The sequence below is a fragment of the Vibrio sp. McD22-P3 genome, from assembly GCF_021568915.1.
Classification (GTDB): domain Bacteria; phylum Pseudomonadota; class Gammaproteobacteria; order Enterobacterales; family Vibrionaceae; genus Vibrio; species Vibrio mediterranei.
The window spans coordinates 1-115,343 of sequence record NZ_JAKGTN010000010.1 but is presented as its reverse complement, the minus strand read 5'-3'; the positions used below and the strand labels follow the sequence as shown (position 1 = coordinate 115,343).

Annotated in this window: 108 protein-coding genes, 1 tRNA gene and 1 pseudogene (1 of these 110 running past the window's edge); 38 read left to right on the top strand and 72 right to left on the bottom strand. The window is 43.5% G+C overall.

Going from position 1 to position 115,343, the window contains the following annotated elements:
* From L2W36_RS13445 to yihU, 7 genes are all read right to left on the bottom strand, one after another.
* On the bottom strand, positions 1-584 hold the 5' portion of the coding sequence (locus tag L2W36_RS13445) for a TRAP transporter substrate-binding protein (RefSeq protein WP_062461282.1). The gene continues 466 nt to the left of window position 1, outside the view; the window shows 584 of its 1,050 coding nt (coding positions 1-584); it begins with the start codon at positions 582-584; its stop codon lies off the left edge, out of view.
* Between the two features lie 56 nt (positions 585-640).
* Positions 641-1,930, bottom strand: a complete 1,290-nt coding sequence (locus L2W36_RS13440) for a TRAP transporter large permease (protein WP_038221714.1) — start codon at positions 1,928-1,930, stop codon at positions 641-643.
* 10 nt (positions 1,931-1,940) lie between these two features.
* Positions 1,941-2,480, bottom strand: coding sequence for a TRAP transporter small permease (locus tag L2W36_RS13435; protein ID WP_006069616.1), 540 nt, complete (start codon positions 2,478-2,480; stop codon positions 1,941-1,943).
* Positions 2,481-2,646: 166 nt separating this feature from the next.
* Complete coding sequence (locus L2W36_RS13430; RefSeq protein ID WP_006069615.1) at positions 2,647-3,507, bottom strand: class II fructose-bisphosphate aldolase; 861 nt, start codon at positions 3,505-3,507, stop codon at positions 2,647-2,649.
* Positions 3,508-3,753: 246 nt separating this feature from the next.
* Positions 3,754-5,004, bottom strand: coding sequence for an AGE family epimerase/isomerase (locus tag L2W36_RS13425; protein WP_236110252.1), 1,251 nt, complete (start codon positions 5,002-5,004; stop codon positions 3,754-3,756).
* 114 nt (positions 5,005-5,118) lie between these two features.
* Complete coding sequence (locus tag L2W36_RS13420; RefSeq protein ID WP_236110251.1) at positions 5,119-6,159, bottom strand: aldose epimerase family protein; 1,041 nt, start codon at positions 6,157-6,159, stop codon at positions 5,119-5,121.
* Positions 6,160-6,176: 17 nt separating this feature from the next.
* Complete coding sequence (gene yihU, locus L2W36_RS13415; protein WP_006069612.1) at positions 6,177-7,070, bottom strand: sulfolactaldehyde 3-reductase; 894 nt, start codon at positions 7,068-7,070, stop codon at positions 6,177-6,179.
* 266 nt (positions 7,071-7,336) lie between these two features.
* On the opposite strand from yihU, the gene L2W36_RS13410 reads away from it, so the two are divergent.
* Positions 7,337-8,218: a sugar kinase gene (locus tag L2W36_RS13410; protein ID WP_006069611.1), complete on the top strand. Its 882-nt coding sequence runs from the start codon at positions 7,337-7,339 to the stop codon at positions 8,216-8,218.
* Positions 8,219-8,245: 27 nt separating this feature from the next.
* Positions 8,246-9,004 (top strand): DeoR/GlpR family DNA-binding transcription regulator, encoded by a 759-nt coding sequence (locus tag L2W36_RS13405; RefSeq protein WP_124942181.1) that lies wholly within the window; start codon positions 8,246-8,248, stop codon positions 9,002-9,004.
* A gap of 39 nt (positions 9,005-9,043) precedes the next feature.
* On the opposite strand, the gene L2W36_RS13400 is transcribed toward L2W36_RS13405, so the two are convergent.
* The 3 genes from L2W36_RS13400 to L2W36_RS13390 form a co-directional block, all read right to left on the bottom strand.
* Complete coding sequence (locus tag L2W36_RS13400; RefSeq protein ID WP_236110250.1) at positions 9,044-9,610, bottom strand: hypothetical protein; 567 nt, start codon at positions 9,608-9,610, stop codon at positions 9,044-9,046.
* A 20-nt stretch (positions 9,611-9,630) separates the two neighbouring features.
* Complete coding sequence (locus tag L2W36_RS13395; protein ID WP_236110249.1) at positions 9,631-9,993, bottom strand: hypothetical protein; 363 nt, start codon at positions 9,991-9,993, stop codon at positions 9,631-9,633.
* Positions 9,994-10,146: 153 nt separating this feature from the next.
* The gene (locus tag L2W36_RS13390) at positions 10,147-10,557 is read right to left on the bottom strand and encodes a helix-turn-helix domain-containing protein (protein WP_236110248.1); all 411 of its coding nucleotides are present in this window, start codon (positions 10,555-10,557) and stop codon (positions 10,147-10,149) included.
* 131 nt (positions 10,558-10,688) lie between these two features.
* On the opposite strand from L2W36_RS13390, the gene L2W36_RS13385 reads away from it, so the two are divergent.
* Positions 10,689-11,882: a C45 family autoproteolytic acyltransferase/hydolase gene (locus L2W36_RS13385; protein ID WP_236110247.1), complete on the top strand. Its 1,194-nt coding sequence runs from the start codon at positions 10,689-10,691 to the stop codon at positions 11,880-11,882.
* 81 nt (positions 11,883-11,963) lie between these two features.
* On the opposite strand, the gene phnD is transcribed toward L2W36_RS13385, so the two are convergent.
* From phnD to L2W36_RS13330, 11 genes are all read right to left on the bottom strand, one after another.
* Entirely contained in the window at positions 11,964-12,887 is a 924-nt protein-coding gene (gene phnD / locus L2W36_RS13380) for a phosphonate ABC transporter substrate-binding protein (RefSeq protein WP_236110246.1), read from the bottom strand.
* Positions 12,888-12,984: 97 nt separating this feature from the next.
* Complete coding sequence (locus L2W36_RS13375; RefSeq protein WP_236110245.1) at positions 12,985-14,199, bottom strand: BatD family protein; 1,215 nt, start codon at positions 14,197-14,199, stop codon at positions 12,985-12,987.
* Between the two features lie 68 nt (positions 14,200-14,267).
* Positions 14,268-15,884, bottom strand: coding sequence for a vWA domain-containing protein (locus L2W36_RS13370; RefSeq protein WP_236110244.1), 1,617 nt, complete (start codon positions 15,882-15,884; stop codon positions 14,268-14,270).
* Positions 15,881-16,903: a VWA domain-containing protein gene (locus L2W36_RS13365; protein WP_236110243.1), complete on the bottom strand. Its 1,023-nt coding sequence runs from the start codon at positions 16,901-16,903 to the stop codon at positions 15,881-15,883. Before L2W36_RS13365 ends, L2W36_RS13370 begins: the two co-directional genes overlap by 4 nt.
* Before the next feature lie 9 nt (positions 16,904-16,912).
* The gene (locus L2W36_RS13360; protein WP_236110242.1) at positions 16,913-17,389 is read right to left on the bottom strand and encodes a DUF4381 domain-containing protein; all 477 of its coding nucleotides are present in this window, start codon (positions 17,387-17,389) and stop codon (positions 16,913-16,915) included.
* On the bottom strand, positions 17,382-18,317 hold the full coding sequence (locus L2W36_RS13355; protein WP_236110241.1) for a DUF58 domain-containing protein: 936 nt from the start codon (positions 18,315-18,317) through the stop codon (positions 17,382-17,384). The genes L2W36_RS13360 and L2W36_RS13355 overlap by 8 nt, the downstream gene beginning before the upstream one ends.
* 4 nt (positions 18,318-18,321) lie before the next feature.
* Positions 18,322-19,308, bottom strand: coding sequence for an AAA family ATPase (locus L2W36_RS13350; protein ID WP_443088396.1), 987 nt, complete (start codon positions 19,306-19,308; stop codon positions 18,322-18,324).
* Positions 19,309-19,327: 19 nt separating this feature from the next.
* Complete coding sequence (locus L2W36_RS13345; RefSeq protein ID WP_236110239.1) at positions 19,328-20,383, bottom strand: hypothetical protein; 1,056 nt, start codon at positions 20,381-20,383, stop codon at positions 19,328-19,330.
* Complete coding sequence (locus L2W36_RS13340) at positions 20,380-20,928, bottom strand: hypothetical protein (protein WP_062461242.1); 549 nt, start codon at positions 20,926-20,928, stop codon at positions 20,380-20,382. The genes L2W36_RS13345 and L2W36_RS13340 overlap by 4 nt, the downstream gene beginning before the upstream one ends.
* Before the next feature lie 9 nt (positions 20,929-20,937).
* Positions 20,938-22,242, bottom strand: a complete 1,305-nt coding sequence (locus L2W36_RS13335; protein ID WP_236110238.1) for an anaerobic sulfatase maturase — start codon at positions 22,240-22,242, stop codon at positions 20,938-20,940.
* A gap of 191 nt (positions 22,243-22,433) precedes the next feature.
* Positions 22,434-24,011, bottom strand: coding sequence for an arylsulfatase (locus L2W36_RS13330; RefSeq protein WP_088878640.1), 1,578 nt, complete (start codon positions 24,009-24,011; stop codon positions 22,434-22,436).
* Between the two features lie 330 nt (positions 24,012-24,341).
* Between L2W36_RS13330 and L2W36_RS13325 the strand changes: the two genes are divergently transcribed.
* Positions 24,342-24,665 carry a DUF3302 domain-containing protein gene (locus L2W36_RS13325; RefSeq protein WP_006069592.1) on the top strand — a complete coding sequence of 108 codons (324 nt, stop codon included), beginning with the start codon at positions 24,342-24,344 and terminating at the stop codon, positions 24,663-24,665.
* A gap of 4 nt (positions 24,666-24,669) precedes the next feature.
* Positions 24,670-25,863, top strand: a complete 1,194-nt coding sequence (locus tag L2W36_RS13320; protein WP_236110237.1) for an HlyD family secretion protein — start codon at positions 24,670-24,672, stop codon at positions 25,861-25,863.
* 56 nt (positions 25,864-25,919) lie between these two features.
* Here the strand turns inward: L2W36_RS13320 and L2W36_RS13315 are convergent, their stop codons facing one another.
* Complete coding sequence (locus L2W36_RS13315; RefSeq protein WP_231892893.1) at positions 25,920-26,228, bottom strand: hypothetical protein; 309 nt, start codon at positions 26,226-26,228, stop codon at positions 25,920-25,922.
* On the opposite strand from L2W36_RS13315, the gene L2W36_RS13310 reads away from it, so the two are divergent.
* A complete protein-coding gene (locus L2W36_RS13310; protein ID WP_197498247.1) occupies positions 26,227-26,457 on the top strand; it encodes a hypothetical protein in 231 nt (76 codons plus the stop codon). The two genes, L2W36_RS13315 and L2W36_RS13310, sit on opposite strands and share 2 nt — an antisense overlap.
* A gap of 38 nt (positions 26,458-26,495) precedes the next feature.
* Here L2W36_RS13310 and L2W36_RS13305 read toward each other — a convergent pair whose 3' ends face one another.
* The 6 genes from L2W36_RS13305 to L2W36_RS13280 all read right to left on the bottom strand — a co-directional run bounded on the left by L2W36_RS13305 (position 26,496) and on the right by L2W36_RS13280 (position 33,221).
* The gene (locus L2W36_RS13305) at positions 26,496-27,674 is read right to left on the bottom strand and encodes an OmpP1/FadL family transporter (protein WP_236110236.1); all 1,179 of its coding nucleotides are present in this window, start codon (positions 27,672-27,674) and stop codon (positions 26,496-26,498) included.
* Positions 27,675-27,917: 243 nt separating this feature from the next.
* Entirely contained in the window at positions 27,918-28,730 is an 813-nt protein-coding gene (locus tag L2W36_RS13300) for an SDR family NAD(P)-dependent oxidoreductase (protein ID WP_171392729.1), read from the bottom strand.
* A 195-nt stretch (positions 28,731-28,925) separates the two neighbouring features.
* Positions 28,926-29,702, bottom strand: a complete 777-nt coding sequence (locus tag L2W36_RS13295; protein ID WP_062461218.1) for a helix-turn-helix transcriptional regulator — start codon at positions 29,700-29,702, stop codon at positions 28,926-28,928.
* 179 nt (positions 29,703-29,881) lie between these two features.
* Positions 29,882-30,940 (bottom strand): hypothetical protein, encoded by a 1,059-nt coding sequence (locus L2W36_RS13290; protein WP_236110235.1) that lies wholly within the window; start codon positions 30,938-30,940, stop codon positions 29,882-29,884.
* A gap of 298 nt (positions 30,941-31,238) precedes the next feature.
* Entirely contained in the window at positions 31,239-32,633 is a 1,395-nt protein-coding gene (locus L2W36_RS13285; RefSeq protein WP_236110234.1) for a coniferyl aldehyde dehydrogenase, read from the bottom strand.
* Between the two features lie 150 nt (positions 32,634-32,783).
* Complete coding sequence (locus L2W36_RS13280) at positions 32,784-33,221, bottom strand: glycine zipper family protein (RefSeq protein WP_236110233.1); 438 nt, start codon at positions 33,219-33,221, stop codon at positions 32,784-32,786.
* A 175-nt stretch (positions 33,222-33,396) separates the two neighbouring features.
* Between L2W36_RS13280 and L2W36_RS13275 the strand changes: the two genes are divergently transcribed.
* The 3 genes from L2W36_RS13275 (at position 33,397) to L2W36_RS13265 (ending at position 37,538) form a co-directional block, all read left to right on the top strand.
* Positions 33,397-34,113 (top strand): GntR family transcriptional regulator, encoded by a 717-nt coding sequence (locus L2W36_RS13275; RefSeq protein ID WP_236110232.1) that lies wholly within the window; start codon positions 33,397-33,399, stop codon positions 34,111-34,113.
* 91 nt (positions 34,114-34,204) lie between these two features.
* Complete coding sequence (locus L2W36_RS13270; protein ID WP_236110231.1) at positions 34,205-36,193, top strand: peptidase U32 family protein; 1,989 nt, start codon at positions 34,205-34,207, stop codon at positions 36,191-36,193.
* A gap of 157 nt (positions 36,194-36,350) precedes the next feature.
* Positions 36,351-37,538 (top strand): multidrug effflux MFS transporter, encoded by a 1,188-nt coding sequence (locus L2W36_RS13265; protein WP_062461205.1) that lies wholly within the window; start codon positions 36,351-36,353, stop codon positions 37,536-37,538.
* Positions 37,539-37,581: 43 nt separating this feature from the next.
* On the opposite strand, the gene L2W36_RS13260 is transcribed toward L2W36_RS13265, so the two are convergent.
* Both L2W36_RS13260 and L2W36_RS13255 read right to left on the bottom strand, forming a co-directional pair.
* Positions 37,582-37,803: a hypothetical protein gene (locus tag L2W36_RS13260; RefSeq protein ID WP_124942187.1), complete on the bottom strand. Its 222-nt coding sequence runs from the start codon at positions 37,801-37,803 to the stop codon at positions 37,582-37,584.
* A gap of 104 nt (positions 37,804-37,907) precedes the next feature.
* Entirely contained in the window at positions 37,908-38,375 is a 468-nt protein-coding gene (locus L2W36_RS13255; protein WP_063606880.1) for an HAD family hydrolase, read from the bottom strand.
* A gap of 611 nt (positions 38,376-38,986) precedes the next feature.
* Here L2W36_RS13255 and L2W36_RS13250 point away from each other — a divergent pair.
* On the top strand, positions 38,987-39,418 hold the full coding sequence (locus L2W36_RS13250) for a hypothetical protein (protein ID WP_006069578.1): 432 nt from the start codon (positions 38,987-38,989) through the stop codon (positions 39,416-39,418).
* A gap of 214 nt (positions 39,419-39,632) precedes the next feature.
* Here L2W36_RS13250 and L2W36_RS13245 read toward each other — a convergent pair.
* A tRNA-Gly gene (locus L2W36_RS13245) sits at positions 39,633-39,707 on the bottom strand.
* A 202-nt stretch (positions 39,708-39,909) separates the two neighbouring features.
* The gene (locus tag L2W36_RS13240) at positions 39,910-41,082 is read right to left on the bottom strand and encodes a p-hydroxyphenylacetate 3-hydroxylase oxygenase component (RefSeq protein WP_206379155.1); all 1,173 of its coding nucleotides are present in this window, start codon (positions 41,080-41,082) and stop codon (positions 39,910-39,912) included.
* 167 nt (positions 41,083-41,249) lie between these two features.
* On the opposite strand from L2W36_RS13240, the gene hpaA reads away from it, so the two are divergent.
* Complete coding sequence (gene hpaA / locus L2W36_RS13235; RefSeq protein ID WP_236110230.1) at positions 41,250-42,125, top strand: 4-hydroxyphenylacetate catabolism regulatory protein HpaA; 876 nt, start codon at positions 41,250-41,252, stop codon at positions 42,123-42,125.
* A gap of 70 nt (positions 42,126-42,195) precedes the next feature.
* Here the strand turns inward: hpaA and L2W36_RS13230 are convergent, their stop codons facing one another.
* The 9 genes from L2W36_RS13230 to hpaH form a co-directional block, all read right to left on the bottom strand.
* A complete protein-coding gene (locus tag L2W36_RS13230) occupies positions 42,196-43,650 on the bottom strand; it encodes an NAD-dependent succinate-semialdehyde dehydrogenase (protein WP_236110229.1) in 1,455 nt (484 codons plus the stop codon).
* A gap of 8 nt (positions 43,651-43,658) precedes the next feature.
* Positions 43,659-44,516 carry a 3,4-dihydroxyphenylacetate 2,3-dioxygenase gene (gene hpaD, locus L2W36_RS13225; protein WP_006069574.1) on the bottom strand — a complete coding sequence of 286 codons (858 nt, stop codon included), beginning with the start codon at positions 44,514-44,516 and terminating at the stop codon, positions 43,659-43,661.
* Positions 44,517-44,593: 77 nt separating this feature from the next.
* A complete protein-coding gene (locus L2W36_RS13220) occupies positions 44,594-45,562 on the bottom strand; it encodes an AEC family transporter (protein WP_006069573.1) in 969 nt (322 codons plus the stop codon).
* Positions 45,563-45,581: 19 nt separating this feature from the next.
* On the bottom strand, positions 45,582-45,977 hold the full coding sequence (locus L2W36_RS13215) for a 5-carboxymethyl-2-hydroxymuconate Delta-isomerase (RefSeq protein ID WP_031494961.1): 396 nt from the start codon (positions 45,975-45,977) through the stop codon (positions 45,582-45,584).
* Between the two features lie 92 nt (positions 45,978-46,069).
* Entirely contained in the window at positions 46,070-47,593 is a 1,524-nt protein-coding gene (gene hpaE / locus L2W36_RS13210; RefSeq protein ID WP_171390964.1) for a 5-carboxymethyl-2-hydroxymuconate semialdehyde dehydrogenase, read from the bottom strand.
* A gap of 26 nt (positions 47,594-47,619) precedes the next feature.
* Positions 47,620-48,387, bottom strand: coding sequence for a fumarylacetoacetate hydrolase family protein (locus L2W36_RS13205; RefSeq protein ID WP_171390963.1), 768 nt, complete (start codon positions 48,385-48,387; stop codon positions 47,620-47,622).
* Positions 48,388-49,038, bottom strand: coding sequence for a fumarylacetoacetate hydrolase family protein (locus tag L2W36_RS13200; protein ID WP_236110228.1), 651 nt, complete (start codon positions 49,036-49,038; stop codon positions 48,388-48,390).
* A 9-nt stretch (positions 49,039-49,047) separates the two neighbouring features.
* Positions 49,048-49,848, bottom strand: a complete 801-nt coding sequence (gene hpaI, locus L2W36_RS13195; protein ID WP_198559009.1) for a 4-hydroxy-2-oxoheptanedioate aldolase — start codon at positions 49,846-49,848, stop codon at positions 49,048-49,050.
* Positions 49,849-49,859: 11 nt separating this feature from the next.
* Complete coding sequence (gene hpaH, locus L2W36_RS13190) at positions 49,860-50,663, bottom strand: 2-oxo-hept-4-ene-1,7-dioate hydratase (RefSeq protein ID WP_006069567.1); 804 nt, start codon at positions 50,661-50,663, stop codon at positions 49,860-49,862.
* 500 nt (positions 50,664-51,163) lie between these two features.
* Here hpaH and L2W36_RS13185 point away from each other — a divergent pair, with 500 nt between their 5' ends.
* From L2W36_RS13185 to hpaR, 4 genes are all read left to right on the top strand, one after another.
* Positions 51,164-52,189: a TRAP transporter substrate-binding protein gene (locus tag L2W36_RS13185; RefSeq protein WP_006069566.1), complete on the top strand. Its 1,026-nt coding sequence runs from the start codon at positions 51,164-51,166 to the stop codon at positions 52,187-52,189.
* A 5-nt stretch (positions 52,190-52,194) separates the two neighbouring features.
* Positions 52,195-52,722, top strand: a complete 528-nt coding sequence (locus tag L2W36_RS13180; RefSeq protein ID WP_006069565.1) for a TRAP transporter small permease — start codon at positions 52,195-52,197, stop codon at positions 52,720-52,722.
* Positions 52,723-54,021, top strand: a complete 1,299-nt coding sequence (locus L2W36_RS13175; RefSeq protein ID WP_124942190.1) for a TRAP transporter large permease — start codon at positions 52,723-52,725, stop codon at positions 54,019-54,021.
* Between the two features lie 145 nt (positions 54,022-54,166).
* Complete coding sequence (gene hpaR / locus L2W36_RS13170; RefSeq protein ID WP_006069563.1) at positions 54,167-54,604, top strand: homoprotocatechuate degradation operon regulator HpaR; 438 nt, start codon at positions 54,167-54,169, stop codon at positions 54,602-54,604.
* 50 nt (positions 54,605-54,654) lie between these two features.
* Here hpaR and hpaC read toward each other — a convergent pair whose 3' ends face one another.
* A complete protein-coding gene (gene hpaC, locus L2W36_RS13165; RefSeq protein ID WP_236110227.1) occupies positions 54,655-55,161 on the bottom strand; it encodes a 4-hydroxyphenylacetate 3-monooxygenase, reductase component in 507 nt (168 codons plus the stop codon).
* A gap of 251 nt (positions 55,162-55,412) precedes the next feature.
* On the opposite strand from hpaC, the gene L2W36_RS13160 reads away from it, so the two are divergent.
* The 4 genes from L2W36_RS13160 to L2W36_RS13145 all read left to right on the top strand — a co-directional run bounded on the left by L2W36_RS13160 (position 55,413) and on the right by L2W36_RS13145 (position 58,439).
* Complete coding sequence (locus tag L2W36_RS13160) at positions 55,413-56,576, top strand: threonine/serine ThrE exporter family protein (RefSeq protein WP_236110226.1); 1,164 nt, start codon at positions 55,413-55,415, stop codon at positions 56,574-56,576.
* A gap of 436 nt (positions 56,577-57,012) precedes the next feature.
* Complete coding sequence (locus L2W36_RS13155; protein ID WP_006069560.1) at positions 57,013-57,222, top strand: cold-shock protein; 210 nt, start codon at positions 57,013-57,015, stop codon at positions 57,220-57,222.
* Between the two features lie 144 nt (positions 57,223-57,366).
* The gene (locus L2W36_RS13150; RefSeq protein WP_236110225.1) at positions 57,367-57,903 is read left to right on the top strand and encodes a YaeQ family protein; all 537 of its coding nucleotides are present in this window, start codon (positions 57,367-57,369) and stop codon (positions 57,901-57,903) included.
* Positions 57,900-58,439 carry a hypothetical protein gene (locus tag L2W36_RS13145; protein ID WP_236110224.1) on the top strand — a complete coding sequence of 180 codons (540 nt, stop codon included), beginning with the start codon at positions 57,900-57,902 and terminating at the stop codon, positions 58,437-58,439. The genes L2W36_RS13150 and L2W36_RS13145 overlap by 4 nt, the downstream gene beginning before the upstream one ends.
* A 27-nt stretch (positions 58,440-58,466) precedes the next feature.
* Here L2W36_RS13145 and hmpA read toward each other — a convergent pair whose 3' ends face one another.
* Positions 58,467-59,666, bottom strand: a complete 1,200-nt coding sequence (gene hmpA, locus L2W36_RS13140; protein ID WP_171390959.1) for an NO-inducible flavohemoprotein — start codon at positions 59,664-59,666, stop codon at positions 58,467-58,469.
* A 303-nt stretch (positions 59,667-59,969) separates the two neighbouring features.
* Between hmpA and norR the strand changes: the two genes are divergently transcribed.
* Together norR and L2W36_RS13130 are read left to right on the top strand one after the other, a co-directional pair.
* Complete coding sequence (gene norR / locus L2W36_RS13135; protein ID WP_006069556.1) at positions 59,970-61,553, top strand: nitric oxide reductase transcriptional regulator NorR; 1,584 nt, start codon at positions 59,970-59,972, stop codon at positions 61,551-61,553.
* A 107-nt stretch (positions 61,554-61,660) separates the two neighbouring features.
* A complete protein-coding gene (locus tag L2W36_RS13130) occupies positions 61,661-62,020 on the top strand; it encodes a glutaredoxin family protein (protein ID WP_088878657.1) in 360 nt (119 codons plus the stop codon).
* A 198-nt stretch (positions 62,021-62,218) separates the two neighbouring features.
* Here L2W36_RS13130 and L2W36_RS13125 read toward each other — a convergent pair whose 3' ends face one another.
* Genes L2W36_RS13125 through L2W36_RS13115 form a run of 3 tightly spaced genes read right to left on the bottom strand, consistent with a single transcriptional unit; the run spans position 62,219 to position 65,814 of the window.
* On the bottom strand, positions 62,219-62,959 hold the full coding sequence (locus L2W36_RS13125) for a type 1 glutamine amidotransferase (RefSeq protein WP_062461183.1): 741 nt from the start codon (positions 62,957-62,959) through the stop codon (positions 62,219-62,221).
* A gap of 7 nt (positions 62,960-62,966) precedes the next feature.
* Entirely contained in the window at positions 62,967-64,463 is a 1,497-nt protein-coding gene (locus L2W36_RS13120) for a CoA-acylating methylmalonate-semialdehyde dehydrogenase (RefSeq protein ID WP_124942192.1), read from the bottom strand.
* Positions 64,464-64,467: 4 nt separating this feature from the next.
* Positions 64,468-65,814 carry an aspartate aminotransferase family protein gene (locus tag L2W36_RS13115; protein WP_006069552.1) on the bottom strand — a complete coding sequence of 449 codons (1,347 nt, stop codon included), beginning with the start codon at positions 65,812-65,814 and terminating at the stop codon, positions 64,468-64,470.
* Positions 65,815-66,051: 237 nt separating this feature from the next.
* Here L2W36_RS13115 and L2W36_RS13110 point away from each other — a divergent pair, with 237 nt between their 5' ends.
* A complete protein-coding gene (locus L2W36_RS13110) occupies positions 66,052-66,600 on the top strand; it encodes a cupin domain-containing protein (protein WP_038227041.1) in 549 nt (182 codons plus the stop codon).
* 17 nt (positions 66,601-66,617) lie between these two features.
* Entirely contained in the window at positions 66,618-68,105 is a 1,488-nt protein-coding gene (locus L2W36_RS13105; RefSeq protein ID WP_236110223.1) for an aldehyde dehydrogenase, read from the top strand.
* A 64-nt stretch (positions 68,106-68,169) separates the two neighbouring features.
* On the opposite strand, the gene L2W36_RS13100 is transcribed toward L2W36_RS13105, so the two are convergent.
* From L2W36_RS13100 to L2W36_RS13070, 7 genes are read right to left on the bottom strand one after another with little or no spacing between them, the layout of a single operon-like run.
* Positions 68,170-68,712: a cupin domain-containing protein gene (locus tag L2W36_RS13100; protein WP_006069549.1), complete on the bottom strand. Its 543-nt coding sequence runs from the start codon at positions 68,710-68,712 to the stop codon at positions 68,170-68,172.
* Positions 68,713-68,762: 50 nt separating this feature from the next.
* Entirely contained in the window at positions 68,763-69,605 is an 843-nt protein-coding gene (locus L2W36_RS13095; RefSeq protein ID WP_006069548.1) for an ABC transporter permease subunit, read from the bottom strand.
* Complete coding sequence (gene potH, locus L2W36_RS13090; protein ID WP_006069547.1) at positions 69,602-70,519, bottom strand: putrescine ABC transporter permease PotH; 918 nt, start codon at positions 70,517-70,519, stop codon at positions 69,602-69,604. The genes L2W36_RS13095 and potH overlap by 4 nt, the downstream gene beginning before the upstream one ends.
* Positions 70,516-71,658, bottom strand: a complete 1,143-nt coding sequence (potG, locus tag L2W36_RS13085; protein WP_031494535.1) for a putrescine ABC transporter ATP-binding subunit PotG — start codon at positions 71,656-71,658, stop codon at positions 70,516-70,518. Before potG ends, potH begins: the two co-directional genes overlap by 4 nt.
* Positions 71,659-71,713: 55 nt before the next feature.
* On the bottom strand, positions 71,714-72,823 hold the full coding sequence (locus L2W36_RS13080) for a polyamine ABC transporter substrate-binding protein (RefSeq protein ID WP_006069545.1): 1,110 nt from the start codon (positions 72,821-72,823) through the stop codon (positions 71,714-71,716).
* Between the two features lie 58 nt (positions 72,824-72,881).
* Positions 72,882-74,246 (bottom strand): aspartate aminotransferase family protein, encoded by a 1,365-nt coding sequence (locus L2W36_RS13075; protein ID WP_006069544.1) that lies wholly within the window; start codon positions 74,244-74,246, stop codon positions 72,882-72,884.
* A gap of 60 nt (positions 74,247-74,306) precedes the next feature.
* Positions 74,307-75,638 carry a glutamine synthetase family protein gene (locus tag L2W36_RS13070; protein ID WP_006069543.1) on the bottom strand — a complete coding sequence of 444 codons (1,332 nt, stop codon included), beginning with the start codon at positions 75,636-75,638 and terminating at the stop codon, positions 74,307-74,309.
* A gap of 236 nt (positions 75,639-75,874) precedes the next feature.
* On the opposite strand from L2W36_RS13070, the gene L2W36_RS13065 reads away from it, so the two are divergent.
* Both L2W36_RS13065 and L2W36_RS13060 read left to right on the top strand, forming a co-directional pair.
* Complete coding sequence (locus L2W36_RS13065; protein WP_031496044.1) at positions 75,875-77,287, top strand: glutamine synthetase family protein; 1,413 nt, start codon at positions 75,875-75,877, stop codon at positions 77,285-77,287.
* Positions 77,288-77,300: 13 nt separating this feature from the next.
* Positions 77,301-78,578, top strand: coding sequence for an NAD(P)/FAD-dependent oxidoreductase (locus tag L2W36_RS13060; RefSeq protein WP_006069541.1), 1,278 nt, complete (start codon positions 77,301-77,303; stop codon positions 78,576-78,578).
* A gap of 158 nt (positions 78,579-78,736) precedes the next feature.
* On the opposite strand, the gene L2W36_RS13055 is transcribed toward L2W36_RS13060, so the two are convergent.
* Positions 78,737-79,369 (bottom strand): response regulator, encoded by a 633-nt coding sequence (locus L2W36_RS13055; RefSeq protein ID WP_236110222.1) that lies wholly within the window; start codon positions 79,367-79,369, stop codon positions 78,737-78,739.
* On the bottom strand, positions 79,366-80,745 hold the full coding sequence (locus tag L2W36_RS13050) for a sensor histidine kinase (RefSeq protein ID WP_236110221.1): 1,380 nt from the start codon (positions 80,743-80,745) through the stop codon (positions 79,366-79,368). Before L2W36_RS13050 ends, L2W36_RS13055 begins: the two co-directional genes overlap by 4 nt.
* Before the next feature lie 332 nt (positions 80,746-81,077).
* Between L2W36_RS13050 and pstS the strand changes: the two genes are divergently transcribed.
* From pstS to pstB, 4 genes are all read left to right on the top strand, one after another.
* Positions 81,078-82,121, top strand: a complete 1,044-nt coding sequence (gene pstS, locus L2W36_RS13045; RefSeq protein WP_236110220.1) for a phosphate ABC transporter substrate-binding protein PstS — start codon at positions 81,078-81,080, stop codon at positions 82,119-82,121.
* A 53-nt stretch (positions 82,122-82,174) separates the two neighbouring features.
* The gene (gene pstC, locus L2W36_RS13040; protein ID WP_236110219.1) at positions 82,175-83,104 is read left to right on the top strand and encodes a phosphate ABC transporter permease subunit PstC; all 930 of its coding nucleotides are present in this window, start codon (positions 82,175-82,177) and stop codon (positions 83,102-83,104) included.
* The gene (gene pstA, locus L2W36_RS13035; RefSeq protein ID WP_062461158.1) at positions 83,101-83,937 is read left to right on the top strand and encodes a phosphate ABC transporter permease PstA; all 837 of its coding nucleotides are present in this window, start codon (positions 83,101-83,103) and stop codon (positions 83,935-83,937) included. Before pstC ends, pstA begins: the two co-directional genes overlap by 4 nt.
* Before the next feature lie 116 nt (positions 83,938-84,053).
* Positions 84,054-84,800, top strand: coding sequence for a phosphate ABC transporter ATP-binding protein PstB (pstB, locus tag L2W36_RS13030; protein WP_443088395.1), 747 nt, complete (start codon positions 84,054-84,056; stop codon positions 84,798-84,800).
* Between the two features lie 49 nt (positions 84,801-84,849).
* Here the strand turns inward: pstB and L2W36_RS13025 are convergent, their stop codons facing one another.
* A complete protein-coding gene (locus L2W36_RS13025; RefSeq protein ID WP_006069534.1) occupies positions 84,850-85,509 on the bottom strand; it encodes a DUF3313 family protein in 660 nt (219 codons plus the stop codon).
* Positions 85,510-85,667: 158 nt separating this feature from the next.
* On the opposite strand from L2W36_RS13025, the gene L2W36_RS13020 reads away from it, so the two are divergent.
* Entirely contained in the window at positions 85,668-86,813 is a 1,146-nt protein-coding gene (locus tag L2W36_RS13020; RefSeq protein ID WP_236110217.1) for a ribosomal protein uL16 3-hydroxylase, read from the top strand.
* A gap of 49 nt (positions 86,814-86,862) precedes the next feature.
* On the opposite strand, the gene L2W36_RS13015 is transcribed toward L2W36_RS13020, so the two are convergent.
* Positions 86,863-88,038, bottom strand: coding sequence for a hypothetical protein (locus L2W36_RS13015; RefSeq protein WP_236110216.1), 1,176 nt, complete (start codon positions 88,036-88,038; stop codon positions 86,863-86,865).
* A gap of 325 nt (positions 88,039-88,363) precedes the next feature.
* On the opposite strand from L2W36_RS13015, the gene L2W36_RS13010 reads away from it, so the two are divergent.
* Together L2W36_RS13010 and L2W36_RS13005 are read left to right on the top strand one after the other, a co-directional pair.
* Positions 88,364-89,101 carry a nucleoside recognition domain-containing protein gene (locus L2W36_RS13010; RefSeq protein WP_006069531.1) on the top strand — a complete coding sequence of 246 codons (738 nt, stop codon included), beginning with the start codon at positions 88,364-88,366 and terminating at the stop codon, positions 89,099-89,101.
* Positions 89,098-89,565: a YjiG family protein gene (locus L2W36_RS13005; RefSeq protein ID WP_006069530.1), complete on the top strand. Its 468-nt coding sequence runs from the start codon at positions 89,098-89,100 to the stop codon at positions 89,563-89,565. Before L2W36_RS13010 ends, L2W36_RS13005 begins: the two co-directional genes overlap by 4 nt.
* A gap of 65 nt (positions 89,566-89,630) precedes the next feature.
* Here the strand turns inward: L2W36_RS13005 and L2W36_RS13000 are convergent, their stop codons facing one another.
* Positions 89,631-91,628 (bottom strand): methyl-accepting chemotaxis protein, encoded by a 1,998-nt coding sequence (locus tag L2W36_RS13000; protein ID WP_006069529.1) that lies wholly within the window; start codon positions 91,626-91,628, stop codon positions 89,631-89,633.
* A gap of 157 nt (positions 91,629-91,785) precedes the next feature.
* Here L2W36_RS13000 and L2W36_RS12995 point away from each other — a divergent pair, with 157 nt between their 5' ends.
* Both L2W36_RS12995 and L2W36_RS12990 read left to right on the top strand, forming a co-directional pair.
* Entirely contained in the window at positions 91,786-92,703 is a 918-nt protein-coding gene (locus L2W36_RS12995; protein ID WP_006069528.1) for a LysR family transcriptional regulator, read from the top strand.
* 363 nt (positions 92,704-93,066) lie between these two features.
* Positions 93,067-93,606, top strand: a complete 540-nt coding sequence (locus L2W36_RS12990) for a hypothetical protein (protein WP_006069527.1) — start codon at positions 93,067-93,069, stop codon at positions 93,604-93,606.
* Positions 93,607-93,678: 72 nt separating this feature from the next.
* On the opposite strand, the gene L2W36_RS12985 is transcribed toward L2W36_RS12990, so the two are convergent.
* The 6 genes from L2W36_RS12985 to L2W36_RS12960 all read right to left on the bottom strand — a co-directional run bounded on the left by L2W36_RS12985 (position 93,679) and on the right by L2W36_RS12960 (position 101,028).
* Positions 93,679-95,283, bottom strand: a complete 1,605-nt coding sequence (locus tag L2W36_RS12985) for an ABC transporter ATP-binding protein (RefSeq protein WP_006069526.1) — start codon at positions 95,281-95,283, stop codon at positions 93,679-93,681.
* 10 nt (positions 95,284-95,293) lie between these two features.
* Entirely contained in the window at positions 95,294-96,316 is a 1,023-nt protein-coding gene (locus L2W36_RS12980) for an ABC transporter permease (RefSeq protein ID WP_006069525.1), read from the bottom strand.
* Positions 96,317-97,405, bottom strand: a complete 1,089-nt coding sequence (locus tag L2W36_RS12975; RefSeq protein WP_236110215.1) for a microcin C ABC transporter permease YejB — start codon at positions 97,403-97,405, stop codon at positions 96,317-96,319.
* Between the two features lie 9 nt (positions 97,406-97,414).
* Positions 97,415-99,211, bottom strand: a complete 1,797-nt coding sequence (locus tag L2W36_RS12970) for an extracellular solute-binding protein (RefSeq protein ID WP_231892912.1) — start codon at positions 99,209-99,211, stop codon at positions 97,415-97,417.
* Between the two features lie 197 nt (positions 99,212-99,408).
* Positions 99,409-100,365, bottom strand: coding sequence for a sensor domain-containing diguanylate cyclase (locus L2W36_RS12965; RefSeq protein WP_107306455.1), 957 nt, complete (start codon positions 100,363-100,365; stop codon positions 99,409-99,411).
* 234 nt (positions 100,366-100,599) lie between these two features.
* Positions 100,600-101,028, bottom strand: coding sequence for a PACE efflux transporter (locus tag L2W36_RS12960; protein WP_236110214.1), 429 nt, complete (start codon positions 101,026-101,028; stop codon positions 100,600-100,602).
* A gap of 135 nt (positions 101,029-101,163) precedes the next feature.
* Here L2W36_RS12960 and L2W36_RS12955 point away from each other — a divergent pair, with 135 nt between their 5' ends.
* Positions 101,164-102,060 carry a LysR family transcriptional regulator gene (locus L2W36_RS12955; protein ID WP_171392289.1) on the top strand — a complete coding sequence of 299 codons (897 nt, stop codon included), beginning with the start codon at positions 101,164-101,166 and terminating at the stop codon, positions 102,058-102,060.
* A gap of 69 nt (positions 102,061-102,129) precedes the next feature.
* Here L2W36_RS12955 and L2W36_RS12950 read toward each other — a convergent pair whose 3' ends face one another.
* A complete protein-coding gene (locus tag L2W36_RS12950; protein WP_236110213.1) occupies positions 102,130-102,768 on the bottom strand; it encodes an NAD(P)-dependent oxidoreductase in 639 nt (212 codons plus the stop codon).
* Positions 102,769-102,910: 142 nt separating this feature from the next.
* Between L2W36_RS12950 and L2W36_RS12945 the strand changes: the two genes are divergently transcribed.
* Entirely contained in the window at positions 102,911-103,810 is a 900-nt protein-coding gene (locus L2W36_RS12945; protein WP_236110212.1) for a LysR family transcriptional regulator, read from the top strand.
* Between the two features lie 71 nt (positions 103,811-103,881).
* Here the strand turns inward: L2W36_RS12945 and L2W36_RS12940 are convergent, their stop codons facing one another.
* The 6 genes from L2W36_RS12940 to L2W36_RS12915 form a co-directional block, all read right to left on the bottom strand.
* Positions 103,882-106,449 (bottom strand): glycoside hydrolase family 3 protein, encoded by a 2,568-nt coding sequence (locus L2W36_RS12940; RefSeq protein ID WP_236110211.1) that lies wholly within the window; start codon positions 106,447-106,449, stop codon positions 103,882-103,884.
* Positions 106,450-106,470: 21 nt separating this feature from the next.
* The gene (locus L2W36_RS12935; RefSeq protein ID WP_062461104.1) at positions 106,471-107,499 is read right to left on the bottom strand and encodes an ABC transporter ATP-binding protein; all 1,029 of its coding nucleotides are present in this window, start codon (positions 107,497-107,499) and stop codon (positions 106,471-106,473) included.
* Between the two features lie 2 nt (positions 107,500-107,501).
* Positions 107,502-108,509: an ABC transporter ATP-binding protein gene (locus L2W36_RS12930; RefSeq protein WP_062461101.1), complete on the bottom strand. Its 1,008-nt coding sequence runs from the start codon at positions 108,507-108,509 to the stop codon at positions 107,502-107,504.
* Positions 108,502-109,440 (bottom strand): ABC transporter permease, encoded by a 939-nt coding sequence (locus L2W36_RS12925; protein ID WP_063606825.1) that lies wholly within the window; start codon positions 109,438-109,440, stop codon positions 108,502-108,504. The genes L2W36_RS12930 and L2W36_RS12925 overlap by 8 nt, the downstream gene beginning before the upstream one ends.
* 13 nt (positions 109,441-109,453) lie before the next feature.
* Positions 109,454-110,443 carry an ABC transporter permease gene (locus L2W36_RS12920; protein WP_063606824.1) on the bottom strand — a complete coding sequence of 330 codons (990 nt, stop codon included), beginning with the start codon at positions 110,441-110,443 and terminating at the stop codon, positions 109,454-109,456.
* 116 nt (positions 110,444-110,559) lie between these two features.
* Complete coding sequence (locus L2W36_RS12915; RefSeq protein ID WP_062461093.1) at positions 110,560-112,215, bottom strand: ABC transporter substrate-binding protein; 1,656 nt, start codon at positions 112,213-112,215, stop codon at positions 110,560-110,562.
* A 355-nt stretch (positions 112,216-112,570) separates the two neighbouring features.
* Here L2W36_RS12915 and L2W36_RS12910 point away from each other — a divergent pair, with 355 nt between their 5' ends.
* Entirely contained in the window at positions 112,571-114,352 is a 1,782-nt protein-coding gene (locus L2W36_RS12910) for an ABC transporter ATP-binding protein/permease (RefSeq protein WP_236110210.1), read from the top strand.
* A gap of 84 nt (positions 114,353-114,436) precedes the next feature.
* Here L2W36_RS12910 and L2W36_RS12905 read toward each other — a convergent pair whose 3' ends face one another.
* Positions 114,437-114,706: a hypothetical protein gene (locus L2W36_RS12905; protein WP_006069509.1), complete on the bottom strand. Its 270-nt coding sequence runs from the start codon at positions 114,704-114,706 to the stop codon at positions 114,437-114,439.
* Between the two features lie 563 nt (positions 114,707-115,269).
* On the opposite strand from L2W36_RS12905, the pseudogene L2W36_RS12900 reads away from it, so the two are divergent.
* A pseudogene (locus tag L2W36_RS12900) lies at positions 115,270-115,343 on the top strand (DUF1456 family protein); the annotation flags it as partial.

Below are 115,343 nucleotides of genomic sequence, written 5' to 3'. Positions count from 1 at the left end.
CATGCAATAGGTGTTGGTGAACCGCCTAGCTCTTTAACAAGCTCTTGTTGAATACGTGCAGGTACAGTACGTAACTTCAAACCTTTCACGTCGTCAGGAGTTTTCACCTGCTTCTTAGTCGTAGCAATGTTACGCCAACCACCAGAGTTCGATACCATCATTAGACGAACGTTAGGCGCTTTCTTAAGAAGCTCACCACGTACATCCCCAATGAACTCTTCGTTGTCGTATACACACTCAGCAACACGGTCATTTGGAAGCATGTAAGGTAAGTCGAATGCGCCAACAGGCTGCCAGAAGTTCGCTAACTCAGGAATTGTCGTTTGGAAATAATCAAACATTCCTGCTTGAACTCCAGCAATACACTCTTTCGCCGTACCACATAGCTGACCCGATGGATAGATGTCTACTTCAATCGCACCGTTAGAACGAGACTCTACAAAGTTTTTGAAAACCAGTAGCGATTGATGGTTATAACTATCTAGGTTAGACACGTGTGGAACCGTCAGTTTATAGTCTGCTGAATAAGCGGCGCCAGAAGCAAGCATGGCTGTGGCAGCGACGGCTAGTAGTGTTTTTTTCATTCTATGTTCCTTTTATCTTTATAAATTTTTGTTTCACGTATTCTTTTGAATCAGCTCTACATCACGCCCAACAGCTTAGGTAGGCCTATCACTAATTCCGGGAAGAATGAGATGAGGAAGATGATCAAGAACTCTACAATCAAGAATGGAATGATCGCCTTCGAAATTTTCTGTAGGGGTTGTCCGGATACGCCCGAAGCAACGAATAAAACTAGTCCCATAGGTGGTGTCGCAAGACCAATAGATAGGTTGACACACATCACCACACCAAAGTGCACTGGGTCGACACCCGCATTGATCATGATTGGCGCAATAATAGGACCGAAGATTAGGATTGCTGGACCAGCATCCAAGAACATGCCTACGATGAATAGGAAGATGTTGATGATGAAGAACAGCATCAGTGGGTCACGAGTAATGCTATTAAAGAACTCTGTAACCGTATTCGAAATACCTGAGAAACTGATCGCTGACGCAAAGCCACTTGCCGCTGCAACAATGATAAGTACGGCTGCTGCGTTCACCGCTACTTTTGCAAACAACGCATAGGTAGCTTTAATATTGGTCACTTTGATGACATAAACCGACAGGAAGATGGCATAAGCTACTGCTACTGCTGCCGCTTCCGTTGGCGTAAAGATACCGCCATAGATACCACCGAGAATGATGACTGGTGTTAACAACGGCAGAATCGCCAGTTTCAAACTTTGACTACGCTCTAGCTTAGTAGCACGAGGCAGAGTTTGTACTTCAGGATACTTACGAATTTGCATTCGGTTTACCAGCATCAAGCCAACACAGAAGATGATGCCTGGGACAATACCAGCAATAAACATAGCAGCGACAGATGTGTTCATGACAAACGCATACAACAGCATCAGACCAGAAGGTGGAATGATATTACCAAGTACCGTCGCAGCCGCCGTTAACGCCGCTGAATAGCTCTTGTCATACTTGTATTTGGACATTTCTGGAATCAGCATGTTGCCGATTGCCGATGTCGCAGCCACTGCCGATCCGGTTAGTGCACCAAACAGCGTGGAGGCAAGAATAACTACGTGTCCTAAGCCACCGCGTAGGTGCTGAACTCGAGTTTGAGCGAAAGAGATAATACGTGGCGTGATACCACCGCTCGACATACACTCACCCGCCAACATAAAGAATGGCAGCGCTAGTAGAAGAAAGTTATCAAGACCAGAGTACAAGCGTTGATAAAGCATGTTGATGAACAGTACTTGGTCATTTTGAATAAATGTGATGATTGGCGACAAACCTAATGCCATCAGCACAGGCACACCCATTAATAGGAATGCTAGAAAATAAACTAGGAAAATTGGGGAAACCATAACGTTACCTCTACTCGGCCGCTTCTACTGCTGATGAATTATGTTCAGCAGGATCGAAATGAATCAGGTTGTGTAATGCGCCAAGTAACTTTTGGAGAGCAAATAGACACGAAATCGCCAGCATAATCGGTGGAATCGCATACACGACAAACATTGGAATAGGAAGACTGTCCGCCATTACCGACCCTGTTTTGTAAAATGCGTAACCGAAGTAAATCCAGACCGCAAACAAGATCAAGCTAGCGACGTGGCCAAATACCATCAAGAGTTCGAAGATACGCGTCCCTTTTAATTTGTCGGTGACGAATGTCATCGCGATATTACGCTCATCCAGGTAGATGATTGGTAGGCACAGGTAAGTCATGTAGATCATCAAGAAACGAGATGATTCATCTGTCCACCCCAAAGGAGTGTTTAAAATGTAGCGAAAGGCTACTTGAATCAATACGATGACAGTCATCACTAACAAGAAGAAACCTGCTATATTTGCTGTCCAGCGCGCTATTGGCGCATTAATCGTATTTAAAGCGTTTTCCATTGCTTTAAGCATAGAACCACCATAAAAAATAATAATTTTTGTTATTTAAACGACATATTGTCCACTCTATTTATATTGATAACCCAGTTAGTAATTTTTAACCGTGAGTGTTTTCACACTGAGCAACAATATGTCGTTTTTTGTAGGGTTAATGTCACATTATGGACATTTGGTCGTTTTAAGCTTTACCGTTTGAGCCAAATAGACGGATTTTGTGTTGAACAACTTCCATCATTGATTCAATACCTGTGTTCATGACATCCGCTAAAATGAAGTCATTTTCATTCTGTTTCCAGTGAGCTTGAACACCTTTGATAAAGCCTTGGCGTAACTCAGTATCAACGTTGATCTTCGCTACACCACGTTTCACAGCTTCGACTACTTGGTCATCAGGTACACCTGAGCCACCATGAAGTACAATTGGTTTTTTCACTGCTTCTTTGATTTCGCTTAAACGGTCAAATTTCAGTTCTGGTGTTGTTTTATATACACCGTGAGCGGTACCGATAGAAACGGCCAAATAATCAACACCCGTGCGTTCAGAGAAGTCCAGAGCTTCTTCAACCGTGGTGATCATTGCATCTTTCTCATCAACAGTGATGTCATCTTCCGTACCACCAATTTTGCCAATCTCACCTTCAGCACCTAAGCCAAGTGCATTAGCTACGTCGACGACAGCTTTAGTGATGCGGATGTTCTCTTCGAAAGGAAGTGCCGAACCGTCAAACATCAGCGATTGGAAATCACGGGTTGCTGCTTCCATGCACTGTTCGAACTTGCGGCTATGATCAAGGTGAATACAGATTGGCACTGAAATCTGGTGATGTTGTATTAGAGAGTCAACAGCATCGCGTAACGGTTTCATACCCATTTCATTAATCGCTTTTTGGCCGATTTGAAGCATGATTGGTGATTGCTCTTTCTCAGCGGCAAGAAGCACTGCTTTAATTGTTTCTAGGTTGTGTGCAGTAAAAGCGCCGATGGCATAGCCATTGTTCCACGCTTCTTGAATCATTGTTTTACCTGACATATAAGGCATTGTGAGTGTTCCTCTGTATTTGTTCGTTACTGTAGTAATTTACCAGTACAAAACGTCCACTTCTGTTAGTTATGTATCACTTTATGACACAAATGCTCAATTAAGGACAAAAATGAGCTATAGAGCACATCTTTATGTTGTTTTTTGATTTTCTCTACCAAAATGTCAAAAACAAAAAAAAGATGACAGCACTACACCGTCATCTTTCGGAAAGACTTAAATTTAATATCTAATGATATTAGGATTTTATCTCATATCTTGGTCAAGCAAGCCTTGAGATAATGCAGGTGCTAACCCTGGAGTCAGTGGCAATCTAGGAATCACCAAACAATGCATTAAGTGGTAAATATCTTGTTTACCATCCCATACCTTGCTAGTACCAGCTTGGTTATTTACGTCCAGCTCTTGCCACCAAGAACATCCCTCATAATCAATCAAATAGGTACGGCAATAGTCCCACCATGTACGATAGTAATCTTCGTACTTCTTATCACCCGTTACTGTAAATAAAGCATAGGCAGTACCAATCGCTTCTACAGGAGCCCAGCGGATACGCTCACGAACTACTGGCTTGCCATCCCAATCTACCGAATAAACAAAGCCCGGCGCACCGTCCACATGCCATGCGTCACGCACCGTAGCATCAAATAGTCCAATAGCGTCTTCTAACAACCATTCTGGACAATCTTCGCCAATTTCTAGCAAGGTTGCACGTAAGTGACAAATCAAACGTCCCCATTCGATCCAGTGGCCTGGTGTACCACCATATGCTCTGAAATGACTTGCTGGTGTTTCTTTATTGTAATCAGGAAGAGGTTTCCACTCAGAATCAAAGTGTTCATTAACGCGGTAGCTTAACCCTTTCGCTGTTTTGTTGATCATAAACTCGGTGATGTTAAGTGCGCGCTGCAACCACTTCTTATCTTTTGTCACATCGTAAACAATCAAGAAAGCCTCTACAGAGTGCATCGCCATATTACCGCCGCGGTAATCTTCGGTTTCAGTCCATTCTCTGTCCCAAGACTCGAAGCACATTTGACGATCTTCGACCCAGAAGTGCTTTTCATATACGGCAATGGCTTCTTCTAGAAGTGCTTGCGCACGAGGGTGACCTGTAGTGACTGCACTCGCTGCGCCAAGGAGCACAAACGCATGTTGGTAGCCTTGTTTTGACTCATCAACAATACCATCGCCTTCGTTATCAATTGTCGCAAACCAACCGCCGTGAGCCTGATCTTTCAACGGGCCTTCTAGAGCTTTAATACCGTGCTCGACAAGGTCATAGGCGCCAGGGCGTCCCATGAGTGCAGCCAAGGAATAACAATGGAGCATGCGCGCAGTTATCCAAAGACGTGTGCCCATCTCTTCGCGCACATTGCCGTTGTTACCAATCCAACCAAAACCGTTTGGTACCACAGAGTTTCTGCCAAACTCAAAAATGCGGTCAGTTTCGTTATCTAACCATGTGTTATGGGATCGGGTATTAATCCATTTCATAGGGTGTTTCCTCGTTATTTTTTGTTGCGACCGACCCTATCAGTCCATCGCATTGAATTCAGTATCATTATTGTTATCTAGCGAACGGCAATAGCGGTTCGCTGATTTTTAGGTCTATTTCACCTCAAAACGGTGAATAGTTTTTTCTTCGAACAGTTCACCAGGATTCAAACGTACGGATGGAAAATGCGCTTGGTTAGGGCTATCCGGATAATGCTGCGTTTCCAAACATAGTCCTTCACGATTTTCATACTTATGACCGTTGCGACCATACCAAGGCTTATTCGACAACTTGAAACCGTTATAGAACTGCACCGCAGGTTGAGTAGTAAAGACCGTCATTGCTCTACCACTATTAGGTTCATACAGTTCAGCAGCAATTCGATAACCTCGTCGGTCTGTATCGCCGTTTAATATAAAGTTGTGGTCAAACTCTCTGTTGCCTACTTCTGTGCGGGAGGTAAAGTCGAGATCACTGCCCGTTACCGAACAAATTTCTCCCGTTGGAATCATGGTTTCATCCACTGGAGTATAGAACTCTGAGTGCAGTGTTAGTTGATGATTATCAACGGTTCCTGAATCATGCCCACCAAGATTGTAATAACTATGATTGACCAAATTGACGACCGTTGACTGATCGGTATGAGCAGTAAAGTTGTAATGGACTTGGTTCTGTTCATCCAGGCCGATTGAATGTGTCACGACTAAGTTGCCACCAAACCCTGACTCACCGTCCGGAGAGATTCGACTGAAATGAACAAAAATCGCTTCACTTTGCTCTTCTAGCGTGTAATTCCAAACGTATTTGTCGAACCCTTTTGAGCCACCGTGCAAATGCTGCCCCGTCGGAAGCTCATTCGTTTCTAACTGAAAGACTTGTCCATCTAATTGGTAACGGCCATCTCTGATTCGATTTGCAAAGCGCCCCGCGACTGCTCCAAAAAACGGGTGGCCAGCAACATACTTTTCAAGGCTTTCATAACCTAGAACCACATCAGCAAACTGGCCGTTACGGTCTGGGACTTCAATGGAAGAGACAATACACCCGTAATTAGTTACACGTATCGTCATGCCGTGTTCATTCGCCAACGTAAAGAGCTTAACCGGTACCTCTTGACCCTCAATGTGGCCCCAGTTTTCTTGAGTCAGTTTCACGTGATTGCCTCTATCCGTTATTTAATTTTTGCTTCAAGACCTGAAGTAACGCGTAGCTGTTCAAATACCGCAGTCCAATCCTGACGACCTCGGCCTGCTGCACGCGCAACACTATATAGCTCGCGAGATGCCGCACCACAAGGCATTGGTACATTCACTTGGTTAGCAAGATCCAAAGCAATTCCTAGATCTTTATGCGCTAAATCCAGCATAAATGCAGGGCTTAAGTCGCCTGCTAATACTTTGCCCGGCCACGTTGTTGTAAAGTGACCCTTACCCGCAGGAGTACCACTCATGACTTTCAATGCTGCATCAAACTCAAGACCAATAGCTTCAGACAGTGTCGCCGCTTCCGCAGACAATGCATTAAGAGCAATGCTCATATAATTGTTAATGATTTTTACGCGAATACCTTTACCCGGGCCACCAGCATCAATCGTTTCAGAGCCCATGCAATCAAATAATGGTTGCGCTTTGGCGATTTGCTCTGGAGTACCACCAGCAAGAATCAACAGCTCACCTTTGATCGCATGGTCAGATGTTCGACCTACTGGTGCTTCCATCATTGAGAAGCCTTTTTCCGACATCTCGTTAATAAGCGCATCAGTTTCAAACGGGTGAATGGTCGACATGTCGATAAGTAACGCCTGCTTATCTAAGCCTTCTGTAACGCCACTGTCACCAAAGAGTGTGCTTTTGACCAGTGCGCCATTAGGCAGCATAGTAATAACAAACTCAGCGTCAGATGCAGCGTCTGCTGGTGATGTAGCGGCTGTAGCACCTAACTCAACCATCTTTGCGACAGCAGTTTCGCTGATATCAAACACGCGTAAAGAGTGGCCACCTTTAATAAGGTTTGCTGCCATTGGGCTGCCCATTTGACCTAGACCGATGAATCCTACTGTTGACATGAAAAAGTCCTTAGTTCTGTTATTGAATTGCTACTTACTATAATCATTCGAGATTTAATAACCACAACATTTGTCACATTTTGTTGTTTTATGTCCATTTATTATCTTTTTGTGAGAATACTCTCATCGCAAATCTATTTAGTCCTTATAATGAGCCCATGAGTTGTGAAAGCACTCGATGGTTTTCGACGGAGATTTTTCCTTAAAGCTAACGATAGTTTCACCGCTTTTTTTCCAATGATGTTTGAAACGATAAGAGATATAAAATGGCGATAGCTTGTGTTGGTATTACAGTATTAGACCGAGTGCAATTGGTTTCCCAACTCCCGACTCAGGGCGGCAAATATGTTGCACACGATTACTTTGAAGTTGGTGGTGGACCAGCCGCTACAGCTTCGGTCGCAGTGGCTAAGTTAGGCCATGACGTTGACTTCATAGGTCGTGTTGGTTGTGACAGCGTTGCTGATACCATGTTGACCGAATTGGCCAGCTATGGTGTTGGCGTAGACAAGATGGTGAAAATCGAAGGTGCATCCTCTGCATTTTCAGCCGTCATCGTCGATGAAGAAGGCGAACGAATGATAGTCAACTATCAAGACAAGTCTCTGCTGCGCGATGCTACCCCTCTTAAAAATGTTGATTTTTCGACATATTCCACAATTCTTACAGATGTTCGTTGGATAGATGGCGCAAAATATGCACTACAGCAAGCAAGAGAACTGGGCATTCCCTCGGTTTTAGATGCAGACATAACTCCCGAACCCATTGATGAACTTGTAGAATTAGCAGATCATGTCGCTTTTAGTGAGCCAGGTCTCGAAAAATTCACTGGAACAAGCGATCCTGTTGAAGGTCTCAAAATCGCTCAAAAAAAGACATCTGGACGAGTTTATGTTACAGTCGGTTCAAAAGGATGTTATTGGCTTGAAAATGGCGAACTCGCACATCAAGTAGGTCTGAAAGTAGATGTTGTTGACACCACAGGTGCAGGCGATGTCTTCCACGGAGCACTTGCTGTCGCTGTTGCAGAGCGTATGGAAACGCGTCAATCCATTATCTTTTCCAATACCGTAGCTGCGCTGAAATGTAAGAAACTTGGAGGCCGCGAAGGTATTCCAACCCGAAAAGAAGTGGATGACACTATATAAAACTAATAATAAAAAAGAAGGGTTATCGTGACTAATCCAAGACAAGATAAATTATTACAGTTCGTTAACGACAAAGGTTACTACACCGTCGAAGAACTCGCAGAAATGCTCGACGTTTCGACTCAAACGATTCGTCGTGATATTAAGAAACTCAGTGAAGAGCGCCTTGTAATACGTCACCATGGTGGAGCAAGTTCTCCTGCTACCAAAACGAACCTAGATTACGAAGTCCGTAAGGTGTCAGAGACCGAACAAAAAAACGCTATTGCTAAACGTATTGCGGATATGATTCCTGATAATTCAACGGTATTCATCACTATTGGTACGACCGCTGAAGTTATTGCGAGTCATCTGCTTAACAAGAGTAACTTGCAGATTATTACTAACAGCTTACGTGTTGCGAATGTGTTACACGGTAACAAGACATTTGATGTTCTGATACCAAGTGGCAAGGTCAAGGCATTTAACGGTGGTATTGTCGGGACTGAAGCATTGGACTTTATTTCCAACTTCCGTTTTGATTTCCTTATTACCAGTGCAGCATCTATCGATGTTGATGGCACTTTATTGGAATATGACTTAAGCGAAACTCTGATTACTCAAACAGTAATGAAATCGGCTCGACATGTGTTGGTCGCTTTGGATTCAACTAAGTTTATCCCAAAGGGGTCCATTGAATTAGGCCCAATTAGTGATGCAAGTTGCTTATTCACTGATGCGCCTTTGACTAAAGAATTAGAGGCTATTGTGAATAAAGGCGATACAACAATTGAGATTTGCGATTAATCTACGTTTGCGTAGCTGAAAATTAAACGGTCAACTTGTCTAAGACAAGGTGGCCGTTTTTATTTGCAGCATCCCACTAGATGTCTTGATTAAGTAACATGACCTGCACTCTAATCCAATCGCATCGAAGCACTCTATAGCACTAACGAAAGCACTAGTAATAAGCGAACTACTTGGCGTGCCTGTTCGTTTCACCATATTACTAAGCAAATACAAGATATGAATGAGCGTTTGGCGCTTATCTCCCCCCTCTCCCCACATAGGTTCAACATCAAGCGTCTCACCGTATAATGCTGGCTTAATTAGTAAACCGTTGCCTTCAAATTCCAAACGGTGCTTTATTACCAAACTGCTGACGATTAGAATTTCACTGTAATGCAGAGCACTATATCGAGAACATCCGCTTAGAAGATCATCTAACCAACCGCAGCCGTGGCTCGGCTCTTGCAGATTCGACTCTTGAAGAAATAGGTTTCGAACATACGTTAACGCGGAATTCACACACAAAGCAGGTACCTTGGGTCGAGGTGCTACAGTTCTATTCCGCCACAGCTCAGCCTGCTTATCTATGTCAGTCATCAAAACGTTTATTACTTTGCTCATCATACGCGCAACCTACCTACTTACTAATGCGCTGTACGCTTCATTACAGCGGTAAACTTGCTCTCCGTCGTAGCTGTAGAAACAAGCACCCATCCCTGACTATTCATGTAGTTTAGGGCATCCATTGGCGAGTTAAACGCAATGATTTTGCCATTTTCGTCGCGTAGCAGGTCTTTGTTCCTAACGCTAATCTCCAGTTCTTGCCCAAAGTCGACTTCAACTTTCCATTTCGTCAGACTTAAGAGTTTTCCGGATGCGACCACCATTGCGTATTGTTCGGTTTGGGACTCACGAGCAGTAGGCTCGGGAGATGAAGCAGCGTGACTTGCGGTTAACGGTAACAGCAAGAATAAAGACAGTGGGACAGTTCTAAATAAGGTTTTCATACAAGATCTCCGATAACATTTCGGCAGGCACACCAACTGTGCCAACGACAAAAATCGTATCAAAGACAATGTCCATTATATGGAAAGCATAGCCCCACTTTGTCTGGAATATGGAAAGACGTTTCTACTTACGACCTGATGAACAAGTAATTGCTATGCTTTCTGCGCGTCTCGTTTTTTCAATGTACGGTAGAATTCTGATAAGTACTCAACATCTTCTTTCGGAGCTGCCAGCATAAGATCCAGAAACTTCAACGTGCTGGCAGATAACGGTAATTGCCCGCCATGAAGTCGCTCTAAGCTGGTCATGGGGAATAGCTGAAGAAGACTAACATCGAGTGCTTTCGCAATACGGAAAAAATCTAGAATAGTAAAATGGCTCTTTCCTTCTCTATCCATTTTCTCATAAAGCGCAGACCGACCAATTCCTGCTTTTTTTGCCAGTGAGTTCTTGGAAAGCTGGGTCTGAACCATCAATGCTTCCATTCTCTCTATAACCATTTTTCGGAACACCTGTTCCTCGACCCCAAAAAACTCAAAACCTTCTGTTTCAATCTCTGCCATTTCGATTTGTCCATTATGTGGAATTTACATACCCATCCTATCCGAATAACGGATATATCAAATGATAAGTTTATACCAGGTTACACACAACACTAGTTATCAAACCTTATATTTTAACTGAGGGCACCTTTATGCAAACTACTCATCAAGCTTTAATCATCGCTGCACTAACGCTGTCTAGTGGTGCAAACGCAATATCTCTCGAGCCTGTGCAAGGTTTGAATGTTAACCAACCCTATTACGCTCCAGAGACATTTGTACAACAGAGAAGCTTGCCAGTTGTGGATATTCGAGGTCTTGACTCTAAAAGCTATGTCACGGTTTTTGAAAAGCAAATTGGCGATGAGGTGAGGCGAGGCATTAAAGAGGCAGAGTATGTTTACAAATTGGCGGGAATTGATGTTGTCGAATTCGAAAAGGACTCCATGAAAGTATTGGAGAACTCACGAAAACTCAATCCCGAGTACTTTGAAGTAGTAGAAGCATTGGCGGAAGTAGGAGGTATTTCTGTAGAAAGGATGTTCACATTGTCTCAACTTGACGCCGCGTTAGCGTCTGCAGCCCAATCATCATTAAGTGGCTGTACAACCATAAGTTTTGCAGGTACTGGGGTGGTTGGGCAAGTCAACGATACCCCTTCTTTATCTGGCGGCAACTATTGGGTTCTTCAAGCTGACGATTATGTTCAAGTCATGGCGTCCGGTTTCTATGGCTCTGGCCAAACGCTTGGCAAAGACATTGGTGTGGTGATTAACTTTCAGGGTACTGACTCAAAAGGTGTAGGTCTTCAATCTAATAGTGCAATCGAACTTGGCGCTCTTCAAAACTACTTAGCTCGGCATGCCAAAAGCGTGGAAGAAGCAGAGAAAATTCTAGAGAAACACCGAACGGTTGTTGCATCGCATTTTAACTTTGCAGATGCAAATGGCGATACCATTGGTATAGAAATGCTAGAAGGCGATAATTACGTCATAAAACGTCCAGCAGGTATCGGTCATGCGAACCATTCCGAACGTCCGGGCGTGATGCAGTCTTTTGCTGAATCAGTAGGGTTAGGTGACAAAAGCAGAAAACGCACCATCGCTACTGCCTACACTGAATGGCGCGCAGAGTTTGCTCAACAGTTTATCGATAATAGCCCTGAGGGAAATGTAGACGCAGCAAAGTACGTGCTTAATACCAAACCTATAGCTCAACATGCAGCATATGGGTCGGATTTTATCTCTACGCTAACCGCAGTTATGGACACTAAAGAAGGCTGCTTAGAAGTGGCTCCGGGGGTGGGTGAATGGAATGACTTTCAGAAAGTGTGTCTAGAAAAGTAGCTAACTGAAAGAACTAGGCTCATCGAATGAGCCTAGATATCGCTGTGTTAAGCGTTCAACAGGTCTGCTTATTAGCAGGTTTTATCGCTGCACAAATTTGGTCGCGTAAACAAGATCAATAACGGACTGGTACTCTTCAATGCTGGTGTCGGCAAGATGTCTTAAGCCACGAGCTGCTTTCGAGAAGCATGCATTGTCTTCTTTATCTAGTTTTTTTACTGCATCAACAAGCTTGGCTTTAAATTTTGGGTCTAAATCATTACTCACGATAGTAGAGCCATTGGCAATCAGTGGTGATTGCCAAATAATACGAATCTTGTCCATCACTTCAGGATCGTGCTTGGCGTATCGATGAAGCGCACCAGCTGAATAACCACTCGCTCTGTCACCGACCATGCTCGAAGCGGAGACCGCTGCATCAAATTGACCGTTGATAACTCCGACAATGTTCTGTTCGTGGCCTCCAGAAAAACTTAGTGACTCAAAAAAGCCATTAAAGCGGTTATCCATAGTTCCACCAACTTGACGTTCTAATTGGTTGTTGGGAATCAGGTATCCTGATGTTGAGTTAGGATCTGCAAAAGCAAACGAGTGGCCGCGCAAATCATCAATATTTTGATAAGGGCTATCAGCCTTAACGATGACCACCGAGTGATAGCCTCTTGAGTTATCTGTGTTGTCTGCAATCAAACCAATGATATCGATGGCTTCAGGATCATTGAGATATACCTCAGCAAATGCCTTCGGTGACATGTTAATCACTAAGTCGATTTTCTTCCCCAGTAAGCCTTGAATCACTGAGTTATAGTCACTCGAGTTTCGTATGTTGGTTTTGACGCCCAACTCCTCCTGCATAAACTCTACAACACATTGGTTATTACCGATTTGTGCTTCGGCGTTTTCCCCTCCTAAGATACCGAGGTTAATGGCTTTAGGCATAGAGGCATGTAGGTTGTTAGAGACTAAGCCTGCGAGTAATAGAGCTCCTATCCAACGGTTTTTCATTTCATTTTCCTTAATGTCGACAGATATTCGTGTTTAGAGTCGACACTATTGGAACTGTTCCTGCTTATGAGGTTTTTACAGTTCCGTGAAAGTCATATTAATCCGGTTGGTAGATACGTTTGCTAGATGAACGACCAGTAAGAGGAAGCTTTGCCTTAGGCGCGCGCTCAATTCTGTACCAAATGGTCAACCAATCAAACTTGGACAATGGGGCTTGTTGGCTTATGTTTATGATGTAGCGGCTCTGATTTATCTTGTTGATTATTCTTACGAAATTAACATCTGACGATATTTGCGTCAGCTCATTACACCCTAGTGTCATAATCTTAAGGTAAACGACATTCTCTAGCCGGACATTATCCTTGGTTCGCAGAGCTAGAAGGAAAGACCACAGCAATGGTAACCGGCCCCTTTCTTTAGCCATTTTATAACGCCGAAAACTCACATTCCCGACAAATCCTAGTACGCAGATTGTAATAACTAGGACGAACAACTCGCTCCAATAAGTACTCAAGTAACTTCTAAACGTATGCTTGATAAAAACGCTCTTACCGGGTAGTTCATGCCGCGCTAATTTCTGTGTTTTCGGGTTCCATTGGTATACATCGATAGAAGGTAAGGTAAACTTTCCAGCAGTGTCGAATACAAAAGTGTATTGTTCCTGCAGCACGGCAGCGTATTCCCCTCTATTTGCAAGGTCTTGCTTGTTGATGGCTTCAAAGTAAACCTGATAATCGGTAGTACTTTGTATCTCACTTAACCGCTCTGGCAGAAGCATTATGGTGCTACCTTGCACCTGAAGTTCGACATCTCGTTGAAGCGCACTTCCCACGACCAACTGATCTTTGGACGATGGTGATGACCATTCCTGTTGCAAAGATATGTTGGAACTCACTAACCAAGTCTTATCTGGTACCATCATTGCTGACGGCTTATTGACCTCAAAAGTTACTGGCTTTGTTACAAGGTAACCTGCCACATCAGGATCGCCGTTGTCCCCTTTCACCTGCAATTCGACAGTAATACTTGGAATGGCTAGCTTCCCCGTTGTTAAAGGGTAAAGGGTCACTTCCCATTGTTGTATCGCGTAAGTTTTACCATATCGTCGCTGAGTACCATTAATCGCAAACCGATTTCGATTGGCAATCAGCGCATTTTCTACTTCAAAACGATGTACTCGAGTTCCTTTGGTAAACCATGTATCCGTGCCAACCTCTATCGTAATAGTTGTTTGTTGACGAAGGGAGACGGTGTCTGTTGGAGTGACCGAAGCCTTGATAAATACTCGTCCCTTTTGTTGCAATTCACTCATAGTTGTCGCCTGGCAACTCCACGTTATTAAGACCAGTACAACAAAAGATAAAAACGACCACCTAACTCTCATTGATTTCCCTTCTGCTCTACGTAACGTTGCGTAGCAACTCCCATCTCCAACTGTCGATGAAATTTATAAGTAAGAAATACGCTGAGGTCACTATTGACGCGTTTCATCCATTTATCGTGAACGGAAGAATCGGCAAGCAAGTCTTCTGCTGTGAGTTTTTGCTCTTGTAACAACGAAGGATCAACTTCTTGAGTCACCCCTTCCGCAGTTTGTGGCTTATCTCCTAACTCCTTGCTAGCTTCCATTTCACCACTGGTTAATTGGCCTTCTGAAAACTCATTTATGTGTTGTATGATCCTCTCCATGAGTTCTAGGTTTTGAGTCGCTGTCACATTTGCAGGCTCTCGATCCAATATGTCACGATAAAGCTGACGAGCGGCCATATATTCCCGTTGATGTGCAAGTGATGCTGCCGCGCCAAGCTGTGAAGCCGTAGTATCGACTCTCATGTAGTACTGTTGAGCACTAATGTAGTCGCCTGATAGATAATAAGCGGTTGCTCTCCAATATGGTTCCTCAAAAGTCTTAGCCGCCAACTCGTATTGCTGCTGAGCAAACAAGCGTTGACCTTGTTGATCCTTAGTCAGCCAAATATCCATCCAATGTATCGAATCAGCATAAGTAGTAGGGCTATATCCCGAGCCTAATAACATTACGATGACCATCCCCCATTGAACTAACCACCCACGTCGGAACCACAACAGATACAGCAGCATCAATGGCACAAGTAAGTAATAGCCAGAGTCATACCATGGCTCACTCTCTTCTCCATAAAACTGAGCGTGTTTCGCAATCAATGAAGCAAGTTCAACGACATCTTTGTTATTTAGCGAATACATCACCGACTGACCGTCAACGCGATTTGATAACGACGCAAGCTTCCTCTCCTCTAAAGGAAAAACAACATCGGTATCGCTATGACCGATTCCCCAAATCAACAATTGATGATTGTGACTAGAGAAGTAATCTTGGTACGCAATTATCGCTTCGTTACTTAGCCCATCTGTTACTAATAATACCGTGCCCGATGACTTTGCTTTACTTAACACTTGGTGGATTGGTGACAAGGTGTATTCGGCAAATTTTCCGTCTCTTGGTACCACGTTAGGCTTAATCGCGTTTAGTAGCGGTTCGAATAGAGCTAGATCTTGCGTCGGAGGCATAACCAGATGAGCACTTCCAGAAAACACGACTAAAGATACTTTCCCCTTATTGTGCAACTTGAGCAATTGGAGTACTTTCTGCTTTGCAATAAACAGTCGGCTTGGAGCAACATCTGACTGCGACATTGAGCTAGAGACATCCAAAACAACAACCAGTGGCGCTGTATCTTCTGCAAAAGGAGAGGCTTGTCGATACCAACTTGGGCCAGCAACAATGATAATCGCGATAACGCCCACCAACGTCAGCCCCTTTAAAGGCAATTGGCTAAACCAGTTTGGCCTCCCCACCAGCAATGCATCGCGCAGGTGAATGGGCAAACTCGTCATCCATTCACTTCTCTTTGCTTCGTTACGCCAACGCAAATAAACCATACTAAGTAGAGGGATCAACAGCAGCAGCCCTAACGGTCGAAGAAAATGAAACTGCTCTATTAGCGCTTGACCAGTCATAGTTCCCTCTTAGGCTGTGCTTTTACTCGAAAACGAAAGACTTTGGTTTGAAACATTAGCCGATAGAGCATAAACATAAGATGATTCAGAACTCCCAACAGCACTGGCACAAAATGCAAGCTAGTTTTAGGTTGATAAGTAAAGCTCTGATATTCCTTAGGTTCCAACACCGAAATGGTCTGATATACAGCGTCTAAATCTTCTTGGGACATAGCAAGAAACGCTTGCCCGCCGGTGACGGTAGCCATTGTCTCGATCGTGCTAAAATCTATGGCTTGATCGCCTGTCGTATTTGGGCTACCCATGGCAACTATATACAGTCGAATACCGTATGCCTGAGCGACTTTTGCAGCGTCAATGGGTGGCACTAAACTGTCTGTATCATTGCCATCTGTCAGTATGATCGCGACTTTCTCTACCGTCTGATTCTCAGGGTTATCTATATATGTTTTTATCGTTAGACCGACCGCATCTCCCAAGTGTGTGCTCTCTCCAGCCATTCCTACTTGGGCCTGATCGAGCAAAGCAAGCCACGCCTCATGGTCAGCAGTAAACGGGGATTGAAGATAGGCGGAATCACCAAAAAGAATTAACCCTAGTCGGTCACCTTCTCGTTTTGCGGCAAATGTTTCGAGCACCGATTTGGCAGCGGTTAAACGATCTTGTTCTTTTCCAGAATTATCTAGAAAGTCCCTTTCCGACATAGAACCTGACAAATCCACCACTAACATGAGATCACGGCCGCTAAGCTGGTAGGTTTTAGGTGTGTCCAACCACATTGGTTTTGCTATTGCTATCACCAACATTAACCACGTAGCGATAATCGACACACGCTGCCAACGACTGGCTCTAAGACTGGCTGCCCCTTTAGTTGCACGAAGGTTTAGTCCATTGACCAGTCGCTTAAAAAAAGGAACAGAAAGTGCCTGCTGTGTTGTCTTATAACTTGGAGCCCAGAGATAAATGAAATATGGCAATGGAAGCAAAATCATAAGCCAAGGATATTCTAACTCGATCATTGTCTTACCTTAACGATGCTGTTTAATCCAGTCACAGGCCATTAACTCAAGCTGTCTTAATTGACTGGGTGTCCATTCTTGATTCCGGTTTTTTGCATAGATTGCCTGCTGCCATTGTTGAGCAATTGAACTTGAGAACATATTTGAATTGCTCTTAGACTGTAAAAACAACAGCCATGCTTCGCCATACAAAGAAGCAACACTCGAATGCGGATAGCAATGACACGCGGTTTGTTTCAAAACGCTATTGAGTACCGTTAAGTAGTAATTCGGCTGATTCTTAGGTAAGCGTGCGATGGCTTTCAATGCGATACGTCGATAACGGTTGGCTTGATAACTTCTCCACCACCTCAACAAGATGAGAAAGCTACTGAGCAATATAAAAACTCCGGCTATTTTCCAGCCGATTGTCTGCGGGAAAAATGGCGTCATCTCGGGTATAGCTGGATCAATTAAATCTCGTAGTAATATGTTGTTTTTAGACATGTACTTTCTCACTCAACTGTTGCTTTAATTGCGAGAAATGTTGTCCTGACGTATCGAGTTGAAGATAAGGGATCCCCAGAGATTGCAATTCCTGTTTAACACTGAGGTGATGTTGTTGCCACAGAGTATTGTAGCTGTCGATTTTCTCTTGAAAACTGCTATCCACTGCGACTTGAAGTTCACCGTCACTGAAGCAAATCGCCTCCTGTATTAATAGCTCTTGCTCCATCGGGTCTTGAATTGAAAGACATACTAGGTCGTTGTGTGCTTGCAGTCGACGAGTCATAAAACGTGTTTCAGAGTCATAGTCGGAGAAATCTGAAATCACAACAATCACTGCACCTTTTAATTTTTGACGCAGCAAGCGTTGTACAACACTGTTAAAAGTCACTCTCTCAGTTTCACTATTACGTTTTACCAGTTCATTATTTTCTGTTTCTAGTAAGCGAAACAATCGTAGAAGCTCACTATGTGATCGCCTAGGTTTAAACCAGCTTAGATCTTGAGTCCCAAATACAAGGGCGCCGACACGGTCGCTTTGCTGAAGAACCTGCCAACTGAGTGCAGCAGTCACTTGTGCCGCCACAACGGATTTCATTATCTCGACGGTAGAAAAGTACATGTTGCTTCTCTGATCAACACAGAGCAGTACAGTTCGGTCTTTCTCTTGTCGATATTCTCGGACGTGCGGTTGATTTGTTTTGGCCGTCACTAACCAATCGATATTTCGGACATCATCACCCGCTTGATAATGACGAAATTCTTCAAACTCCAAACCTCGTCCTCGAAAACCTGATAAATGTCCTCCAACAAGCCGACTTGCTACCTTTTTCGATGGTGGAAACTGAAACGCATGTAAACGGTGTTTTACTTGCGTGAGCTCCTTTAAGGTAGTTGCGATTCTTGGATCCACAGCAGTCGTCTTCATGAAACTAACTCAACGGCACTTGACGTAATAGCTCATCGACGACGTGTGTTGTGTTTATGCCCTCAGAAACAGCGTCAAAGCTGAGAGATAAGCGATGGCTTAATACGAACGGAGCAACGGCTCTGACATCGTCAGGCGACACAAAGTCCCTGCCTGATAAAAACGCATGAGCACGACTACAACGATCCAATGCAATCGATGCTCTTGGGCTTACACCAACATCTATCCAATCCGCTAAGTCGCTTTGTGGATAAGCTTCAGGGCAACGAGTCGCGACCACTAAATCAACCAAGTACCTATCTATCGCATCCGAAACATGGATTTGCTTTACAGCTTCGCGCGCGGCATTTAATGTCTCAACTGAAAACCATTCGTTGCCTTCAAAGGTCGCGTTCATCTTTGTCGCCGACTTGTGCTCGTTTCTATCCTCATCTCGAACTAAACGAATAATATCCATCTCTGATTGGCTACTCGGATAATCCACAGTGACTTTCATAACGAAGCGATCCATTTGTGCTTCAGGTAAAGGATAGGTTCCTTCTTGTTCTATGGGATTTTGCGTTGCTAGCACCATGAAAGGTTGAGGCAGTGACTTAGTTTCCCCTGCGACAGTGATGGTCCCTTCTGCCATCGCCTCGAGTAACGCCGCTTGTACTTTCGCCGGAGAGCGATTGATTTCGTCAGCAAGTACAATTGAACTGAAGATCGGTCCTGGCTGAAATGCCAGTTTTCCTTCTTCGTGTTGGTAGATTTGAGTCCCCGTAATATCAGAAGGCAATAAGTCCGGAGTAAATTGAATCCGGCTAAAATCAAGATTCAAACAATCCGCTAAGGTCTTTACCGCTCTTGTTTTTGCGGTACCCGGTAATCCTTCCAATAAAATATGACCACCAGTTAACAACGCTATCACCATAGATTTCGTTACATGCTGCTGGCCAATGACATTTCGATTTACCTGACTAATAAGCCTAGTAAGTACTGTGTGTTGGATATCTTGAGTCATCATTATTCTAATTAGCGTTCTTTGCTTGAGCGTGTTTTTTGGTGAGCGGCATCAAGGCCTCTTCAGGGTAGAGTTTGCGTAGCTGTGTTAAACAAGTAGAGGCGTCGACGCCCATGGCTAGCTTTGCTTCACAAAGCGAGTACAGATAATGAGGTACGCCTAACTGAACGTATGCTTGTTCAAACAAATCTAACGCCCTTTCAGGGTTACTTTCGGCCAGCATAAGTCCGAGTAAATAAGTATATTGAGTAATATCTGGCTCTAGTTCATGGGCTCGCTGCATATGTTCGATTGCTAATTGGTTTTGCTGCTTTCGCCAATAAGAGAGCGCTAAGCTGTGGTGTAGTGTTGCTGATGTTGGATGAGCTTCAAGCCCTTGGCTCAATACACGTATCGAGTCGTGATCTTGTCCGATTGCTTTGTAGAGCTCAGCCAATTCAACCGCAACTTGAACGCTAGGCTCATTCTTCCATTCTTTAAGCAATAACAGCTTAGCTTCGTTGTATTGCTGGCGCATACGGTATAGCCAGGCACTCTCAACTCGTCCATCCGTAGTATCGTCAGACACTGTTAGTTGCTGTTCTATCGCAGCGTCTAGTACTTGTTGATATTGGCCAGGAAGTGATGTCCATAATGGTGCTAATGCGCTTACCGCACGCGAACGCACTCTTGGTTCAGAGTCTTCTAGTAACGGCGAAATGAGATCCCACCTTGCTCTGCCCTGCCATCTTTGCGCAGCGGTAATACTTGCTATCCTGAGCTCGATATACTCTGACCTTGATGCACGACCTAGCGCTATTAACGCATTCGCACCGGAGTAGTTTCCCAACATCTGGGTTGCGGCGATACGCTGACTGAGCGGTAACGTCACATCCTGAGACATTTCAGATAACGTATTTTCTCTGCTGTACTCGTACGTCGTGTTTTGTGGCGATGAGACGTTAGCACTATCTGTTGTATTAGCCCTTTCTGTCGTGTTAGTACTATCTATCGTGTTAGGACTACCTATCACTGGAAGCGAAACACTGGCGACCAGAAAAATCATATTAATGAGCGATCTCATGATGATAGGTCCTCATCACGTATCTGTTGGCTTAACGCTTCTGTCCTGATCATTAAGGCGTGAAGAAAATAGACGTGTTCGGTCTGCGGCATTTCATGCATATCGAGCCACTCATTTACAGCGTGTAAGGTGTCGATATAGCGTATATCGGAATTGGCGGAGGAATCTAAATATGCCAGTTCGCGTAAGGAATCAACTAAAGTTGGATAAGCCATTTCTGGCATAACCAATGCCTTCATCTGTTGATTAAACACCTGTTCCAGTACGTCATGATTTCCTTTTGCAATTTGATACTGCGTTCGCTTCTTCTGGTATGAATCCCCACAATCAGAGTGTTTAGGATGTTGTTGACAGTAGTTGAACTGAGTAGCAAAAACGGTATACCGAATACTCATATTCTCAAATGCCAAATCAATCATCTTTTCTACCTGTTCAACAGGGAATAAAGTCTCAATGTTTTCAGTTGTGTTCACGGAAGCGGCTGTTCCACTAGACATCAACGCCAATAAACTGGTGAGAACCATATTACGGATGGTATTCATCATTTCAGGTCCCTACTTAAACCGAATTTTCATTGCATCGGCATTGATGCGTTTGTGTACCGGATACCCCATCGTTGCAACAACCATTGAGATATATGGGTCGATATGGGAGAAGAACTGTTTCCAGCCACCACATAGATAATTAAGACCACTTTCCCCATCGAGTGTTTTGATAAATCGGTTCTTTGGACATTCTCCAAAACATGCAAACTGGTACTGACACTCTCTGCATTGTTTGGGAAGAGTGCCTTCCTTGGCGTTCCCAAACTCTTGTTGGCCTGCAGAAAACTGTAAATCTTCTAACGCCACGTCATTGATATTGCCCAGTTTGTATTCCGGATAGACATAATGGTCACAGGCAAACACATCGCCGTTGTGCTCAATGGCTAAACCTTTACCACACATAGGGGCAAACACGCAGAGTGGGTTAATTCGTCCCATCCAGGACTCAATACATGCTTCGAAGTACGGAACATTGACCTGGCCGATATCGTTTTCGAGCCATTCATCAAAAATAGTGCAAAGGAAATTGCCCCATTGGCTTGCCGATACACACCAAGGTTCTAGTATCGAATTTGGATGACTTGGCTCTGTTTCGGGCATTCCTTGGAATAGTATTTCTGATTCGGGCCAATGTTGAGGCGCGGTTTCTCGAAAAGATTTAGGTTCAACAATAGGTATGAATTGCATCTGTGGCGAGCGCACTTCATCACGTAAGAAACGATAAACTTCTAATGGATTAGAACCAGATATGTTGTTCACACAAGACAATGTAGCAAAGTTAACTTTATGCTTGTGCAAGATATCCACACCTCGCATAGTTTGCTTGAAAGTCCCCTTGCCCGAGCGATTTGTTCTGTAGGTATTGTGGATCATTTCTGGGCCATCAATACTTAGTCCAACCATAAAGTTATTCTTACTAAGAAACTGCCCCCACTCGTCATTCAGTAAAGTGCCGTTAGTTTGCAGGTTATTTTCTATTTTCACGCCTTTCGGGCGATACTTTTTCTGTAAACGAACCACATCACGAAAGAATTTCACACCCAGTAATGTTGGTTCCCCACCTTGCCAGTGAAAGACGATTTCAGGGAAGTTTTGTTGTTCAATATAAGACCTAATATAATGTTCCAACATTTCCCGTGACATTTGACTGCCACACCCTTTTTCATGCCCCAACAGCTCTTCTTTGCTCAAGTAATAACAGTATGAACAGTCGATATTGCAGGCTGAACCAATAGGCTTAGTCATAATACTCATACGCTTAGCAGGTTGCTTTAGCGGAAGTGTTTGGCCGAGATACTGTGTTTTTTGGGACATATTGAAGCCTCGCGTTGGTGTCACAAACCTTGTGATAAGCGCTTCCCTGTGTTGATTGAAGTGCCATTATCCCGCCACTTTAATTCACCGTAATCGGTAATTTTACTGCTTAGTTCCAATGCAATTTCTTATATTTAGATGTAAAAAAAGCCCGACATTAATGTCGAGCTTTGATGAGCATAACAATGGCTTTATTTATATTGAGCTCTTTGCCAGATATTCATTTTCTCTACAATTTGGTCGATAGAGAAAGATCCAGGAACCTGTCTAGGTGGGAATTCTTGGAACGTTTGAAGGAACTGACCTGTGGTCGCAGCACCTAAGTATAGGTAAGGCAAGTGTTCGATGTACCATTGAGTATACATGCCTTCGTGATCAGCGACCTCATATGGGTCTTGGCGTAGGTTATACATTTTAGGAGCTCGTAGCTCTTCAAATGAACAGTTCCAAGTTTCCAAGCCATGACAGTTGTTCACACTGAACATAATCTTGTAATCACCGACGCGAACCGCCGAAATATCACCAACATCTGTTGCATAGATATAGTAATGGCGCGGCCACGTTGTTAAGTTGTGCTGCGTAGTCGCCTTACCTGTTTCTAATGCAGGAAGCAGATTGTAGCCATCAAGATGTACCTTGTACTCTTTACCATTGATCTTCTTACCTTTCTTCAGATCTTCTACAATCGTAGTATCCCCTGCTGCTGCAACAAATGTTGGCATCCAGTCATTGTGCGCTGCGATTTCGTTGACAACAGAGCCAGCAGGAATTTTCCCTGGCCAGCGCATCATGGCAGGGACACGGTGACCACCTTCCCATGATGAGTTTTTCTCGCCGCGGAAACGAGCTGTACCACCGTCTGGCCAAGACAGTTTCTCAACGCCATTATCTGTTGTGTAACTCACGATAGTATTGTCAGCAATCTTTAGCTCATCTAGTTTGTCTAAAAGCTCACCAACCATATTGTCGTGCTCTACCAAGCCATCACCATAAATGCCGCCGCGCTTTGAAAGACCCTTTGATTCTTCTTTAAGATGAGTCCAAACGTGCATCCGAGTCGCATTGAACCAAACGAAAAACGGTTTATTTTCTTTGTGAGCGCGGTCGATGAAATCGAGAGCTGCCGCAAGAAACTCTTCATCCACTGTTTCCATGCGCTTTTTCGTTAATGGACCCGTATCTTCGATCTTGCCGTCTGCATAGGAGTGAATCACACCGCGCGGTCCAAATTTCTTCTTGAACCAAGGCATTTTTGGATAATCTTGATGCTCTGGCTCTTCCTCAGCATTTAAGTGATATAGGTTACCGAAGAATTCATCAAAGCCGTGATTAGTTGGTAAGTGCTCATCTAGGTCACCAAGGTGGTTTTTACCGAACTGACCTGTCATGTAGCCTTTTTCTTTAAGCACAGTCGCAATCGTTGGGTCTTCAGCTTTTGAGCCTTGTTTGGCTCCTGGCATACCTACCTTAGTCAAACCAGTACGCATTGGGTGTTGACCTGTAATAAAGGCTGCACGACCTGCTGTACATGAGTTTTCACCGTAGAAATCAGTGAATAAGACACCTTCGTTAGCAATGCGGTCGATATTTGGAGTCCAGTGACCTGCCTGGCCCTTAGTGTATGCACTTAAGTTATCGATACCGATATCGTCACCCCATATTGCCAAAATATTTGGACGTGAAGTGTCGGTTGTTGCGAAGCTTGTCATTGACGTCGCAGCTAACGCTGCACCTACCGCTAGTTGTAGGAACGTTTTCTTTTGAAACATAGTTCAGACCTTGGATTAGAAATAAATCAGAACTATTATTTAAAAAGCGATGTATTGGGTAATCAGTATAATTACTGCTTATTTAATTCATAGATAGTTAAATAGCGCTCCCCCTCACTATAAACCATAAGTACCAATAATAATCGATAAAGAAAATTGACCCTAATCATAATTTACTAGCTTTTTAATGGTTATAGTTCAAATGTCCTATTGGTTCAGTACATTTACTGTATTTCACTCTATTTTCACTCCCTATCATCCCTTCACCTATTCATTTCAGAGTCGCCATTTTGAGCGACATAATATCTTGGTCCAAACTCAGGTGTCTTTATGTTAGATTACTTTGCTCTATTTCTGGTTTTTTTTGTATTTATTACAATATTTTATGGAATAATTGTCATTCATGACATTCCCTACGAAATCGCTCACAAGCGTAACCACCCACATCAGGATGCAATACACGTAGCAGGTTGGGTTAGCCTCTTCACACTCCACGCCATATGGCCTTTTTTATGGATTTGGGCCACGCTGTACAAGCCTGGCACCGGGTGGGGATTCACTCAACAACAAAAACTTCAACTAGAGTCTGAGCTCGTTCATCTAAAAAATGAAATCGCTGAACTTAAACAGCATATAAATAAGGCAGAGGGTTAATAATATGGACATGTTGATTATTCTAACTTATACGGCTTTATGTATTGGTATCTTTAAACTGTTTAAGATTCCTCTTAATAAATGGTCGGTTCCTACAGCCGTTTTAGGCGGGATTGGGATTTTAAGTACCATTATGATTGCGATGAACTACAACCACCCTTATGCTAAATTTTCTAAAGAAGTGTTTGTCTCAGTCCCTATCATCCCTCAAGTTACGGGGACTGTTAAAGAAGTTCACGCCAAAGCCAATGTGCCTGTTAAAAAAGGTGATATTCTATTTACTTTGGAAAATGACAAACAACAGATTGCACTCCGTAAAGCGAAAGCTGCTTTAGAAGAAGCGAAAAGCATTGCCTACCAAAAAGATCAGGGATTAGTTTCAGCAATTGCAAACACTGAAAAAGCACAAGCCGCAGTACAAAAAGCAGAAGCCAATTTAAACCGTACCTTTTCAACCTACCAACGTTACACCGAAGCTCATACGCAAGGCGGCGAAAACTCTCCATTCACAGATGGTCAAATTGAACGACAGAAAGAGCTCTACAACTCTGCAAAAGCCAGTGTTGATATCGCTCATTCTACCCTAGATGCCGCCGAATCAGAGCAAGAGCGAGTTCGCCTAGATGCAGACTCAAATATCTATGGCGAAAATACTCGTGTGGCACAATTAATCGAAGCAGTAAAACAAGCAGAGCTCGATTTGGAATACACCATCGTTCGTGCCCCAGCCGATGGTATACCGACTCAAATTGCCTTAGCTCCGGGTTTTCGCTCTGCATCGATCCCGCTACGCCCCTCAATGGTCTTCATTCCAGATACCGGAAAACGTCAAATTGCCGGGATGTTTTGGCAGAACTCTTTACGAAGACTCCAACCAGGTTTAGAAACTGAAATGATCTTAGATTCACAGCCTGGTAAAGTGTTTACAGGGAAATTGGTCAGTGTGTTGCCAGCAATGCGAGAAGGTGAAGTGCAAGCAAATGGTACCTTAGTATCAGCCAGTACTTTAACTCGACATGGTTTTGCTGTTGGAATTATCGAGCTTGACGAAGACCTGGATAATTATGAACTACCAATGGGTGTTCAAGGCCAAGCTGTCGTATTGAATCATGAAGGAGATATTCTTCATACTTCAATCGTACGTCGAGTTTTGTTGCGTATGATGTCTTGGTTAAAGTATGTTTGGCCAATGAAGTAAACTACTCTAGATGTAACAACCTCGGCTTTTGCCGAGGTTTTTTTGTAACTTCAGATTTATCGCATCAAAGCTTTTTTTGCCTTCCAGTTCTCAAGCCAATAACCCAATGTATAAGTACAAATAGTGATATCTGTTATCGCAAATGGAATAAAGCTGGCATTTAGATGTACAGTTTCAGGGTTAAAGAAGTTAGATACATACAAGTACACCATGAACAACTTCTCCAAAAACGAATAGAGAATAATAGATTCCCTCCATTGTGGTTTAAACGCTGATGCAGCGATAAAGAAACCCATTAAGCCAACCATGATTCCCCAGTGTCGAAATAGAAACACATAATTAGCATCATAAGGAAGATTATTCATGTCTCGTAAAGCCGACTCGGGATTGACGGCGTATATCCCCGCATACATCGTAATTAAGCCACCAACAACGAGAAACGGTTTTAAGAATCGATTAAAAAACATAATGCACCACTTTGCTAACGTTAACGAAAATAATTTGACGAAAAATCAATCTATAACGGGAGTCTATCCAATGGCAGCTGCTGAGTATTCAGTAAGAATTACGGTATATAACGAGCGAATTGAGTAGAAGTAGCGCTAGAATAGCGCTACTTGAAAGGTGAGAGTTTAGAAGCTTAGATTAACGCCTACAAAATGGATATGGCCTTCAAAAGTACCATTAAGGTCTGGTAGTGGCGTATTCAACCCGTTATCTGGTGCTCCGACTTGTCGCTCCACGGGTATAGAACCAAAGTCTGCAAACTCATAAAAGAAGTCGACTGTTTTGTCCCCCCATTCAGTGCTCGCGCCGAATGAATAACGATATTGCTCACCAACTGGCAGATCTACCCACTGCAAAGAGGGATCATCTTGTGGCGAAGTTTCATAGGAGAATCCAGCTTTTAATGCCCAACCGTTGTTGAGTTTATACTCTGTACCCACTGCAAATTTCCAAACATCCTGCCACTGTCTATCTACTGAACTTGTTAGGTTGTCGGTATATAACGGCGTTTCCTCAAAATCACTCCATTGATGGAACTGAATTGAGCTCAAAATAGCGATTTTCGAGTTAACATCATAACGACCACTCAGGTCAACAATGGCGGGTACTAACAACTCAGTTTGAACTGGTAACGACATTGCCGGGTCAACAGATGTTGCCGTAACAGCAAACTCGTGTTCCAATTTAGAGCGATAGCTAAGTCCGATGGACAAATCTTGCTGCTTATGCATAACACCCGCGGTATAGCCATAAGCCCAGTCAGTATCCAAGTCCGTTTGCAATGAAGCCGTGGATACTTCAAGTAATCCATAGCTAATCTGAGCACCTAGTGCGATAGACCAGTTTTCGTTCAACTTGTAGCTCATATTGGGATTCAATTGAACCCCAGTCATAAATGCCTTATCTAAATACGGCGCTCCTGCCCACTCACTACCGTATTCAATTGATGAACCACCAACAACACCAAAGTTCACACCAAGATGAAGCGAATCATTCAGTTGTCGAACATAAAATACCCCAAGTGAAGGCATCGTAGTGGTCGCTTCTCCGTCACCATTGGCTATACCAGATTTATCGTCATAATCCATTTTCAGGTTGAGCAACATTGCATTGACCGTCGTCAATTGCTCACCCATAAAGGCCATTGAGGCAGGGTTAGTCCATGTGGCGGCTGCAGATTTAGTGTAAACACCATCACCAGCACCAGCAGCACCCGCGTTGGCCGTAACGGCCTCTTGCAATAACAAACCACTCGCTTGAACTGTCGGCGCTAGTAGCAACAATGCGATCGTAGATTTCTTCATGTGAATTCGCTCTAAAAGAAAGTATTAGGAAATTTCCATGTGCAGTTAGCTGCACTTTTGTTGATTATTTAACTAATACAATTTTAAAAAACTGAGCTTGTGAAATGATCGGTAAAAATACTGCACCGGAAAGAACGAATGGTATTTTGTGAAGGCGGTATGTTGAAAGAAATTAATGCCGCACCTATACCAAAATATACAGTGAGGTACGGCTTCGAATTGAGTAACTATAGACAGTGATTATTATTTTCTACGAGTATCATTATGCCCGGCCATAAAGTCATTCGTGCCAGTTATCTTAGAGATCCAATCCCAACCACGAAAACCGACCAAACCACGAATAAAGGGAATAACACCTACAGCACGTGGTCGTGCTACGAGTATTTTGTTCTTTTTAATCCCCTTCCAAACCGCATCGACCATTTCATTTGTTGAGATCATTGGCATTAACTTAGAATGTGCACCTGCGAACATTCCTGTATCAATGTGGCCAGGCGTAACTGTCGTAACTTTGATATGCGGTAGCGTCTCAGCCAGTTCGACGCGCAATCCCTGAGACCAGCCTAACATTGCCCATTTGCTAGCACAGTACACTGTGATTCTTGGGCAGTACATGAAACCAGCACCAGATGAAATATTGACGATATGACCCTCATTTACTTCCGCCATTGCAGGTAAAAAAGCACGCGCGATATGCATAGGTGCAGTACTATTTATTTGCATTGATAAATCAATTTTTCTTGGGTCATGATCAATAAAGTGTTCGGACACAACGATACCCGCATTGTTAATTAAGAGCTCGACCGCACCGATATTTTTCAGAATGATCTCCGCAGTTTGATAAACCAACTGAGTATCCGTAACGTCGACTTGAAACGTGTATATTTGAGTCTCGCTGTTATGAAACTCTTGTTTAACCTGCTCCATTGCATCTTGGTTTAAATCCCAGATTATGACGGTTTTTGCACCCTCAGCGACTGCACGCTCTACATATGCCTTACCCATGCCACTCGCACCACCCGTTACAAGCACGGTCTTGTTCATAATGCTTTTCATACGTTGATTCTCTCTCGATAATTGAAATTCGATTTATCTTTAGAACTGTTGCTCTATTATTGAGAGGAAGTATACGAATTGACTATGCAGGAATATGCAGTAATTAATACTGCAATAGTAGTACTTAAGGGGTAACGGATTATCACCCCTTATAATCGATAAGATAATTGTCTAAGAATTGGCAAAATATTTTAGTTAGCGGTCAACGGATTCGATGCCTAAGCCATTCCTAAGCGCAAATTGCACTAGTTCTGTATGATTATCCAAATCCAATATATCGAGCATTCGATATTTATGCGACTCTATCGTTCTTGGGCTCAAGAACAGCTTTTCGGCACACTGTTTTGCGGTATAGCCCTGGGCAAGCAAAGTAAGTACCGTACATTGTTTTTTGCTCAAAAGTAGAAGCTTTTCGCTCTCATCGACTGCATTGCTATCATCAAGACTTAGATTACGGGTCATAGTCGCATGCTGCCAGAAGCATAACCAAATATCACACAACAAGCGCAGTCGCTTCAGGTTTTCCTCTGATAATGGCGGTTCATCTAGACTAAAACGGGAAAAGGCAAGCGCTCCCCACGTCTGACCAAATAGTTCCAAACGAATAATGCCATGCCATCTAGCACCTTCACGATAGAGTTCTTTTACAGGATCAAGTGAGTGCTTGGCTAACGCTTCGCTGTCAAATATCTGCCATGTTTGTTTTGAACGTAAAATTCTTAGGTAGTCCTTGTAATTACCTTTAAGAAATCGTTGCTTTTCGAGTGGAGGGATACCTTTTCGAGAGACGGAGATCGTCTTACCATCATTAAGAAGAATCATCGAATTGGGAAACACTGTTAGCCTATCGAGCTTGAACCACTCTAATGCTTCTTCAGCAAGTTCTACAAAATTGTCCAGAAACTCATTAGGTTTTGAGGCCGTCAGTCGCTCTGATTGACTCATTAACAACTCTTCAAAAGTACTCTTCATTCTAATTCTCGCGATACAACAGACTAATAATTATAGTTTTTTAAAGCTAGCCCATCTGGAAAAAGTGTCAACGTGTGGGCTAAAAATTGGGATTTTATTAAATGTTAATTCTTGGCAAAAAAAGGCCAGTAGCTAATGCTACTGGCAAAGGGTTAAATAGAACAGTGTCAAAGACTAAATTAGATGTTTACGTTAGCGCGTAGGAATAGCTTGTCATCATCTTCAGACGTAAATTTGTAATCAGTCACTAACTCAAGGTGTTCGTTAAGACGGTATGAAGCACCGATAGTGAACCAGTCATCTTTATCAAATGTACCACCTTTGTTGCTCTCTTTATCAAAATTGTAGTTTTCCGAGTTATATGTCGATGAGATAGAGAGGTTCATTGTCGCTTGGTAAGCGATACCTAGTGCATAACCCTCTGTTTCCTCATTATTTACCGCATTTGTACCATCTGACTCAACGTCAGCAAAATCGTATTTTGCAGCAAAGTTAAACTTGTCAAATACTGCTACCGCACCAATCGTGTAGACTTTTTCGCTACGGTCGATTGCGTCTGTTGAATATTCACCTTTTGCGATATCCACATAAGTACCACCGATAACAACTGGACCTACTGTTGCAGAACCACCAACAGCCCATGCATCATTAGTATGTTCCCATGCCGCACCGATATCGAAGTTTTCACCAAAATAGTGGTGGTTAAGTTGCTCGTCAGTACACGCCGCTTCATCAGCTTCTGCACCTAAACCGTACTCTTTAGAGATATCACCAAAGCCAAGGTATACATCCGCAATACCACATTGTTTACCAAATGTCGTAATACCTGCTACCGTCTTAGTACCAAATACAAAGCGGTCGACATAGTTTGTCGCTTCTACTTTTGTATCTAATCCACTCCAAGCATAGCGAGCTTCACCACCCATTAGAATCGAAAAGCTATCTGTCACCGAATAACTTAAGTCCGCACCTACTTTAAACATATAAGTTTGGTCAAAGTTTCCATCTGCTTGGTCATCAAATAATACGTTACCGCCTAACTCTGCCCCTGCGTAAGCGACGCCAGACAATTTATCGTTCTCAATAAAATCATACAGGTTATTTGGTTTATCAGCAGTAGAAGACAGATCTGAGATATTTGCTGCAGATGATTGCTCAGCAGAGATAGTTGCTGCGTCTGATTCTGCTAAAGCAGGTGCCGACAAAATCATAGCGATTGCAATGGCCAGTTTTTTCATTTTTTGTATCCCGATAGTAATGTTGGTTTGCTTATGTTTTTGAACGTAAGCGTCCTTTCGATGGGGATAATATTGAATCAACCAACATGGTATAAATACGGTAATATTACTGAAACTTTATTTCTCCACGTGCGGCACTTCACATTAATTAATTTATCAAAAAAGAACATTACTACTAAGTCAAATTATCCGATTTTAAACAACCAATTCACTAAGGTTTGGTACCGTAAATTTACTGAATTTAAGCTTTGACTGATTATAAAAAAACCAGCTTATTGCAAGCTGGTTTTTTTATTATTTAGCTGGATAATAACGTTGATATCATCTGCTTGACTTCATTATCTCCTGGTATAAACATCTGTTTTACTAAAGATACATCACCAGTCTTAAGTACTGTTTTGGCATGAGAGAAAGTATGAAAGCCCTCTATACCGTGATAAGCCCCTATTCCTGACTCTCGAATACCGCCAAATGGCGCATCATCAATAGCAGCGTGGAACAAAGCATCATTAATACACATCCCGCCAGACTTTATGTTCTTCGTCACCCAGTCTTGTCTTTCATCTGACTCACTCATTAAGTAAAGCGCCAGCGGGTTCGGATTGCATTCGATAATATCAAGCGCCTCTGTCAATTTTTGATAAGTGATTACAGGTAATAGTGGCCCAAAAATCTCATTCGTCATTACCAAAGAATCTGCAGTTGGATTGATAATAAGCTGAGTAGATAACAATCGATCTTCAAAGCGATATCCATTAGGGTGGCATGATACTATCCGCTCTGCTTTTCTTTGCGACTCTTCCAAATAATTATGAATCCGCGTCATTTGACTTTCCGTTGCCAGTGACGTCATCTCTAATGAATCGACACCATCAACGAACAGCTCTTGATATTGTGCTACATATTCAGCAATAAAAGCCTCTAGTTTATCCTCTGGCAATAAAACGTAGTCCGGAGCTATGCAATACTGGCCGTTGTTCGCGCTCTTACCTACAACGATACGTTCAACTGCTTTGGCAATAGTAATGGTTTCGTCGATCAACACTGGAGACTTACCGCCAAGCTCGAGCGTGACTGGTGTAAGATTCTCCGCTGCGGCTTTCATGACCAATCTTCCAACTGTTGTTGAACCAGTAAACAAAATATGATCAAAAGGCAGTGCACTGAATTGTGCAGCAACATCCGCCTCCCCTTCGATTACACACACTTCATCTTCACTAAATTCAGTCGCTAGTACATTCCTCAAAGCTGAGTTTAGATTCGGTGTAAACTCACTCATCTTGATTAACACGCGGTTACCAGCAGCCAATGCGGTGGTCAATGGATTTAGCGTCACCATTAATGGTGCGTTCCATGTACTAATGATGCCAACCACACCTTTAGGTTGATACACTACTTGCGCTTGCGAAGTACTCGCTAATAAAACTCCCGAATGGCGCAGTGACGGTTGCATCCACTTCTCTAGGTTATCGATGGTGTAATTGATATTGTTGATGATAGGTAGGATTTCGAGCATTGTGTCTTGTAAACTACGCTGTCCAAAGTCTTTGCCGATACTTTCAGCAAAAGTATCAATGTTACCAACAAGAATCTGCTTCAATTTCTGAAGCTTTTCCAATCGTTCATCTAAGGTGGGGTTAGTATTCGCTTTATACGCATCAATTGAGTTTTGAAATAAGTTATTTATGTTCATAGGATGTTCCACGTTGTTAGCAAGCTTTTACTACACAATAAATAACCGACTTATGCATCGGTAAAATATACTGCAAATTACTGCATAAAAAAAACGCCAAGTCATTCATAACCTAGCGTCTTTAAAATAAGCTTTAGATAAACATCCTATTTAGTTAAGTGCTTCATACTTTCTCTCAATCATACAATTGCGAAGCACAGTCTTATAATTTTCTAAATTCTTTTGCTGTTGTGCATTCTCATTTCCTTTGCCCGCTACACGACCGACCAAGAGTCCACCCGCCGCACCGATTTTTGCAGCGTCAGAACCACTACCACCTGCAATTGCTCCTGTCGCAGCACCAGCGGCAGCACCTTTAAGCAACCCTCTAGCTCCGCTGCCTCGCGAAGAGGTCACTTCTTCTTGAGTTTGATTTGCTAAGTTTTGACAATGTGCTAATTCCTGCTCCGCAACATCTTTTGTGACATTATCATAGTTGAAAATAAGCTTGGATTTTTGGTCAATAATGTCTCCACCTTTCACTGGTTCTTGTGCCATTGATAAAAAAGACGCGCTCATTATCATTCCTGCTGCTATTAGCTTCTTCATATTTTAACTACTCTATTTGTCAAACATTGAAATAGCATGCACATTAAAAGTTGCGAGTCGTACCGTAATTTTACTGAATCAGAATTAGCCTTAATTAATCATTCCGTAAAATTACTCTATTTACTTTGAGGTTAGCTAAACATAATTGAAGAAATTCTTTTATAAATTAACAATCATGAGCAACATAAAAGTAAAAGCACAACAATACCTCGAAAAAGACATCATAGAGCAACTTCTTAGACCATCAGAAAGATTAGTAATTAAAGACCTCGCTAGGCGCTATTCACTGGGCTTATCGCCTCTAAGAGAAGCCGTTCAAGCATTATCACATACTGGTTTTATTCACTATCGTCCTAATCATGGAGCTTGTGTTGCTCCTCTATCAATGGACGAACTAAACAGCATTGTTGACTTCCTGTGTCACCAACTATTACCTAAAAAAGGAGTAGCACCCGAGAAAGAAAACGATGGCGTAGTTCAGGAGTACCAGTTGCTTTATCACTTTCGCAAATTTGGCGAGAGCACTAAACTGAATGATCCAGACCTGCCCAGTTTTTACCATATCGATGAACATTTAGTGGGAATGTTTGAATTGCTAATCCCAACAAACAAAGCTGTGGTGGTGCAGCGCGCTATCCATCAGTCGCTGCAAAACCTGAGGCGTTACTTACGACTTTATACTATTCATCACTGCCAACAGTGGCGCCGTTTGTATGCCCCAAGTGAACTCGACATGGTAGTGCACAAAGCGATCTATTCAGCACGTTCCGATTATCGTGAGTTATTAACCACCTACCTCATCAATATTCATTCGGTACTCGGAGAATCTATGGTGCTTGGTTCTAATCCACTTTTCACCTATGAATCGGTCGCAGTTTCACTCAAACGTTAACACCTTGCTTATCCTTACAGTTAATAAGGTGAGAAATTCTGCTTAAGTTCCCGTAGAATACGCCCTCATTTTTATTGGTAGGGTATAAGTTGTGACACGAGATCAGTTTGAGCTTTTAGCACCTGGTGGTGATGTTGAATCTATTAAAGCAGCAATTGCGGCAGGCGCTGATGCCGTTTATTGCGGACTAGACCGCTTTAACGCTCGAAACCGCGCAGCAAACCTAACCTTAGAAAACTTAACAGGTGTTTTGGCACTCGCACACGCTAACAACTGCCAGGTTTTCCTGACGCTTAATGTGTTGATCCTGGAGAGTGAGATTCCAGCAGTCATGCGACTGCTTGCTCAGCTAGCACAAACTGATATTGACGGCGTCATCGTTCAAGACCTAGGACTCGCTTACCTACTCAAGCACCATTTTCCTGAATTAGATGTGCACGCATCTACTCAGCTCAATACCCACAATACTGGGCAAATTGAGTTCTTAAAGCAGATGACGGTAAGTCGAGTTAATCTTTCGCGCGAGTTGAATATCAAAGAGATTGGTTATTTAGCCAAATTCGGCCACCAGCACAACGTGTTAATGGAAGTCTTTGTCCATGGTTCATATTGCATTGGATTCTCTGGCCTTTGCTATATTAGCTCTGCTCGCAATGGTGCGTCAGGTAACCGCGGACGTTGCAGCCAGCCATGTCGTGAGCAGTATGAGACGACAAAAGTAGGTTCCGATTACCCATTAAACTTAAAAGACAATTCCGCTTTTAATGACCTGCAAGCATTAGCCGATGCTGGAGTTTATTCTCTCAAAGTAGAAGGCCGTATTAAGAAGCCGCATTACGTCTACACTGTCGTTGATAACTGGAGAAAACAAATTGACCGTCTGTGCGACGGCAAAGCACTCTCCAATGATACAACCGATCTTTACACCGTATTTAATCGTGATTTTTCCAATGGCTTCCTGCAAGGTGAGTTTGGAAAAAACATGTATATCGACAACCCGCGTGATCACGCAGTAAAGCACTTCTCAACGGTCTATCAATGCACTACCAGTGATGAAGTTCAGTCCGTAAAACGTCGTCTCTACGATAAGAAAACCAAAATTATTCAACATGTTGAGTGTGAAGTTTCGGCGATGGACCTCGGTGCAACGAATACCGTAACCAGCTTAAAAGGCTCCATTGAAGCTCCTAAACTAGCGCCTCTACTTGAAAACCCGACAATTGGTAGTAAAAAGCGCCTTTCCATACTTGTTTCATCGGAACAGGACGTCAGTCTAACGCTTAACGATAATGTCGATGTCTACTATCAATTGCCGATGGGTCTAAAAGCCGAGTTAACATCACTCATTGCACTCTTTGAAGCTAATCCTCGACTCAAACCATGGTTCCCTGCCATTTTAATTGGTGATGATTTTGAGGCGGCGAAACAGCTGTTAGATGCCATTAATCCATCGACACTGGTAACTAATAATTCAGGAGTCGGCTTTTACGCACAAAGTACTGGGTTGAATTGGATCGCCGGCCCTCAGATGAACACTGCGAACTCTTATTCGCTCAAATGTTTAAACGACGAATACCAAGCCAGTGGCGCGTTCTTATCGAATGAACTGAGCAAAAAACAGCTCAAGTACATCCGTCGTCCAACTACGATGCGAACGTTCTACAGTGTTTATCATCCAAATACTTTACTTACCAGTCGACAGTGCTTATTCCAACAAACTGAAGGATGTAAAAAGATTAAGGTAAATAATGGCTGTTTGAAGCGCTGCAGTAAACGAACGTCCATCATTAACTTAAAAGACAACCCATATGTGGTCGATAAACAAAAAGGCTCGTTTAATAGCCTTTATAGTGAGTTGAATGTTCTAAACCTTGAAGTACTCAATGACCACAACGATCTAATTACGGATGTATTCATTGATATGCGCAACATCCAAACTGAAACTAAGGTCAACGACGATAAGCAGCTAATTATCAACAGTTTTTTGCAGTGGCTGGCTGAGCCAGAGCATACATCAGGTGCTGTTATAGCGACTCTCATCTCGCCAACAACAAACCACCAATATTCGAAGGGTATTTAGGCCCTAGCTAACCAACGGTAGCCCATTGTTACCGTTGGTTTTTTACCAAGATTTACATTCAAACCTAGCGCATAATCGAAATAAACAGAGTATTATGTAATACAAATTCAACTCCCAACTCCTCTATCTAGTCTTAGAGTCTCTTGATGGAACACCAATGACAAATGGAATTCGCTACAAAGTAATACTACTCGCCTGCCTAATTATTAGCGTTGGTCAGTTGAGTATGGGCTTAGTATTCCCATCACTGCCTTGGATTGCTGCGGATTTTGATATTTCTTTGGACCAAGCACAGCTTCTGGTCGGTATCTATTTATTGGGTTTCGGACCATCTCAATTCTTGTATGGTCCCATTTCAGATGCTGTGGGACGAAAAAAAGTCCTGTTATCGGGACTCATCATCGCCTTAATGGGGCTAATAACAATAATTGTCTTTCAGAGTACGTTTGAAGGGATGGTATTAGGCCGATTTTTACAAGGCTTAGGGACGGGATGCTGTGCCGTACTCGCTAGAGCATCAACCAGAGACCAGTTTAACGGTGCTGATCTTCCAATTGCTATGTCCTACATCGCAATGGCCGCTTCCATAACCCCTGTCATTGCGCCAGTCCTCGGTGGTTTCATCAACTTCCATTTCGGTTGGAGCATGGTTTTCGTTTCCTTGTTTAGTTATGTTGCATTGGCATGGATAGTCATTGCTTTCCAATTCAAAGAAACAGTAGCTCAAAAATCTTCAATACCATCTCCACGAAAAATGCTGTGCCAATACTGGGAACTGATGCGTTCGACCTACTTTATGAGCTTCGCCAGTATCGGATGGCTGAACTTCAGTTTAATGATCACTACCGTATCCGTTATGCCTTTTATCATGCAGAATCAAATTGGTATGAATTCTGATGAGTACGCATTATGGGCGCTTATCCCGGCTTTCGGTATGATTTTAGGTACGACACTATGTAATCGAATACGTCCTATCATCGGTACAAGAAACATGCTCTTTTGTACGCCTCTCATACACTTAATTGCAGCACTTTGGTTATTTCTATCTCCCCTCGAACCTATCTATTTAATGCTAGGCCAGTTTTTGATGATTTTAGGTAACGGCATCGCACTCCCTTGCTCTCAAGCAATGGTCCTTCTTCCATACAAAAAACAAGCAGGTGTCGCCGCCGCTTTATCTGGAGGTGGGCAGATGATTGTATCATCCCTGGTTAGTATGGGATTGGTTCGGATAGGTTTGAGTGAACCTTGGCATTTATCAATGGTGATAACGCTCTTCGCAGCAATTACATTCACAAATATCCGCAACGGATTTAATGCAGAGCAATCATCTTCATCTCCCTAAACCCAAGGAATCACTAAAGACATAACATCAGCAAGTATTATGATTAATAGTCCGGTTGATGATCTTGAAAATAAACCGTCGCATCCATAATATTGCCATCTTCGAGTTTGCACTCATTAGAAGCGGATATAAAGCTACCACCATTCGCCTCACAATAATGCTGAACCTCAGTTTTCACCGGTTTAGGGGCTTGGTGTATGTTGTTTGCACAACCAAATAGAGTTAGTGGTGCAACTAATATCATTAGTACTAATTTTCTTTTCATTTCTCGTTCTCACGTGGTTATTAATTCGTATTCAACTGGTAAGCAGTTAACTTTCCACTGGATTGCTCCGCATATTAGTTATGTTGAATATGTTGCTAATGAACTTATATACGACAACCAGATACCAATCTTTTCGGATTCAAAAGTAAATCGATGGCTTCGTGAATGCTGTTAGAGATTAGATCTGCTCGCATAAGTGCTTTTGGGTGAACGCCTTCCGCTGTCTGAACGACAATGCCTAACGTCACTTTTTCAAGCATAAGTACATCGTTTAGACCTCTACCAATAGCAACAGAGCTTGAGGATGGTGTAGACATAGACTCGCTTTTCTGTCTTTGAGTATTACAGTGGTCTAAAGTGACTACATTAACGGGTAGAGATGACAAAACGTCTTTGGCGGTGCCAAATGTATCCGCAGTTAACACGTAAATATCTACTAATGAAGCAAGCTCTCTTAGCTTATTTTCGACGCCCCCAATGAGCTTTCCATCCTCAGCTAACGTACCATCAAATCCAAAATATACCGTTTTAATCGTTTTAGACCAATTTGGTATAGGTATTTCAATACTCATATCTATTCCTCGAAGAAGTTTCTTTCATTTAAACAATTATCGAAAAGAAACCCTCAATAAAATACAGGTTAATTATAAATCTCAACAAACAAAACCAAATTAATCACAATACGATTAACTCGTGCCAATTGTAAATCCAAGTAATCTCATGCTTAGCTGAAATATCGTGATTTAATCTTAATGCGAAGATATCACAACGACTACTGAATTATACTTCAAAGAGACTTTAGCATTACTAAATCAATAAAAGCCTTGATTATCAATACGATAGTCATTTTACACGTATAAAGGACACCTAATTAACGTTTGAATAGATTACTATTCTGATGAGTGGATTTAGAGTTAGCCAATTATTTAGCTACTTGAGTATTCATTAGAGTACGGATTCTAGAGATAAAAAACACAATAGCATTTTGATTTAATGCATTTTTAACTTAGCACTGCCCAATATCATTCTATAAAAAACGCCTTGTCACCCTTCAACCCGTAAAATAACTGCCATAGATAAAATCAACCAATGGAACTACTCATAATCTTACCTATAATATAGCTGTCAGTAACACTCTGGCTAATGACTAAATTAACACTAAAAAGGAAGTATGAGGTTAAATATGTATAAATCTATTTTCAGACTCATGATGCTCGTATCTTTTTCTATACTAACCATCGCTTGTACTGCAACACAAAGCTCAGATAAAGAGAACATGGATGCGTCGATGGAATCATTACAAAGTGGCACGTTGGTTGTTAATGATTTTGGATATGAAGTATCGGATGGCGATGAGGTTAGACAGCAGTTTGATTCTTACTTATCTCCCATCTATCGAGAAACTTACATTACGAGCAAACAAGCTAAAGAGATGAACCTAAAACCTGGTTACACTTTCCATGTATATGACTTCCAGTCTGTTAAGAATTTAGACAAGAAGATTGCTGAAAAAGTCAAAAAGGACAAACCTATTTACTTTACTGTTGACTACTACAAGAATGTTGTGGGCGATGATGACCAAGTAGAATATAACGCGAAGGTAACGTTCTATTAATATTATTATGTGCCGCCTCTATGCAAGTCGGGCGGTACTATCATCACTGCAACATAAGCAGACACGATTTTTGAAGACCCTAGATGTCCAAGCAGACAACTTTTGATCTAAATGGTGTAGTTCATTTATGGCGAGCGAAAGCTTAGGAATGTAATTCTAGAATACTTAGTTGTTTCAGGTGTTATGCGAAGAGTAAATAACATGGGGGAGAAATTGGAGCGTGCAGCGGGAATCGAACCCGCATCATCAGCTTGGAAGGCTGAGGTAATAGCCATTATACGATGCACGCATCATCGTGGAACGAGAGTTAATATGCCATATCTGAGACAAAAGAAAAGCACTAATTGGGACTTAAGTGTTTGTTTGCACATTTTTTATTCTTAACGAACAATTCTTACCCGCTTCAAATCACCTACCTTCAAAAATCCGTGATATGGTGCACAAATGCGATAAAGGGCTACACCAAGTAGCCCTTTATCGACTATGTCGGACTATACCATTGTTGGATCTGGTTCTAACCCCATTAATGCTCGTCCTAGGATCTGAGCACAAACATCGTAATCGGTATAGGCATGTGCACCTGTCATATGAGAGTCGCGGAATAAACGCTGGGCTTCGTTGTCGCTAAACCATGCCATACCGCCAGAGGCTTCGAAAAGACGGTCAACACTTTCAATGCAAATCTTAACGGCATACGCTTGATTTGTGCGCCAGTAGCTTAGGGTCTCTGCTGAAGGGTATTCCTTACGCTCACCATGTTCCTTGTGGTCCTGCCAAGTTTTCTCTAATAGGGCTCTAGCAGCGGCAACCTGATGTGTTGATTCCGCAAGACGCATCAACGCAGGAGTTGCTACGCCAACATTAGCGCCGGTGTAAGCTCGTACACGGTTCTTCTGCTTCTCTTTGTAAACATCCAACATACGTTCAGCAATACCCAAGCCAATAGCTGCAAAGCCACATGCAAAGTAGGGGCGATAAGGTGTGTAGAAAATGTCGCTCTCTGGGTATAAGTCAAAGCCAGCGGACTCCCCTTCCATCATACCTTTTGCGGTTTCAATTCTGTGTTCCGGAATGAAAACATCTCTAAGCTCTAGGGTTTTCGTACCACTTGATTTCATACCAGCAGCATACCAGTCATCGACAATCTTGTACTGATGGCGAGGAACGATACCAAAACAATAAGATTTATTGCCATCTTCATCGAAACGATTGAATCCTAAAATTGCCCAATCTGCATGATCACATCCACTACTCCAACGCATATCACCGTTGAAGATGACGCCGCCTTCTGTTTCATCAATCTTACCAAACGGAGCGATGCTGCTGCTCGCTGTGGCTTCAGGGTCACTTCCCCAGAACTCTTCCTGCGCTTCTTTGGAAAACATAGCCATTTGATGACTGTGAGTCGCCAACAAGCTTGCGCCCCAAGCTGTACCTCCACATGCACCAGCAAGTGCAGCGACACAATCAGTAAATTCTGGCAAAGAGATTTCAAGGCCACCGTAAGCCTTAGGTTGAAACGCCCTAAAGAACCCAATCTCTCTTAGCAATCGGATGTTTTCTTCGGGTGGCGTTCGGTCTTGTTCTGCTTGCATCGCGTTATTAGCGATAGTTGGCAAAATAACGTGTAATTTTTCGAGTAACGGATTAGGTGTTTTCATCATCGATTCCTTTTGAAGGTTAGCCCTATAATCGTTATCAGGTGGGCAATTACTGACTAGTATGTTCACAAAATCGAAGTTGTTAAATGGATGTTACCTTTGTTTGCTTGTACTTTTCGCAGAGTTACCTAATATATTAACTATTAACTCAAATTGAGAAGATAAAGCATATGGAATCTCTCACTATCCCTAACCTGAATATTGGTAAAGTGTACGACTCTCGTTATCAGGATAATGACTTTCACGTTGAAAAATTGGATAGTCTAGCCTTGTTCTTTGGCCGTAACATGCCAACTCATTATCACGATCGTTACTATCAAATTCACTGTATTTTGGAAGGGAACACGCACGTTTTACTCGATGAATCTCACTACTCGCGGAACGGTGTCACACTGTTCTTTACTCCCCCGACCGTTCCTCACTCCTTTGTCACAGAAGATCACGCCGGTGGCTTTGTTATTACAGCCAGTCAAACCCTTGTTTGGAGGTTATTAGACATTGAAATTGGAAGAAATGATGTTGCTTCTACCGCCATGCAACCTTTTTGCACAGAGCTCGAAAGTGGGCACCGTTTAGTGACACTTTTTGAGCATTTGATAGCGGAACAAAGCGGATCAGATTTTATGAATGACATCGCCTGCCAGTCGATCTTACAACTTATACTGATCGATGTTATTCGCTTAGCAAATGCTCAACCAACCAATACTACTTATCGTAGTAGCGATGTTCATATTTTTAATCAATTTAGCCAACTTATTGAACAACACTACAAGTCTCATTGGACGCTTCCTCAGTATGCAGAAAAACTCGGATTAACAACAGCACGGTTAAACGATATCTGCAAACGTATTAGTGGCTTAGCGTCAAAACGTTTAGCCTCTGATAGAGTAATGCAAGAGGCTAGAAGACTATTACTATTGACGGCCATGTCAGTACAAGAAGTCGCATATGAATTGGGATACCAAGACCCGGCTTACTTCGCTCGTTTTTTTAAGAAAAACGCTGGTGAGACGGCAACAGAGTTCAGAGAAAGAGAGCAGCAATAGCTGCCTCTTCCTCTATGAGGATGTATTGAATATTCTGTTAAGAATGGTGAATGTGGACACTCGCTTTTTATTACTTTAAACCACCCATAAACATGTATTTCATCTCCATAAATTCTTCCATTCCATGTCGGGAACCTTCACGCCCTAGCCCCGACTCTTTAACTCCTCCAAATGGTGCAGCAGCAGTAGAAATGAGACCTTCATTGATACCAATCATACCCACTTCCAACGCATCACCAACTGTCCACGCCTTCGCCAACGACTGAGTATAGAAATAAGCAGCCAATCCTGAATCTGTGTTATTTGCTCTGGCAATCACTTCTTCGACTGACTGGAACTTAAATAATGGCGCCAACGGCCCGAAGGTTTCTTCATGTGCTACTAACATATCATCGGTGACACCTGTCAATACGAAAGGAGTCACAAACTGACGATAGCGCTCATCAAATCCACCGCACCGAATCTGAGCTCCTTTTACAATGGCATCATCCACGTGCGATTGTACTTTTGCCACGGCTTGAGCATTAATCAGAGGCCCTATGGTCACGCCTTGCTCAAAACCGTCGCCTACTTTTAACGCTTGGACTTTCTTGGTCAACTTAGAAGCAAATTCATCATAAACCGCCTCCTGAACAAAAATACGGTTTGCGCATACACAGGTTTGTCCAGCATTTCTGAACTTTGCAATCATCGCCCCTTCAACAGCGGCATCTATATCAGCATCATCAAATACAATGAAAGGAGCATTACCTCCAAGCTCTAGCGCCATTTTTTTAATAGATGAGGCGGATTGATTCATTAGGATCTTACCTACGTTAGTTGACCCAGTGAACGATACTTTGCGCACCCATTTGTGTGCAGTAACAACGCTGCCGATTTCAACTGCGTCACCGGTAATCACGTTTAGCAGTCCATTAGGAATACCCGCCTGTTGTGCTAATTCAGCGAGAGCAAATGCAGTAAAAGGCGTATCAGGCGCTGGTTTTAACACTACTGAACAGCCCGCTGCAAATGCAGGTGCACATTTTCTGGTGATCATCGCTGCAGGAAAGTTCCAAGGCGTGATTGCTGCGACCACACCAATAGGCTCCTTAGTCACAACGATTTTTCCATCAGTCTTATGACTAGGGATCATTTCTCCATAAGCGCGTTTCGCTTCTTCGCTATACCACAATACAAAGCTTGCAGCGTAGGTAATCTCACCTTTCGCTTCTGCATGTGGTTTGCCCTGCTCTGAGGTTAAAATTGTGGCAAGATCTTCGGTATTTTCAACAATCAAATCATACCATTTTCTCAATACCACGGACTTATGCTCGGCAGTGGTGTCCTTCCACAATTGGAATGCAGATTGTGCAACCTCAACACTTAACTCTGCTTCCGATTTGCCCAGTCGAGGCACTGAACCAATCTCTTGTTGATTCGATGGGTTATAAACCACATCATAAGTGCCGTTAGGTGAACTAAACCATTCACCGCCAATAAAACAGCGTTGCTGAATCAATAATTTAGGATTATTGAGTTTCATGTGCTCTCCTAGTCAGTCACTTCAAATACTACGTTAACTTGCCCTGTGCCAGAGCTAGGGAAGTATTCTGTTATTACTTCACTTCTACCTTCATACTTATCCCATCCCAGAGCGCCAAATAGCATAGCAGTGTCATGCATTCCCCCTTCACCTGAACAAAGGTTTGCATAATCAGGAAGCATCTCGAGGAAAGTGCCGTAATCACGCTGGGCCCAGAGTTCCAGTACGCGCAAGTCTACTTGGCGGTTAAACTCCTTTGAGATAGTGAACGTGCCGTTGTTGGCTTCATACTCCTCATTATTCCATATTCTGTGTGATAGCGAGCCAGAGGCTAGTAGCATCACTCGACTGCTACTTTCTTCTATCGCTTCACGGATGGCTTCTCCGAGTTTGCGTGAAGACTCAATATCATGCACCGTACACCACGCAGCAATTGAGACCACTTTAAACTGACAGTCTTCATTCATATAACGCATTGGCACTAGCGTGCCGTACTCTAGGTCTAATGATTCAACTTGATGAGACAAAGTAAACACGCCTTTTTCAGTCGCGCACTCTGCTATTTTATCGCCTAAATCAGTATTACCGTAATATTGGTATTCTAGGTTTTGGATAAAATGAGGGAACTCGTTACTGGTATAGTTTCCCGAGAATCTATCTCGCGAGTTAATATGATATCCAGCATTCACCAGCCAGTGTGTATCCAGAACCACCACTGTATCTACATCAAGATCTTTAGCCATCTGAGCAATTTGTTTATGCCCATCTATCGCTGATTTACGACAACCATGTAATCTGCCTGGTTGCTCTGACATGATCATGGTAGGCACGTGAGTAATTTTGGCGGCAACACATAATTTTCCCATTTTCGGTTCCTTTTGAATAAGGCTTCGCTCTGTGGCAAGAAGCTCCATTATTGGTTGATAGGTTATTGAATATAAAACTAATACAAACTGAAGATCGTAATGACACTGGTCGTCACTACACTGACCGTTGCCATCGCTATAATGGTGGTAGGTAGTAGAACCGCCGAACACAACCCTCCCATGTTGTATCTCTGCCCAATTACGGCATAGACACCAAACATAGGCATACTCGCCAAAATGACAGCGACTGCACTCATCGTAGGATCGAGATCGAACCAAAGGACAATCATCACCAGCAGAAGCAGAGGATGAATGACTAGTTTTCCAAATACTACTGTCCCTATCTCCTTTTTCATGCCATTGACTCGCACACCAACCAAGCCGCCGCCAATCGTAAACAACGCAACACCTGTAACAGTATTGGCGAGCATCTCGACCATCCGTTCAGCCATTTCTGGTGTATTGATGTTCAGTCCAGAGACCAACATCCCGAGCAAAATAGACAATACGATCGGATTCTTTAAAAGGCTTCTCCCTGTATCTGATAGCTTCTTAAGAAAACGAGTAGATTTGTTCGAGTTAGACATATCTGCAAGAGCTAACAAAAGCGGCAACATAATTAAATTCTCAACAACTAAGGTCAGAGAAAATGGTACTAATGCAGAGGTACCGAACAGGAAGTAAATAACAGGGAAACCGATCAACAAACTGTTGGAAAAGCTGCTTCCCAATCCCAAAACAATACTTTCTGTGACCGTTTTTTTTAGCGCAAAAATACAAAGAACAGCAACAAACGTAAAGGCTAAAAGCGAACCAACGGTGTACACCATTACATAAGCCACATTCCATACCTCTTCCAGAGGCTTAGTACTTAATGCACTGAAAATAGCGGCTGGCAATCCGAAGTTAAAAACAAACGCTGCCAACGCTTTATGGCCATTTTCCGGTATGATTCTATTCTTAGAAGCAAGGTAACCCAGGCCAATAACAAGAAATACCGGGAGAATAGTCATCACTACATATTGGAGATGTTCGATAGCTATCACGAGTCTTCTCCTTCCACTTTCAAGTCTGAGACTGACTAGTAAGCTTCTGATGAATATTATTTTTCTTAAAATTTAGCTCTGGATGCAGTTCTATCATCTCAAAGCCAATACTTAAGTATCGCTGTTCGAATACTGGCTTTAAATACGCTGAAAATACCTCGAAAATTTGTTCAGCAGCTTTTCTTCTAACATCTAGGTCTCTGCCCGTACCGACTTTTGCCGTTAGGTGGACAAACCTATTTTCTGGATCCTCATCCGCGATAAGATAGTAATCACTTTTGACCGCACGGGTTCGAATTCCACCCTTAGGAAAAACACCCGTAGCAATGGCTTCTCGATGGATAACTTTCATTAATTCCGGTATGTCTACATCCTTCTCTATGTTTGGTGAGAACTCCATTATGAAATGCGGCATTTTCATCTCCTTAAAATAGGCTCGCTACAATCACTGAAACGAGCCTGCGCAATTGCCATTACTTTTAACGAACTACTGAATGGTCAAATGACCTAGCGTTTTCCTAACGTCGGAACGTTGTGTGTATCATGAGCAATACAGATATTTTTAGTTTCCATGTAGAAGTCAAAGCTCCAATCTCCCCCGTCTCGCCCAATCCCAGACATTTTTACCCCTCCAAAAGGCGATGGTAGATTGCGGTTGTTTTCTGAATTCACCCAAATCATGCCCGCTTCCACCTTACTCGCCAATCGCATGGCTCGACCCGTATTGGATGTCCAAATGTATCCCGACAACCCGTAATCCGTATCGTTCGCTATCTCAATCGCTTGTTCCTCGGATTCAAATTCGATGCAAGTAAGCACTGGACCGAAAATCTCTTCTTTGGCAATACGCATAGTATTATCGGCTTCAGTAAACAACGTTGGCGTAAGGTAGTTACCGTTACCTAACTCCTTGATAGCTCGACCACCAACTGCTACTGTCGCTCCATCCTCTTTTGCAGCATCCATATAGCTAAGCACTTTGTTGTAGTGCGACTGATGAACTAGCGGCCCTACTTCTGTTTCTGGGTCTAACGGATGTCCTACCTGAATATTTTCCACACGTGCCTTTAACGCTTCGATAAATTTAGGTTTGATTCCTTTTTGAATTAGCAATCGACTGGAACTTGTGCAGCGCTGCCCATTTAGGCTGTATATCATGAAAACCACCGCATCCAGTGCACGTTCAAAGTCCGCATCATTAAACACGATCACTGGGTTTTTACCGCCTAGTTCAAAGTGAACTCGTTTTAATGTCGGCGCGCCTTGCGCTTGGATCATGGAACCAGTGACTGTCTCACCAACAAACGCGACTGCTTTTATGGCTTTGTGCTCGGTCAGCGCTTTGCCAGCAACTTCACCGAAACCATTCACCATGTTCCACACTCCGGCCGGCAACCCCGCTTCTTCGGCACACTCTGCAAGAATGGCTGCCGTCAAAGGACTAAACTCGGCTGGCTTATGCACAACGGTACAGCCCGCGGCTAACGCTGGTGCAATCTTCCAAGTAGAAAGCATAAACGGAGTATTCCAAGGCGTAATTACGCCCACTGGCCCAATTGGTGTCCTAACGGTATAGTTTGTATGGTCATCTTGATGAAGTGATAGACCGTTTTTAGCTTCCGGTGATTTGTCAGCAAAGAAACGGAAATTGGCAGCACCACGAATCGCAGCTTGTTTCATAAATCGTAATGGCTGCCCACAATCCATAGATTCAACAAGCGCAATTTCTTCAGCACGCTCTTCTATTTTATCCGCTAAACAATGAAGTATCTTCTTACGTTGAGCACCAGGTAAATCGGCCCACTCAGTAAACGCTTTCTGTGCTGCTAAACACGCTTGATTTACATCTTCTTCAGAGCCTTTAACCACCAACCCTAAGGGTTCGTTGTTCGTTGGCGAGAGATTCTCAAATGTTTCCCCTTCGCTTCCAAGTGTCCATTCGCCGCCAATATAGTGACCTAAAGTGCGTTCCCTGTATTTAGTGAGATATTGTTCTGCTTTAGTCAAATTTAAGTCGAGTTGTTGAGCCATGATGTAATTCCTTTATCCTTTTGAATTTATCGTTGTTCGTAGAATGCCTGCTCAGATAACACTGGGTTTTCAAGCGTACCCACCTCTGCGATTTCGCACGTCACTACATCACCCGGTTGAATGTCTTTCAGACCTTTAGGTGTGCCCGTCGCAATTAGATCTCCGGGTTTAAGAGTCATAAATTGGCTTAGATATTCAATAAGAAATGGAATGTCGAAAATCATATCCGCCGTCGTACCTTGCTGAGTGACTTCACCATTAACACGAGTTTCCAACGTCAGGTTATTGATATCTCCAATATCATCAATATCCACTATCCAAGGTCCAATCGGACAAAGAGAGTCTCGGCTTTTTACTCGTAGATTTGGACGGTAGTAATTCTCTAAATAGTCACGGATGGCGTAGTCGTTACATACCGTCAAACCCGAGACGTATTGCAAAGCATCTTGACGCTTCACGTTTCGTGCTTCCTTGCCAATCACAGCAACAAGCTCACATTCATAATGCATAAACTCGATATCATCAGGGCGGTAAGAAGGTTGACCGTGTGCTGTTAATGTATTTTGACCTTTAAGGAAAACCAGTGGCTCTTTGGGTGGTTCAAAAGCAAGCTCTGAAGCGTGATCGGCATAATTAAGACCCAGCGCAAAAATGGTTCCTGGATTCTCTATTGGTACCAGCCACTTAAACGTATCCTTTGCTATTTTTTCGCCAGATTGCTTCGTTACAGATAAATCATCATTCACCGTTACGTTTAGCGTTTGCCCTTGATAATCTATTCTTGCCCGTCTCATTTATTCACCTCCTGTAACAATATTTTCAAGGCGAAGTACATCACCTAAGCTTGAACTCACTTGGTCATAAGGTTGCAACTCCACGCGCTCACCAGCAAATCCAACAGCAATTATGTCTCCTTTTTCTAAGGTCATGATGTGGGAAATTTTGCTGATAAGTGTCTCAATCGAGCGGTGTTGACGACTTATTGGAAAGTAACGTTTAACAGAGCCATTCACAGACGTCGTCAGCTCAAGCTCTCTAAGGTTCGGTATGTCAGAAGCTGATACTGGCGCAGACAAGGTTGCGGAATTGTCTAAACATTTTCCTTTAATATCTGGGCGGTAGTAGCTTTTCTCTGGGAGGGAAAAGTCATGCAGCAACGCGAAGCCGCCAATATACTCTTCGGCATTTTGCACGGCGACTCGACAGCATTGCTGCCCGATAATAACCGCAAGACTCGCTCCAACAACCAACGCTTTATCTTGTTGCGGCCAATCAATGGGACTATTGTCATTATTCCAAGTATTGTGGGGTTTGAAGTACAATACTGGTTCAGTGGGTAGAGCCTTGTAGGGTGCTTGTTCAAACTCAATCGTCATCTGATCCAATTGCTGTTGGTCATTGAGAGCCACACACACCACTTTTCCTTGTAGTTTTGTTTTCATCATATTTCCTGCTTAATAAACGTTATCAATGACTGGCGTTTCAATGTCATCTACATGGTTAAGCTTGTAAGCAAGTTGTTCCGCACCAAGTCGGAGCAACAACGTATCAACACCAGCACCTATGAACTTAACGCCTCTCGCTGCATATTCGCGTGCTTGCTGAGGGTTTAATGACAGTATCCCCGTTGCTTTACCGGCGTGTTGAATGACCTCTATCGCGTGGTCAATTGCTGCAACAACTTCTGGGTGAGACGGGTTACCGATATGCCCCATTGAGCCCGACAAGTCCGAAGGTCCGATAAATATGCCGTCAATACCTTCCACCGCTGCAATTGCTTCAATATTGTCAATAGCTTGCTTGGTTTCGACTTGCACCAAAATACAGATCTGCTCATTCGCTCGATGTAGATATTGAGGAACTCTATTCCACTGGGACGCTCTTGCTAGAGCACTGCCAATACCACGGTGACCAAGTGGCGGATAAAGTGCTGACTTAACCACTTGCTCGGCTTCGTTTGCATCATTAACCATCGGTACTAAAACCGTTTGTGCGCCAATATCGAGCAACCTTTTGATTAGTGTTGGATTACTGTCTTCAGCTCTGACAATTGGTGAAGCACTGTGAGCCGCCAGAGCTTGTAGGTGATGCTTAATACCCGTTAGATCAAACGAAGCATGCTCACCATCAATGAGTACCCAATCGAACCCAGCGCTTCCACAGATCTCTGCACAACTCGTGTCAGGTAACCCCAACCATAACCCCCACAATGGATCATGGCCTTTTAAAGATTGTTTAAATTTGTTTTCAAGCATCTCAATTATCCTTAAACAAATTTGACCGAGATTCCGCCTAATGGACCAAAGTCCGCGTGAATCGTATCTCCCTCTTTCACTGCTACGGGACGAGTGAAAGAACCCGCTAAAATGACCTGTCCAGGCTCTAATGAAACACCATGCGGTGCAAAGCGTTTGCATACCCAACATATACCATTCGCAGGATGCCCTAATACGCCAGCTGCCAACCCGGTTTCTTCAATTTGTCCGTTGAGGTAAAGCATGGCGCCTGCCCAACGAAGGTCTAATTCTGTAGGTTTAATTGGCCTTCCACCGATAATGATTCCTCCGTTAGCCGCGTTATCCGCGATTGTGTCGTAAACTTTTCGCGTATAACCAGTTTCGGGATCAGTTCGGTGACAACGAGCAGCTATCAGCTCCAATGCTGGAACCACATAGTCGGTAGCATTAAGCACATCAAAAATAGTGACATTGTCACCTTCTAGTTTTTCTTTTAGTACGAAGGCAAGCTCAACCTCAATACGAGGATCGAGAAAGTCGCCAACAGGTATCTGTGAGCCGTCTGAAAAAAACATGTCGTCGAGCAGTACGCCATAATCCGGTTGATCAATGCTGACTGCCATTTGCATCGCTCGAGACGTAAGGCCAATTTTGTAACCTTTGACTTTTGCACCCTCTCTTTTCTTCCTATCTACCCATCGACTTTGAATTTTGTATGCGTCTTCCATCGACATTTCTGGGTAATCAAGCGTAAGAGCGGTAATTTGCTCTCTATTCTTCTCTGCTTTATAAAGGCGTTCCGCAGCTACTTGAATTTGCTCTTCTGTTAACATTCGACTTCCTTTCGTTTCAGTACTGACTTCTATTTCGACCTTTTAATTATCAACTGGCCTTTGCAAACCGAGCGACACACCCGCCGATTTAATTAACATGTTAAGTACTTTAGTTAATATATTAAATAAAGTCCAGAAACCCAAATGAACAACATAAGACACTGATATTTATATATTATTTGATATATTCTCGTTTTATAGACCATGAGACTGTAATCCATTTACATTGTAAAATTGATTAACATCACACTATTGTGCCAACAGAAGAAGTGAAATGAGGTTTTTATCACTTAGTTCTTTTTATAAACCTGTGATTAATTTTTGATTCATTGATCTAGTTAACATATTAAGCATTTTGCCTACATTTAATTAACACAACAGATTCGCATTCTGATAAAAGTAGTTAATATATTAAGTATTCAAACAACGACTCACTAAGTGGGCAATGCTCAAGCAGGAACAGAGCAATAAATAAACCGTGAAACGAAAGGAAATACGTTATGCGAGTAAACAAAGTCGCCACCATTACTAGTACTGCTCTACTTTTATTAAGTTCTTTCTCTGTACACGCAGAACCAGAAAAAATAATTAAAATAAGCACTTGGGGCTCCCCAAACCATGGTATCAACAAAGTGGTTTGGCCAACTTGGGGTCAATGGATCGAAGAAGCTACAGATGGTCGGGTTGGTATTAAAATCGAGTATGATCTTGCACCACCTCAAACACAGATAGATGTAGTTACTGATGGTATCGGTGATGTAACTTGGATCTTCCATGGACATAAAGCAGGTCGTTTTCAGTTAACTCAACTTCCTGAAATTCCAACTTTTTCTGAAGGTACTAGCTCAGAGTTAATGTCTCAGGCTTATTGGCGTACATACGAGAAGTATCTGAAAAAAGGTCGTGAACATCGTGGCGTTGAAGTAATGGCGCTAAGCGTACATGGACCTGGACAACTCATCACCAAAAATCCAGTCAAATCACTAGAGTCTCTCCAAGGCAAAAAGATTCGTGTCGGCGGTGGTGTTATTTCATCCGTTGCTAAAGATATGAAGGTAACACCTGTCTTTATTCCCACCACCAAAGTCTACGAGTCGATCTCGCAAGGTGTCGTCGAGGGCGCTTATCAACCTGTAGAAGCATTGAGCTCGTTCCGACTAGCAGAAGTCGCAGATAACACTTTAGTGATTCCTGGTGGTCTGTACCGCGGTAGTTTTGCAATCGTCATGAATCTCGACACGTTGCATGACCTATCTAAAGAGGACCAAGAAGCAATTAAGAATGTATCGGGTGAGAAGCTATCGCGCTTATTTGGCAAAATGTGGGATGACGTGGACAATTCCGCTTATACCACTGCTTTGGAAGGCGGCCATACTTTCACTCCAGCCTCCCCAGAAATGATCGCTGAACTCAAGAAATCGAGTGAGCCATTAGTTTCCAACTGGTACAAGGTTGCGGAGAAACGCAAAGTTGATGGCCACGCGGCTTACGACTACTTCTATCAACAACTTGAACAAGGATTGTAGTAATTATGAATGGTTTTAGTATTGCTAAGACCATACAGCGAGGGCTTGAAGCTCTCGCTGCCATCAGCTTACTGCTCATGATGTTGATTACGTTTGTTGATGTGACTGGTCGATATTTCTTTAACGCTCCTGTGATGGGTTCGACTGAGCTTATTGAAGTATTGCTCGCAGTTATGGTTTTTATGGCGTTTCCTCTTGTCTCTTGGAATGAAGAGAATATTTGTGTCGACCTTCTGGATAACTACTTTCCTGAAAAATGGATAGGCCTAAGACAGGTGGTGATCAACCTCATTTGCTCATGTTCTTTAATACTTGTAGCCATGATGAACTGGAAGTTAGCCGGTCGCTCGTTGGATTACGAAGAAGTAACAGAAATACTCGAGATGCCACTGGGATACGTCACGTATTTGATATCGATTACTGGCTTTGTAGGCGGAGCATTAACAGGCCTTAACGCATTGCTTTATGCCAAGGGTCTATTTAATAGTAAACCAGCAAAAAATACGATAAACACAACGAGCAAGGAGGCTTAAATGATAGAGTCCATTATTGGCTTTACAGCCCTTATCATCATGGTATTTCTTCGCTTGCCACTTGCTTTTGCAATGGGAGTTGTTGGCTTTATTGGCTTTTGGTACATCAACGATTACAACTGGAACGCGGCAATGTCGATGGCAGCAAGACGCATTATCGACACCGGACAAGATTACAGTCTTTCCGTCATACCACTATTTATCTTGATGGGTAACTTTGTCACCAAAGCAGGGCTATCCAATGAACTATACCGAGCGTGCAATGCGTTTGTCGGCCACAAAAAAGGTGGCTTATCCATGTCGACCATTTTGGCTTGTGGTGGGTTTTCAGCGATTTGCGGCTCAAGCTTAGCGACGTCTGCCACCATGTCTAAAGTCGCCATGCCGCCAATGAGAAAATATGGATATTCAGACGGTTTGGCCGCGGCCTCGATTGCTGCTGGCGGAACACTTGGAATTTTGATTCCTCCAAGCGTCATGCTCGTTATCTACGGTCTATTAACCGAGAGCAGTATACGAGAGTTATTTGCCGCAGGCTTCCTACCAGGCCTACTTGGTATTGGTCTTTATCTCGCAGCCGTTCAATGGGTAGTCTTTCGATCGCCAGACAGCGCGCCTCCCGGAGAACGCGTTAACTGGAAAGGACGATTTGTTGCCTTAAAAGGGATTCTATCGACACTACTTCTTTTTGTACTAGTCATGGGAGGCATATACGTCGGTGCGTTCACGCCAACTGAAGCTGCTGGTATAGGTGCTACTGGAGCGTTTGCCCTTGCTGCGTATCGTCGTAAACTGAATTATCAGGTCATGCGAGATATTCTTGTCGACACAGCAAAAACTTCTGCCTCTTTGTTCGCCGTGGTCATCTGTGCGCTGATTCTATCCAATTTCATCAACCGAGCCGGTTTACCTACCGCATTGGTTGAAATGATTCAAGCAGCCAACGTTACACCGATGATGGCGTTGGGGCTGATTCTATTGATATACATTATCTTGGGTTGCGTATTTGAAAGTATGTCAATGATGCTACTCACCGTACCAATCTTCTTCCCTGTAGTGGTAGAACTTGGTTTTGACCCTATCTGGTTTGGCATTGTGGTCGTTGTCGTAACAGAGATCAGCTTAATCACACCACCAGTCGGGCTAAATGTTTTTGTGCTGTCTGGGATTATTAAGGACATCAATACCGGGACCATCTTTAAAGGGGTGTTTCCGTTTTGGGTAGCCGACATGGTTCGCTTAGCAGTTATTGTTTTGGTTCCAGCAATTGTTCTGTTTTTACCTAACATGTTGTATTAACTATGAAAGAGCTTTCCGTAGAGGAAAGCTCTTTTTCGTTTAGAGCAATGTATCTACATGTATTAACTGACAAATAACTCACCATATATCAATAGGATGACTTCGCCTCGTTTCTGATATATGGTTTATTACGAGTAAGGAAATTATGAAGGTTAACTTAGTGACTAAATACGAAGATTCTCTCCCGCTACAACTTATTCGGGCCAGAGACATCGCAATGGAATACTTTCGCCCAGTTTTAGCCAGCAATGACATAACGGAACAGCAATGGCGTGTCATGCGTGTATTGGATACGAAAGGGGAAATTGACTTTACTACACTCTCCCGCGAATCTTGTATTCTAAGCCCAAGTCTGACTGGCATCATTAACAGGCTAGAGAAGCTTGGTTACGTTGAAAAGAAAAAATGCGAACATGACGGTCGTAAATCATACATCCATTTGACCAATAAAGCCGTTGCGCTGGTTGAGACGCTTCGACCTCGCATCGAAGAGCAATATGTATCACTTAAACAACGGATGGGTGAAGAGAAGTACTCACAACTTTCCAATTTGCTCAACGAACTTATTGATAGCAAGCACTAAAACACCCGCTTAGGCGGGTGTTTTCAAGTTTAGAACTCTAACTATGGCAATTAGGCCACTTCCGCTACTTTGACGTCAGCTTGCAGATGTTTAAATTGACGGTCGAAGTACATGAGTGCGTCCTTATCCTGAGTCGTAATTGCTTCAACCTCTAAGAACAACACTGAATGCGTACCCATTTCTTTCATATCACTAATACGCCCTTCCAGTGTTGTTAATGCTCCTTTTAACACTGGAACTTGATATTGATTTAGGTTCCACCCTTCTAACGCAAAACGCTCTTCCATTTCCAATCCAGTCATCCCAGCGAAGTGCATGGACATTTCTTGGTGTTCACTCGCACATGTATTCACACACATACGACCATTTGCTTTGAAGATCTCATTTGACGCACTCGAGCGATTGACGCAGACCAATACAGTTGCCGGTGAGTCAGTCACCGAGCAAACTGCTGTCGCGGTAATGCCAACGGTTCCAGCCTCACCGCCGGTAGTGACAATGTTGACCGCCGCAGCCAACTTAGACATAGCATTACGAAATTCTTGTTGTAGAGACATGGTATCTTCCTTATTTGATGACTTTAAATTGGTGCATTTATTAGCACTCCTTGTTATGTATCATCATTGTGGAGCACCTTGCTCGTACCGAACATAGACGGTTCACGCAATCGCTTGCACTTTTCGCAGTCCAGTGATTATAAAACTGCATAGAATTGACAATATTTCGAATATTCACTCTCGATAATTCTATTAAGCTCTGTTACCTTTACGCCATTAAATCGAGTGCTTTTAATTGATTAGACGGAACTATGCCTTCTCCACAAACCATCAGAAAAATCGTAGAAATTGGCGACACACTTCATCGAAGTGGTTGTGCTCCATATAAAGTGGAAAAGTACGCGCAATACTATGCTCAAAAGCACGGACTTGATGTAATGGTTCAAGCAACACCTACTGCTATCAACTATCAGTTTCCGGACAAAAACAATACGGTAGTAATGAAGCGTTTAAAGCCAGCATCCATTAACCTCAGTTTGCTCGCGAATACCATTATCCGTATCAACCAACCAAGTAACGAACCGCTTCCTGAGCCCGTTGGTTACCCTAAATGGGTGGTTGCCCTAGCCAATATGGGGATTCCACCAGCCTATCTTATGTTGGTAGGAAGCACGCTTGAAGCGATTGGCTTCTCCATCTTATTGGGTTTGATGGTTTGGATATGCCAACTTATTTATAAAGGTCGCAACTCCATTGCTGTTGAGTTTGTATCTGCGTTATTGACAGGCGTGTTGGTTGCCTTCATTGCAAGTACAGGTGCGGCCATTCCTATTTGGGCGCTATGTATTGCATCGGTGGTACTATTTGTGCCCGGCCTATCCATTGCTAACTCTTTGGAGTGTTTGGCGTTCAATGATCTCGTTTCAGGTACTGCCCTATTAGGACAGAGTGCCCTTACCCTCATCAAACTGTTCATTGGTGTGATAATGGGCTTGAATATTGGTGAAGCTTTATGGGGGCAAACAGAATCACTCTCTTATACCAATGAGGTACCACTCTGGCTTCATTGCTTTGGATTACTCCTTATCTCTACCTCAATCGGTGTGATTTTCAACGCTAGACCTAAGGATATTTTGTTGGGTCTTCCCGTTGCTGTATTAGGTATGTGGGGGCCATTTTATTTAGGCTTTGATAGCGGCTGGATCGTCGGTACTTGGGTCACCACTGTATTGATAACGTTATACGGTACATGGGTAGCGAAACGCTTGGATCTAACAGGCTCAATTTATATTGTTCAAGGCATTATTATTCTTGTTCCTGGTAGCCGCGTTCTCGTTAGTGCAAGTCAATCAGTGTTTGAACAATCGATTCTTCCGATACCAAACATCGGTTTATCCGCATTATTTATGTTCTCTGCTATCGTAGCCGGACAAATAACCGCATATTCGATCTACTCACCAAAGATTGAGCGATAAAATACTTAATAAGAAGATTATTTTATAGAACTCTAATGGGATTCATAATAATAGAATTGTTTGCAAAATCTTTACAAAACTATTAATTCACTAATCGAAATAATGTTTTATATCAAAGAGTTATACCAGAAGCCCTTGTATTGACTTAGATCATAAAAATAAGCTCGTTTGTTTGAAATGTCATGTAATTGACACTTAAAAACGAGCTGAACTTCAAATATTCAGCAACTTTCCAAGTAACTATCTTTGACTTAAGTAAGAACTACCTTATATTCATGACTGGCTAGAAAAATAGTTCCATTGTTTACAAAAGGCATTCGTTGAATTCTCGGAATTCCCCCGACGCGTTGTACGCAATAGCAATTTACTTTTCCACGCTATAGCTGCCGGATTTGGCAAACAAGAAACAAAAGATAGTAAAATTTAGGATATAGATATGTCTAACACAGTTACTGGTACAGTTAAGTGGTTCAACGAAACTAAAGGCTTTGGCTTCATTCAACAAGAAAATGGTCCTGACGTGTTCGCTCACTTCAGCAACATCAAAGCGGACGGTTTCCGTACTCTAGCTGAAGGTCAAAAAGTGGCATTCAAAGTGACACAAGGCCAAAAAGGTCCTCAAGCTGAAGAGATTACTTTGGTATAACTGCCAGTAAGCAATACCTTTGATAAATAGCCAGCTAAGCTGGCTATTTTTATATCACTTGAAGCACATTCTCTCTATTGTTTATACCCTTTTGCGCCCATAAGCGTACTATAGACATCACTATTCTACGAATTAGACACTCCCATGGCACTAAAACCAACCATATATAAGTTTCGCGTAGCGTTAACGGATATGAATCGAGATTATTATGACTCTTTTAATCTGACCGTAGCACTGCACCCTTCTGAAAACCATCAACGTATGATGGCAAGGCTCATGGCTTTTTGTCTCAATGCCTCTCCTGATCTGCAGTTCACAAAGGGATTATCGACGATTGAAGAGCCTGATATCTGGGAAAAATCTCTCGACGATCAGACCTTACTGTGGATTGATATCGGAGAGCCTGACGTTGAGCGCGTCAAAAAAGCGACACGTTTGGCTAAAAAGACCAAAGTTTACAGCTTCAACACTAAAAGCGACGTATGGTGGCAGCAAAACCAAGGTAAATTCGGTTACCTCGATGCCAGTGTTTATCGTTTCAATAATGACTCGATTGAAGCCCTCTCTTCGCTAGTCACTCGCACAATGGATCTCTCAGTCATGATTACCGGAACCTCATTATTTGTTGACGCAGAGGCTGGATCAGCAGAAGTGACGATTGAGGAGTTGCAAGACAAATGATCGAATTGAGGGAAGCGCTTAACAGTATTAAGGTTAATCAAATTCAACTTGTCAATGTTCAGTCTGAAGCACTGGATAATTTGTGTGAACGAGAAAACTTGCTGTATGCAACAGCTCAAGAGAACAAGCCAGAATCTAGCCCAACTCACCTGCTTCTTGGCCTTTTCACTAAGTTAAACGTTGAAGCTCTTTCCTCAGTTGAATCTCATATAGAGCAAATCTCTGAAATGAAATCCATATTCGATCAACAGCTTGAAGAGAAACATGCGAAGGCTTTTCGGCTACCGGTGCTGGAAGAGTTGCAACTCGTCACGCATATATGGCTATATATTCAAGGCTATCTTGGTATGGATTATAGTTTGGCCAATGACCACGCAACACAAACCAGTAGCGCAATCAGTGGATTGCTCGATCAAAGCGCTGATGCTCTACGTACCGACTTTAACCAAAGCTATTATCTTGGTTTTCGAGAATTTGAAGCAAACAAACCACCGTCTTCTGGATGGAAACGGTGGTTTGAGAAATGGTTCAACTAGCGAGCTGAATCAGCTCGTTAGCGGCGATTAAAGGTTGGCGTGAGGTCCGAATACCTCGTAGTGAATTCTGTCTCGCTCAACGCCAATCGATTCAAGTTGCTTCACAACATGGTCCATAAAGACTACTGGGCCGCAGGTATAGAAGTGACCAAAGTTCGTTGGAAGAGAATCTTTGATTTGTGCTAGATCCATTAAACCTGTGCTCGAATTATTGATACCCTCTGCATTAAGTGGTTCACGATACCACACTCTATGGTTCCAACCTTTTGCTGATACGATGGTATCTACCTCATCAATGAAAGAATGTTGCTGTTCGTTTTCACAGGCATGCAAATAGGTAACAGGATCGGACTTGCCATCCTTTGCCAACTGTTGAAGCATTGCTTGCATTGGCGTACAGCCAACACCTGCAGAAATCAGTACGACCGGCTTATTAACTTCTTTGTAGAAGAAGTCCCCTGCAGGAGGCAGTATTTCGATCACCGCACCCACTTCCACTTCATCATGCAAATAATGAGATACCAAACCTAGCTGGTCGCTGTTATTACCTTCCTTCTTGACAGAAATTCGGTAATTTTCACCATTTGGAGCTTGGGAAAGTGAATACTGGCGAATTTCTACATTCTCACCTTTTGAAGGTGTGACCTGTACACCTAGGTACTGCCCTACTTCATAATCAAGTACTTTGCCGCCATCTTCTGGAGTAAGGACAAAACTCATAACCAACTCAGATTCAGGCTTTTTATCAGTTACCACAAATCGGCGAGTACCGCGCCATCCACCGGTCGCCTTTTCACGCAACTGGTATAGCTCTTCCTCACGATCAATAAAGATTTGCGCTAAGAATAGGTAAGCTTCAGTCCAAGCTTCTTCAACTTCTTTGGTAAACGCATCTGGCGCCAGCTCTCTTAAGGTCTCAATGAGGTGGTGACCAACGATTTGATAGTGTTCTGCTTTGATATTAAAACTAGTATGTTTGTGCGCGATACGTTCAACGGCTGTAGTAAGCGCCGCTAAGTTTTCAATATTTTTAGCATACGCAGCAACAGCTTCGAATAGAGCAACACTTTGACGCCCTGTCTTTTGGTGCGTCATATTGAAGATGTCCTTCAGCTCAGGGTTGTGAGAGAACATTCTTTGATAGAAATGCTGAGTTAAAGCAGGGCCTGCAGACTCAAGTAATGGAATTGTGCTCTTGATGATTTCGATATGGTTGTTATTTAGCATATACGCTCCCTAGAAGGCTTAGACTTTTACAGTACGAACTTCGACTGTCTCATATTGTTTTTTTATAGTTTTAGTTGTATCCCTTGAGATATTTCTCTCGGGTATAGTGCGAGTTGAGAATCACACTTATTTGTTTTTCAACGAATACCTACAAAGCACAGAGCGTGCCAATTTTGAAATCCTTAAAAACTCTCACTTATTCAAGAGTTAACTATTAAATATCAGTCAAAATGACTGCTTTAATTTAGGTCAATATGACTCTATAATGCCTAGCATACTCATTACCATAAGTTGTAATCTCCTATGCAAGACATTTCTCCTTCCAACTTAATGGAGCTGACTATTGGCCTAGCCAGCAGCAATAACGACCAAGAACGCTTCGATTCGCTTATCAATACCATCAGAAAAACCATCATGTGTGACTGTGTTGCCTTGTTATCACTTCAAGGTGATACGCTTGTTCCTCTCGCGATGCAGGGCTTAGGCCGCGACACTCTAGGGCGCAGGTTCGTTATTAGTGAACATCCAAGATTCGCTCAGATTTGCGCATCCACATCTCCGGTTATCTTTGACGCCGATTCTGAGTTGCCTGACCCATTTGACGGCTTGCTCATTGACCACCATGGCGATCTTCCAATGCACTCTTGTATGGGTTTGCCTTTGATTTTTGGCGACAAGATGTTGGGAGCCCTCACTCTCGATAGCCTAGGGACTAATGCTTTTGACCACATTCCAACGCGCAGCCTAGAAGTATTATCTGCCATTGCTGCATCCACGTTAAAAATGGCACTAACTTTCTCTCAGTTGGAATACCAAGCCAAACAATCCAAACAGCTGCTTGAAGAACTCAACGTCGAAGCTTGGGAACGAGATGGCAGCGATATGATCGGTGATAGTGAGTTAATGCGCGTGTTGAAATCCGATATCGAAATTGTCGCGCCATCAGATTTTAATATCTTAATTCATGGTGAGACCGGTGTTGGTAAAGAGTTGGTGGCACGTAATCTACATTACCAATCAACTCGCCGACAGAATCCGTTAGTCTATGTTAACTGTGCGGCAATTCCTGAAAACCTCATCGAGAGTGAGCTATTTGGTCATGTAAAAGGGGCGTTCACGGGTGCAGATAAAAATCGCATGGGTAAGTTTGCGCTAGCCGATGGCGGGACACTATTTTTGGATGAAATTGGCGAGCTCCCGCTTGCGGCACAAAGTAAGCTTTTACGAGCATTACAGAATAACGAAATACAACCCGTTGGTAAGGATGAGATTCAAAAGATCAATGTTAGAGTCCTCGCCGCAACCAACCGTGAACTCAAGGAAGAAGTTGAACAAGGTAAGTTCCGCGCAGACCTTTATCACCGACTCAGTGTTTACCCAATTTCTGTACCGCCATTGCGTGAAAGAAACGGCGATATAGAGTTACTGGCAGGCTTCTTTCTGGAGCAAGCTCGACGTAAGCTTGGCATTAACCAAATCAAGCTAAGTCCAAATGTCGTATCTCATTTGAACCGCTATTCATGGCCCGGTAATGTTCGAGAGTTAGAACATGTTATTAACCGAGCAGCTCTGAAGGCGAAAGCAAGGCTGTTTGATAAGAAGGTGGTCACCGTAAGCATTGACGACTGTGGTCATTTTGACGATGAAAGCCGCATCACTCCGACCAAGCAAAGTAAAACAAGCGCTCCAATGATTGACCACTCGAAAGGCATTCGAGAGTCCACTGAAGAATATCAAAGAAGCTTGATATCCAATGCCTTAATTGAATGCGAGTATAACTGGGCTAAGGCAAGCAGAGTCCTTAAAACTGATCGAGCTAACTTGATTCGCTTATCGAAACGATTGGGAATTAGTGTGACCAAAAGCCATACCCTTTCTCGCAGTTAATGTTAACCGTACCAGAATCGTAAATAAGATGTTAATATTCGACGGTATGTCTCGCATACCGTCATTATAATTTTCTAAAAACAACAAGACTGCTCAACAGGTTATTTATGAAGTTCATCCGTATTATTCTTGGTAAAATCATACTGCTATTAAATTTCGTTTTCTCTCCGCGTGGCGTTAAACGCACGCCTGAAGCACAGCAACAAGCCGATCAAAAAGCGCAAACTATGCAGCTCTATCAATTTGAAGCGTGTCCCTTTTGTGTGAAAGTACGTAGAGAAATGAAACGTCAATCAGTCAACATTGCGTTGAAAGATGCTAAAAATGACTCAGTTGCGCGTGACGAGCTGCTAGCGGGTGGCGGTAAAGTAAAAGTACCTTGTCTGAAGATCACTCAAGGTGGTGAAGAGAAATGGATGTATGAGTCTTCCGACATTGTTTCTTATCTGCAAAAAGAGTTTGCTTAGGCGTCGTTATACAAACCGTTATTCCACGGTACGTTTAGTAATTAAGATAAGAATGCTCAGAGCCAGACACGAGTTGTGAGTAGCTCCCTGCCTGCGAAGGGGTGACGCCTATTTCAGCGACGGAGTCTAAAACTCGCTTTTATAACTTACCTAAAAAAAGAGCTCATAATGAGCTCTTTTTTAGTTTCCTAATTGCCGCTACACGGCTTGTTGCAAGTTTTCAGCATATTTACCTTGCTGCGCCATTACAAAGAAATTATCAATCCAATGCAGTATTAACGCAGAGTCTTGTGCTTTGTTTATTTCAATAAACGCTTGGTCATAATGCTGAGGCGTTAGGAGATGCTTACGCTTCTCCACCAATTTTTCTGTGAAGCTAGAGCTAAACTCAGGATGTCCTTGGACTGTGAATATATGATTATCTTTCACAAGCATAAAGTTAGGGCAAAAATCATTAGTAGCAATAACTTTCACGCCGCCAGGGACAATAATCACTTGGTCTTGATGACTCACTAATAGTCGCGCAGAGTCTACAGACAGATTCATCCATTTCTTCTGAGCGGTAATTTGAACTTCATAGCTGCCAAGTCCCCACCCTTTTTCCGATTTTTGCACCTTGCCGCCAAGAGCCCTAGCAATAACCTGATGTCCAAAACAGATGCCTACTAGTGGACGTCGACGAGCTTCACAGCGCGTTATCCAGTCCATGAGTTTGAGAATCCAGGGATGATTATCGTAAGCATTGTGTACACTACCTGTGATTATAAACCCATGGCATTCATCATGATGAGGTAACTCTCCTTTTGTCGCATCGTAGTTCTGAAAAGTGAACTCATTGTTGACCTCATAGAGAGAGGCCTCAATCATGTCTGCGTATTGACCATGGTCATCTGATAATGGCGAGTCCACATGGCCGCACGTTAATATCCCTATCTTCATTTATCACCTACTTCATTGTTGGCATTACAAATTCACTTTCTCTTTGCCCTTTAGGCCAGCGAGCAGTAACCGTCTTCATACGAGTATAGAAGCGCACGCCATCATTGCCATGAACATTGAGAGGTCCAAAGATTGAGCGCTTCCAACCACCAAAGCTATGAAATGCCATTGGCACTGGAATTGGCACGTTAACCCCTACCATACCGATTTCGACTTTTTCTGAGAAGTCGCGCGCGGTATCACCATCACGAGTGAAAATTGCAGTACCATTACCGAATTCGTGCTCATTAATAAGTTGCAGTGCTTCTTGATAATCTTTGGCACGCACTACCGACAATACGGGACCAAAAATCTCTTCGTTATAAATGGTCATGTCTGGAGTAACATTGTCAAATAACGTCCCGCCTACAAAGTAACCTGGAGCAGAGGTATTGATGCCACGCCCGTCCACTACAAGCGTTGCGCCTTGATCAACACCACTTTGAATGTATTCCGTTACCTTGTTCATGTGAGGCTCGCTCACCAATGGACCCATTTCGTTTTCAGGCGATACTCCCAGCCCTGGGCCTACGCGCAGTGCTTCCACTTTTTGTTTCAGCTGTGCCACTAATCGATCGGCAGTTTCATCACCGACAGCAACCGCCACGGAGATAGCCATACAACGCTCTCCCGCCGCACCATATGCCGCTCCCATAATAGCATTTGTCGCCCCTTCAAGGTCTGCATCAGGCATAACAACTAAGTGGTTCTTAGCTCCGCCTAACGCTTGAACTCGTTTGCCATTTGCACTTCCTTTGCTGTAGATAGCTTCGGCGATCGGCGTTGAACCTACGAAACTCACAGCTGCAACGTCTGGTGACTCAAGAAGCGCATCAACCACTTCTTTATCACCTTGGACAACATTAAAAACGCCATCAGGAAGACCTGCTTGTTTCAATAACTCAGCCAGCTTCAAAGACGCACTCGGATCTTTTTCAGATGGTTTAAGGATAAAGCTGTTTCCGCAGGCAAGCGCTACTGGGATCATCCATAGCGGTACCATCACAGGGAAGTTAAATGGTGTAATACCAACGCAGACACCAACTGGCTGCATTAAAGAATAGCTGTCTATCTCGCGTCCAACATTAAGTGAATGTTCACCTTTTAGCAGATGTGGGATACCACAAGAAAACTCAACCACTTCTAATCCACGTGTCAATTCTCCTAATGCATCACTGTGTACTTTGCCGTGCTCGGTAGAAATTAACGTAGCGAGCTCATCCGCGTTCTCTTCAAGCAAAGCTTTGAATCTGAACATGACTCGAGCACGTTGCAGTGGTGGTGTTGCTTGCCAAGCTTCTTGCGCCTGTTTCGCGACAGCCACAGCTTCTAGCGCTTCACTAGCACTTGATAGCTGAACTTGCCCTCGCAACTCACCATTTGCTGGGTTAAACAAGTCTGCGTTTCTTCCGCTGTGGCTCTCTACCATTCGGCCGTTGATAAAATTAGATACCAAAACTGACATAGTCTTATTCCTTGTAATCAATATTCTGCAAAACGTCTGCAATCAGAGTAAATAAATCGTCGATATGCTGCTTCTCAATAATCAGCGGCGGAGAAAGCGCGATGATGTCCCCAGTGACACGAATCAGAGCGCCCTTCTCGAAACACTTGGTAAAGACTTGGAACGCTCTAGATCCTGGCTTACCCGCAATTCCCTCTAACTCAATACCAGCAATCAAACCATAATTGCGAAGGTCTTTTACGTGAGGTAGCCCTTTCAAGCTATGGACCGCTTGCTCCCAATAATCTGAGAGCTCAGCCGCTCGTGTATAGAGATTCTCATTGCGATAAATATCTAGTGTCGCTAAACCAGCCGCTGCGGCTACTGGATGGCCGGAATAGGTGTAGCCATGGAACAACTCGATAGCTTGACTATCTGGAGCCACCATCGCTTGGTAAATTTCGTCGCTGACAAAAACGGCTCCCATAGGAATAGCACCATTAGTTAAGCCTTTAGCGGTAGTAATAATGTCAGGCTTGACGTCGAATTCTTGCGCTGCAAAAGGACTACCGATGCGACCAAATCCTGTAATAACCTCATCGAATATCAATAGAATGCCATGTTGGGTACAGATTTCACGAAGACGTTTCAGGTAACCTTTAGGAGGAAGAATTACCCCCGTAGATCCCGCAATCGGCTCAACAATAACCGCAGCAATGTTGCTCGCATCATGCAGAGTAACGATATTGTTTAGGCTTTCCGCCCAGCCGGGATCGTAATCAGGTAGCCCTTTGCTAAAGCCGCTATTTTCAATGCTCAATGTATGCGGAAGGTGGTCGACACCAGTTAACAGACTGCCAAATGTCTTGCGGTTATTGACAATTCCACCTACCGAAATACCACCAAACCCGACACCGTGATAACCACGCTCTCGACCAATTAGGCGCGTACGAGTCCCTTGTCCGATGCATCTCTGATAAGCCAACGCAATTTTTAGTGCGGTATCAACAGATTCAGAACCTGAGTTAGTGAAAAATACGCGATTCAAACCTGATGGAGCGATTTCTGAGAGTGACTCAGCAAATTCAAATGGCAATGGATGACCCATTTGAAATGTTGGCGCAAAGTCTAGATTGTGAATCTGACTCGCCACCGCTTCACTGATTTCATGACGCCCGTGTCCTGCATTACAGCACCATAGACCTGCTGTACCGTCGAGTATCTTGCGTTTATCTTCTGACGTGTAGTACATCCCTTCAGCTGAAACTAACATGCGTGGCGCTGATTTAAACTGCGAGTTAGCAGTAAACGGCATCCAAAAAGCATCCATATTTCCTGAACTAGTTGTACCTTGCTTGTTTATACCTTGCATCGTGCACTCCAACTAAAAATACTGAACAGCATTGTTTCTTTTACTAAACACCGCTAAACACTCGAACTACAACATGTAAATGCAATGTTATTAAATAATGAACAAAATTGACTATAGAACGTTTTATTTGCCTATTCAATGATTAAATTATAAACATTTGCTGGTTTTTTCTGTTTAGTGAGCTAGGATTGTGTTTAGTTTACTAATCACAAAGGGAAGAGTTGGAGATTTCGCCTAATGGAAACAGAAATAGGACCAAGGTTTAAAGCACTAAGAGAACGTGCAGGCTTATCACAGCGTGAGTTAGCCAAAAGAGCCGGCGTGACCAATGGATTCATTTCTCAGATTGAAAGTAACGCCGTAAGCCCGTCTGTCGCGTCGCTGAGTAAACTACTTAGCAAGATCCCTTCATCTATGGCGGAGTTTTTTGCGGTTGATGAACCAAAGCCTGATCAGTTTTTTTCACGCAAACAGCAACAACCAGAAATAGGCAGAGGAAAGATCAGCTATCGCCAGATAGGTCACTATCACGACGACAGGCAAATTGGCATGTTGAGAGAAACACTCGCTCCAGGTGCAGACACCGGAGATGAGATGCTCGCTCACGAAGGTCAAGAGTGCGGTGTTATTGTCCAAGGCGAGTTGGAGCTCACGGTCGACAGTGAAGTCGTCGTTCTACATGAAGGCGACAGCTATTATTTCGACAGTACACGTACTCACCGATTTAGAAATACTTCTGATATTGATTGCATCATTGTCAGTGCAAACTCACCAGCCAGTTTTTAAGGAAGAAGGTAAACAATATGGACACTATGACTTGGCATGATAAAGCCGAAGCGTTGAGTTTTCGTACTCAGGCCTTTATCAACGGACACTTTGTTGATTCAGTCTCCGGCGATACGTTTGAAATCATCAACCCAGCAACAGGTCACCTATTGGCGCATGTCGCCCGCTGCACAGATAAAGATGTCGAGCTTGCAGTAAATGCTGCTCGTCAAGCGTTTGAGAGCCGTGTCTGGTGTGGTCTACCACCGGCAGAGCGTAAAGCGATCCTACTTAACTACGCTAAGCTCATTGACGAACATAAAGAAGAGTTTGCCCTTCTCGAATCACTCGATATGGGTAAGCCGATATCAGATGCAATGGGATATGACGCGCCGGCTACCGCGCGCTGCATTCAATGGAACGCAGAAGCCATAGACAAAGTCTATGATGAAGTTGCCCCAGTAACAGAAGGAGCATTAGCACTTGTGACTCACGAAGCACTAGGTGTCGTTGCGGCAATCGTACCTTGGAACTTCCCTACTGTTATGGCGGCTTGGAAGATTGGGCCCGCATTAGCAACCGGTAATTCAGTTATTGTGAAGCCTTCTGAGAAATCACCTCTCACCGCTATTTTGCTCGCCGACTTGGCCAAACAAGCAGGTATTCCAGACGGAGTGTTTCAAGTGCTCCCTGGCTTTGGCCATGAGGCAGGACAAGCATTAGCGCTTCACAACGATGTCGATTGTATCACTTTTACTGGTTCAACCGCCGTAGGTAAAAAGCTGTTATCTTTCGCGGGTGAATCCAACCTAAAACGTGCATTTATGGAATGTGGCGGCAAGAGCCCCCACATTGTACATCACGACGTTAAAGATATAGAAAAAGCTGCTGCAACAGCCGCCTCTGCTATCTGTTACAACCAAGGGGAAGTGTGTACAGCAGGTTCACGACTTCTGGTTCATTCCTCTATTAAAGATGAATTTATTGAACTGGTTAAGAAATACATGGCGAATTGGCAGCCTGCCGATCCTCTTGAGAGTGATACTCGGGTCGGTGCGATAGTAGATGCTGCACAGTATGAGCGTGTATTAAGTTACATCGATATTGGTCAGACAGAAGGAGCAACACTAGCTTACGGTGGTAAGCCTGCAATGGGCAACACCGATGGTTTCTTTATTCAACCCGCTTTGTTTACTGATGTCACACCCAATATGCGCATCTATAAAGAAGAGATTTTTGGGCCCGTTCTATGTGTTACCAGTTTTGACTCGATTGATGAAGCGATCCAACTTGCTAACGATAGCGAATACGGGTTGGCGGCAGGTATTTGGACATCTGACATGTCAACAGCCATTAAATGCTCTCGTGCATTAAGAGCGGGAACGGTATTCGTGAACAACTGGGATGGCGGTGACATGACCATGCCGTTTGGTGGATACAAGCAAAGTGGTAACGGTCGTGATAAGTCGCTGCATGCTCTGCATAAATACACTGAAGTGAAATCGACGTGGATTGAATTAGACTAGAGTTCTCTTTCAACACAAGAAAAATAGCGAAGCTCATGCTTCGCTATTTTTTTATTCAAAGACTTTAGAAAGTTGGAGGTGTCGCCGCACTAATAAGCTCACATTCGACCTTTCCTTTATTACGAAAGCGATGTGGTTTGCGAGTTTCAAAGTAATACGAGTCACCTGCCTTTAATACTCTAGTATGGCTGCCAACCGTAATCTCAATTTCTCCTCGAATAATGACACCGCCCTCTTCTCCATCATGCTCGATGAAGTCAGTCCCCGTATCTGAGCCTGGCGGATAGATTTCTCTTAAGACTGCTAATTGGCGACCTTCTCGCTTTGCACCAACTAGCAACATTTTTATCTGTCCATCCCCTAAATCCGCCATCTGTTCTGCACTAAAGAAGATGTCATCTTTAGGCTCAACGTCGAGGGTGAAGAACTCTCCCATTGAGATTGGTATAGCATCGAGGATCTTTTTCAAAGAGCCAACGGACGGGTTTACTAAGTTCTGTTCTATTTGAGAGATCATGGAGTTGGTTACACCACTTCGTTTAGCAAGTTCACGCTGTGACATCCCACGCATGGTACGAATTGTTTTTAGTTGCTTACCTACATCCATGTCTTTCTCCCAAATTAGAACCGATTACTTAGCATCAACCACTTGCTGAACTATTGTTGACTCATTTTCATTTCAAGCAGCCTACGCTTTTCCGCCTTCGCCATCAACCACCACGCAATAAACGTGGCACAAGACACTGCTAATATGGTCAGTGTTGCTAATGCATTGATTTTAGGGCTAACACCTAAACGGACACTTGAGAATACCACCATAGGTAATGTTGTCGCACTCGGACCAGATACGAAGCTCGCAATCACTAAGTCATCTAATGACAAGGTAAACGCTAATAACCATCCCGCCAAAATAGCGGGTGCAATCGAAGGCAGCGTTATCTGTAAGAACACTTTCCAAGGTGGTGCGCCCAAGTCCATAGCAGCTTCTTCGATAGAGCGATCGACTTCTTGAAGTCGAGAACTCACTACTACCGTGACATAAGCCGTACAGAAAGTTACATGGGCAATCCAAATGGTCATCATGCCTCGCTGGCTAAACAGGTCAAACACTTGTCCCATCGCAATGAATAACAATAGTAGAGAAAGACCTGTAATAACCTCTGGCATAACCAAGGGCGCCGTGATCATAAAGGCAAACCCAGTTTCCCCTTTAAATTTCCCAAAGCGGTTCAATACAAATGCAGCAATAGTACCTAAAACAACAGCTGCGCTGGCTGATAAAAAGCCTATCATCAGACTCAGCTTCACACCGCCCATGAGCAAATCATCTTCTAATAGCTCGAAATACCATTTAAACGAAAAACCGGACCATACCGTAACCAATCGGTTTTCGTTAAATGAATAAACAATCAGAATCAGAATTGGCAGATAAAGAAAGGTAAAACCCGCCGCCAAAATACACCACTTCAGTTTACTGTTATAGACCGGAATGTCGTTCATGCTTGCGCCTCCAGTTCACGTTTTTGATAACGATGGAACCATAAGATAGGCAACATCAAAATAAGCAACATTACGATAGCTACCGCCGAAGCGACTGGCCAATCTCGGTTGTTAAAGAACTCTTGCCACAAGACTTTACCAATCAATACTGTATCAGGCCCGCCTAGTAGTTCCGGAATAACAAACTCACCTACAGCAGGGATGAACACTAACATCGACCCTGCGATAATACCGGCACGTGTCAATGGTACGAGGACCGTGAATAGTGTTGTTACTGGTTTCGCCCCGAGATCACTTGCCGCTTCCAGTAAGGAGTAATCCACTCGCATCAATGCGGTATAAAGAGGCAAAACCATAAAGGGTAAGTAGGTATAGATAATACCAATATAGACTGCAGTATCTGTGTGCAATATCTTGAGCGGTTCCTCAATAACACCAAAGGTCATCAACATATTGTTCAGAAGGCCGTTATTCTTAAGTATTCCTATCCAAGCATAAACACGAATCAAAAAGCTGGTCCACGATGGCAATATGATCAGCATTAATAACACATTTCTAGTTGACGGCTTCGAATGAACAATAGCCCAGGCAATCGGAAAACCAATCACTAAGCAGAGTAATGTAGAGATAAGTGCAATACGAATCGACTGTAAATACGACGACGCGTATAAGTCATCTTCTATCAAATATTGATAGTTGCCGACGTTGAGTAACAGCTGCAACTGCTGCTCAGCATAACTAAGCAATTCAGAATAAGGTGGAATCGATATTTGAGCTTCAGCAAAACTGATTTTGAATACGATTAGAAACGGCAATAGAAAGAACAGCAGTAACCATCCGTAGGGAACAGCAAGCAATAAGCACTTTGGCGTGGGAACAATACGCCAAATATTGAGTTTGGCTTGTTTCTTCATAGTTTCAGTACCACGCAGCTTTCCATGTCCCAGCAAAGATTGACTCTTTGCTCCCACGTTGGCATACCTTTTCTCACACGGCTCGTGTTTTGTAGCGTTGCAGTGACCAACTTGCCGGAATCCAAACGAACATGGTAAATGGATTGGTTGCCCATATAGGCGATATCTTCCACCACCCCACTACAAGAATTACTAGAGTGATGGGTATGGTCACATAGTGTCATTTTTTCTGGTCGAACAGCTATCATCAAAGGGATACCCGGAGCACCTGAAATACCATGATTAATAGTAATCACATTCGATAGGTCTGGGGTTCGAACCGTCGATTTATCGCTAAGATTGGTTTCTAGAACACCCTCAAAAATATTGACCGAGCCGATGAATTTCGCGGCAAACTTCGAGTTCGGATGCTCGTAAATAGCTTCTGGAGAACCAATTTGCACAAACTGGCCTTTGTTCATAATGGCGATACGTGTTGCCATGGTCATCGCTTCTTCTTGGTCATGCGTGACCATCACACAGGTAACACCCACACTTTCCAGTATGTCGACCACCTCAAGCTGCATTTTTTCGCGTAAGTTTTTATCCAGTGCACCCATTGGCTCGTCTAGCAAAAGTAGCTTTGGTTTTTTAGCTAGGCTTCTGGCGAGTGCAACACGTTGTTTTTGACCGCCAGATAATTGGTGCGGCTTACGCTTCGCAAAATCTGTCATTCTGACCAGCTCAAGCATATGCTTAACGGTACTAGCAATTTCTTGGCTTGGCATACCGTCTTGCTTTAACCCAAACGCAATGTTCTTTTCTACGGTCATGTGAGGAAACAGTGCATAGGACTGAAACATCATATTGACAGGTCGTTTGTATGGAGGGATATCGGCAAGATCTTCACCATCAAGAATAATCTGTCCTGCGCTTGGTTGTTCAAATCCAGCGAGCATTCGTAGCAAGGTTGATTTTCCGCACCCCGACGCGCCTAATAGCGCAAACAGTTCACCTTGGTTGATCGTAAGATCGATGTTATCTACCGCAAGATGGCCGCCGAAGTCCTTCGTCAGTCCTCGGATTTCTAATAATGGTTTTGGTGGCACCGGCGAAACATGTTGGTGATTGAGTTCTGTATCAAGTGACATCACTGTCATGGTAGTCTCCAAGCAAAATTGGCGACTCAAAACGAGTCGCCAAATTAGGGTTTGATCAGTTCTTAATGAAATCCGTCCAAGCGCGAGTCATAGCACGTGATGTCTTATGCGGTAACATCTTTGAGCTATATAACTTCGCTTGCGCTTCTTCTGTTGGGTAGATTCCTGGATCTTCCAAGATTTCTGCGTCAATAAACTCACGTGATGGTGGGTTTGGATTCGCATACCAAACATAGTTACTGATTTCAGCAATCACTTCTGGACGAAGTAGATAGTTGATAAACAAGTGAGCGTTTTCTGGGTGCTTCGCTTCTTTTGGAATCGCCATTAAATCAAACCAGGCAAGCGCTCCCTCTTTTGGAATCGAGTAAGCCACTTCTACGCCATTATCTGCTTCAGCTGCACGATCTGCCGCTTGCAGAACATCGCCTGACCAACCAATCGCCACACATACATCGCCGTTAGCTAGGTCATTGATGTATTGTGATGAGTGGAAATAGGTTACATAAGGACGAACTTGTTTAAGCAGTGCAAGCGCATCTTTTTTATAAGCGTTAGGATCAGTACTGTTTGGATCTTTGCCGATATAGTTCAGCGCCGCTGCCATGATCTCTGTCGGTGCATTCAGGAAACCAACACCACACTTAGAAAGTTTCTCCATGTTTTCTGGTTTGAATACTAAGTCCCAGCTGTCCACTGGCGCGTCTTCACCCAAAACCTCTTTCACTTTAGCAACGTTGTAACCGATGCCCGTTGTGCCCCAAAGATATGGCACAGAGTAAGCGTTGTCGGGGTCGACAGTGTCCGCCAGAATCCCCATTAATTTAGGGTCTAGGTTGCTGTAGTTAGTTAGCTTTGACTTATCCAGCTTTTGGAACGCGCCAGCTTTGGCTTGACGTCCCAGAAAATCATTACTTGGCACAACTAAGTCAAAGCCTGTATTACCAGATAATATCTTCGCCTCTAATACTTCATTTGAGTCGAATACATCGTAAACCACCTTGATGCCTGTCTCTTCTTCAAACTTTTTAATCGTATCTTCCGCGATATAATCTGACCAGTTATAGATATTGAGCACTTTTTCCTCAGCCGCATAGGATGTCATTGAGCTAAGTCCTATCGTCATCCCTAACGCGATACCGAAGCATGCTTTTGTTTTCTCCATTTGGATCTCCGTTCCTGTTTGCTCTTTGGTTAATACCTTTGGGTATAAATCTCGTCGGCTACTGCGAAACGTCGGCGAGTGTGTTGTCTAAGGCTATTTTTGCCTTGTCGATAAACTCATCAATTTCTGCACGTGTAATGATAAGCGGTGGTGAACAGATCATGGTGTCGCCAACAGCTCGCAACACGACACCCGCGGCAAAGCAGTGTTCACGACATCGAGTACCGACATCAAGTTCTTTGTCAAAACGCTCATTGGTGGTCTTGTCTTTGACTAATTCAATAGCCCCGACCAGTCCTTTCGTTCTAGCTTCTGCCACCATTGGGTGTTCAAGAAGTTCATTCCAACGAGAAGCAAAATACGGAGCAATATCTTCACGCACACGATTAACAATATTGTGTTTTTGCATCTCTTTAATGTTGGCGATAGCAACTGCACATGCCGCTGGGTGACCCGAATAGGTAAAGCCATGAGCGAATTCAGTATCTGCGTCTGTCAACACTTGTGCGACATGGTCTCGAACCATTACACCGCCAAGTGGTAAATACCCAGAAGTAATGCCTTTCGCCATACACATCAGATCAGGTTTGATGTTGAATGTTTGGCTTGCGAACCACTCACCGGTGCGCCCAAAGCCGCAAATGACTTCATCAGCAATAAGTAAGACTTCATACTTGTCACAGATACGTTGAATTTCAGGCCAATAACTGTCAGGCGGAATAATAACGCCACCTGCACCCTGAATGGGTTCCGCAATAAACGCAGCGACATTGTCTTCACCCAGTTCTAGGATTTTGGCTTCAAGCTGCTGCGCACGTTCTAGACCAAATTCATTCGCGTCGATCCCTTGTCCTTCACCAAAATGATAAGGTTGATCAATATGAACAATATTCGGTAGTGGTAGACCACCTTGGGCATGCATAAATGCCATGCCACCTAGACTTGCCCCTGCCATCGTACTGCCGTGATATGCATTCTTGCGACTGATAATGGTTTGTTTATTTGGCTTATCTAAGCTTGCCCAGTAATGGCGCACCATTCTAACCACGGTGTCGTTGCACTCTGAGCCTGAACCGGTAAAGAACACGTGGTTCATGCCTTCAGGCGCTACTTCGGCAAGCAAAGTTGAAAGCTCTACAGCTGGTGGATGAGTGGTTTGGAAAAACAAATTGTAGTAAGGCAACTCTTGAAGTTGATTCGTCGCAGCCTCGATAAGTGGCTGGCAGTTATAGCCCATATTGACGCACCATAACCCTGCCATTCCATCTAGGATTTTGTTGTCATCTTCGTCGTAAATATAAATGCCTTCCGCTCGGGTAATAACGCGTGAGCCTTTATCGTTGAGTGCTTTAAAGTTGGTAAATGGGTGCAAGCAGTGTGCACTATCTTGTTCAATCCATTTAGACCCAGTTTGTTTTGACATAACTTAATTCCATTTCTCGCTGTATTAACGGGTTTGCTTTTCTCTATAGCGTTGCCTGTATTAAACGTTCAATAATAAGAACTCTCTTTCCCAAGAACTGATGACTTGGAAATACGTTCTGTACTCCTTACGTTTGATGGCTACGTAAGCAGATACGAATCGGTCACCTAAAATTTCTCTCAGCTCGTCACTGTTTTCTAACAACACCAAAGCGTCTTCTAGGTTATGAGGAAGTGAGTATGGCTCAGTGGTCATATCACCTGTGCTTTTTTCCGTTGGTGTAAGCTTCTCTTTCATACCTAAGTAGCCACATGCCAACGTCAATGCCATGGCGAGATAAGGGTTTGCATCCGCGCCGGCGTAGCGGTTTTCAAGACGGCGAGACTCTTTATCAGAGATAGGCACACGTAATCCAACAGTACGATTATCTTCACCCCAAGCCACGTTCGTTGGTGCAGAGTCACCAAATACTAAACGGCGATAGGAGTTCACGTTAGGCGCGAAGAACGCAATAGCCGCTGGCGTGTATTTCTGCATACCGCCGATATAATTCAAGAAAAGGTCACTGTTAGTACCATCTTCATTGGCAAACAGGTTTTTTCCGTTTTTATCCACCAAACTCTGGTGAATATGCATTGCACTACCAGGCTCATCTTCCATTGGTTTTGCCATAAAGGTGGCATACACATCATGTCTTAAAGCTGCTTCACGTACAGTGCGTTTAAATAAGAACACTTGGTCAGCTCTATCGAGCGGCTCACCGTGGTCAAAGTTCAGCTCCATTTGTGCAGCGCCAGATTCATGCACCAAAGTATCGACGTCCAATTCTTGAGCTTCACAGTAGTCGTACATGTCTTCAAAAATAGGATCGAACTCATTCACTGCATCAATACTAAAAGACTGACGAGCTGTTTCAGGGCGTCCATTTCGACCAATTGGCGGCTCTAATGGATAGTCCCAATCTAGATTCTTCTGTACCAGAAAGAACTCAAGTTCAGGGGCAACAACAGGTTGCCACCCCTCTTTTGCATAGAGGTTTAGCACTCGACGTAGCACGGCTCTCGGTGAGATATCTACCGGGTCTCCATCGACGGTAAAACAATCATGGATAACCTGAGCGGTAGGTTCTTTTGTCCATGGAACAAAACGAATGGTATTTTGGTCAGGCTCCAGAGTCATATCCTTCTCTGTCAGGTCGATCATACTTTCATCGTCTGGCCAGTCTCCGGTTACAGTCTGGAAAAAAACCACTTCGGGAAGACGCATGCCCCCTTCTCGAAGGAATTTTTTCGCAGGCATAATCTTGCCTCGCGCGTTGCCTGTAATATCGGGGATCAGGCACTCAACTTCAGTAATACGGTTCTCTTCTATCCATTTCCTAATCGTTTCCATAAATCCTTCTTTTTCAAAAATTGCTCAACGAATTTATCAATAAGCTCCATTTAGGATTGGCAGCAAGCTGTACAATTGTCAAACAAATATGTTAATTATTTTGTAACTTTTGAGATACCGATTAACATTTTATATACATTTGTGTTGTCTTTTACTGAACATTATGTCTATGGTTAAAAAGCAACCAGTGGCGCAAGATTCAAAACAAAGGCTTGCTATACATGGATAGGTTGGAGATAAGTGGAGGAGCCACAGTGGGAACAAGTCAACTTTCAAACAGTGCTGACAACATAGAACCAATACAGGTTAGTCACGATAAGCTAACAATTGAACGATTTATTGAACACCACCCTGACGTGACAACGTTGGATCTCATATTGTTCGATATGAACGGCGTAGTGAGAGGTAAGCGCGTTCCTTTATCACAACTAAATAAGGTACTAGAGCAAGGTATCTGTCTTCCGGCTTCTGTATTTGCCTTAGATATTTGTGGAGAAACCGTAGAAGAAACTGGTTTAGGTTTCGAAAAAGGCGATGGTGACAGAATTTGTCGTATGGTCACAAGTTCTTTGGTTACTACACCATGGCAGGAAAACAGTGCTCAAGCCATTGTGACTATGTTTGAACCCACATCCAATCAACCGTTTTTTGCCGACCCTCGCCACGTACTAGAAGTACAGCTAGACAAATTAGCTACGAAAGGCTTTAAGCCTTGTATAGCCGTTGAGCTCGAGTTTTACTTACAAGACCTTGAGCCCGATGAAGCGGGTAACCCGCAACCACCATTGATGCCGATAAGCGGTGAAAGGATGACACAAACGCAAGTCTACTCACTCGAAGAGCTCGATGAGTTTAAAGCGTTTCTAGATGAAGTGATTGAGACTTGCAACGCTCAAAATATCCCTGCCGACAATATCACCGCCGAATACGCACCTGGACAGTTCGAGGTCAACCTCAAACATACGAGCGACGTACTTCTGGCTTGTGACCAAGCTATGCTGCTAAAACGTGTAGTGCGAGCGGTGGCAAAGAAACACGGCTTCTACGCAAACTTTATGGCCAAACCCTACACCGAGTATGCTGGTAACGGCTGCCATGTCCACATTAGCCTGCAAGACGACGTCGGCAACAACGTATTTGGTGAAAATGAAGAACTACTACTCAATGCCATCGCGGGCGTTCTCGCTCATTTAGAGGATAGCATGGCAATATTTGCGCCCAATGCAAACTCCTATCGTCGACTTCAACCCAATATGTTTGTACCACTTCACGCTACATGGGGATGGGACAATCGTACTGTAGCGGTAAGAATTCCAGCGAGCGGTACCGAAGACAAAAGAATTGAACATCGACTCTCCGGCGCGGACGTAAACCCTTATCTCACGGTAGCAGTATTGCTAGCATCAATAATCGACGGAATAGAGAACAAACTGACTCCACCAGCACCAATTGAAGGGGATGCGACCCTACTAGAACTGCCTATGCTTCCTATTTCATGGGATATGTCTCTCCATGAGTTTGAAAACAGTCAGTTTATGAAAAGCAGTTTTGGTGAAGAGTTTTGTAAAGTCTATCTTGCCAATAAAAAACATGAACAGGCGCGCTTTTCAGCACAAGTCTCTCCATTAGAATACCAGTGGTACAAATAAGTAAGGATACAAAATGAAAGTCAAACACACAGACTCTTACTATGCAGCATCAAGAAATCAGCATTTCGATTTCCCCAAACTTATGGGAGAACATGTTGCCGACGTCTGTGTGATAGGCTCCGGAATCACCGGAGCCACCGCTGCATTAGAGCTGGCTAACAAAGGCTTTAAAGTCATTGTGTTAGAAGCTAACCGCGTGGGCTGGGGGGCATCAGGTCGCAGTGGAGGCCAAGCCATTTTCGGTTGGGCATCAGAGCAGGACACACTTGAGAAATTAGTCGGTAAATCCGATGCCAAAAAGCTTTGGGACATCTCTGTCGAAGCGCTGGCGTTAACGAAATCGAACATCAACAAATACAACATTGATTGCGACTGGCGTGATGGCATGGTTCATGTGGGTATGAAACCACGCCACGATAAAGAGTTAAAAGCATGGTATGACGATTTAACTGAAAACTATGGTTATGAATCATTAGAAATGTGGGACAAAGATGAAGTTGCCAGTCGTATCGCAAGTACCAAGTATACCTCTGGAATGTTTGATAGTAACAGTGGCCACTTACACCCGCTCAACTATACCTTAGGTTTGGTTAATGCAGCCAAACTCGCTGGGGCGGAATTTTATGAAGATAGCGCAGTAAACAAGATTGAACATGGTGATCCGGCAACGCTGTTTACTAGAGATGGAAAAGTAAAAGCAAATCACGTCATTCTTGCTTGTAATGCCTATATGGAAGGGCTGGAATCGAAACTCGAAAATAAAGTAATGCCGGTAGGTACTTATATTTGCGCGACCGAGCCATTAGGCGAGGAAGTAACAGGATCGCTGATGCAAGATCATATCTCAGCTTGCGATATCAACTTCGTTCTCGATTACTACCGATGTTCCGGTGATCACCGTATGCTATTTGGTGGAAGGGTGAGTTATTCAGGCGTCGCACCATTTAACTTAGAAAAAGCCATGCGCGCGCGGATGCTTGATATATTCCCACAGCTTAAAGACACAAAAATCGAATACGCTTGGGGAGGAAACGTCGCCATCACTATGAATCGAGCCCCCCACTTTGGCCGGCTAAAACCAAACGTCTATTTTGCGCAAGGTTTTTCAGGCCATGGTATCGCCGCGACAGGTATGGCGGGTACATTAATGGCGGAGTGTATTGCGACCACTGCAGAGCGATTCTCTATATTTGATAAAATCAAACACATGCCCTTCCCGGGTGGTCGAATGTTTAGAACCCCAGCGTTGGTTCTAGCCATGTCTTATTTTAGAGTTCGAGACCTTTTATAAAGTAGATAAAAAAGGAGCTGATAGTAGCTCCTTTTTTTAGATTTTTAAATATTAAATTAACCAACAACCTATTGAGTTATATTAACGTCATAGTTTGATAGATAATGTATAACGCTTTTCTTAGGGATTTAATTGTTATATCAATTAAATCCCCATCATTATTTTAATAACCCCGAATGGACTTGCAGCCCCATTTGAGTCAAAGAATAAATTTTCCCTTCACCCTTAAACACCAGCCCGGCTTTAACTAATTGACGTAAATGAAAATTGAATTTGGTGTGATCTTCTACCGCCACTACTCGACATAGATCCATGAACTTCATTTTACGATGCAGTCGTAATTGTTTAAGCACTTGTCGTCGAATAGGATTCGACAGAGCGCTAAACACTAAATCATCATCCCGCTCTAGCTTAGGGGACTTAGGAGATCGCTGAGCATGAATTCGTTTCAAGGTTGTCGAAACCGTAGTGAGGTTAAAAGGTTTAGTAAGAAACTCATCCGCTCCCTTTTTCATCGCATCCACAGCAACATCTACCGTCGCAAATGCCGTAGAAATCACTATGCCAATGTTCGGGTGAATTCGACGAAGACTTGATAACGCTTCTATGCCCGTTATACCAGGCATCACCACATCGAGTAACGCAACATCAAAGTGTTGTACCAATGCAGCCTCAATGGCATCTTCGGCATTATCAAATGCAACGACATCAAATGACTCGAGGCTAAGTGCTTCAATCAGTGCTTCTTGCAGTTCTTTGTCATCTTCAGCTAGTAACAATCTCAGTGTCATTTCAAATATCTCGGAAGTTTTATTTCTACGGTCAAACCACAACCTTCGTTGTAGAGGTTCATTGACCCATTGTGCTGCATTACCAATTGATTCACTATAGCAAGCCCCATCCCTGTCCCTTCACCTTTTGGTTTCGTTGTGAAAAATGGCTTACAAGCATTCGCAATGATCTCTTTACTCATACCGCCAGCATTATCTTTAAACACTAGGACTGCGTTCAACTGCTCTTGATAGGCCTTAAAGGTTATAATTAACCCATCTTTTCTAGCATCACAAGCATTCGATATCAGGTTAGAAATTACATCTTGCAAAGCTTGAACATCACTAACTACCTCTAAACCATGTTGACAATCTACTTGCCAGTCAGTGCCGTCAAGTCGAAATCGATTAAGCTCAAATGTATTGTAAATCACGTCTTGTACGTTCACTCGTTCTCGTAATACGGGCTTTTTATGTGCGTAATTTAGGACTTCTTGACTGATATCTGCAGCTCGTTCAAGCCCAGTACGAATTCGCGTCAACTGGCGTTGATATACATCGTTTTCAGGTAGCTGACGCTCAAGAATATCACAGCCCATCGTTGCACTTGAGAGTGGTGTCTTGATTTCGTGGGCCACGGCTGACGATAGCTCTCCCAATTCACGAAGTTTCACGTCATGCAGTGACTGCTGAAGCCGAGTTTCTAACTGTATATCTCGTTCACGATCAAAGACTCGCAAAGCTCTCCAAATGAAGATGAGTATGAGTATTGCGCTAACCGTTCGCAGTATTATTACCCAGATGCCAAACTCGGCAGTAAGTACTCCTGCTGAAATGCCATATAAAACTAATGCGAGTCCAGTTAATTTAAACGGTTTTGAAGCACCATGCCCTTCGTGTTCAAGCTCATTCGCGTAAACGTACATCACTAAACCTGCTGAACAAGCAGCACCAAAGCCAAAAATCAAGCGAACTTGATTGGCAATCAGTTGCAGGTAATCGCTATAGCTTAACGCCCAGTACTGGATAACCACACTGAACATGAAATAGATAAACGCAGCGCAACCTAGTGCTTTTATCCATCTTATCTGCCGCCAAGTGGTTACTGAAAGCAACTGCCACGCAAAAGCACCCAATGCAATATACGACAGCCACAACTTGGCGACCTTGAAGGTTGCTAAGCCCGTGACACTTTCTAGGTCGTCAGCGTAAATAACAAGATAAAGCTCAGACCACTCATGCAGACCATGTAATAAACCGAACGCAGCAAGCGTCGGTAGTGCCGATGCCATTGAAATACGACTTTGACTCAGGTCTCGGAACAATATAGCGAAAAAGATCGCAAAGAAAGCGAGTCCATAAACCAAATAAACTGAAAAAGTAAGTAATTCATCCATACTTTGTAATATTTTAATTCACATCGTTAAGTTACCTATTAATAGAAGTATTACATGCTAAAACAACCAAGTAAAATGTTGTGAAGTTTTATTATCAGATAGGCATCACTTTATATAAACCTTTGCGTTAAATAGCACTGTCACGTACTCGCTTAATATAACTGTAATATTTAGTTCTTAATCTCCGCTTTGTTGATTGGTACATACCGATTAATGGATTGAGTAGTTTCAATCACCTTAGTTTTATTTGAACACAAAACTAAACCGGGCCATTAAAAAGTATTACTCCTTTTTAATGGCCCACACTAAACGAATTATATCGGAGATATATTGTGAAATTTATCAGATCAGCTCTCTTGTCTTCTGTGTTAGTCACTGCATCATTCGGCTTGGCAGCAAAGACCACTATTAACGGTGCGGGCGCGACTTTCCCTCATCCAATTTATGCAAAGTGGGCTGAGCAATACCAAAAGGAAACGGGGATCCAGATCAACTATCAAGCTATCGGTTCTGGTGGTGGCATTCGTCAGATCACAGCAAAAACGGTAGACTTTGGCGCGACAGATGCACCGCTTACTATCGAAGAGTTGAACAAAGAAGACATGATTCAATTTCCTATGGTCATGGGCGCGATTGTCCCTGTAATCAACCTACCAGGTATCAAGGCAGGTCAATTAAAACTGACAGGCAAAGTATTAGCTGATATCTACTTAGGAAATATCAAGAACTGGAACGATAAAGCTATTACGGGACTTAACCCAGATATAGTGCTCCCAAACCAACCTATTTATGTTGTCCACCGCTCTGATGGGTCAGGTACTACATTCAATTTCACTGAATATCTTGATCAAGTTAGCCCAGAATGGCACGAAAAAATCGGTGCAAGCAAAGACATCGCATTGCCCTCGGCAGCGACGGCAATTGGTGGAAACGGTAACGCTGGTGTCGCCAACTTCGTTACGCGCACTCGTGGTGCTATCGGCTACGTCGAATATGCATTCGCTAAACAAAATGATTTGGCGTACACACAAATGCAGGCTCGCGATGGTGCATATCTAATGCCAACCATGAAAACCTTCCAAGCCGCTGCCGCAAACGCCGATTGGGAAGACGCTCCAGGATATCATTTACTTCTTAACAACCAACCGGGAGCTGATTCGTGGCCGATGACCGCCGCAACTTTCATCTTGATGCATAAGGACCAACCTGACGCCAAGAAAGCACAAGAGATTATTAAGTTCTTTGAATGGAGCTATACCCAAGGCAAAGCTGCTGAAGAACTCGACTATATTCCAATGCCGAAGAAAGTCGTTAGCATGGTTAATGACACTTGGAAACAAAGTCTAAAAACCAACAATCAAGCCATTATTAAATAATTCACTATTAACGAGCCTAGCCTCTCGAGGTTCAGGCTCGTATTCCCAGTATTATGACTACTTTAACTTTATCCAACAAAGTAAATGGCGACTCAATTTTCGAACGATTGAGCTTTACTAGTGCCCTACTTATTCTTGTTACTCTTTCTGGAATCTTACTGTCACTCATTGATGGAGGATGGCCTGCATTTAAAGAATTCGGACCGGGCTTTGTATTCCATAACGTGTGGGATCCAATTCGAGGTCAGTTCGGCGCTGCGTCAGCCATCTACGGTACTCTAGTGACATCACTAATTGCCATTATTATTGCCGTCCCTATTGCCTTAGGTACAGCAATATTTCTCGCCGAGTTAGCGCCTAAATGGGTCAGCGTACCGGTAAGTAAAGCGATCGAATTGCTAGCGGCTATTCCGAGCATTATTTATGGTATGTGGGGTCTTTTTGTCTTTTCTCCTTGGTTCTCAAATGGCTTCCAAACCTGGGCTGGTCAACACCTTATTGAAATCCCCATCATCGGACCTTGGTTTAATGGTCCGCCTATTGGCATCGGACTTCTTACTGCGGGCATTATTCTGTCCTTCATGATTTTACCAATCATGACGTCACTTACACGAGATGCACTAAAGTCTATCCCCAATGTGTTGAGAGAAGCAGCTTATGGTACCGGAGCGACACCTTTTGAGGTGATTACCAAGGTACTGATTCCTAAAGTGAAAAATGCAACCGTGAGCGCTGGTATCTTGGGTTTGGGTCGCGCACTAGGCGAAACCATGGCGGTCGCATTTGTGATTGGGGGTGCAAACCGTATTGAAACTTCTTTCTTTATGCCTGCTGCATCAATCTCATCGACAATCGCTCAGCAGTTTAATGAAGCCACCGACCCAACGCATATTGCATCACTGATTGCGCTTGGCGTTGTACTTTTCTTTATTACGTTCTTCGTGATGGGATTTGCTCGTCATCTAGTAGGGAAAGCATCATGAAAATAAGAAAGCTAAAGAATCAGCTGTTTCTCGCATTCTGTACCTTCTCTGCAGCATGTGGCGTGTTTGTATTGGCTTGCGTACTGTATACCTTAGTGGGTGAAGGAATCAAAGGCATCACGTGGGCAGTCTTTACTGAGATTACTCCAGGTCCTGGCAGTCATGGTGGACTCAAAAATGCTCTATTAGGGAGCTTAATGCTCACCACTATCGGTATCCTCATAGCTACACCTATCGGTGTACTTGCTGGAACATGGTTAGCAGAGGCTCAGCCTGGCAATAAAGTTGCCGAATCAATTCGCTTCCTAAACGGCATGCTTATGAGTGCGCCTTCAATCCTAGTTGGCTTGTTTGTTTATGCGGTTATCGTGGTTCCAACCGGAGGTTATTCAGGCTGGGCAGGTGCAATTGCATTAGCAATATTGGCGTTGCCTGTGATCGTTGCGTCGACAGAAGAGATGCTGCGCTTGGTTCCACCAACATTGAAAGAAGCAGGAAGTGGCCTAGGCGCTCCGAAGTGGCGAGTCATCACCCAGCTTGGATATCGAGCCGCTGGACCCGGAATTATGACTGCCGTATTACTGTCTGTCGCACGTATTTCTGGCGAAACGGCTCCTCTGCTTTTCACTTCATTGAACAGCAGTTTCTTAACGACTGATTTGAGCAAACCAATGGCTAACTTGCCTGTCACCATATATCAATTTGCTATGAGTCCTTTCGCCTCTTGGCAAGAACTGGCATGGGCGGGCGCTCTCATCGTTACCACCTTTATTTTGATTGTTAATATCACGGCAACAGCTTTGCCGAAACTTCTAAAAGCGAGAAAGGCATAAGTATGGCTACTGCAAACATAATTCAAAATAGCGAACAATCCATTCTTGGAAGCTGCATTTCTACCCTTGATTGTGAGACAAACAACGCCAACGACGTATCTAATCTGACACACCGTATGGATATTCAAAATCTAAACTTTTTCTATGCTAAAGGGCTAAATCCTGCATTGAAGAATGTGTCGATGCCGATATATAAAAACCGAGTAACGGCACTAATTGGACCGTCAGGCTGCGGAAAATCCACGCTACTGCGCACCTTAAATCGCATTTATGATCTTTATGGTAACCAGTACGCAGAAGGTGAGATTCTTCTTGATGGCGAATCCATATTTTCTAATACCGATGTAAATGAACTGCGTTCTAAAGTCGGGATGGTATTTCAAAAACCCACACCATTCCCAATGTCTATTTACGACAACATGGCGTTTGGGTTAAAGATACAAGGTGAGCTATCAAAAGCCGAGATTGACGCTCGTATTCAATCGGCACTTAAACGAGCGCACCTATGGGAAGAAGTGAAAGATAAGTTGCATCACGATGCGAATGGCCTTTCAGGTGGGCAGCAACAACGGCTATGTATTGCACGTACGATTGCCCTTGAGCCTGAAGTTATCTTGATGGATGAACCGACTTCGGCGCTTGATCCTATTGCGACTGCCGCAATAGAAACCTTAATCACAGAGTTACGAGAGAAATACACGATCGTTATCGTCACACATAATATGCAACAAGCAATGCGTATCTCTGACTACACAGGCTTTATGTACTTGGGAGAACTCGAAGAGTTTTCCCATACTGAGACAATCTTCCATAACCCGGCAAACGAGCGCACAAGGCGCTATATTTCAGGGGACTTTGGTTAGTATTACGCAACCAACGACTCATCTTCATGGCCCGCTCTTATCGAGTGGGCTAACTTCTCTGACTCAAATATTCGATGAAAGCAGAAACGTTATCAGAGATTTCTTTAACATCTGGCTCAAGTAACTTTACTGTTATTTCTGAGTTTCGATTCTCCAATACCCCTTTATCAGTGATAACGAATAATCTCTTTCCTACTACTTGTTTGCTCTCGCTCTCAACAAGTTCGACGGACACAATCAATCGCAGGTTACGATCACGTGTACCTGAAACAACCTTAGCTAAATCGATAACCGCACCAATAGGAATGAAATCCGTTGGCTTCACTGCACCGGAAACTCCTTCAATGTTCTGCACATCAACAGCCACTTCCAGAGTTTGTTTGCTATTCATCGATGATTTCACAGAGTGATTTTCTATTCGCTTTCGTAGCGATTGCTCAAGTTCAGAGCGCAATGTATCAACGACACTCTGTGACACATACGCTTGGTTTGCTTTACGCTCCGCGGTGACGGTTCCTAATTCTAGAGCAGCGTAGTTATTGAGACTAAAGCCTTGTTCATACCAAGAAACGCCGTCATACGTACCTATGGTTTCCACCGCAAAGTGTCGATAACTGTCTTGCGGCTTATAGTCTGACTGCGTTGGAAGCGTATTTGTACATCCCGTCACAGCTAACATCATCGATAACACCAAGATTTTTACTTTCAAGCTCCGGACCTCCTCAATTGTCACCTTTCAAGCATAGGCGCCACTCACTTAATAAACAGTGTCGAGAGTGAAAAACGTGAGCCATCGTGATTATCGTGGGTGTTGCTAGCTGTTTTTGTTAGAATCCCTCCGCAATCAAACGAAGACTAGGTAAAACCATGTATAAATTGACCATCTCTCTCGACGAGTTCTTACGCAATTATTGGCAAAAACAGCCAACAATCATCAAGGGGGGATTCGCTGAATTTCAAGACCCTCTCACTCCCGAGGAGCTCGCAGGATTAACGATGGAAGAAGTGGTCGACTCACGTTTTGTATCTAATCTTGATAATAATTGGCAAGCCGAACACGGTCCTTTCGGTGAAGATAAGTTCGCCTCTCTGCCTCAGAGTAATTGGTCTTTTATCGTTCAGGCGGCGAACCATTGGCATGACGGCGCAGCGCAACTTGTTAAACCTTTTCAAACTATGCCGCAATGGCTATTTGATGATCTAATGATTAGCTACTCTGTCGAGGGTGGTGGTGTTGGTCCTCATATCGATCAATATGATGTATTCATTATTCAGGGCATGGGAAAACGTCACTGGCGAGTTGGCGCAAAAGATGTTGGACAGTACAAAGAAACTCAGCGCCATGAAGCGCTACGCCAAATCGAATCTTTCGAAGCAGAAATTGATGGCATTTTGGAACCCGGTGACATTCTTTACATTCCACCTGGTTTCCCACACGATGGATACGCCCTTGAACCTTCAATGAGCTACTCTGTTGGATTCCGCTCTCCAAAAGAACAAGAACTTATTAGTAACTTCGCAGATTACATTTTGGCTCACGATTATGGTGATGAGCATCTCCACAAGCCCGATCTTCGCACACAAGATAACTTTGGTAAGATTTCAACAAGCGACTTAGATTCCCTTGTCAGCATGCTAAAAGCGAAACTGGATGACGAAGACACTATCAAAGATTTCATGGGATGCATGCTGAGCCAATCTCGACACCAACTTAATATTATTGAGCCTAGTTCAAAGTGGAGTTGCGAGGATGTGTATCAGCACCTAGAAAGTGGTGGCGCTATATTCAAAGTCGCTGGATTAAGAACACTTTCACACGAAGCCGAGCCGAACATGATTTATGTAAACGGTGAAATGTTCAAGATCCCTGAAGAGTTAACTAGCTTCGCAGAATTGCTCTCTAACCAAGATACTATTTGTCTTGAAAACAGCGGAGAATCGTTAACACAAAACTCCGCTGCGATTTCGTTAATCACTGAACTAGTCAATAAAGGCTATTGGTTTGCTGAATAACTAGCATAATGGCGTGGCTGCGTTTACCGTTAACACGCCAATTTTTCTTCTAAGATTTGATTCTTGATAACGTAAGTACAGCAAACAGCCCAGCAATCGCTGAAGCGCCTGTAACTAAACTAAAGATACTCGCTAATCCAAACCATTCTGCGGTGATTCCACCCATCGTTGTACCAGCAGCATAACCGCCCGCGATAGCAAACAGTAGCAAACCTTGTGTAGAAGCCGGAGGCAGAGTGGTTACTTTGGCGACAATAGCCGGTTTAACCATGTCGACCATAGATAAGCATTGCATAAACAACAAATGCATGACTAACGGCAAGTAGAAAAATCGCGCGTGCCCTGTCGCCAGTAAAGACAATACCAAACCGACGACAACATAACCGATTAAACCGACTATCCATACCTTCCCTGCACCAAATTTCGTTAACGCTCGACCTGCGATATCCAACGTTAGTAAACTAATTACGGAGGAGAATGCCAGTAATAATGAAGTCGCTGACTTATCGATTGAGAATAAGCTTTCAAATAGATTAGGACCTTGCGCCACCTGATTGGAACTCGCAATCATAGCAATGAACACCGCCAATAAAAACGTCACGAACGTGGCATTCCAATGACCTTTTTCCGTTGTTTCTGACTCAGTCGTCTCTTCTAGTACCAAACGTGATGCCGCTTTCTTACTGTCAATTCCACTGATCATTAGTGAGAGTACCGCGGTAATAGCGACGACAAGAAATGCAACTTGAGAGCTCAGGTTTATACTCAGGGGGAGTATTGCTCCCATCATCACTGCACCAACAAAAATACTTTGGTTCATTCGAGTAAGACGCAGAGCTTGCTGTTCGTCGTTGTAACCCGCAGCCACGATAAATGTAGGATTAACCGTCATTAAAGTGATGGAGCCCAAGCCGACAAGAAACGTCGCCAAATACATTGCCAATGTTTGAGGGACAAACGCAAAAATAACCATCGCAACAACGTGACTCAACAAGGCGAGCTTCTGCGCTAAGGCATGAGCTCGCAGACGATCTATCACACTGCCTATGATTGGCGCAACAAAACCACTCAGCCCCACAAAGGCTAGAGCTGCGCCAGTATGTGCCATCGACCCTGTTACTTCAAATATATGACTTGGAATCAAAATCGGTAACGCCACCAACTGCACCGCACCAAACATAAACGCTGCTGCGTACCAATACGAAATACCATGTTTTTCCATCATAATTAGGAACCTAATGTCTAAAAGTATCCCAAAGTGTCCCAATTATGCTGCTGCGAAATAAGTAAAACACGGGATAGTTAAGTAACATACTATGACTAGTGCCCACTCTGTTCCTTAACCAAATTGAATACATATTCCACCCTCTCATTAGAAAATTTAACCTTGGGATTAGCAGAGCTATATCTAATTTCAAAGCTAATTCACAGATATATATTTTGTTACAGTCGCCTCATATAAATACATATTCTAATTGACCGCGATCATCTCTCTAGCACATCAAACTCCTCAAAATATGCACACTGTTCCACTATCTCAAGGCTGTCATATGACTGATTCAACTAAAGAACGTAAGGTAACGATAGGAAGCTACATTGCGCTAGCTTTTGCTATTGTGTTTTTCTCTGGGTTACTCCAATCCAACGAATGGTATGGGGTATTTGACTTTACAACACTCAACGGCGCATTTGGACAAGTTGCCCACAACGTAACTGAAACGGAAGCTGGCGTACAAGCTGCTACCACTTCGTTTCGAGGTGTTGGTGGTAGCGGTGCTCGTGATGGATTCATTTTTGCACTAACACTAATTCCAACCGTTATGTTTGCACTGGGCATGATCAATGTTTTAGAGCACTACGGAGCACTTGATGCGGCTCGCAAACTTCTTTCTCCTCTTCTCCGTCCTTTAATGGGTATCCCAGGAAACTCTGGCTTGGCACTTATCGCTTCACTTCAAAGTACTGATGCGGGTGCTGCGATGACTCGACAGTTGAAAGACGAAGGTCATTTGACCAAACGCGAAACGGATGTCTTCACTATGTTCCAGTTCACTGCTGGCGCAGCAATTGTTAACTTCTTCTCTTCTGGCGCAGTACTGTTTACGTTAACGATGATGGACGGCTCACTAGCTGTTTCTTCCTCAATCGGTTTAGCAGTAGCCGTTATGTTCTTATTTAAGTTTGTTGGTGCCAATCTATTCCGTGTTTACCTAAATATCACTGAAGGTAAAGAAGACAAGTCGAATAAAGACGACGAAACTATGACTAAACAAGAGGCGACATCATGAGTGAAGTAAAAGCGAAAAAACCTATGGTGACGGACATCTTTGTTGAAGGTGCTAAGAAAGGTTGGGTTATTGCAACCACATCTACAGTCCCTAACGTTCTAATGGCGTTTGTCATTATTAAAGCGCTACAGATAACGGGTGCATTGGATGCAATGGGCGCTTTATTCTCTCCTGTGATGGCTGTATTTGGCCTACCGGGTGAAGCTGCCGCTGTACTTATTGGTGCTTGGATGTCTATGGGCGGTGCCGTAGGTGTGGTAATCACTTTATTCGATCAAGGCATTCTAAACGGCACTCATATTGCCATCCTAGCTCCAGCTATCTATTTGATGGGTTCTCAAATTCAATATATGGGACGTATCATGGGACCAATCGGTACAGAGGGTCGTTATATCCCAGTAATGATTGCAATTTCTGTGTTGAACGCGTTTGGTGCTATGTTCCTAATGAACATTTTGGTTTAACTCAGCAGCGCTTAACATATATATGTTAAGAATATGCCCTTCATATGAAGGGCATTTTTTGTTTGCTAGACCTTGAATTTAGCGACTTGAGCGTGCAACTCCCCTACGTTGCTGGTGACTTGCTCCGTCACATGGTTTGTTGTGCGAGATTGTTCCGCTACTAATTTAAGCGATTCATTAATCTCGTTAACAAGCTTCGAAATAGACTGAGTAGCCACCGCCTGCTGCTCCGCGGTTGCCGCTAAGCTTGCCATCTGGTCATTTACGAGCTCTACCTGTTCACCGGATGACTGAATTCGACTCAATGCGCCACTAGTTTGTTCCATAGCTTCGGATGCTATGGTGGTGCCGACATTGATTTGCTCTACAACTTTACTTGTGGAAGTTCGAATAGCTTGAATGATAGTGTTGATTTCCGTTGTCGATTCCGTCGTTCTACTAGCCAGCATTCGCACCTCGTCAGCAACAACGGCAAAGCCTCGCCCTTGTTCTCCAGCCCTCGCTGCTTCTATCGCTGCGTTCAGTGCCAGTAAGTTGGTTTGCTCTGCTAGCCCTTCGATGACCTCAGTCACTTTACCGATCGCTTGACTCTCGTTACTTAATTGTTCAACTAACTGCTGAGTTGTTTCAATAGTCGTGACTAACGAAGTCATGTTGGTATGGTTTTCGGTCAACACATCCTCACCAGAAATCAGTTCTTGTTTCGCATCAACCAATGCCGAGGACGACAACTGTACTTGACTGGCCGTTTGTTCAGACCCTACCGCAACCTCAGACAAAGAGTGACCTATTTCATCGACATGTTGTGACTGCTGTTCAACTTTAGTCAAACTTTCACGGCTGTTTTGAGTTAAATCGCCCATCCTCAGTTCAACAGCTTCTACACTATTGGTAACTTGACCAACTAATGTTGCCAGCGCATGGTTCATAGCGTTAATAGATTTGGTCAAATCAGCAAGCTCATCACTGCCAGACACCGCCAGTGGTTCACTGGAGACGTTACCTTCCGCGATAATTTGAGCTCGTTTGACAATAAGGGAAATACGCCCTCCTATTTGGCGTCCCATAATATGAGAAATGACAAACGCTGCGACAAGTACCGCAATACAGCTGATACCTAACACCGTAATAAGTGCGGTCACGCTACTACTGATACTTTGTTCTGTCGATGACGCTTTTTGTTGTTGTGCACTAACGATACCATTCAGTTCATTTTGAACCACATTAATCGCAGGCAGCAAAGTATCAGACATCAGACTATTCGAGCGATTCCAACCATCCGATTGTCGTATCTCAATAACTTGCTTTGCTAGCGGAACATACAACGCTTTCATTTCGTTAAATAGAGACCATAAGCTCTGGTCACTATCACTCATGAACGATTGCTTGTAACCAATTTGGGTCACGACTTGGTCGTGGAATTTCATCAAGTCCGCATACTTATCTAGATAATCTTGCGCGCCATATTGCAAGTAGTCACGTAGCGCCGCTAATGCATTTGCAAGAGAATTATAACCATCGGCATAAAGCTTAAAGAGTCGCTTTCTCTCTCCACCTTCCGTTTTTCCGGCTTCATCATTGATCAGTCCTTGCAACTGATCGAGAGCCACTTCGGCAATAGGAGCGGCTTCATTAATAAATAGAGAGTGCGCCGGCAAATTTTCATCGGTATGGCTTATTGCTAAAATATCAGCTGAAGTTGCTTTAATAGTGCTCCATTCATCATTGATGACTTGGTATTGCTGAGAAGAAATCAATGATTCCAAGCTAATCAACTGGATATCAACTAGATCTATTTTTGAAAGAACCTCTCCACGATAGCTTTCGACTTGCTCTTCAGAGCCCACTAAGAGCAGAAAGCCTCGCAATTCTGAAACCGTTTCTTGAATAGACTGACCAAGTTGCCGACTGGCATCGACCGTTGGAAGGTCATGTAATAACAAAGACTGGGTGTCTGCTTGCACGCTTTCTACACTGCGATACACAAAAAGTGATGAGACGATAAAAAGTACGCCAAGCGCCAGAAAACTTGTTCTGAGCTTACCCGATATCGAGAGCTTCATCCTTAAACCTCTATAAAATCCTGATTAATTCATCACTATATCGGCATCTATCTCAAAAATTCAATGTTTTGTTTTACGATTTGTTACCAACTCTTTGCGAAGGTAAGTGTTTGTACTTAGTATTGAATAAAAGCTAGGCAGTATGTGGGGACCTATAATGGCAAAAGACTTGTTCGCCAACCTCGACTTAAATCTTTTAAGAACCTTTATCATTCTTAATCAAGAACGAAATATGCGTAAGGCATCTGAAAGATTATTTGTGTCGCAACCCGCCATTAGTAAAGCACTTCAAAGGCTTCGTGACCATTTCGATGATGAACTATTTGTGAAAACGCATCATGGCCTTAGAGCTACTGAAAAAGCTTCACAGTTGGCTGAATCTATTTCTCCTCTAATGGATGAACTGGCGAACGCCCTAAACCACTCCTCAAAGTTTGACCCGGCTAAACTTGAAGGAACAATTAAGATCGCTATTTCCCCATTTTTCCTTTCAGGTATTGCTACCAAGCTGTTTCATTCATTGCGTCGAGAGGCACCATCAGTACAAATACAGTTTTTGAACTGGAGTAAGACTACTCTGCAAGATATTGTTAATGATGACATTCATATCGGACTTAACTACAGTATTTCGCACGCACCAAAAGAACTCATTCAGAAATTTATGGTTTCTGATGATTTTCGTGCCTACGTAAGGAATGAACACCCTTTTGATAGAAACCAAGTAGATCTGCTTGAGGGTGGTAATTTTGAAATCGCAACTTTAATAGCGGCAGATTGGAACTCAAATATTTCTAATTCTGAAAAAATGATGAAGCTACGAGGAATTGAAGCCAACATCGTTTTTAGATCTGAGCTCCCTTCAGCAATAATTGATATCGTGAAAAATAGTGACGTGCTTTTCCCTGGCTCAAGATACCTAAACCTTGACGCCCACCCCGGACTTCGTTCACTAGAAATATTGTTTGCTAGTGAGACCGTCAATACTGACATTAATGCCTTCTATCATTATAAAAACCGCAATAATGCCACGACTCGCTGGCTGCACAACAAACTCCTCGACATATTACTGGAGTAATTCCATTTAACTATTAGTTCCACTACCTTTGATTATTAATAACTATGGGTAATCAGCCTTATTCCCCCCTTTCATTAGAATACCTTAGCATCCAGCGTAAACTCGCCTCCTTGTAAGAGAGGTCTATTGTGGGCTTAAACAGAGTCAACTTCGAATGTATGAAGCAACGAGCGAATTATGTTGGATGCCTCACTGTAACCTAGCAGCTATCACGTCGACTTAACTCTTACTTTTGAACCTAAATACTTTGAACACTTGCGAAGTATCGATACGGACAACACCGTGTTCGTCTTAGTGAGTCTCAAATCATAGAAGGTACTTACGAACTTGGTTTCAACCTCAACTTTCAATAGAAGTGACAATATGAATATGCAATTAGAGCAAGCTAAGCCGTCTTGGGTATCCAAATTAGTTGCGACGATATTCCTTTTCTTAGGTGGGCTTTCATTTGCGGAAGCGAAACAAGAAGACACTATTAACAGTGACGACAAAAACAAACTCTTCGTGTCCGTTGGCTTTGCCTGGAGTGACACGTGGAGCAACTCTCTACAACACAATATCGGTGCAATGGCTGGAAAAATGCCTAGTAAGGATGGCTGGGCGCCGCTATTGAGTTACCAACACTTAAAATACTCTGAGATACGTGGAGAAAAGCCGTCACTTCAAACCTATATGCTCGGTGCTTCTTACGGATTTACTGATAACGTCGCGTTCTATTTCTCAGGCGGTGTGGGTGATTATCGTTATAAAGATGAGGACAACAAAGCTCTTGCACTCGGCACCGGAGTACTTGCTAGTTTCGATTTTGGTTTAACTCTGTCAGGAGGTTTTGAAACCAGCTTGGTGGACTCTCACAATGGGCAGCTCACTCACTTAATTACACGAATCGGCTGGAGCTTTTGAATTTTTACCAAATTTCATCGGTAGCTCACCCCCTATCACTCTGTTTTGGTAGGGGGATTTTTTGCAGCAATTCTAGAATGCCGATAAAGAAACCAAGGTTTTGGTGTAGTCTTTCTGAGGTGTTGCGAACAGCGTTTGTGTATCGCCCTGCTCTACAATTTCGCCATCTTTCATTACGATGGTGTAATGGCAAAGTGACTTTACAACATTCAAATCGTGGCTGATAAATAGATAAGTCAGCCCATGTTTTATTTGTAGCTCTTTGAGCAAATCAAGAACTTGTGCTTGCACCGTTCTATCTAAAGAAGACGTAGGCTCATCTAGCAAGATAAATTCTGGTTTGAGAATCAATGCCCTTGCAATCGCAATTCGCTGCCTTTGTCCTCCAGAGAACTCATTTGGATATCGGTGTCTTGTTTCAGGGTCTAAGTCCACCTCTTGCATCACGTCACAAATCATCTTGTCTAGAGTTGCCTCGTCGTGCTCAAAATGAACTCTTAATCCTTCTCCTATGACCTGTGCCACAGACATTCTTGGGTTTAGTGCTGAGAAAGGATCTTGAAACACAACCTGCATTCGGCTTCTAAAAGGCAACATACCTTTGCGGTCCAACGTCTGAATGTCTTGGCCATCAAACTCAATGATACCTTCACTTTGAACTAACTTAAGAATCGCCATGCCCGTCGTTGATTTGCCTGAACCGCTCTCTCCAACTAGGCCAATCGAGTAACCCTGCTTAAGTTCAAACTGCATATTGGTTACTGCTTTGACATGACTGACAACGCGTTTGAACAAGCCACCCGTGATAGGAAACCAAACTTTCAAATCATCAACAGCAAGCAATGGTTTCGCGGAGGCAGAGACCTCAACGGGTAAGCCTCTAGGGTCGGAGTTGATCAGTTTTTGTGTATAAGGATGTTCAGGTGCATTAAACACTTGATGACACTCGCCAACCTCAACCAAACGCCCTTGTTGCATGACCGCCACTCTATCGGCAATACGCCGTACAATACTCAAATCATGAGTAATAAACAGCATCGCCATACCGAGTTCTTGTTGTAGATCTTTCAGAAGGTCTAAAATCTGTGCTTGGACCGACACATCTAGTGCTGTGGTAGGTTCATCAGCGATTAGGAGTTCAGGCTCGTTAATCAGCGCCATGGCAATCATGACACGTTGACGCTCTCCACCGGAAAGCTCATGTGGATAGGCTAAGATCTTCTGTTCTGGATATCGAATGCCAACTTTCTTCAGCCATGAAATCGCCAGCGACTCTGCTTTACTGGTTCTCATACCTCGGTGAATAGCTAAAGTTTCTACCAGCTGTTTGCCTATTTTATGCAACGGGTTCAATGACACCATCGGCTCTTGGAAAATCATTCCGATGCGACCACCTCGAATACCTCGAAGTTGCCGCTCGGAGCAATTAAGCATATCAATATCATCAAACGTAATGTGACCGTTTAGATAGTGGCTAGAGCCTTTCGGCAGCAGCTTAAGGATCGCGTTGGCTGTTACCGATTTACCTGAACCACTCTCTCCTACTAATGCTAAAGTTTCCCCTTTGCGGATTTTTAGGGAAACATCATAGGTCACTTGTTCTACTTGCTTACCTCTACCAAACCCAACGGAAAGGTCCTCAATAGCAAGTACGTGTTTTGGATCATCTTTCGTCATACGTTGCCTATTAACCTTGCTGGTGAGGGTCAAATGCGTCTCGTACCGCTTCACCAGCAAATACAAGTAGCGTTAACATTATCGATAGAACGGCAAACGCCGACAAACCAAGCCAAGGCGCTTGTAGATTAGCTTTACCTTGCGCAAGCAATTCACCTAGCGACGGCGAGCCTGCGGGTAAACCAAATCCTAAGAAGTCTAGCGACGTTAACGTGGTCACTGAGCCAGAGAGGATGAATGGCATCATCGTCAGTGACGCCACCATCGCGTTGGGTAACATATGCCTGAGCATGATTCGCTTGTCGTCTACACCCATGGCGTGAGCCGCTTTCACGTAATCGAAATTTCGGCATCTTAGAAATTCAGCCCGAACGACACCAACCAAACTCATCCAACTGAATAGCACCATAATACCCAGTAGCCACCAGAAGTTTGGTTCAACAAAACTCGATAAGATAATCAATAAGAAAAGAGTCGGCATGCCAGACCACACTTCAATAAAGCGTTGACCGAATAAATCTATCCAACCGCCGTAATAACCTTGTGTCGCACCCACTGCAACACCAATCACACTGGATACTATGGTTAGGATAAAACCGAACAATACAGATATTCGAAAGCCATAAATAATCCGAGCTAACACATCCCGACCTTTATCATCTGTACCCAGCCAGTTGACGTTATCCGGTGCAGACGGAACTGACGCCACTATATCGTAATTGATGGTATCGTAGCTAAAGCGGATTAACGGCCAAATGATAAAGCCCTTTTCCTCAATAAGGTCAATAACATATGGGTCAGTATAATCAGCTTCTGTTTCAAACTCCCCACCAAACTTGGTTTCTGCATACTGTGTGAAAATTGGGTAATACCATTGGTTGTCGTATTCCACCAGTAGCGGCTTATCGTTGGCGATAAACTCAGCAAACAGACTCAAGAAAAAAAGAACGAAGAATACCCATGTTGACCAGTACCCACGTTTATTGGCTTTAAAGCGCTGCCAACGAGCTCTTGTAAGAGGATTCATTGCCATTTAACGCGCCTCGAAGTCGATACGAGGGTCAACCCACGTATAAGTTAAGTCAGAAATAATACTCAAGATCAGACCTAGTAACGTCATAATGTAGAGAGAACTGAATACCACGGGGTAATCACGTTGAATCGTAGATTCAAAACCGAGTAACCCTATCCCCTCAAGCGAGAACATTACCTCTATCAACATAGAACCGGTGAAGAAAATGCTGATAAAAGCACTAGGGAAACCGGCAATGATGATCAGCATTGCATTTCGGAATACATGCTTGTAGAGAATACTGCTTTCATCAAGCCCTTTCGCTCTAGCTGTCACCACATATTGCTTGTTAATTTCATCAAGGAAAGAGTTTTTGGTCAGCATACTGAGCGTAGCAAAACCGCCAATAACCATAGCGAGAATCGGCAAGGTTAAATGCCAAAAATAGTCGACGATTTGCTGATACCAAGTCAATTGATCAAAGTTGCTCGACACCAAACCTCTTAATGGGAACCAACTGAAATAGTTGCCGCTGGCAAAAAAGATGATGAGGATAATGGCGAACAAAAAACCCGGGATAGCATAACCGACAATGACAACGGCGCTCGACCAAATATCGAAGCGAGATCCATGATGTATCGCTTTAAGAATGCCTAATGGTATCGATATCAAGTAGATAATCAGGGTACTCCATAACCCCAATGATATCGATACTGGCAGCCGCTCTTTAATGAGATCTATGACATTACCGCCACGAAACAAACTGTCTCCAAAGTTGAACATCGCGTAGTTTTTGAGCATATCAAAATAGCGTTCATGCATTGGTTTATCAAAACCAAACTGCTTTTTAATTGCCTCTACAACTTCAGGATCCAGCCCACGAGAACCTTTGTATCCCGTTGCTTCATCACTAGGGCTTGAATCAAGATCAACCTCGCTCCCACCGCCACTAAAGCGCTCCATGACTCCAGATTCCAGACCTTGCATTTGAGCAAGAGCCTGTTCTACAGGCCCACCAGGTGCAATCTGAATAATGAAGAAGTTAATGGTTATAATTGCCCAAAGTGTTGGAATCACCAGCAACAAGCGCCGGAATATATAAGCCGCCATCTATCCCTCTTATCGACGTTTTGCAGGAAGCTTTTCAGCTTTCTCTTTAGACACCCACCAAGTATCGACACCTAAGTCGTAAGTAGGTAAGACATCAGGGCGCTCAAATTTATCCCAAGTGGCTACACGGTATTTTTTGATATACCACTGAGGGATAATGTAAAAGTTCCACTGAAGTACTCTATCTAAAGACCTTCCCAACGCTAATAAGTTTTCAGGGTTTTGCTGATTTTGTTCAATCAAGTCAGTCAGATCATCAATAACAGGATCCTTAACGCCCGCTTGGTTATAGGTCGAATCGATGAAATTAGAGTTCCAAACAATCTTCAAGTCAGAGCTTGGATATGGATGTGCTGTGTAACGAGATGAGACCATGTCAAAGTCTCGATCACGCCAACGTTTCAAGTATTGTGTAGTGTCGACAGTACGAATACGCATATCGATACCCATCGCACGCATGTTCTTTTGCACCGGAATCGCGAATCGTTCGGAAGTTGGGCTATAAATCAATAGTTCAAAGCTTAGCGGCTCACCCGTTTCCATGTTAGTCATGACTTTATTCTTTAACTGCCAGCCGGCTTCTTTTAGCAGTGCAAAGGCCTTTCGCATTTGTGGTCTGATGCGACCTGACCCGTCGGTGACTGGTGGATTATATTCATCGGTGAAGACGCGCTCTGGGATCTTACCTTTATATTTATTTAAGACCTCAAGTTCTGCTTCAGATGGTAGACCCTTTGCTTCATAGTCGGTGTTTTGGAAATAACTACGAGTTCGAGTGTACTGGTTATAGAACATATTTTTGTTCATCCACTCAAAATCCATGGCGTAGTTTAGAGCTTCGCGTACTTTGGGGTCGCTAAATACAGGACGCTCCGTGTTAAACACAAATGCCTGAGTAGCCATTGGTTTGTGGTGCTCAATCTCTTCTTTCTTGATATATCCTTTATCAAAATTCACACCGTTATAGGAACTAGCCCAAAACTTAGCACTGGACTCTTCTCTAAAATCAAACTCCCCTGCTTTGAATGCTTCTAACATAACCGTGTCATCACGATAGTAATCGTACTGAATCGTTTTGAAGTTATTGCGTCCGACATTCACCGGAAGATCTTTTGCCCAATAGTTTTCATCGAGTTGGTAAGTTAGAGATTGTCCCATCTTATAATCGACGATCTTATAAGCACCACTGCCAACAGGCGGTTCATTTAGCGGCTCAGAAAAGTTCTTATCTTTCCAGTAGTGTTCAGGCAGTACACGAGTACTTTGCGCTAAACTGAATAACTTTTCCTTATTTGGAACCGACATTTCTATACGCACAGTGAGATCAGAAATTGCTTTTACGCTTTTAACGTCTTTATAGTACGCACGAAATTGCGGTACCCCCTCTTTTACAAACTTGGCATAAGTAAACTCAACGTCTTTGGCGGTAATAGGAACACCATCATTAAATTTCGCTTTGGGATTTATATCGACTTCAAGCCACGAGTAATCGTCTGAGTAACGCACTTTCTCAGCAATCAGAGGATAAAATGCATCGATCTCATCGCTTGGAGAGAACATAAGCGTATCGTAGAGGTTACCAGTAGCGGCAGCAGGTTGTCCGCGAGAGGCGTATCGGTTGAAGTTATCAAACGTGCCGTTTTGGCCGTAGGTTACTTTTCCGTATTTGGGTGCGTCAGGATTGACATAATCGAAGTGTTTAAAGTCTGCGGGGTATTTTGCGGTTCCAAAACCCACCAAGGTTGTCGTCTCTATTACATTGGCAGCCCATACGCTACTCGTGAATAAACCAACTCCCACAGCCATTGCTGCTCTCTTCAATAGCGCCATTCCTTTCTCCCCAAAATAGAGAAAGGCCGAGTTGAAACGTCCTTTCTCTTTTTATCATCATCTTGATGCTTAAACGTATTTATACTGATATAAATAGCTGTATTTCACGGGGTTTTCAAGGGGAGGAAGGCTCTAGCGTGCTAATAAACGGTTAATCTTTGCAACAGTTGGAGCTAGGCGCTCACTTCTGCATCACAATAGTGACAATGAAGGATTTGTTGAGTTTCAGGACAATGCATATGTACTTTTTCTGAGCAGCCTTTCTTCGAGACATACAAAGCTTTATCAGCCAGCTCAATGATGTTCGCATCGTCGACCGTATGAGTCGCTACCCCGATGGAGCAAGAAACATTGAACGACTTACCCCCGCTGCTCTTAAAGGTTAACTTATCTATTTTTTCGGACAAACGCCCCGCTAATGCATAGGCTTGATCGATATTGCTGCCCGGCAACAAAAGTACAAACTCATCACCGCCATATCGGCACAGCATATCTTCTTCACGTGTGAAGCGTTTAATAACCTTAACGACGTCAATTAATACTCTATCTCCTATGGAGTGACCATATTTATCATTAATTGGTTTAAAACGATCTACATCAATAATAAGCAGTGAACTTGGCGTTTGGCTCTGAGCGAAGTTTTGTTTTTGCTGTTCTAAGGCTAAATGCAGGTAACGTCGATTGAAACATCCGGTAAGGCCATCAGTGTTAGCTTCTTCTAGCAAGGTCTGACGTTCTTCCATATCCTTTGAGACATCAACAGCAAACCCAATAACTCCAAGCACTTTGCCGTTCTTGATAATGGGTGACGAAACCGTTAAGTGGTACAACTCCTGATTATCGATATTGAAGGGGATTTTTTGCTGCGTCGGCTTCTTAGTTGCAATCACCTTTTTGTCATTGATACGCATTTTTTTAGCAACACTGAAGTTGAACAGGTGCCAATCCGTTTTGCCTTTTATCCCTTTCATTGTGACATCAAAGTTGTCGAGTACTTTACGATTCACATACTGGTACTTCCCTTTATTGTCTTTAATGAAGATATAAGCATCCACCGCATCAAAGACTTCGGATAAGCCTAGTAATTCTTCGGAGGAACCTTGATGTGCTGACAATATAAGTTCAAGCATAAATCGTAAAAAAAGTGCATAACGTTGAATATCGAATAATAGAGTCTAAACCCTAGTTAGCGATATTGCTTCGACGATATCCCTTTTTTTAAGCCAAAAGTTTAAATTTGGTAGACGCTCCACATTTTTGAACCAACATCACATGATTAGAGCTACACAGGTCAACTTTCGTGCAGACTATCCGTGTTTTCAGACAGAGCGTTTTTAAAGTTCACTCTGTCTTGTCTTCATAGGTTATTTCGCCATTTCTATACGGCTGGTAACTATCCAAACACGAGCATAGTCATAGATCAGGTTGAACAAGAAAGCGTAGATGGTAATAAAAATCGTGACACCAATATCCATCACAAACGCCTCTAGTAAAGAAACGTTAAGTAAGTAAGCCATTGCAGGAATAGTAGCCAGCAATAGACCTGCTTCAAAAAGAACAACATGAACTACCCTCGTCTTCAAAGAACGCAGTGTCTTTTCCCCTTGAACAAAAGAGTCAAACATCATGTTAAATAGATAATTCCAACACATCGCCATGGTGGCAATAACTATCATAGTTCCTGATAATGCAGCAACATCATGGTTGGTAAACAACGCTAATCCGATAACTGAAAACGTCACTGCCAACGCTTCAAAAAGCACTGAGTGAAAGACACGCTCTACTATTCCCATTATAAATTCCTCACTATTTTTTGTTTGGGGACATCGTATGCGGTGATTATCGGTATTCTCAGCAATATAGAAAGTTAACAACCATCACACATCGTGATAGCCTAAATTGGCATTTCGACTTTTTGGGGTATCACAATGTACAGTTTTGAGCAGCTTAAAGTGTTTGTAGCGGTTTGCGAGCACGGTTCATTTTCCGCCGCAGCGCGTAAGCTTAAAAGAGCCCAATCAGGGGTAAGCCAAGCCATTTCTAATTTGGAGATCGCCATTGATCAAACCTTATTTAGTCGAGAAAAAAACACACCCGAGCTCACCGAAAATGGCAAAGCACTTCTTCCTATTGCTCGCTCTATATTGCATCAGCAAAAATACTTCGACCAAAAGATCGAAGCTCTTTCCAATGACTCAGAACACGAACTGACCATCGCTGTCGACGATAGCTTGATGAGTCAGGAGTTTATTAAACTATTGTCCCCATTGGCGGCTCAGTTCCCTATTACTAACTTCGAGCTTATCTGCGCCTCAACGTTTGATATCGAAGAACTCATTCGGCAAGACAAAGCACAGATAGGTATTGTTTATGCCGACGGTGAGTTAAAAGTAGACATGGATATTTTCATCCTCGGTCAAGCTCGTTTCTTAACCGTTGTCGCTCCAAACCACGAACTCACACGATTGCCAGTGGTCAAGGACTCCGACTTAAAGCATTTTCGGCAATGTGTCCACCGAAGTGTTGAAAAACAAGAGCTATGGTTTACCTACGGTATTAGCTCTAATATTTGGTACGCAAACGACCACAAGACGCTCGTTGATATGGTCTCAGAAGGATTGGGATGGTCTAACTTACCTGAAATGTTAGTTAAGAAGCCTATGGCTGAAGGGAGAATGGTTGCGCTACCTGTGGCTCATGAAAAAAGTGGCTGGGTGACGACGGTTGGTTGTCTTGTGTCACGCAGTCGTACTAATGGCCCGGTACTAAACGCTCTTATTGAACTATTACAACAACATCAATTTGCTGATAATCAATGGCAGTAACACTGAAAACAGGGCCAAAGATGGTTTGTCATCTTTGGCCAAATCACCGGGTTAATAAATATCAGATTACTAATAAGCCACGCCAATTCGCTGGTTTGGGTGTTGATTAGACTCTAACTCATCAATCATAGCCTTAGCGTAGTCGCTTACTGAAATTCGGCTGTTGCCTTGTTCATCAAGCAATAACTGTTCACCACCAGTACGGTATTTTGATAGCGTTTCTCCCGGAAAAATCTCCGCAGCTGGTGATACAAATGTCCAATTCACGCCGTTGGCTGTTTGTTTGAACACATCAAGCGCTTCCCCCTGTGCGATGGCTTCAGCTTTATATTCTTCAGGGAACTCTGGCGTTGAAATCAAAGTCACTCCCGGTGCAACTTCCAGAGAGCCAGCACCACCTACCCACAGCAAACGCCCTATTTTCGCTTCCGAGACCGACGTGAGTAGCTTTTTAGCTGCCTGTTTCACAATGTCGTGGTTACCTTTCGCGCGTCCGCCTATGGAAGCAATCACGGCATCGACACCGGATATTGAGTCGACCATCTCACCGATAGGCGCTGTGAGGTCAAACGCTCTAGCTTCAATATCTGGATCTTCAACTCGATTCACTTCTCTAACCAGTGCTACAACTTCATGACCACGCTGTTTAGCTTCGTTTAAAATATGACTACCAATCCAACCTGTTGCGCCTACTACTGCTACTTTCATAATTATCTCTCCGTCTTGTTTGGTGTTTTCTTGATGACGTTGACAGTCTAATAGAACCTTTTTTCGAGATAAATTCACAAAATTGATGCAGTTTGTATCTAATTGAGTTACTAATAAGCTTCATATCTAACAGGAGCCGATGATGGATAGACTTACAGCGATGCGCAGTTTTGTCGAGGTAGCTCACTGTGCCAGTTTCACTAAGGCAGCCGAACACCTTGGTTTAAGTCGCTTACAAGTTTCTCGTCACGTTAACGAAGTAGAACAGTGGTTGGAGCAGCGGTTGCTTCACCGGACCACACGCAAAGTCAGTCTAACGACAGCCGGTGAACAAGCACTGACGCGATGTGAAAGCATTTTGCACGAAACGTCACAGTTAGAACTCTCATCTCAGCCACAAACCCCTTATCTCTCCGGTACGGTTCGTGTTGCGGCGCCTATTGGCTTAACACAAAACATCTTACTGGATGCTGTTGAGCAGTTCACAGAACAGCACCCCAACGTTGTTATTCAGCTTTTTGCCTCGGACAGTTTTGCTGAATTAGTTGACGAGCGTATCGACATCGCACTTCGTTATACCAACAAACCAGCAGACAATCTTATTGCTCGTAAACTCATGTCTATCGACTCACTGATATGTGCCTCAAAAAACTATATCGAAAAACATGGCGAGCCAACGCGGTTTGACGATCTTAGCAATCACAACTGCTTTCTCCATTTGGAGCGTACTTCTTGGGAGGGAGTCAAAGGTGGTGAGACAGTGTCAGTTAACGTTAGTGGAAACATAAAGGCAAATGATCTAGGCGTATTAGTAAAAGCAGCGCAAAGAGATAAGGGAATCGTCTTACTGCCTTGTGACTTGGCAAATCCGCTAATCGAATCGGGTTCACTTACCCCAATTCTAAAAGACTACGCTATTCCAACCAGTACACTTTGGGCAGTATATCTCTCAAGGAGTTACCAATTACCTATCGTTCGACAGTTTATAGATTTTCTTGCCGATTTTTGGAGTAATGATATTAAAGCGGATACCTCTAACTAGTGCATCCGTTACACAAACAAAAAAGGCTCCTTATTTAGGAGCCTTTGATTAAACAATTTGAACGTCACTTGTTAGTCATTATGCCAACGGATATTAGCGAGTACCGTTTTGAACTGTCCTTCACTAAATAGCATGAACGGCGTATCCAAAAATGCGAGGTCCACATCTTGAGCAACAAAAAGTGAGACCGGAATATCAATAGTCACAAACTCGTCAATGGACTGCAGCTTATCGGCAATATCAATTTTTGCCACGTCATCCGGCAGCTTATTCTTCGTCCACTTTTGCAGAGACAAATAAACTGGCTGCTTAGGTGCTTTAGAAACCTTGACCTCAAAACTCAGCATTCCCTTGGCAGAGTTATAACCTGACAAGTTCTCAATACCACCATCACCAGTTTGGATGTACGCAGCCGCAAACCCACCTTTGAACGTCAACTCTACCGCATCTTGCTGCTGCTGATAGTTATACGGTTTGGTATCTATCGTTCTCAGAGACATAGGATTGTTGCGCGATACGTCGCTGCCGATCCAATGAACAAAATCGGCGACTTTCAGTTGGAAATCACCAATTGTCGATTTGATACCGTATATCTCTGTAGCACTATCGGCGACACCTTCACCCTGAGTACCAGCCTCATCCAACTCGATCTGGTCAAGGTCGGCCTGTTGAAGCGTATCTGAATAGTTGAGTCCGTAGCCGTATTCAAATAACGGAGCGTGCTCACTCAATGGAGATTGCTCCAACTCAGGCACCTGATAATCTGGAATATGTGGCGGAATACGACTGACCGTTGCACTTCGTTTTTTATTTGGCCAACTGTATGACAGCTTACCTTGGAAGTCATAACGAGCGTTACCTTGAGCGTCAGCAATCAACACATCTGTGATGCCCTCACCTTCACTTCCTGGAAGCCAAGCAGCGACAAAGGCATTCGACTTAGCTATCTCTTCATTTAAGTACAAAGGACGACCGCTGTAGAATACGGTAATCACTTTAGCACCCAGCTTGTGTAACTTGTGAATTTTCTCTACATCAGCCTTGTAGCTACGTTTAAGCTTGCCAAACTCAAGTGTTTGCCAGGCCTTGATATCACCCATCATTTCAGCGTAAGGATCTTCACCAATGACTACAATTGCAACATCGCCTGCTTGAATAGTCGACTCTAGTTGCGGATCGTAAGTGACATTGTCACAACCCAGTTCACTGACAAGAGCCATTTTGAACGTCGTTGCTCCCGGGAAATCATCAAGTGTATTCTCATCACCCTGCCACGTTAAGTTCCAACCACCAGACTGCTTTTGTAGGTCGTCTGCAGCACTACCCGTAAGCAATACTTTTTGATTTGGATTCAGAGGTAATAACTGATCTTTGTTTTTTAATAACACCAAAGATTTGCGTACCGCTTCTCGTGCTACTTCTCGATGCTCTGGCGCACCCAATAAAGATTGCTTGCCTGCTAGCGCTCTCTTTTTCGGTGAAGGCTTATCCCATAAACCAGCACGCATTTTGACGCGGAGAATACGAGTAACCGCATCGTCGATACGCTCCATTGGGATTACACCTGACTTAATGTCTTCTAGCGCTTTGTGGTACACCGCTATCCAGTGCTCATGCACCGGAACCATTAACACATCATTACCTGCATTAATCGCATACGTTGCATCACCGTCGGTACATTTGCTGACTTCTGCATGCCCGTGCCAATCAGTGACAATAAGGCCATCGAAGCCCATTTTGACTTTGAGCACATCATTTAGAAGGTATTTACTACCATGAATCTTATAGTTATAGCGCTCACCTACTTCGGGATTGTGGTCATAGTTCGCTTCATTTTCCCATGTATTGAATGAAGACATGACTACTTGAGCACCGGCCTCTAGACCGCTGAAATAGCCCATTGCATGGATATTTCTGAGTAGATCTTCTGAGTAGCCATTTTTACCTCTGTCTACCCCAGTAAGCGTACCGCCATCTCCAACCCAGTGTTTCACGTTAGAAATCACATGATGCTCACCTTTCAGATCATCCGCCGTACCTTGAAGGCCAGTGACCATTTTAGCGGCATAAGCGAAGGTGATTTCAGGATCTTCAGAGTAACCCTCGTAAACACGTCCCCAACGTAAATCACGTGGCGTTGCTACTGTTGGAGCAAAGGTCCAGTCTAATCCTGTTGCTGCAACTTCAACCGCCGTAATTTTGCCAATTCGTTGAATCAACTCAGGGTCGCGTGCTGCGCCTAAACCAATGTTGTGCGGGAAGACTGTCGCGCTAAATACATTGTTGTGACCATGCACTGCATCAGTCGCCCACATAAATGGAATACGGAATGGTCTGTCAGCATAGGCTTCTTCAATGGCATGCCAGAACTCATCCGCTTTGTCGCTCCAATCTTGAGCGCTAGAGTGCTTGTTCTCGTTTGGCCATGCTCCGCCGCCATTCAATATTGAGCCTAGCTTGTATTGCTTAGCCTCTTCTGGGCTTACACCGCGAAGATCCGGCTGAATCATCTGACCCAGTTTCTCTTCGGTAGTCATCTGAGCCACAATGCTTGCGACTTCGTTTTCTATTGCAGCGTCTTTAGCGATTGCAGATTTAATTTGTGGCCATTCTTTAAAGTAAGGTGTTTGATAAGACATCTTGAATTCCTAAATACAAAACTATGTGAATAAATGACAACGAGTAAAGTGATTAGCTGAAATTTCTACCGGTTCAGGCAAATACTGCGAACATTCCGCTTTCGCCTGTGGGCAACGCCCTGCGTACGGGCAACCTTTCTTTTCAGGTGACCACATTGGTGTTTCCATCGAGCGGTGCGTTGGTAGTTTCTCGTGAATGCTGCGGCTCGGATCCGGCACCGCCGCAAGCAATAACTGGGTATACGGGTGTTGTGGGTTTTGCGTGATTTGCTCTGTGTCTCCCCACTCGACCATATGACCGCAGTACAACACTATGGTGTCTTCTGCAAAATAGCGTGCCGTAGCAATATCATGGGTGATATACATAAATGACTTGCCCATCTCATGCTTCATGCGATTCATTAAGTTAAGCACACCAATTCGAATCGAGACATCCAACATTGACGTTGGCTCATCCGCCAGAATCACTTTCGCACCTATAGCCAATGTTTTTGCCAAGAAAACACGCTGACGTTGACCGCCTGACAATTGATGCGGAAACTTATCCAACACTTCTTGCGGCGGTGTTAAGCCCACTTGAGTAAGGATTTTTATTAGGCGATATTCCATTTCTTTACCCGGTTTTAATCCGTGGTAAATCTGCATTGGACGCATCAAGTGATAGCGAATCGTATGCAGTGGGTTTAACGAACTGAACGGGTCTTGAAATACCATCTGTACATCGCGTCGATAAGCATCTAGCTCTTCTCCGGACGTAAACTCATCAATGTTGGTACCGTGATAATAGATACCACCTTCGGTGGCCTTGTGAATCTTAGTCGCTATTTTTGCACTGGTACTTTTGCCACACCCAGACTCCCCAACCACTGCTACACAACGCGCTTCACGTAGTTGGAAATTGAGTCCATTAACAGCACGTAAGTACTGCTTTGGTGAGAAAATTGAGTCACCTTTTTTACGAAAATCGATGCAAAGGTCTTTGGCTTCCAAAATAACCGGATGCTTTGCATCCAATGCCGCTTGGTCAATATGAGGACTTCTTGCATTCATAATTACGCCACTCCTTCGGCTTCAAGTTGTAGTGGAGTATGACAAGCCACCCAACGCGACTCTCCTAAACTGACCAAATTAGGTTCTTGTGTTCGACACTGTGCAGTGGCTTTAAAACAGCGAGGCGCAAAACGACAGCCTGAAGGCACATTTTTTAGATCGAGAGGAGAACCTGGAATTCCTTTCATCTCTTGTAACTCGCCTTTCAATGTCGGGAATGAGTCACCTAAGCCATGGGCATAAGGATGGTTTGGTTGCTGCAAAATGATCTTCGATGGTGCGAGCTCCACCAGTTGACCTGAGTACATGATGCCAATACGGTCACATAGCTCCACCATCAAACTGAGGTCATGGGTAATAAACAAAATAGAGAAACCAAAACGCTCTTTAAGCTCATACACTTTTTGCAGGATTTCGCGTTGTACCACCACATCAAGTGCAGTAGTAGGTTCATCCATAATAAGTAGCTTTGGATTTAGAGCTAACGCCATAGCAATGACAACTCGTTGTCTCATACCACCAGAAAACTGGTGTGGGTAGTCAAACAGACGCTCTGTTGGAATATCTACGATACGGAGCAACTCTTTCGCTTTCTCAATGGATTCCTCTCGGCTAGATACCAAACCATGAGCATCGAAAATATCAAAGAACTGATATTCAATGGTTTTCACTGGGTTTAAACAGTTCATTGCGCTTTGGAAAACCATCGACGTATCCTTCCAGCGGAAGTTTCTTAACTCATCGTCGTCCATTTTCAGTACATCTTGACCTTCGAATAGGATTTCACCTTCAGAGATCAATGCAGGCGGTCTGTGCAAACGCATTAGCGAGTAAGCAATAGTTGACTTACCGCAACCTGACTCGCCCGCTAGCCCTAAAATCTCGCCACGGTTAATGTGAAAGCTGACGTTATTCACTGCACGAACTTTGCCATCAAAAGTCACGTAGTCGACGCAGAGATTTCGGACATCCACCAACTTAGACGTTTCTGTATGTGTGAAATTAACCATTGGCACTCTCCATTTCTAAGCGCTGTTGCTTCGCAGCTTGTTTCGCTGCTTTCTTCTCTTCACGACGATAACGGGCCATGATTCGTTGAGCTTTCAGTTTCGGGTTTGATATTTCATCAATCGAGAAGTTGATAAGCGCTAGACCAATGGCGACCGACGCTAACGCAACAGAAGGGGCCATAATTTCCCACCACGCACCAATACGTATCGCAGAAGTTTGGTCGGCGTTGTACAACATACCGCCCCACGTCACTGCAAGAGGGTCACCCAACCCAATAAACTCTAAGGTCGCTTGCGTCATAATGGCGTAGATGACCGTACCAATAAAACTACTCGCCAGAATCGACATCATATTTGGCATAATTTCAGCAAACAGCATTCTCGGTTTGGTTTCACCCATCACTTCAGCGGCGTGGACAAAGTCCTTATTTCGAATCGCTAAGGTCTGAGCACGTAGCACGCGAGCTCCCCACGGCCATGACGTCGCACCAATTATTATCGCGATAACCAGAGGCGATACTTGGTCCAAGAACGCAGCCAATACCAGCATTAAAGGTAGGCTTGGAATAACCATTACTAGGTTAGTAAAGAATGATAATACGTTATCAATCACACCACCGAAGTAACCGGAAGCGATACCGATCACCATCGCCATTACAATCACAAACGTTCCAGCGACGAAGCCAACCATAAGCGAAACGCGTCCACCATAAAGAAGCTGAGACCAGACATCACGCCCCATACGCGTCGTACCTAGAATATTGTCTGGGTTTGGTGCTTGGTGTGGTCGACCAACGCGAGCTCCCGGCAATACATCGGTAAGCAGCGGTGCAAAAACACACATCAACACCACTGTTGCGACTAAGAAGATCCCAACCGCAGCTTTGGGGTTATCCAAGAAAAATTGTTTAGCCATTTTAAAGTATTTCATGCTCTTAACTCCTTTAACCCAACTCAGTGCGAAGACGTGGGTCAAGCACGAACAGCAGTAAATCTGCGATAAAGTTAGCGCCCAATACCATGATGGTCATGATAAGCAGGTAGCCTTGAATCAACGGGTAATCACGCGCAAGCATGGCTTGGAACATGACCTGTCCTAATCCCGGGTAATTGAATATGATTTCGATAATCAGCGAGCCCGCAAAGATGGCACCAACCGACATGGCAAATGTAGTGATCATTGGTAGCACTGCGTTACGCGCACCGTATTGCAGCATCACCTTTTTGTCTTTCACACCTTTAGCCCAGCCCATGACAATAAAGTCTTCACCAAGCTGGTTGATCATGTTGGAACGCATGCCCATAACGTTGCCCATTCCAAGCAGTACCATGCTGAGCAATGGCAGTGCCAAGTGATAAGCCACACTGCTGACAAATTCAAAACTCATTGCAGGATCGAGCGATGGGTCGTAAGCATAACTTGTCGGAAACCAGCCGAGATCTGATGCAAAGATAAAGTACATAAGTAGAGCCATTACTACGGCGGGAATCGACGATATCACTACCGAACCCACAGTGATGACAGAATCGACCCACGTGCCTCGCTTCCAAGCCACCCAAATACCAAGCAACGTTGTGATGGTATAAGACACGACAAGGTAAGAACCAACCAACAACAACGTCCACAACATGCCACGGCCAAGAACATCAAATACAGGTTGGAAGAAACGTGTCGATGTTCCCCACTCACCCGTCATGATGCTTTGTAGGTAAGTTAAAAACTGTTGAAACAGTGGAGTATTGGTGGAATAACCATAAAGAGCTTCAAGAGAAGCGATGGTCTCTGGTGTAATTTGCCCACCATTTTGTGCAAGACGCCCCAAAAATGATTGAATTGGGTCACCAGGCATCAATCTTGGCAAGAAAAAGTTAATGGTTACTGCGGCGACAAAGGCCAGCAAATAGAAGCCAAATCGGCTTAATAAATATCTCATAACCTAAATTCCAATTAGACTTTCCCCTCAGCTCCCCCTTATGGGGAGCCGACAAGTAAGAGAAGTGAGAGAAAAAAACGCAGCCTCCCTCGCTCAAGAGACCACGCTAAACTGGATTAACCTTTCGGTTTTAGGTTCATTAGGTGAACAAGACGGCTCATGCCATTCCAAGGTGCAGGGTGACCAATTTGATTATCTTCATTAGCCCAACCTTCGAAGCGAGAGTCGTTATATGCGTACCAGATACCGTTGTAGTAAAGAGGAATTTGAATCACATTTTCGGCAAAGTAACGTTCTACGTTAGCCGCAATTTTCTTCTGTTGATCTTCGTCTTTAGTCAAACCTAGCTCTGAGATCCACTGGTCAAGTTGTGGGTCAACATAGTTACTAACGGTAGTAGACCACCACACTGGGCTTTGTACGTATTCAGAACCCATAGTGAAATCGTAGAACTTCCATACTGAAGATTGCATCGAACCTGCACCGAATGTGGCATCGAAGTTCGCTGTTTCCCAGTTTTTCGCATACGCATTAGCTTCTGGAGTAATTACCGTTGCATCGATACCTGCCATGCGCAGACCTTCTACCGCAATAGAAGTGTTGTTTACCCAATCACTCCAACCACTTGGTACCTGGATCTTAAAGGTTAACTTGCTGCCATCTGGGTTCTCAACAAAACCGTCTCCATTAGTATCTTTGTAACCGCCGTCTGCTAATAACTGCTTAGCTTTGTTAATGTCGTACTGGTTCACTTCAGCCCAAGTTTTGTCGGCTTGTTCGTCACGCCAATTCCACATACCTTTTGGTAAGTTTGTTGCTGGGTTTCCACCGACAACGTAACCATAAGAACCAATCATCATCATGGCTTCACGGTCCATTGATAGGCTTACCGCTTTACGGAAGTTCACATCATGGAAGGCTTTATTTGCGCCTTCATTCTCTGTTTTATAGTTGAAGGTGATTCGAACACCATCGTTTGATGGGAACCAGTACTTGTTATTTGGATGTTTAGAAACAAACGTACGCTCGATATCAGGAATAAAGATACCTGCCCAGTCCACGATTCCTTTTGAAAGCATCTCTAGCGCTGCATCGTTACTTGAGAATTGCGGGAACTCTAAACAGTCAATTTTGAGGTCTTTATTCCAATAATTTGGGTTACGACACTGAACATAAACTTGTGGTGTAAAACGCTGGATTTCTGTGAATGGGCCCGTGCCCACTGGGTTATCATTCGTGCTTTGGGCTGGCGAATCATTACCTTCCCAAATATGTTTAGGGACGATACGAACCGTTTCACCAAGAACATCGCGCGCTGCAAACGCATTCGGTTCTTTTAGATAGATTTTAACTTGTAGGTCATTAACCTTCTCGACTTTGTCAACTTTACCGCTGACACCGCCGGTATCGATCTCTGGATGTGCTTTCGGATACTCGTAAGTAAACACAACATCATCAGCCGTGAACGGTTTCCCATCAGACCAAAGAACACCCTCACGAAGATCAACAGTCAGTACCGTCAAATCATCGCTCAGTTCATAGCCTGTTGCGAGCCAAGGATGGACGTTTTTCGAGTCTAAGATATCGAAGATGTATAGCGATTCATAAGCAAAGTCTGAACGACCACCAAACCAAGGGTTAAAGTTACGCACCCAGCCAGTTGAGAATTCATTGAGAATCTTCAAGTTTGGCATGGAAGACGATTCTTCAGCGTGAGCGGGGATAACCATTGATGCAGCAATTGCAGAAGTAAGAAGCAGCGTTTTTTTCATCTATCTATCCTTGTTTATGAACTGTGTAGGCGAAGTTCGTTATCGTTGTTTTTCAAGGATACTAGCGAGGAATTCGGTTTATAAACGTGACTAAAACCACATTGGATCGGCAATGGGTTGCCTATTTGTTAAAACTAAAAAGCGTTGCACAGAAACCTTCTCACTCATGAAACTTTTCTATAATTTGCATAATTTAACTTATATTAATCATTGACTTAGGTTGAAATATTTCATGAAAATTCATTTTCTGGCTATTCAAGCTCACGCTTTTGGGATCAGAAATAGGCAATAGTGTTGCTATTTGTTAATCCACCCCCATAACCTTAAGTAATAAAGCGAACGATTAGGCACATCAATGCAACAACAAGATCAATCCAGAGCTAAGAGCAAAAACTTAGGTATTCTATTAGAACTGGTTAACTTCATTCGCCCTTACCAAGCCAAAGTATTTGCCGCTCTGGTAGCACTCATCTTCACCGCAGGCCTCACTCTGTCTGTTGGTCATGGGGTTCGAATCTTAATTGACCAAGGCTTTGCTCAGCAATCACTGCAAGACTTGGGTAATGCGATTCAATTTATCATGTTGGTCACTGTGTGCATTTCCATTGGCACCTTTTTTAGATTCTATTTAGTTTCTTCTGTTGGTGAACGCGTCAGCGCAGATATTCGCCTCGCGGTATTCAATCACATCATTACCCTGCATCCGAGTTATTTTGAGACCAACGGCAGTGGCGATATCATGTCTCGAATCACCACGGATACGACGCTATTGCAAAGTATCATTGGTTCTTCTTTTTCTATGGCAATGCGCAGTGCGCTTATGTGTATTGGTGCGATTATCATGCTGTTTGCCACCAACATTAAGTTGACGCTCATTGTGTTAGCATCGGTTCCGTTTATTTTGATTCCCATCTTGTTCTACGGGCGTCGTGTAAGAGCACTCTCACGTCAAAGCCAAGACTCTATGGCGGACGTAGGCAGCTACGCAGGTGAAGCGATTGAACATATCAAAACGGTCCAAAGTTACAGTTTTGAGGCGCAAGAGCGTGCGGCTTTTGCTGAGGAAGTAGAACGAGCTTATGACATTGGACGTAGGCGCGTTAAGCAGCGCGCTATCTTGATTTCTGGCGTTATCGTTATTGTTTTTACTGCTATTGCTGGCATGCTTTGGGTTGGGGGCAGCGACGTGATCCACGGCACCATGTCAGCCGGTGACCTTGGTGCTTTTGTTTTCTACGCAATTATGGTGGCTTCTTCTTTAGCGACCATTTCAGAAGTCTTAGGTGAGCTGCAACGCGCTGCAGGCGCAACCGAGCGCTTGGTCGAAATCCTGCAAGTTGACAGCCATATCAAGGCACCTGAAAGCATCTTCAATGCAACCAATACGCTACGATCTGAAGTTACGTTTGACGATGTAACCTTCCACTACCCTTCCCGACCTTCTCAATCTGCCACTGAACAGTTAACCCTCAAAGCAGACGAAGGTAAAGTACTTGCACTCGTTGGGCCGTCTGGAGCAGGTAAAACAACGGTATTTGAGCTTTTGCAGCGTTTCTACGATCCCCAAGCCGGACAAGTGAAATTAGGTAACGTCGATATTCGAGAGTTTGACCCTCACGAACTTCGCAAGCAAATGGCCCTAGTTCCACAACAACCCGCTTTGTTTAGTCACGACGTCTTTCACAATATCCGTTACGGCAATCCAGAAGCGACCGATGAGCAAGTGATTGAAGCGGCGAAAAAAGCCCATGCCCATGATTTCATCATGCAGTTGCCAGATGGCTACCACAGCTTCTTAGGAGAAAGGGGCGTGCGACTTTCTGGAGGGCAACGCCAACGCATCGCTATTGCGCGCGCTATCCTCAAAGATCCAAAAATCCTTCTGCTTGATGAAGCCACAAGCGCCCTCGATAGCGAGAGTGAACATCATGTACAACAAGCATTAGAAGAGTTAATGGTCGGAAGAACCACTATCATCATCGCGCACCGTCTTTCAACCATTCAGCACGCAGACCAAATTGCGGTGTTAGACCATGGTCGTTTGGTCGATATTGGCGATCATCATTCGTTGCTAGAAAATTGCGAACTATATAAGCGTTTGGTGGAGCTACAGTTTAAACAGCCCATCGTGAGATAATAGCGGCAGTTGTACAAATCATTAATGTAAAAGCCCTTGTTTGGTCAAATCCAAACAAGGGCATAGAAGTTTCTATTCGAGCCGCTACCAGTGGATATCTAGATCTTGGTTCAAGTTGTTTTGTATATCACCCCACTCGTCCATTAACTCAGAGGCTTTTCGGTGTGAAATCGGTTTAACCAGCGTTGAGCCAGCATGATCTTTCAGGTTGAGCGTATAGGTTTTAGCATTAAGGTCGGCCGTTATACTGTGGTATTCGTCAAGACACTGCTGTTTAGTTTTGTTAGGTCCCCATGCTAACGTCAAATCCGTTCCGTTAATATTCATGCAAACCGCAAGCGAGCTACAATCCATCGCATTCTCCTTGTCGTTAGTGTAGTCACTCTATGAAGCTAGCCAAGTCTGGTCATTTCGCCAACACAAACTGTCAAATCTTGAGTGATCACTCATTAATACGCTGACATTTACAACATCCGTCACTGTAACTCTTCGACTCCCCTGCTCATTTCAGGGTGAGCAAATTTCCAAAGAAAAATACCCAAACTCAAACCCTGTCATTCCTGCGAAGGCAGGAATCTACTGACAGCGCTCACTGAATCGTATGGTCCACTTCACAAACTGAGTGACGAGGCTAGCTTATTATTACCCTATTCCTTGCCAGTAACATCAACCTCACAAATCACTGTGAGGTGGTTTGACCAACTTCTTCTAATCAGCATAGTGTCTATGAAAATGGGCTCTTACCAACTTAGCCAACTAGTTCGAATAGGCCGTCTTATTTCCATTTTTTAACCTACCGAAGAAACGTGTTCTCTGTTAGAGTCACCGTCAAACACGCTATTGAATAAAGACACCCACAGATCGCATGTAATTGATGGATTTTTATTCACCTTTAGAACTCATTTTAGGAATCCCTAGTGACTAACAACGAAATTTTACGTCGTATCCAACACGCGTTAAACCTTAAAAACGCACAGATAATGAAAGCTTT

Coding starts and splice junctions, on each gene's coding strand:
- hmpA (WP_171390959.1), bottom strand. CDS start 59,666: ATGCTAAATAACAACCATATCGAAATCATCAAGAGCACAATTCCATTA.
- L2W36_RS13095 (WP_006069548.1), bottom strand. CDS start 69,605: ATGAACGACATTCCGGTCTATAACAGTAAACTGAAGTGGTGTATTTTG.
- L2W36_RS13255 (WP_063606880.1), bottom strand. CDS start 38,375: ATGAGTATTGAAATACCTATACCAAATTGGTCTAAAACGATTAAAACG.
- L2W36_RS13075 (WP_006069544.1), bottom strand. CDS start 74,246: ATGTCAAAACAAACTGGGTCTAAATGGATTGAACAAGATAGTGCACAC.
- L2W36_RS13365 (WP_236110243.1), bottom strand. CDS start 16,903: ATGATCGAGTTAGAATATCCTTGGCTTATGATTTTGCTTCCATTGCCA.
- L2W36_RS12985 (WP_006069526.1), bottom strand. CDS start 95,283: ATGACGAAAGATGATCCAAAACACGTACTTGCTATTGAGGACCTTTCC.
- L2W36_RS13010 (WP_006069531.1), top strand. CDS start 88,364: ATGACTGATTCAACTAAAGAACGTAAGGTAACGATAGGAAGCTACATT.
- L2W36_RS13375 (WP_236110245.1), bottom strand. CDS start 14,199: ATGAGTGAATTGCAACAAAAGGGACGAGTATTTATCAAGGCTTCGGTC.
- L2W36_RS12950 (WP_236110213.1), bottom strand. CDS start 102,768: ATGAAAGTAGCAGTAGTAGGCGCAACAGGTTGGATTGGTAGTCATATT.
- hpaH (WP_006069567.1), bottom strand. CDS start 50,663: ATGTTAACAGAAGAGCAAATTCAAGTAGCTGCGGAACGCCTTTATAAA.
- L2W36_RS12920 (WP_063606824.1), bottom strand. CDS start 110,443: ATGAGATATTTATTAAGCCGATTTGGCTTCTATTTGCTGGCCTTTGTC.
- L2W36_RS13300 (WP_171392729.1), bottom strand. CDS start 28,730: ATGAAAAGCATTATGAACAAGACCGTGCTTGTAACGGGTGGTGCGAGT.
- L2W36_RS13105 (WP_236110223.1), top strand. CDS start 66,618: ATGGACACTATGACTTGGCATGATAAAGCCGAAGCGTTGAGTTTTCGT.
- L2W36_RS13280 (WP_236110233.1), bottom strand. CDS start 33,221: ATGAAGAAGCTAATAGCAGCAGGAATGATAATGAGCGCGTCTTTTTTA.
- L2W36_RS13335 (WP_236110238.1), bottom strand. CDS start 22,242: ATGTCCCAAAAAACACAGTATCTCGGCCAAACACTTCCGCTAAAGCAA.
- L2W36_RS12935 (WP_062461104.1), bottom strand. CDS start 107,499: ATGAATGCAAGAAGTCCTCATATTGACCAAGCGGCATTGGATGCAAAG.
- L2W36_RS12980 (WP_006069525.1), bottom strand. CDS start 96,316: ATGGCAATGAATCCTCTTACAAGAGCTCGTTGGCAGCGCTTTAAAGCC.
- L2W36_RS12945 (WP_236110212.1), top strand. CDS start 102,911: ATGGATAGACTTACAGCGATGCGCAGTTTTGTCGAGGTAGCTCACTGT.
- hpaD (WP_006069574.1), bottom strand. CDS start 44,516: ATGGGAAAATTATGTGTTGCCGCCAAAATTACTCACGTGCCTACCATG.
- L2W36_RS13240 (WP_206379155.1), bottom strand. CDS start 41,082: ATGATGAAAACACCTAATCCGTTACTCGAAAAATTACACGTTATTTTG.
- hpaR (WP_006069563.1), top strand. CDS start 54,167: ATGAAGGTTAACTTAGTGACTAAATACGAAGATTCTCTCCCGCTACAA.
- L2W36_RS13160 (WP_236110226.1), top strand. CDS start 55,413: ATGCCTTCTCCACAAACCATCAGAAAAATCGTAGAAATTGGCGACACA.
- pstC (WP_236110219.1), top strand. CDS start 82,175: ATGACTACTTTAACTTTATCCAACAAAGTAAATGGCGACTCAATTTTC.
- L2W36_RS13260 (WP_124942187.1), bottom strand. CDS start 37,803: ATGAAAAGAAAATTAGTACTAATGATATTAGTTGCACCACTAACTCTA.
- L2W36_RS13055 (WP_236110222.1), bottom strand. CDS start 79,369: ATGACACTGAGATTGTTACTAGCTGAAGATGACAAAGAACTGCAAGAA.
- L2W36_RS12940 (WP_236110211.1), bottom strand. CDS start 106,449: ATGTCTTATCAAACACCTTACTTTAAAGAATGGCCACAAATTAAATCT.
- L2W36_RS12955 (WP_171392289.1), top strand. CDS start 101,164: ATGTACAGTTTTGAGCAGCTTAAAGTGTTTGTAGCGGTTTGCGAGCAC.
- L2W36_RS12925 (WP_063606825.1), bottom strand. CDS start 109,440: ATGAAATACTTTAAAATGGCTAAACAATTTTTCTTGGATAACCCCAAA.
- L2W36_RS13340 (WP_062461242.1), bottom strand. CDS start 20,928: ATGATGAATACCATCCGTAATATGGTTCTCACCAGTTTATTGGCGTTG.
- hpaA (WP_236110230.1), top strand. CDS start 41,250: ATGGAATCTCTCACTATCCCTAACCTGAATATTGGTAAAGTGTACGAC.
- L2W36_RS13175 (WP_124942190.1), top strand. CDS start 52,723: ATGATAGAGTCCATTATTGGCTTTACAGCCCTTATCATCATGGTATTT.
- L2W36_RS12960 (WP_236110214.1), bottom strand. CDS start 101,028: ATGGGAATAGTAGAGCGTGTCTTTCACTCAGTGCTTTTTGAAGCGTTG.
- L2W36_RS13180 (WP_006069565.1), top strand. CDS start 52,195: ATGAATGGTTTTAGTATTGCTAAGACCATACAGCGAGGGCTTGAAGCT.
- L2W36_RS13430 (WP_006069615.1), bottom strand. CDS start 3,507: ATGCCTTATATGTCAGGTAAAACAATGATTCAAGAAGCGTGGAACAAT.
- pstA (WP_062461158.1), top strand. CDS start 83,101: ATGAAAATAAGAAAGCTAAAGAATCAGCTGTTTCTCGCATTCTGTACC.
- L2W36_RS12990 (WP_006069527.1), top strand. CDS start 93,067: ATGAATATGCAATTAGAGCAAGCTAAGCCGTCTTGGGTATCCAAATTA.
- L2W36_RS13145 (WP_236110224.1), top strand. CDS start 57,900: ATGATCGAATTGAGGGAAGCGCTTAACAGTATTAAGGTTAATCAAATT.
- L2W36_RS13370 (WP_236110244.1), bottom strand. CDS start 15,884: ATGACTGGTCAAGCGCTAATAGAGCAGTTTCATTTTCTTCGACCGTTA.
- L2W36_RS13250 (WP_006069578.1), top strand. CDS start 38,987: ATGTATAAATCTATTTTCAGACTCATGATGCTCGTATCTTTTTCTATA.
- L2W36_RS13330 (WP_088878640.1), bottom strand. CDS start 24,011: ATGTTTCAAAAGAAAACGTTCCTACAACTAGCGGTAGGTGCAGCGTTA.
- hpaI (WP_198559009.1), bottom strand. CDS start 49,848: ATGCTTGAAAACAAATTTAAACAATCTTTAAAAGGCCATGATCCATTG.
- L2W36_RS12970 (WP_231892912.1), bottom strand. CDS start 99,211: ATGGCTGTGGGAGTTGGTTTATTCACGAGTAGCGTATGGGCTGCCAAT.
- L2W36_RS13320 (WP_236110237.1), top strand. CDS start 24,670: ATGGACATGTTGATTATTCTAACTTATACGGCTTTATGTATTGGTATC.
- norR (WP_006069556.1), top strand. CDS start 59,970: ATGCAAGACATTTCTCCTTCCAACTTAATGGAGCTGACTATTGGCCTA.
- L2W36_RS13200 (WP_236110228.1), bottom strand. CDS start 49,038: ATGATGAAAACAAAACTACAAGGAAAAGTGGTGTGTGTGGCTCTCAAT.
- L2W36_RS13315 (WP_231892893.1), bottom strand. CDS start 26,228: ATGAATAATCTTCCTTATGATGCTAATTATGTGTTTCTATTTCGACAC.
- L2W36_RS13205 (WP_171390963.1), bottom strand. CDS start 48,387: ATGAGACGGGCAAGAATAGATTATCAAGGGCAAACGCTAAACGTAACG.
- L2W36_RS13125 (WP_062461183.1), bottom strand. CDS start 62,959: ATGAAGATAGGGATATTAACGTGCGGCCATGTGGACTCGCCATTATCA.
- L2W36_RS13005 (WP_006069530.1), top strand. CDS start 89,098: ATGAGTGAAGTAAAAGCGAAAAAACCTATGGTGACGGACATCTTTGTT.
- L2W36_RS12930 (WP_062461101.1), bottom strand. CDS start 108,509: ATGGTTAATTTCACACATACAGAAACGTCTAAGTTGGTGGATGTCCGA.
- L2W36_RS13285 (WP_236110234.1), bottom strand. CDS start 32,633: ATGAACATAAATAACTTATTTCAAAACTCAATTGATGCGTATAAAGCG.
- L2W36_RS13305 (WP_236110236.1), bottom strand. CDS start 27,674: ATGAAGAAATCTACGATCGCATTGTTGCTACTAGCGCCGACAGTTCAA.
- L2W36_RS13400 (WP_236110250.1), bottom strand. CDS start 9,610: ATGATGAGCAAAGTAATAAACGTTTTGATGACTGACATAGATAAGCAG.
- L2W36_RS13425 (WP_236110252.1), bottom strand. CDS start 5,004: ATGAAATGGATTAATACCCGATCCCATAACACATGGTTAGATAACGAA.
- L2W36_RS13385 (WP_236110247.1), top strand. CDS start 10,689: ATGCAAACTACTCATCAAGCTTTAATCATCGCTGCACTAACGCTGTCT.
- L2W36_RS13275 (WP_236110232.1), top strand. CDS start 33,397: ATGAGCAACATAAAAGTAAAAGCACAACAATACCTCGAAAAAGACATC.
- potG (WP_031494535.1), bottom strand. CDS start 71,658: ATGACAGTGATGTCACTTGATACAGAACTCAATCACCAACATGTTTCG.
- L2W36_RS13230 (WP_236110229.1), bottom strand. CDS start 43,650: ATGAAACTCAATAATCCTAAATTATTGATTCAGCAACGCTGTTTTATT.
- L2W36_RS13310 (WP_197498247.1), top strand. CDS start 26,227: ATGTCTCGTAAAGCCGACTCGGGATTGACGGCGTATATCCCCGCATAC.
- L2W36_RS13290 (WP_236110235.1), bottom strand. CDS start 30,940: ATGAAAAAACTGGCCATTGCAATCGCTATGATTTTGTCGGCACCTGCT.
- L2W36_RS12910 (WP_236110210.1), top strand. CDS start 112,571: ATGCAACAACAAGATCAATCCAGAGCTAAGAGCAAAAACTTAGGTATT.
- L2W36_RS13110 (WP_038227041.1), top strand. CDS start 66,052: ATGGAAACAGAAATAGGACCAAGGTTTAAAGCACTAAGAGAACGTGCA.
- L2W36_RS12995 (WP_006069528.1), top strand. CDS start 91,786: ATGGCAAAAGACTTGTTCGCCAACCTCGACTTAAATCTTTTAAGAACC.
- L2W36_RS13070 (WP_006069543.1), bottom strand. CDS start 75,638: ATGGAAACGATTAGGAAATGGATAGAAGAGAACCGTATTACTGAAGTT.
- L2W36_RS13215 (WP_031494961.1), bottom strand. CDS start 45,977: ATGCCGCATTTCATAATGGAGTTCTCACCAAACATAGAGAAGGATGTA.
- L2W36_RS13120 (WP_124942192.1), bottom strand. CDS start 64,463: ATGTCAGTTTTGGTATCTAATTTTATCAACGGCCGAATGGTAGAGAGC.
- L2W36_RS13155 (WP_006069560.1), top strand. CDS start 57,013: ATGTCTAACACAGTTACTGGTACAGTTAAGTGGTTCAACGAAACTAAA.
- L2W36_RS13395 (WP_236110249.1), bottom strand. CDS start 9,993: ATGAAAACCTTATTTAGAACTGTCCCACTGTCTTTATTCTTGCTGTTA.
- L2W36_RS13185 (WP_006069566.1), top strand. CDS start 51,164: ATGCGAGTAAACAAAGTCGCCACCATTACTAGTACTGCTCTACTTTTA.
- hpaE (WP_171390964.1), bottom strand. CDS start 47,593: ATGGCTCAACAACTCGACTTAAATTTGACTAAAGCAGAACAATATCTC.
- L2W36_RS13355 (WP_236110241.1), bottom strand. CDS start 18,317: ATGAAGACGACTGCTGTGGATCCAAGAATCGCAACTACCTTAAAGGAG.
- L2W36_RS13410 (WP_006069611.1), top strand. CDS start 7,337: ATGGCGATAGCTTGTGTTGGTATTACAGTATTAGACCGAGTGCAATTG.
- yihU (WP_006069612.1), bottom strand. CDS start 7,070: ATGTCAACAGTAGGATTCATCGGTCTAGGTCAAATGGGCAGCCCAATG.
- L2W36_RS13150 (WP_236110225.1), top strand. CDS start 57,367: ATGGCACTAAAACCAACCATATATAAGTTTCGCGTAGCGTTAACGGAT.
- L2W36_RS13325 (WP_006069592.1), top strand. CDS start 24,342: ATGTTAGATTACTTTGCTCTATTTCTGGTTTTTTTTGTATTTATTACA.
- L2W36_RS13080 (WP_006069545.1), bottom strand. CDS start 72,823: ATGGAGAAAACAAAAGCATGCTTCGGTATCGCGTTAGGGATGACGATA.
- L2W36_RS13295 (WP_062461218.1), bottom strand. CDS start 29,702: ATGAAGAGTACTTTTGAAGAGTTGTTAATGAGTCAATCAGAGCGACTG.
- L2W36_RS12915 (WP_062461093.1), bottom strand. CDS start 112,215: ATGAAAAAAACGCTGCTTCTTACTTCTGCAATTGCTGCATCAATGGTT.
- phnD (WP_236110246.1), bottom strand. CDS start 12,887: ATGAAAAACCGTTGGATAGGAGCTCTATTACTCGCAGGCTTAGTCTCT.
- L2W36_RS13115 (WP_006069552.1), bottom strand. CDS start 65,814: ATGCAAGGTATAAACAAGCAAGGTACAACTAGTTCAGGAAATATGGAT.
- L2W36_RS12905 (WP_006069509.1), bottom strand. CDS start 114,706: ATGGATTGTAGCTCGCTTGCGGTTTGCATGAATATTAACGGAACGGAT.
- L2W36_RS13100 (WP_006069549.1), bottom strand. CDS start 68,712: ATGGATGTAGGTAAGCAACTAAAAACAATTCGTACCATGCGTGGGATG.
- L2W36_RS13440 (WP_038221714.1), bottom strand. CDS start 1,930: ATGGTTTCCCCAATTTTCCTAGTTTATTTTCTAGCATTCCTATTAATG.
- hpaC (WP_236110227.1), bottom strand. CDS start 55,161: ATGTCTCTACAACAAGAATTTCGTAATGCTATGTCTAAGTTGGCTGCG.
- pstB (WP_443088395.1), top strand. CDS start 84,054: ATGGATATTCAAAATCTAAACTTTTTCTATGCTAAAGGGCTAAATCCT.
- L2W36_RS13130 (WP_088878657.1), top strand. CDS start 61,661: ATGAAGTTCATCCGTATTATTCTTGGTAAAATCATACTGCTATTAAAT.
- L2W36_RS13360 (WP_236110242.1), bottom strand. CDS start 17,389: ATGTCTAAAAACAACATATTACTACGAGATTTAATTGATCCAGCTATA.
- L2W36_RS13435 (WP_006069616.1), bottom strand. CDS start 2,480: ATGCTTAAAGCAATGGAAAACGCTTTAAATACGATTAATGCGCCAATA.
- L2W36_RS13015 (WP_236110216.1), bottom strand. CDS start 88,038: ATGATGGAAAAACATGGTATTTCGTATTGGTACGCAGCAGCGTTTATG.
- L2W36_RS13060 (WP_006069541.1), top strand. CDS start 77,301: ATGAAAGTCAAACACACAGACTCTTACTATGCAGCATCAAGAAATCAG.
- L2W36_RS13020 (WP_236110217.1), top strand. CDS start 85,668: ATGTATAAATTGACCATCTCTCTCGACGAGTTCTTACGCAATTATTGG.
- L2W36_RS13390 (WP_236110248.1), bottom strand. CDS start 10,557: ATGGCAGAGATTGAAACAGAAGGTTTTGAGTTTTTTGGGGTCGAGGAA.
- L2W36_RS13050 (WP_236110221.1), bottom strand. CDS start 80,745: ATGGATGAATTACTTACTTTTTCAGTTTATTTGGTTTATGGACTCGCT.
- L2W36_RS12975 (WP_236110215.1), bottom strand. CDS start 97,405: ATGGCGGCTTATATATTCCGGCGCTTGTTGCTGGTGATTCCAACACTT.
- L2W36_RS12965 (WP_107306455.1), bottom strand. CDS start 100,365: ATGCTTGAACTTATATTGTCAGCACATCAAGGTTCCTCCGAAGAATTA.
- L2W36_RS13265 (WP_062461205.1), top strand. CDS start 36,351: ATGACAAATGGAATTCGCTACAAAGTAATACTACTCGCCTGCCTAATT.
- potH (WP_006069547.1), bottom strand. CDS start 70,519: ATGAAGAAACAAGCCAAACTCAATATTTGGCGTATTGTTCCCACGCCA.
- L2W36_RS13345 (WP_236110239.1), bottom strand. CDS start 20,383: ATGAGATCGCTCATTAATATGATTTTTCTGGTCGCCAGTGTTTCGCTT.
- L2W36_RS13000 (WP_006069529.1), bottom strand. CDS start 91,628: ATGAAGCTCTCGATATCGGGTAAGCTCAGAACAAGTTTTCTGGCGCTT.